The sequence below is a fragment of the Nonomuraea sp. NPDC002799 genome (genome assembly GCF_053592075.1).
On record NZ_JBSFVA010000006.1, the window covers coordinates 55,884 to 168,079 of the forward strand.

Here is a 112,196-nt window from a genome sequence, read left to right on the forward strand (position 1 = left end):
ACGCCCGACGGCGGGTCGTGCCGTCCTTGACGACCTTGGCAGGATTGATCGCGCATGTGACGGCAGTGGAGAAGAACTGGTTCCAGCGTCTGCTGGCGCAGCGTGATCCCGCCGACATCCCCGGCAACTCCCGCGGGGATGACCAGAGCTGGGAGCTGGGTCCGGAGGACACTCTCGACGGCCTCATCGCGGACTACGACAAGGTGTGCGAGGAGAGCCGGCACATCGCCGCCGGATTCACGCTCGACGACGCGGTGCCGTCGAAGCGACTCGGTCAGGTGTCATTGAGATGGATCTACATCCACATGATCGAGGAGACCGCCCAGCACGCCGGGCACGCTGACATCCTGCGCGAACTCATCGACGGCGCCACCGGACTGTGAAGGGCTTCGGAGTGGATCCGAAGCCCTTCACCTAGCCGTTCAGGGTGTGCGCGGGCAGGTCGCGGAGGCGGCGTAGCGGGGTGGCCAGCAGGATCAGCCCGCTCAGCGCGAACAGGCCCAGCATCACCCACAGAGCCGTCCGTACGGAGAACGCGGTGGCCAGGGTCCCCGCCAGCAGGGCGCCGAGCGGGATGGCGCCGAAGTTGACCACCTGGACGCTGGTGCTCACCCGGCCCATCAGCTCGGAGGGCACGTACGTCTGGACGAACCCCGAGAAGATCACGTTTCCGGCGACGATGCCGCCGATGATGACGAGACTGCCCACGACGAACAGCACCAGGCCCGCGCCCCGGTCGGCACACGCGATCAGCAGGCCCGCCGGCGCCAGCCCGGCCTTGCCCAGCAGGACGGCTCGCGCACTGCCCACCTTCGCCGCCAGGGGACGGGCGGCGAAGGCGCCGATGACGCCGCCCACGCTGGTGGCGGCGATCAGCACGCCGGTCGTGCCCGGAGCCAGGGCGAGGTCGCCGACCAGGAAGAGCACGATCAGGGACTGGTAGCCGGTCAGCGCCAGGTTCGACACGCAGCCGTAGAACATGTTGCCGCGCAGCAGCGGGTCGCCGATCACCGTGCGCATGCCCTCGCGGATCTCGCTGCGCAACCGGCGCCGGGGGCGCGGTTCGATCGTCTCGACGTGCTTGACGCCCATCAGGCACAGCGCCGACACGGCGAAGCTGGCGGCGTCCACGATCAGGGCGCCGACCGCGGAGAAGAGCTGGGCGAGCAGCCCGGCGATGCCCGGACCAGCCAGGTTGGCCACCTGCTCGCTGCCCTGCAACTTGGCGTTGGCCTCCAGCAGGTCCGGCCCGCTGACCAGGGACGGCAGGTAGGCCCGGTAAGCGGTCGTGAAGAACACCTTCGCGGTGCCCGTGGTCAGAGCGACGGCGATGAGGTGAACGGTGGTCAGAACGTCCAGGAACGCCGCGATCGGCACGCTGAGGAAGGCGGCCATCGACACCCAGTCGGCGACCAGCATCACCGTGCGCCGCGACAGCCGGTCCACCCACGCGCCGGCGGGCAGGCCGATCAGCAGCCAGGGCAGCCAGGCCGCCGCCGCGAGCACGCTGACCGCGAACGCCGAGGCGTGCAGCACCGTCACCGCGACCAGCGGCAGGGCGACGCTCGTGACGGCGCTGCCGAAGCTGCTGGTGCTCTCGCCGATCCAGAGCAGCCGGAAGTCGCGCTGACGCAGCAGGCCGAAGCGGGGCGGCCGGATGGTGGTCGTGGTCATGGCTGCGCCGGAACGCCGCGCGCGAAGGTGAAGACGGTGGCGCGCTCCTGCCCGTCCTCGGGGATCTCCCGCTCGGACCAGCGGTTCATCACGCCGGTGATCTCGGCGGCGAACTCCGCCAGCTCCTCGTCGGTCACGGTCAGCCAGGTCTCGGTGGAGAACGGGCCGCGTTGCCAGCGCTCCTGCTCGGACTGGGGCTGGTCGGCCCAGCGTCGCACGTGGCCGGTCTGCCGATCCAGGTTGAGCGACTCCAGGGCGCGGGCGATGGCCTCTCCGGCGGCGTCCGCCATGAAGTCGGCGGAGGACCAGCACAGGGTCTGCGAGGTCCGCTGCCACCAGCGCTCGCGCCGGTCCTTGGCCAGCTCGGGGGCCTCCGCGATCAGGCCGGCGCCGGCCAGCGTGCGCAGGTGGTGGCTGACGTTGCCCACGGCCTCTCCGGTGTGCTGGGCGAGCATGCTGGCGGTGGCCGGGCCGTTCAGCTTGAGGAGGTCGAGCAGCCGTCTTCGGGCGGGGTGCGCCATGGCGGCGAGCACCCGGGAGTCGGTGATGGAAGCACTCTCGTGGGACGACATGGCGCTCACCGTAGTTGTACAACAAGATTCGTGCAACAGCCCTTGTACAAGGTTTCTTGTTGTAGGTGCGCAGGGAAGTGTTACTGCCGGTCCGAGGGCGGGGCGGGCGTCCTGGGCCTATGTTGCCGATGAGAAGACCCACTGGCAGAGGAGTCGTACCGTGCGTATCACAGCGGCCCTGACCGAGACCCGAGGCGCTCCCTTCGCCCTGACCCCGCTTGAGCTGGACGATCCCCGGCCGGGCGAGGTCCTCGTGCGGATGGTGAGCTCCGGCGTCTGCCACACCGACCTGATCGTCCGCGACCAGTGGTATCCGGTGCCGCTGCCCGCGGTGCTCGGCCACGAAGGGGCGGGGGTCGTCGAGGCGGTCGGCGGCGGCGTCGGTTACGTGGCGCCCGGCGATCACGTCGTGCTCACGTTCAACTCCTGCGGCGGTTGCCGCATGTGCGATCACGGCCGTCCCGCGTACTGTGACGGGTTCTTCGCCCGCAACTTCGCGGGCGCGCGTCCCGACGGCAGCTCGCCCCTGCGCCGGGAGGGTGGCGCGGACGTGCATGGTGTCTTCTTCGGGCAGTCCTCGTTCGCGACGTATGCCCTGGCCACCGAGCGCAACGTGGTCAAGGTCGACAGGGACGCGCCCCTGGAGCTGCTCGGGCCGCTGGGCTGCGGCGTCCAGACCGGCGCGGGCGGCGTGCTGAACTCGCTCGACCCCCCGGCGGGCAGCGACATCGCGGTCTTCGGCGCGGGCTCGGTCGGCATCAGCGCGGTCATGGCGGCCGTGATCGCGGGCTGCTCCACGATCGTCGCCATCGACCTGAACGAGCGGCGCCTCGAACTGGCCAGGGAGCTCGGCGCCACCCACGCCATCGACGCCGCCCTCGACGACCCGGTGGAACGGCTGCGCGACCTCACCGGCGGCCTCGGCTTCGACTACACCATCGAGACCACCGCGGTCCCCAGCGTGTTGCGCCAGGCGGTCGACGCGCTCGGCAACGGCGGCACCTGCGGCGTGATCGGCGCCGCGGCCCTCGGCACCGAGGTCTCGCTCGACATGTCCTCGTTGTTGTTCGGCCGGAGTGTGCGCGGCATCGTCGAGGGCGACAGCGTGCCGCGCCGGTTCATCCCCAAGCTGGTCGACCTGCACCGGCAGGGCCGGTTCCCGTTCGACAGGCTGATCAGGACGTACGCCTTCGAGGACATCAACCAGGCGGTGGAGGACTCCGAGAAGGGGAACACCCTCAAACCCGTGCTGACCTTCGCCTGAGACGCCGGGAGCGGGCGCCGGGTCAGCCGAAGCCGTTGGGGCAGAGGAAGGATCTGATGCTGCCCGGCGCGCTCGCGAGCAGGGCCGGCCCGTTGTCCACGGAGCAGAAGTTGCTGCCGATCTCGGCGTCGACGAACGAGGTCGTGTTCCGCTTCGCGATCAGCTTGATGCCGCCGACGCCGGCGGAGTCGAGCTCGGCGGCCACCCAGGTGCCTGCGCAGAGCTTGCGCGCGACCCTGACGTCCGACGGCAGGGTGCCGCCGTTCAGGACTCTGGCCTGGCGGATGATCGAGCTCGCGGACACGCACGGTATGGCGGCGGGCGAGCTGCGGGTGCTCGTCCTGTCGTTGGTGGGCGTCTCCTTGGGGGACTTGGTCTTGGTGGGCGTCTCCTCGGGGGTGTCGGTCTCGCTGGGCGTTTCCTCCGGGGTGTCGCTCTCGGTGGGCGTCTCCTCCGGGGTCTCGCTCGTGTCCGGTTCCGGGCTTTCGGCGCGGGTGGACGCGGGTGAGTCGCTCGGGCTCTGGAGCGCCCCCTGTGTTCCCGCCGAGCTCGCCGCGAACACCGCGCCGACGGCCACGATCGCCACCACCACGGCCGCGGCGGGCCACAGCGGGATCACGAGGTGCCTGCCCTGCCTCGGCAGGGGGATGGTGCCCGTCCTGAGGGCGCTGAGCAGGTCGGACGCGGTGGGCCTGGCCGCGCGGTCCTTGGCGAGCGCGCCGCGTACGAGGTCGCGCACGTGCGCGGGCACCCCGGACAGGTCGGGGTCGACGCTCATGACGCGGTAGGCGAGGACGTCGGGGGCTCCGGTGCCGAACGGCGGTCGTCCCGTCGAGGCGTACACCATCAGCGCGCCCCAGGCGAAGACGTCGGCCGCGGCGTTCGCCTGGTCGCCCCGGTACTGCTCGGGGCTGATCCAGCCGGGCGTCCCGATCAGCGCGCCGGTGCCGGTGAGCCCGCTCTCGTCGAAGGCGCGGGCGATGCCGAAGTCCAGGACCTTCGCGCCGGAGCCGGACAGGATCACGTTTCCGGGCTTCAGGTCGCGGTGCACGATGCCGGCCCGGTGGATGTCGGTGAGCGCCTCGGCGATGTCCACGCCGAACGAGAGCAGCTGATCCGACCGCAGCGGCGCGTTGTCCTGTACGTACGTGCCGAGGGTCGGGCCGGCGACGAACTCGGTGGCCAGCCAGGGCGGCGCCGCGGCGGTGTCGGCGGCCAGCACCGAGACCGTGCAGCGCCCGCGTACCCGGGACAGGAGATCGACCTCGCGGACGAACCGGTCGCGGAAGTGCGGGTCGGCGGCTAACCCCGGATGGATGACCTTGACCGCGACCCGGGCGCCGTCCGGGCCGACGCCCGCGTAGACCACCCCCATGCCGCCCGCGCCCATCCGGCCCACGATGCGGTAGGGCCCGATCGTCTCGCGCTCGTCCATCTCCAGGGGGCCGAAGCCGCCGGGGTCGCTCATCGAGGCTCCCGATCGCCGGATCATCGCAACAGCAGTGATCATATTGACCGCCGCTCCGGTGCGCTCGCCGTGGAGGTGTCCGCTGTCAGCGGAGTGGGTCCGCTGTGAGTGAATCCGGCCGGGCGGGTGGTGATCGTGGTGCTTAGGTGTTGCCATGGAGATTCTGGTTCTGGGTGGAACGGCATGGCTGGGCAGGGAGGTGTCGCGGCAGGCGCTGGCGCGCGGTCACCGGGTGACGTGCCTGGCCCGTGGCGAAAGCGGGCAGGTCGCGGACGGCGCGACGTTGGTGGCCGCCGACCGGGGCGCCGCTTCGGCCTATGATCCGCTGCTCGGCCGCGATTGGGACGCGGTCATCGAGGTCTCCTGGCAGCCGGGCTTCGTCCGGGCCGCGCTCGACGCGCTGGGCGGCAGGGCCCGGCACTGGACCTATGTCTCCTCCGTCAGCGCCTACGCCTCCCATGCCACGCAGGACGCGGACGAGTCCACGACGCTCCTCGCCCCGACGGATCTCGGCGAGGTCGGCAAGGAGCTCTACGGCGAGGCGAAGGTCGCCTGCGAGCAGGCGTCGGCGGCCGTCGTGGGCGACCGCCTCCTGATCGCGCGCGCGGGTCTCATCGGCGGGCCGGGCGACCACAGCGGGCGCTCCGGCTACTGGGTGGCCCGGGCCGCCCGCGATCCGCGCGGGCCGCTGCTGGTCCCCGATGAGCCGGCCGCGGCGACCCAGGCCGTCGACGCGCGCGACCTCGCCGCCTGGCTGCTCGACGCCGCGGAGAAGGGGATCGTCGGCACGTACGACGCGGTCGGTCCTGTCGTCCCGTTCGGGAAGTGGGTCGAGTTGTCCCGCGTGGCCGGCGGGCACACCGGTCCGGTGGTCACCACCGCCTCGGCATGGCTACTCGCCAACGGGGTGACGGAATGGATGGGGGCGGAGTCGCTGCCGATGTGGGTGGTCGAGCCCGGTTGGGAAGGGTGGTCGGCACGGAGCGGGGCCGCGGCGCTCGCGGCGGGGCTCTCGCATCGCCCCCGGGAGGAGATGCTGGCCGACACGCTGCGCTGGGAGCGTGAGCAGGGTCTGGAGCGGGACCGGCGCGCCGGTCTCAGCGTCCGGCGCGAGCGCGAGCTGCTCGACGCCCTCGCCCGCGCATGACGCCCGCCCCCTGCTCTCGCCGGCCGGGCGCGAGGTCCGGCAGGCCGCACGATGACGCGTTCAGGGGCGCTTGGGCTCGTAGTGCAACGCGGTTACCCCGCAGTCGAACGGCCGCGCGGCGACGAGGTTGAGCTGCCGCCGGGAGCCGAAGACGGGCATGCCCTCGCCGATCGCGGTCGGGTTCACGAACAGGTGCAGCTCGTCGATCAGCTCCTGGGCGATCAGGTTGCGCACCAGGGTGCCGCCGCCGTAGACGATCAGGTCGCCGCCGGGCTGGGCCTTGAGCTTCCGCACGGCCTCGCCGAGGTCGCCGCCGGCGACGACGGCGTTCTCCCAAGGGGACTCGGTGAGGCTGCCCGAGATCACGACCTTGGGCGTGCCGTTCATCCAGGCGATGGCCTCCTTGCTCTCGCCCTCGGGTCCGGACGCCCAGGCGGGGATGAAGCCCTCGGCGAGCTTGCGGCCCAGGACGATGGTGTCGACCGGCGCCGTGAGGGCGTCGATGTAGGCGTTGAGGTCGTCGGTCCACGGGAACGTCATCCAGTCCATCTCGCCGTTCGGGCCGGCCATGTAGCCGTCGGCGGTGGTCTGCACCTGGAGCTTGAGCTTGCGCATGGGAGGCGTCCTTTCGGGGGTCTGTTACGAGTCAACAGTGCCGGGCGGGACTTACGGTCTTCTTCCACCCCGCTTAAGGTGACTCAGCAGAGGTGCTGGGGCAGCTTCAGCCACAGGTCGGGCGGACCCGTGATCGCCCGTGCGTCGGTCAGCCGCAGGCCCGCGCCGGCGCAGCGGTCGGCCAGGGCTTCGCCGTCGTAGAGGTAGATGGTCAGGATCTCCTCGGCGGTGTTGCCGGGCGATACGCTGCCGCCGCCGGGATGATCGTCCCACTCCTCGATGACGCCGTCACGGGTCATGCTGCCCTGGTTGCCGCTCTTGGGGTTGGCGTACATCGCGTAGCACACCGTGCCCGCCGACAGGAGCTGGGTGACGCCGGGGTCCGATGCGGTGTATCCCCACGGCTGGGTGACGACGCACCCGCCGGGCACGTCCGTGACGCCGACGAAGGCCGCGTTGGCGTCGAGGTCCGACCAGGGATCATCCATGATCTCCTCGATCTCGTCCGGGTCGGCCGGCTCGGCTCCCAGGCGCCGTACGGCCTCGGCCGCGTTGATCCCCGCCACGCAGGCCAGGCTCAGGCCGTCGTAGTCGAAATCGCCCAGCGCGGCGATCAACCGCCTGGCCTCCGTCACGGCCGCCGCCTCCGCGGCGGTCAGGCCGGCCTCGTCGGGAGAGCGGCTGAACAGATCGGGGGTGGGCGTGGCCAGGCCGAGCCGTGCGGGGGACCAGCCGGCCATCATCGGCCGCGACGGGTCGGCTCCGGCTTCGAGCAGCACGCGCGCGTTGCCGGGGCGGTCGGCGAAGACGGCTGTCCAGAGCGCCGTACGGCCTTCGTGCTCCGCGTCGACGTCGTCCACCCGCCGGGCCAACTCCGCGACCACCTCGGGGGAGCCGTACTCGGCTGCCGCGTGTAACGGCCGGACGTTGAGATAGACGCCCGCGTGGGGATCCGCGCCCGCGTCGAGCAGGCCGCGGATCAGGCTGAGATCCGTCCAGTGGGTGTAGTTGACCTTGGACCAGTCGGCTCCGTCGTTGGTGGCCATGGCGCTCCTCAACAGGTAGAGGTCGGAGCGTTGATCATGGCGTACGAGGCCGACAGATTCGGGGTTGCCCAGTGAGCGTCGTAACCCTTTGAGGTCCGAGCCCGTCGGCCACCATGAGCGGGACGGTCATCGCCGCACGTCAGGTCGATGGCGTCTGACCTTGACCGGCGGGTACGGGACCCGCGTCAGCGGTCGGACTAGGCCGGCAGCGTGACGTACCCGTCGAGGAAGCTGCGGGCCGTGGCGGTGTCCAGGCGGTAGTCGTAGTTCGTCTTCCGGCAGGCGTCGTCCGCTCCGCTGATCGACGTGGCCACCAGGAGGTGCGAGGTGGGGCCGCCCAGGAAGTTCGGGCCGCCGGAGTCGCCGGAGCAGGTGCTGCCGTCGTCGGCGGCCTTCGGTGACAGGTCGAGCCACTTGGACGTCAGGCCCTTGAACGAGATGGAGGCCTGGTTACGGATGTCGGCGTTGCGGAGCTGCTCCCCGCGGGCCTTCTCGGTCGAGCCGGGGGTGGCGCGCATCATGCCGAACCCGACCGGGGTGAACTGCGTGGTCCGCAGCTTGCCGTCGGCCTTGAGGTCGTCCAGCAGGCCGGGGGTGGGCAGTTGAGCGGGCTTGATGTCGGTGACGGGCGTGTCGAACACCACGACGGCCATGTCGTGCAGGTCGGCCTTGTCCCGGTATCGGGGGTCGGCCAGGTAGCGCCCGGTGTAGAGCTTGGCGCCGGCCTCGTACTTGTCGGCGAAGGAAACATGCGCGGTCTTCTGCTTCGGCTCCCCGCAGTGGGCCGCGGTGAGGAAGACGGTGGGCGAGATGAGCGTGCCGGTGCAGTAGCTCCACGTGCCGTCCGAGTATGCCTCGTCGGCGATGAGCGCCCCTACCTCCGGGTGGGCGTTGCCGTCGGCGGAGCCGTTGGTGATGGCCGCTGCGGGGCTGGCGAGACTCGCGATCCAGGCAACGGCAATCATGACAAAAGCGACAAAACGCATGCACGGAGTTTACCTGCTGGTACTGATCCAATGACAGTCTGTGCAAAAGATCTACGTACGAGCCGTTTGGTGGCGCTCTGCTTCTTCGCGCGTTACGCCCGCTGTCCGCCCCCGTGGCGGCCGTCCGTTAATGCGTGGCGGGCGCTCGGGGGAGAGGCCAGACTGATCGGATGAGCCGGACGGTTAGCGCGTGGGTCACATCGGACGGCGAGCGCTTGGGCGTCGTCGGGCCGTTCGCGGTGGACGTGCCGTGGTGGGCGGAGGTCGAGCCGGTCGTCGCGCACCTGCGGGACGTGCTGGGCGTCGAGGTGCTGGTGTTGCGCCTGTTGCGGGTGGAGGGTGGCGAAGGGGCTCGGGACGGCCACGTGACCTATCACGTCGAAGCGCTCCAGCGGCCCGCGCCCGGCCTGGCGGCCTTTCTGCCCGCTGAGCACGCGGCCTTCGGGCGTGCGGCTTCTGAGGGGCGTGCGGCTTCTGAGGGGCGTTCGGCTCCTATGGGACGTGCGGGTTCTGGGGGGCCTGCGGGTTCTGAGTGGCGTTCGGCTCCTATGGGGCCTGCGGGTTCTGAGGGGCATGCGGCCTTTGACGGGCGTGCGGCCTTTGATGGGCCGGAGGAGCTGCGGGCGCCGTGGGCGGGGATCGAGGGGTTGAGGGAGGCGCTCGGCTGGGCCTCTGGCGCGCTGACCGCCGCCGGGCGGCCGGTGACCGGGCCGGTGCGTCAGCGCAAGACCTGGAATCTGGCCGGGCTGTTCCGCCTGCCCACCGGCCGGGGGCCGGTCTGGCTGAAGACCACGCCGCACTTCGCCGCCGACGAGGCCGCCGTCATCGGGGCGTTCGCGGAGGTACGCCCGGATCTGGTGCCGGCGGTCATCGCGTCGGCGCCGGGCCGGGTCCTGCTGGAGCACCTGCCCGGCGAGGACTGCTGGGACGCTTCCGCCGACGTCATCGCCGACGTCGTGACCCGCATGGCGTCCGCACAGGCCGCCCTGGCAGGTGGGGTTCTGCCTGGGTTGCCGGATCGGCGGGGGATCGTGGTGGCCGGCAAGGTCCGTGAGCTGCTCGCCGGTGACGTGGGTCGCGAGCTGACAGCCGAGGAGCTGGCCGGTGCGTACGAGCTGGTCGAACGGTGGCCGATGCTCGACGAGTGCGGCCTGCCCGACACGATCGTGCACGGCGACTTCCACCCGGGCAACTGCCGGGCCGACGGCGGGCCGCCGGTGGTGTTCGACTTCGCCGACGCGCATCTGGGCAACCCGGTGCTGGACGGCGCACGGATCTGCGACTTCCTGCCAGAAGCCAGGCGACCGGCCGCCGCCCGTGCCTGGATCGACGCCTGGACGGCTCACGTGCCGGGCAGCGACCCCGGCCGGGCCCTGGCCATCGCCGAACCGCTGGCGCATTTGGCCTACGCCGTGCGCTACCAGGAGTTCCTGGACGGCATCGAACCCGCGGAGCGCGTCTACCACGCAGGCGACCCCGTCGCCGGCATCCGCGCCGCGCTGCGTTTCCTCATGGTCCCGGACTGAGCGGAGTGGTCTTGGACTGAGTGGTTCCCGGCCTGAGTGGTCCCCGGCCTAAGTGGTTCCCGGCCTAAGTGGTTCCCGGCCTAAGTGGTTCCCGGACTGAGTGGTCTCGGACTGGATGCTTTCGGACTGACGTTCCCGCCGCCTGGAGAGTTTCCGAGAACTCGAATCCCGCTATCGGGTGATAGCAGGTGACAGGCCGAGGACGGGAGCCGAGAGTGGTTGTGGAGACAGACTCTGTCGAGGCGCTGGGGAATGTGGACGACGCCGAGGTGATCCGACGCTCCCGCTGGGATCCCGGCGCGTTCGCCGCCCTGTTCGACCGGCATGCCGCCGTCCTGCATCGCTACGTCACCCGGCGGCTGGGCGAGTCGCTCGCCGACGACATCGTGGCGGAGACCTTCCTGGCCGCCTTCCAACAGCGCGCCCGCTACGATCCCGGCCGCTCCGACGCCCGCCCCTGGCTGTACGGCATAGCCGCCAACCTCATCGGACGGCACCGCCGGACGGAGTTACGGTCCTACCTGGCGCTGGCCAGGACCGGCGTGGACGAGATCGCGGACAGCTACGCCGACCGCGTGGTGTCCCGGGTCGCGGCGTCGGCGGCGCACCGCGACCTGGCGGCCGCCCTGGCCGAGCTGTCGGACGGGGATCGGGAGGTGCTGCTCACCGTGGCCTGGGCGCAGCTCAGCTACGAGGAGACCGCGCACGCCCTCGGGATACCGATCGGCACCGTACGCTCCCGCCTGCACCGGGCCAGGAGGCTGACCCGCGCCGCGCTGGGCGGCGTGGACCCCACCGCCATCGCCGAGGAGGAGGACGATCGTGGATGACCTGGAGCTGCTCCAGCAACTGCGCGCCGACGCGCCCGAGCCCACCGCCGACCGGCTGGCCCCGCTCCGGGCCCGCCTGCTCGCCACGGCGACCACCACGCCCCCAGAGACCGCCACCACCCCGCTGGGCGATGCCGCCACGCCCCCAGGGACCGCCACCACGCCGCCAGGCGATTCCGCCACCCCGCTGGGCGATGCCGTCACGCCGCCAGGCGACGCCGTCACGCTGGCGGACCACGCTACCGCCGTTCGCCGGTCGCGTTCGCGCTCGCTTGGGCGGCGGGCGCTGCTGAGCGGGTTGCTGGCGGCCGGGATCGCGGCCGTGCTGGTGATCGCCAGACCGCCCGCGCCCGAGAGCGCCTTCAACGTGCCCGCTCCCCAGACCCTGCGCCCGGGGAGCATCTCACTCCTGGAGCAGGCGGCGCTCGTCGCCGAAAGCCGGCTCACCGCGGCCCCGCGACCCGACCAGTGGGTCTACACCAAGGTGAAAGACGTGCAGCCGAACACCGGAAAGGCGTCGATCTGGGAGCAGTGGACCCGGTATGACGGCAAGCAGCAAGCGGGTTACGACGAGAACGGCCGGATGCGGATCTCCGACGTGCCCCCGGACCCGGACGACGACGATCTGTCCCCGCAGGCGTACCGGGCCAAGCTGCTGAAGCTGCCCACCGACCCCGACAAGTTGCTCGCGCACGTGAAGGGCGACAGGCACTGGATCGACAAGCCGAGAGAGGAGGGCGTGCCGCGGACCGTCGCGCCGCCGGACCCGCAGGCATACCGGGTGCTCTCGGTGTATCTGGGGCAACAGGCCGTGATGCCGCCGAAGGTGGAGGCCGCCATCTATCGCGCGCTGGCCAAGATCCCCGGCGTCAAGATCGTCGTGGGGATGCGGGACGAGCAGGGCAGGGAGGGCATCGGGCTCTACTACGAACCGGACGGCCAGGAGGTCAGCACCCGCTACCTGGTGCTCGACCCCGACACCTACCGTCTCCTGGAGGATCGCATGATCTGGAATCGCGACGAGTTCCACACCCCGAGCGGTGGTGAGCCGGAGCTGATGACCAAGGCCGGAAGCGTGTGGACCGTCACCGAACTGGCGAACGGCGTCGTGGACCGGCCGGGTGAGACCTCTTAGCGCTCGAATGGTGATCCGCTGGTCATATGCGGAAAAGAATAAGATCATCGCTATATGTCCCCTCGCGTGGCCGTCACGTCGGCGATTCTGGCGCTGCTCACCCTGGCCTGCGCCTGCGCCTGCGCCTGCGGCGTGCCGGCCGTCGAGCGGGTGTCGCTCACCAGCCCGGAGTCACCCCCGCCGTCGGCCACGCTGCCCCTCCCGGCATCACTCTCGCCGTCGGCCGCGCCGCCATTCCCGGCATCACTCTCGCCGTCTGTCCCGGTGCCACTCTCGCCGAGTGTCCCGGTGTCACTCCCGCCGTTGCCGCAGGTGTCTTCTCCGGACCCGGCGAACCCCTCGGCGTCGCCGGTTCGTTCGCCGCTCCCACCACCGGCGACCACCCTGGCCACGCCGATGGCGACCGCGCCGGCCCGCCCGGTGACCGGCCCGCCGCGGTTCTTCGTCGCCGTGAGGAACCCCATCGCGCACTTCCCTGAGGGCTCGAAGACGCCGGACATCACACCGGTACGGCCCTCCGTGCACGACGCGCAGACCGGCGCGTTCGTGGCGAACATCGTGCTGCCCCCCAGCGTGCGCTCCTCCTGGCACCTCGTGACCGCGGCGCCGGACAACCGCACCTTCGTGCTGGCGGGATGGACGGGGGAACGGGATCCGCCCATACGTTTCTTCCGGGTCGTCCTCGACGAGAACGGCCGGCCGGGTGATCCGGTGGCCGTCCCCCAGCTCGAACGCGACGAGCTGAGCGCGGTCCACGCGATCGCCCTGAGCCACGACGCCACCAGGCTGGCGTACTCCACGTTGCTCATCGGCGGCGGGGCCAAGGTCTCCGTGCTCGACCTCGCCACCGGGCGACGCCGGGACTGGAGTACGCGGGCGCAGGTCGCGGTGGGCGGCCTGGCGTGGGCGCCGGACGGCCGCTCGCTCGCCTGGCTGCCCGGCGGCAAGGGCGTCGGCGTGCTCGATCTCGCCGGCCAGGGGTCCGATCTGATGGCCGCGACCCGGCTCGTCACCGAGGGCAGGATGTTGCTGGAGTCGGTGGCGTACACACCTGACGGCAGCGCCCTGATCTACTCAGTCGGCCACGCCGTCGAGCGGGTCCCCGTGAGCGGTCAGGGGGAGCCGCGGGTTCTCGCGCGGCTGACGTTGCCGCGCGACGCGTCGCTGGGGCTGTGGTTCAGCCTCGACGGGACCGGACGGCACCTGATGTACACGCACAAATGGCAGGGTTTCCGGGTCGACCTCGACGACGGCTCCACCACGTCGATGCCGATCTCGGCGGACGAGCATCCGAGTCAAGGAGAAACCCCGTGCACTGCGTGGTGAGCACTATGTAGCAGAATGACTACATAGAGTGGTTATAGGGGTGCGGTTCGAAGCGTTGGTCACAACGAGGGAGCATTTCCCGCCATGCGTGCTCGCGAACCCGCCGCTCGACCTGCCCGACGACCGCCCCGTCCGGGTCCGCTAGCGGTGCGGCCACATCCGGTCGAGCCGGTCCACGGTCGCCTGGTACGCCTTCTCCACGGCAGGCGTCAGGACGACGTCGGCGCCGGGGCCGGCGGCGGCCAGATGCTCGCGGAGCACGATGGACTCGGCCGTGTCGGCCAGGTCCAGCAGGCCGCTGACGCGGGCGGCCGCGGCGACCAGCTCGCCGGCCGGCACGTCCGCGGCCTCCAGGGTCTGCCTGACCACGCCCGTGCCGGTCGCGCCGAGGCCGAGCGCCACGGCGGCGGCCGACAACGTCACGACGTCGATCGGGTCCACGTCGACCAGGCGCAGCGGGAGGTGTTCGACCTGGCCGCCGGGGGCGTACAGGCGGCCGGCGAGCCTGGCGGCGGTGGCGCGCCGGCCCTGGCTGGGCGCCATCGCCGTCCAGAGCCGGCGCAGCGCGGTCAGCGCGGTCCCGCCGGCCAGCGGGCCGGGCAGCGCGGCCCCCTCGGACTCGGCGGCGCGCAGCGCCAGCAGCAGGCGCTCCAGCTCGCCGATCGCCTGGGCCAAAACCTCGCCCAGGTCGGGCACCAGGACCACGCGCAGGTCGAGGTCGCTCATCGGGCGCTCCTGTGGCGGGGGGTCGGCACAACCGAAAGGGTACGCCGATTGCTCCGTCACCAGCCGTGGAGGAGTCACGACCAGCACGTTGTGGCGCGATCGGCAGGTGTTGGCGGCCTCGCGGTGACAACGAAGCGCCCTTGGAGCGAACGGGCACTTCGCGGAAAGTGAGGAAGACACTCGTACATTGGAGATCTCCAATGGCTACCCCCCATGAACTGCCGGTCCCCGGCGAACGGACGTCGGAGACGATCTGCCGTCTGCGTGACCAGGGCGGACCGGTCCTGCCCATCGAGCTGCCCGGCAAGGTGAACGCCTGGATGGTCGCCTCGTACGACACGGCGAACGAGGTGCTCGCCAACGACGACACCCTCTACAGCAAGAACCCGCGAAACTTCACCGCGCTGAACGACGGCTCGATCCCGCCTGACTGGCCGCTGCGGCAGGTCATCGAGGGCGATCACCTGCTGACCAAGGACGGCACGGACCACCGGCGGCTGCGCAGCCTGATCAACCGCGCCTTCACCCCCGCCCGGGTACGATCCCTCGCCCCGCGCATCCAGGAGATGACGGACGAACTGCTCGACCAGATGGCGGCCGGCGACAGCGCGATCGACCTCGTGCGCGCTTTCAGCGAGCCGCTGCCCGTCGCGGTGATCTGCGAGCTGTTCGGCGTGCCCGAGCATGAGCGCCAGCAGATCCGCGACTGGAGCAACGTCCTGCTCTCCCACGAGACCAGCCCGGAGGAGGCGATGCGGGTCGGGGGCGAGCTGCTCGGCTATCTGGGCTCGTTCATCCAGCGCAAGCGCGGCGAGCCGGGCGACGACCTGACCACCGGGCTCATCCGCGCGCAGGCGGAGGACGGCGACCGCCTGTCCGACACCGAGATGCTCTGGATCCTGTGGCTGGTGCTCATCGCCGGCCACGAGACCACGGTGCACCTGATCGCCAACACGGTCATGGCGCTGTGCTCGGACGCGGAGCAGCTCGCCAGGGCTCGGGCGCAGGACGCCTGGGACGACGTGGTCGAGGAGGCGCTGCGCAGCCGCAACTCCGTGGTGGGGCTGCTGTTCCGTTATCCGGTGCAGGACGTGCGGCTGGCCGGGGTGACGATCCCGGCCGGGGCTCCGATCATGATCGGGCTCGGTGGCACGGGGACGGATCCGGCCACGTACGGGCCGGGTGCCGAGCGGTTCGACATCTCGCGCGGTCAGGAGACGCACCTGGGGTTCGGCCGGGGGCCGCACTTCTGCCTGGGCGCGCCGCTGGCCAGGCTGGAGGCCAGGATCGCGCTGGAGTCGTTGTTCCGCCGGTTCCCCGACCTGCGCATGGACACCGGGGCGGCCGGGATCGCCTACACCTCCTCACTCATCACCGAAGGGCCGGTCATGTTGCCGGTGGTGCTGGGGCCGGCCAAGGACGGCCCCTGAACCAGGCGAGAACAGGCCGTCCTTCCGCGAGCGCGTGATGGCGGCCTGTCCTGGCGCGTACGTGAGTCACGCGATGCCTCCGGCGACGTGACGTCAGCGGCCGAGGAGGCCGCCGAGCAGGCTCACGACGCCGATGGAGTCCAGGAGCGACTCCGGCGCGGCGGCCGGGGTCGTGCCGGGCGCCGCGCACGCCGTCGGGTACCCGGTGATCTCGCCGACGAGTTGCGGGACGCCCATGGTGCCCAGCAGCGTCGCGGGACCGGGCTCCTGGGTGGCCGTCGCGCAGGACTGCGAGGTGAGGGCGAGCGCTTCGAGCACCTCGGCAACGCCGAGGGCACGGAGCTGCGGGAGGGCCGGCATTTCCGCCACCGTCGGCATCTCTCCCACCGTCGAAAGCTCTTCCACCATGGGAGTTTCCCCCACCGTGAGCGTGCCGCCGTCGTTGTAGCAGGCCATCGCCCTGGCCACGAGGGCGTCGATCAGGGCACGAACCGGCGAGAGATCCGGCGCCACGGAGGCGGTCCCCCCGGCAAGGACACTCTCGGAAAGAGTGCCACCGGTAAGGACGTGCTCGGTAACAGTGCCTCCGGCAAGAGCGCTTCCGGAAAGGAAGCTGCCGAAGACGGTGGCACCGGGGGCGCCGACCGGCGGCACGACGGATGACGCGACCGGCTGTGCGGCGAGTGGCACGACCGGTGGCGCGGCGGGCGTGTACAGCTCGGCGGGCGTGAGCGGGCGCGCGGCGGTGGGCGGCATCCCGTCAGGGCCGATGATTCCCGGCGCGGGGTCGGGCACGCCGGTCAACGGATAGCGGCCGGTGACCACCGCGTCGAGGAACGCCGCGACCTCGGCCGCGTCGACGTCCCCGGCCAGCGGTGGCGGCGGCGACAGGTTGACGCTGACGGCGTTGTAGTCACTGCACCGTGCAGGGACGGCGGCCTCGGCGGCCACCGGCCCGGCCGTCAACAGGAGGGCGGCGGAGGTTGCGCTGAATGCGGCAATTGCGTGCTTGTACATGGTGCTCCCTGCGGATGATTTCCGGTTATCCGCAGCGATCAGTACCCTTAGTGATGGTTCAATTACTTCATAGTTGGATCTAGCCCTCTTTACCGCGTTGCTTCGGAAGGCAGGGGGCCTTATTCTCACCCCTCGTGAAACTTCTCAAAACCGTCGTATTGGCCGGCGTCCTGATGATGCCTTTAGCCGGTACCGCCCTCGCCGAGTCGACGGCATACCCGGTCAAACACCCCAAACTCATTGCCAACCCGCTGTACGAAGCAGGCGCTCTCCCCGCGACCGCCTGCGAGGAGCCGCCGGTCAAGCCGAACAATCGTCAGCAGGGCCGCGCCTACTTCGAGGCGGTCATCACGTGTCTGGAAACCACTTGGGGGCAACATCTGACCCAGGCGAGCCTGCCCTACAAGAAGGTCAAGGTACGCCACGTGGACAAGGTGCCGAAAAAGTACTGCGGTTATCAGATGAGCAAGGACGATTCGCAGGTCTGGTACTGCGCGAAGAACAGCACAATGCTGGTTCAGCTCGGCAGGGAATGGCTCAAGGATCCCTCAGACCTCTGGCTGTTCTATGTCGCATCGTCGATGTACGGCCAGCACGTGCAGAATCTGGTCGGAATCGACGCCGCCTTCGACGCGGCGCCGTATGACGGCAATCGCGAGCTGAACGAGCAGTCCAGGCGCTACAACCTGCAGAGCGACTGCCTCGCGGGCGCGTTCGCCAAGAGCGTCTGGCCGATGAAGGACCGGACCAAGGCGGATTGGGCCTACTTGCTCAGCCTTCCCGAAGGCGATGCCCGCGGCACGGTCCGCACGGCGGGCAAGGAGGCGAACATCGTGGCCTGGGTCAAGCGCGGCTTCGCCACCGGCGACCCGGGCTCGTGCAACACCTGGACCGCCTCGTCCGCCAAGGTGGCGTAATCTAAAAGCGCTGTTATAACTCTGAAGGAGAAGGAGCCCGGCCTTGAACCCGCCGATCGAGCCTTACGAGCACGGCATGCTGGACGTCGGCGACGGCAACCTCGTCTACTGGGAGACCTGCGGAAACCCGGACGGCAAGCCCGCCCTCGTCGTGCACGGCGGCCCAGGGTCGGGTTGCTCGACGGGCCAGCGCCGCGCCTTCGACCCGGAGCGTTACCGGGTCGTCCTGTTCGATCAGCGCAACTGCGGCAGGAGCCGGCCGCACGCCGCCGACCCCGCGACCGACCTGAGCGCCAACACCACCCATCATCTGGTCGCCGACATGGAGCTCCTGCGCGAGCACCTCGGCATCGACAGGTGGCTGCTCTATGGCGGCTCGTGGGGTTCGACGTTGATGCTGGCCTACGCCGAGGCCCATCCGGAACGGGTGTCGGAGATGGTCGTCACCGGCGTCACGATGACCCGGCGCTCCGAGATCGACTGGCTCTACCGGGGCGTGGGCCGCTTCTTCCCCGAGGAGTGGCAGCGGTTCAGGCAGGGCGTGCCCGAGGCCGACAGGGACGGCGACCTGCTGGCGGCGTACGCGCGGCTCGTCGTCGACCCCGACCCCCAGGTGCGGGAGCAGGCCACCCACGACTGGCTGGCCTGGGAGGACGCGGTGATCTCGCTGGAGGTCAACGGCAAGCCGAACGCCTACAGCGACCGCCCCCATGACGCCCGGCTCGCGCTGGTGCGCATGTGCGCCCACTACTTCTCCAACGCCGCCTGGCTGGAGGAGGGCGTGCTGCTGCGCGAGGCCGGCCGGCTGGCCGGGATCCCCGGCGTGCTCATCCACGGCCGCTTCGACCTGGGCGGGCCGCTGCACACGGCCTGGCAGCTCGCTCAGGCGTGGCCCGACGCCAAGCTGGTGGTCGTCGACGACTCCGGGCACACCGGAAGCAAGACGTTCGCGGCCGAGATCCGCGCGGCCCTCGACGGCTTCGCCGACAGGTGAGCGCGAGACCCGGGGCTCGGGTCGGCTTCGCCGACAGGTGAGCGCGGGACCCGCATGTCATAGCGGGGGCACCAAGGCGAAGTAGCGGTCGAGCAGGGTCTTGTCGCCGCGCACGTCCAGGTGGCCGGCCGGGATCCGCTGCCAGAGAAAGAGCAGCAGGTCCGAGACCGGCCCGGCCAGCTCGACGTCGGGGCGGCCGGCGGCGAGCCGCACCAGATCGCCCTCGAAGTGCACCGTCCAGTCGCCGGCGCCGTCGGTCCGCCGGAACCGGAACCGCTCGCCCTCCCCGGCCGGTGCCCGCAACCACGTCCGCCGCGCGGGCGCCATCACCTCGAACATCTGCGCGATCGCGTCGACGGCGACGTCGGCGTCGATCGGGCGAGCCGTTCCGAGGGCGTTCCCGGCGTCCCAGCGGTGCACGGCGGCCTCGATGGTCTGCATCCGCGACCAGAACCCGACGGTCTGCTCCACCGACCACGTCCACACGGCCTCGTCCGGCGAACGCTGCTCGAACAGGTCCGCCAGCTGGGCCGCCCCGTCGGCGAACCAGTCGAGCACCCCGGCCTGGATCGGCCCGGTATGGGGGGCCAGCGCCGGGTCGGGCCAGCCCGCGGGGTCGGCGGGCAGGTCGAGGAAGGACAGGTCGGACGGGTCGGGCGGGCCCGGGAGCCGGCCTTCGATGATGCTGATCACGCTCCGGTGCGTCGAGGCGAGATGGACGACCAGATCGGCGACCGACCAGCCGGGACAGGACGGCACCAGGGGCGTGTGGTCCCCTTGCGCCGCCTGCTGGGCGACGTCGTGGAACGCTCGGACTTCCCGGCGGAAACGTGCGGCGGATCCCATGGCTCCCACTGTGCCGCAGCCGCAAGATCGGCCTCCACCGAGTTCGTCAGGCGAAGAAGCGCGCGCTCTGGACGTACTCCATCGCCTTCGTGAACTCCGGGTCGCTCAGGCGGCGCTCCATCTCTTCCTGCGTGACGTCCTCGATGCGGGTCTGGATCCAGTAGAGGTTGCCGAACGGGTCGCGGACCCGCCCCACCCGGTCGCCGAACGCCAGGTGGGTGACCTCGGTGACCGACGTACCGCCCGCCTCGACGGCCTGGCGGTGGACGGCGTCCGCGTCGGGCACGTACAGGCGCAGGAAGGCCGGGGTGGGCGGCCAGCCGGGCGCCGCGTCGAACATCATCACCACCGCGTCCCCGATCCGCAGCTCCGCGTGCGCGATGCGTCCCTCCTCGTCGGCCAGGCGGCCCAGCTCGACGGCGTCGAAGGCGGCCGTGAGGTAGTCGATGAGCCCGGCCGTGTCCTGGGAGATGATCCACGGCGTGACGGTGGTGTAGCCCTCGGGGATGGGGTTGACGGACATGATGTTTCCTCTCCCGGATGCGTGATGACGCTTGCTACGCTATTCCTGGAGTAGGTCAAGTTCTGTCCTACATGGAAGGCCGTCATGAGCGAGTCCCGCCTTCTGAGTCTGCTGTCGCTGCTCCAGACCCCCCGTGAGTGGCCGGGTGGCGAGCTGGCCGACCGGCTGGGCGTCAGCCGCAGGACGGTCCGGCGCGACGTCGACCGCCTGCGCGGCCTGGGCTACCCGGTGGAGGCCAGCATGGGCGCCGACGGCGGCTACCGGCTGGTCGCCGGCACGGCCATGCCGCCGCTGCTGCTGGACGACGAGGAGGCGGTGGCGATCACCGTGGGCCTGGCCACCGCGGCCAGGCATCCGGTGCAGGGCATCGAGGAGGCCTCGGTACGCGCGCTGGCCAAGCTGGAGCAGGTGCTGCCGGCCCGGCTGCGGCACCGGGTCAGGTCACTGGGCCGCGCGACCGTGCCGATGCCCGTCATGGCCGGGCCTGAGGTGGACCCCGAGCGGCTCACGGCGCTGGCGGTGGCCGTGGCCAACCGGGAGCGGGTGCGGTTCGCGTACCGGTCGGATGAGGGGGTGAGCGGCCGGCGGCTGGTCGACCCGCACCGGGTGGTCGCGGCGGGGCGGCAGTGGTATCTGCTCGGGCACGACCACGACCGCGACGACTGGCGGATCTTCCGTGTCGACCGCATCGACGACGTGCGGCCGACCGGCGTCCGGGTCACGCCGCGCGAGCCGCCGGGCGGGGACGCCGCCGCGTATGTCGCGGAGCGGCTCTACTCCTCCGCGCCCACGTACGAGGCCGACGTCACGCTGCGCACCCCGCCGACGACGCTGATCGAGGCCCTGGGGGAGGTCACCCCGCTCGGCGCGCACGGTTGCCGGTTGCGCATGCACGCCGACACGCTCGGCTGGCTGGCCTTCCGGCTGATGACGCTCGGCTGCGCGTTCGAGGTGCACGGGCCGCCCGAGCTCACCGCGCACCTGCGGGAGCTGGCGGCCCGTCTCACCCGGGCGACGGAGTGAAGCCGAGCGCCCGTCTCACTCGGGCGACGGAGTGACCCCGGCCAGGAAGCCGAGCACCAGCGCTCCCGCGACGTCGCGGAACTCCTCGAAGTAAGCGTGCCGCGCGCCCTCGATCATCCGCAGTGCGGCCCCGGGGATGCGGCCGGCCAGCAGCGGGGCGTTGGCCGCCGGGTTGAACACGTCGTCGGTGCCGTGGACGACCAGCGTCGGGGCGGCGATCGAGGGCAGCGCGTCCCAGGCGTCGTGACCGGCGCTGGCGGCCAGGTGGCGGCGCCGGGCGTGCGGCGGCATGTCCGGATCGCCGGTCGTGTGGTGCGGGCCGGGGTGCCTGGCCAGCCAGGCGGGGGTGTACATGAGCTCCAGCAGCGCCCGCTCGGCCGCCGCCCGGTCCGGCTGGGCCAGGGACCGGCGCACGTCGTTGCCGCGCTCGATCCCGTGGGCACCGCCCGGCGAGCTGCAGCCGAGCACCAGCGCCCCGACCCGCCCCGGGTGGTCGGCCGCCAGCCACTGGGCCACCCGCCCGCCCATCGACGTGCCGTAGACGTGCGCCCGCCGCACCCCCAGCTCGTCCAGCACCGCCAGCACGTCGGTGGCGAAGCCGCGGGTGGTGTAGGGCTCGTCGGGCTTGTCGCTGCCGCCGGTGCCGCGGTAGTCGAGGGTGATCGTCCGGTAGGCCGCGTCGAAGTCGTCGCGCACGGGATCCCACCAGCGGTGGGAGTTGGCCTGTCCCTGGAGGAGCACGAGGGGCCGGCCGCCGCCGCGGACCTGGTAGGACAGCTTGGCGCCGTCCTGGGTTGTCGCATAGGGCACGTTCCCCCACTCTAATTGGAGACTCCGGTGGAGGGCATGTCCGGGGGGTGGCCGCGGCTCCGACGTACCTGGCGTAAGGCCCACGAGAGAGGACACGAACCCGTGAAGTACATGATCCTTACCTACGGCTCACAGCAGGACTACGACGTCCTGTCCGGCAAATCCTCGGGTGACCAGGCCGCCTGGGCGCCTGAGGACGTGGCGGCGATGGTGCAGTTCATGACGGCGTTCAACAAGGAGCTGGAGGAGTCGGGAGAGCTGGTCGAGACCAGGGCGCTGGCCGCTCCCGTGCACACCAGGCGGCTCGGCTCCAAGGACGGCGCTCCGCTCGTCACGGACGGGCCGTACGCCGAGACCCAGGAGGTGCTGGCCGGCTACTGGATCGTGGAGTGCGAGAGCTTCGACCGCGCGACCGAGATCGCCGCCCGCTTCTCCCAGTGCCCCTACCCCGGCGGTGCCTACGACAACGCCGTGGCCGACATCCGGCCCATCGTCGACGGCCGAGCCGACATGGGGTTCTGATCGCCGCCGTACCCGGGCCCGAGGATCTGCTGCGCGAGCTGGCGCCGCAGGTCCTCGGCGCGGTCGTCCGGCGCTACGGGCACTTCGCCGACGCCGAGGACGCCGTGCAGGAGGCGCTGCTGGCCGCGGCCACGCAGTGGCCCCGGGAGGGCAGACCGGACGATCCGCGCGCCTGGCTGATCACGGTGGCCGCGCGCCGGCTGACCGACCTGCTCCGCAGCGAGCAGGCGCGCCGCCGCAGGGAGGACACCGTGGCGGCCTGGCGGCTGCCTGGCGACTGGCTCGCGCCTCCCGCCGACAAGCCCGCCCCCGCCTCGGACGACACACTCGTCCTGCTGTTCATGTGCTGCCATCCGTCGCTCTCGCCGACCGCGCAGATCGCGCTCACCCTGCGCGCGGTCGGCGGCCTGACCACGTCGGAGATCGCCCGCGCGTTCCTGGTGCCCGAGGGCACGATGACCCGCCGCATCACCCGCGCCAAGCAGCGCGTCAAGGACAGCGGCCTGCCGTTCCGGCTGCCCCGGCCCGCCGATCGGGCGCAACGGCTGGGCGCGGTGCTGCACGTGCTCTACCTGATCTTCAACGAGGGGTACGCCAGCACCTCGGGGCCCGACCTGCAGCGCGCTGAGCTGGCGGCGGAGGCGATCCGGCTGGCCCGGATGGTGCGCCGGCTGCTGCCCGACGACGCCGAGGTGGCCGGGCTGCTCGCGCTCATGCTGCTCACGGACGCCCGGCGGCCCGCTCGTACGGGCCCGGACGGCGCGCTGATCCCCATGGCCGAGCAGGACCGCCGCCTGTGGAACGCCGCCCGGATCGAGGAGGGCGTCGCGCTCGTCACCGGTGCCCTGTCCCAGGGGACGCCGGGGCCGTACCAGCTCCAGGCGGCCATCGCGGCCCTGCACGACGAGGCGCCGAGCGCCGGGCTGACCGACTGGCTGCAGATCACCGCCCTGTACGAGCTGCTGATGCGGATCGTGGACAACCCGATGGTGGCGCTCAACCACACCGTCGCCGTCGCCATGGCCCACGGCCCCCGGGCCGGGCTGGACCGCCTCGAACGGCTCCAGCACGACGAGCGCGTCGCCGCGGACCACCGGCTGCACGCGGTCCGCGGGCACCTGCTGGAGATGTCGGGCGACCACGCGGCCGCCCGCGTGGCCTACGAGGAGGCGGCCAGGCGCACGACGAGCTTCCCGCAGCAGCGCTACCTGCACGCCCAGGCCGCCAAGCTGCCGGTCGAGCCCAATCCCGGAACGTGAGGGCTCAGGCGCCCCGCACCGCTTTCCCGTAGTAGGGATCAGTGACGCCGCCGGGGCTGCTCAGCGCCTCCGTGTCGGCCCCGGTCAGCCTGGCCCCGGCCTGGTAGGCGCTGTCCAGGAACTCCAGCACGGCCAGCACGGGATTCCCCATGGCCCGCACGTCGTCATAGCGCAGGACCGCCAGGTGGCTGCCCCGCGCGGCCAGCCATTCGGCCTGCTCGGGGCGGAGCGGCTCACGTTCGAGGCCGCTCGGCTCCGGCGCGGTGTAGGAGTAGAAGGCCGGCCAGGGCCGCTCCTCGTCGCCGAACCAGAACCCCGAGCTGATGACCTCCCAGCTGTAGGCCTCGCGGGTCACCGCGTCGGTGTCGGGCGAGACCCGCACCACCCGCCCGGTGAACCGGGTGACCGCGATGTCGAACGTGTGCCAGAAGTGATGCACCGGGCTGATCTTGCCGGAGAAGTCCGCGGCGAACCGATCGAGGAGCTGCACCACCTGCGACAGGATCCGCCAGTAGCGGTTGATCAGCATCGGGTCGTAGCGTGCGTGCGCGGTGTCCTCCGCGAACGGCGTCTCGTCCCCCATGTCGAACGGCACCGCCCAGATCTCGGGCCGGATCCCCAGCCCCGCCAGGGTCTCGAAGAGCCGGTCGTGGAACGAGGCGACCGACCTGCCGATCAGGCTGAACTCGGCGCTGCGCCCGTCGAGCAGGTCCACCACCAGCCGATGGCGTACGAGGTCGAAGTCGATGCAGAACAGCGGCTGCTCGCCCAGCCCGCCCATCGGCCGCGTGGTGAGCCCGCGCCCCGTCGGATGGAAGGGCACCTGCCACCAGTGGTTGCGCCGGTTGCTCGACGTCAACCGGATCTTCCCCACGATCTGGGCGAACCGGTGAAAGGTCTCCTTGGCCTCGGACCACTCGGCGAACGGCAGGGCGGGAAACAGCTCCATGACGACCCCCTCCTCCGGCCATCGTAACTACCGCCCGTCACCTGCCGGCTTCGGGGGGTGGCGGGCGGCGTCACCCCGAGCTGACGTACTTCCTGGGCCGCAGGGCGTGGTCCCGCAGCGCCGCCAGGGCCGCGAGCTGGCCCGGCCGGTCCATCCGCACGACCAGCTCGTCGCTGTAGGCCAGCCCCAGCGCGGTGAGCTGGGAGACCAGGTCGGTGACGGGCCCGGCGACGTCCTCCAGGCTCGTGGTGGGGTGCCAGCCCTCGCCCCCGACGACCTCCGCCACCCGCTCGCGCAGCGCGGCGGGCGACATCAGCGTGCCGTCGGCGAGCAGCATCAGCGCGGCCTCCCGCGCCGACACCTCGAACTCGTGCTCGCCCCTGGCCAGCAGCAGCTTCGTCACCGCCGACCACATGGCCGCCGGCGAGGTGAGCAGCCGCTTGCCGTAGTCGGTGATGGCCAGCTTGGAGCTGTCGCGGCTGATCGCGCCCAGCTCCCGCTCGGCCAGCTCACGCAGCCGCAGGGCGGCGGGGGAGGGCGCCAGCCGCAGCGGCAGGCTGCCCTCGGAGGCGGCCAGGGAGAGCAGCCGGTGCAGGAGCGGAAGCTGCTGCGGGGCCACCGGCGCGTGCAGGCGCACCTCGAACGGCTGCGCCAGCTCCCGCCTGGCCGGGCCCCGGCCCAGCACCCAGCGGTTGAGCCGCTCGCCGTGCACCCGGTTGAGCCAGCTGTCGCCGCCCAGATCCGTCCGCGGCTCGGTGAGCCAGCGGCGGGTCAGCGCGGCGCGATCGACCGGCTCGCCGGCCACGATCGCCAGCTCCAGGGCGGCGGAGCAGGCGACGTGCGCGCCCAGCTCCTCGGGCCCCATGATCATGCTCCACTGCAGCTCGGGCACGTCGGGCGGCAGCACGCCCGTGGCCTCCAGGGCCTGCTGGTAGGCGCTGGTGCCGGCGTCCTCGCCCTCGCGGGCGTAGGTGCGCAGGATCTGCAGCGTCGTCGGCGACACGCACAGCGCGGCGTAGCGATCCATGCCGCCGAGCTGCAGCAACGTCCCGAGGGACCGTGCCAGGCGTTCGTGGTCACCACCCGGCTTGAGCGGCCCCACCTTGATCGGCAGGGTGTACCAGAGGAACTCGCAGACGTCGAGCTGGGTCACCGTCTCCAACGGCTCCCCACCCGTCAACCATTCGACGGCGGTCCTGGCCTCCTCGGCCAGATCCGGCTGAGATCGCTCCAACTCGGCGAGAAGGGCGGTGACATCCGGTGCACTCATGCCTCGAAGTTTGCCGTATCGACCCCGGGCCTGACGATGACCGAATCCGGTGCGTATTGGGTCTTGCACAGCTACTACCCTAAGAAACCCCTATTGAGCCGACGGTAATCCGCTCATATCCATCGTTTCTCGAAGAGCATACGGGCCTTCCACTCGGTGTAGGGGATCAGCTCACCGGACAGGATCGGGTGCAGCCACCAGAAGTTGATCACGGCGAGCAGTGCGAAGGCGCCGACGATCGCCGCTCCGGCGGTCCGCCGCACCGGCATGGCGCCCGAGGCCGTCGGGGTGGACGGCCCGATCAGCAGCCCCGCGCAGAGCGTGATGGCCAGCACCATGAACGGCACCATCGGGATGGCATAGAACAGGAACATCGTCCGGTTGTCGGCGATGGCGAAGTAGAACCACGGCAGCCAGCCCATCGCGTACGACAGCAGCACGGCCCCGGCCCGCCAGTCGCGCGAGGAGAAATACCACGCGATGAGGGCGACCAGCGCGGCCACCGCCCCGAACCAGATCACCGGCGTGCCCACCCCGAGCACCGCCTCCGAGCAGTCCTTGACGCCGCACGCCTCTTGCTTGCCCTCGTAGGAGAAGGCGACGGGACGCAGCAGCAACGGCCACTGCCAGGGCTCCGACATGTAGGGATGCGAGGTCTCCAGGCCGCTGTGGAAGGTGAAGACCTGCCACTGGTACTGGATCCACGACCGCATCGAGTCGAAGACGAAGAAGAACGTGTTGTGGGCCGAGGTGGCCCGGTCCCAGTTGCGGCCGTAGCCGGTGGCGTTGATGAACCAGCCCGCCCAGGTGGCCATGTAGGCGAAGAACGGCACGATGGTGAACGCCGCGAGCCCCTGCGGCACGTCCTTGTTGAACGCGCCGACATAGGGATGGCGCAGCCCCACGGCCCGGCGGGCGCCGAAGTCCCACAGCAGCGACATGATCGCGAACGCCACCGCGAACGCCAGCCCCGACCACTTGACCGACATCGCGAAGGCCAGGCAGACGCCGGCCGCGATCCGCCACCACCTGATGCCCAGCGACGGGCCGTGCGGCGACATGGGCGAGCTTTCGTACCAGGCGACCAGCCGCTCCCTGGCCTGGTCGCGGTCGACCACCAGGCAGGCGAACGCGGCCAGCACCCAGAACATCAGGAAGATGTCCAGCAGCGCGGTGCGCGACAACACGAAGTGCAGGCCGTCCAGCGCCAGCAGCAGCCCGGCGAAGCAGCCGAGCAGCGTCGAGCGGGTCATCCGGCGGGCCACCCTGGCCAGGACGAGGATCGACAGCGTGCCGACCACCGCCGCGGCGAAGCGCCAGCCGAACGGGTTGAGCCCGAACAACCACTCGCCCAGGCCGATCATCCACTTGCCCAGCGGGGGATGGACGACGTAGGAGGCGCACTTGTCGAGGGTCTCGGACGTGCACGACTGCCAGATGTCGGTCTTGCCGGCCAGGATCGCCTTGTCCGCGTCCTTGATCGTGACCCGCTCGACACCCCAGGTGATCAGCGAGAACGAGTCCTTCATGTAGTAGGTCTCGTCGAAGACCACGGAGCTGGGATGCCCGAGGCCGACGAAACGCAGGACCCCGCCGAAGACGGTGATCAGCAGCGGGCCGATCCAGCCCCACAGGACGCTGCCGCGCAGGGGAGGGATGACCCGTTCGCGTACAGATCGCGGCTGAGGCCGGCCCTCGCCGGCCTTCGGGCTCTCGTAAGCCTGATACGGAGAATCGGTCACCGCCATTCGGACATCGTACGGGGCCCACGACAATAGGTACGTAGAAACACGGTCTTATGGGATGCCCTGCCACAATGGTCAGGTGACTGGAGACGGCAGGTTGGTGCTGGCAGGAGCCCCCATCGGTCAGGCGGGCGACGTGTCCCCGCGGCTGCGAGATGTGCTCGAAAGCGCCGACGTCGTGGCGGCCGAGGACACCCGCCGGCTGCGCAGACTCGCCCACGACCTGGGCGTGGAGATCACCGGCCGGGTGGTGTCCTACTACGACCAGAACGAGGCCGGCCGCGCCCAGGAGCTCCTGGAAACCCTCAAGGACGGCCGCACGGTCGTGATCATCACGGACGCCGGCATGCCGGGCGTCTCCGACCCCGGCTACCGCCTGACCCACCTCGCGGTCGAGGCCGGCATCACGGTCACCGCGCTGCCCGGGCCGAGCGCCGTCACCACCGCCCTGGCCGTGTCGGGGCTGCCCAGCGACCGGTTCTGCTTCGAGGGCTTCCCGCCGCGCAAGCCCGGCGACCGGGCCCGCCGCCTGTCCGCCCTGGCCGAGGAGGAGCGCACGATGGTCTTCTTCGAGGCGCCGCACCGGCTGGCCAGTTGCCTGGCGGCCATGGCCGGGGCGTTCGGCGCCGACCGGCGGGCGGCGGTGTGCAGGGAGCTGACGAAGACGTACGAGGAGGTGCGCCGCGGCGGCCTCGGTGAGCTGGCCGAATGGGCCGCGGGCGGCGTCAAGGGCGAGATCACGGTCGTGGTCGCGGGCCACGTGCCGGGCGGCGGCGAGCAGGACCTCGACGCGCTCGTCGCCGAGGTCGACCGCAGGGTGGCCGGGGGCACGCAGAGCAAGCTCGCGGTCGCCGACGTGGCCAAGGGCGCGGGGATCCCCAAACGTGAGCTCTATGACCTGGTTCACAGGAGATCCGCCACGCCGTAAGGTGCGCATCGTGGACAACCGGGAGCCGGCGCGGCGGCTGGTGCCGCCGTTCCAGGGGAGCGCGCCGGCAGGCTGGTTGGGCCCGCTCCTGGTGGCGATCTTCGGCGGGATCCTGCGCTTCGTCCGGCTCGGCGAGCCCAAGGCCGTCGTGTTCGACGAGACCTACTACGCCAAGGACGCCTACTCGCTGCTGCGGCACGGCGTCGAGCGGACCATGCTCGGCGACGCCAAGGACCCCGTCGCCGACAAGCGACTCATCACCGGCAACCTGGACATCTTCCAGCAGTGCCCGCAACCGGCCGACTGCGGCTCCTTCGTGGCCCATCCGCCGCTGGGCAAGTGGATGATCGCGGCGGGTGAGTGGCTGTTCGGGATGAACCCCTTCGGCTGGCGCTTCGCCGCGGCGCTGGTGGGCACGCTGTCCATCCTGGTCATGGCCAGGGTGGCGCGCCGGATGACCCGCTCGACGCTCCTGGGCTGCCTGGGCGGCCTGCTGCTGGCCCTCGACGGTCTGCACCTGGTGTTGTCGCGCACCGCGCTGCTGGACGTCTTCCTGATGTTCTGGGTGCTGGCCGGGTTCGCCTGCCTGGTGACCGACCGGGATTGGGCGCGGCGGCGGCTGGTCGCCTGGTACGAGAGCTCGCCGGTCACCGGGCTCGGCCCGCGGCTCGGGTTCCGGCCGTGGCGGCTCGCCGCCGGCCTGTGCCTGGGCGCGGCGTGCGCGGTGAAGTGGTCGGGGATCTTCTTCCTGATCGCCTTCGCCGTGCTGAGCGTCATGTGGGACCTGGGGGCCAGGCGGGCGCTGGGGTTGCGGGAGCCGTACCGGGGGGCGCTGGCGTACGACGTGCCCGGCGGGTTCGCGGCGCTGGCCGTCACGCCCGCCGTGACGTTCGTGGCCTCGTGGACGGGCTGGTTCGTCACCGCGGGCGGCTGGGGGCGCAACTGGGCCCAGGCCACCTCGTCGGGGCCGCTCTACTTCGTCTTCGACTCGGCGCGGTCGTGGCTGGCCTACCAGTCGCAGGTGCTCGGCTATCACAGCGGGCTGAAGGAATATCACCAGTACATGTCGGAGCCCTGGCAGTGGCCGCTGCTGTTACGCCCCGTCTCGTTCTACTATCCGCCGGAGCTGCCGCCGTCGGCGTGCGGGGCCGACAAGTGCTCCGCCGCCGTGCTCGGGGTCGGCACCCCCGCCCTGTGGTACGCCGCCGCGCTCGCGCTGATCGGCATGATCGGGTGGTACGCCGCCACCCGCGACTGGCGGGCGGGGGCGACGTTACTGGCGTACGCGGCCGGCTGGCTGCCCTGGTTCTACTACGCCATCGCCGACAACCGCACGATGTACCTGTTCTACATGATCCCCGTGGTGCCGTTCATGGTGCTGTCCCTCGTGCTGGCCGCGGGGCTGGTGCTGGGCCGGGCGGACGCGCCGCCGGCCCGGCGGGCGGCCGGGGCGGCGGCCGTGGGCGCGCTCGCGCTGATCGTGCTGATCAACTTTTGGTGGCTTCACCCGGTGCTGACCGCCGAGACCATCTCCCAAGCAGAGTGGTGGGCCCGGATGCTGATGCGCTCCTGGGTGACCGCCGCGCCCAAGTGACGCCGCGGCGCAGCGTGATCGCCGCCGCGACGCAGGCCAGCGGGACGGCCGGCAACACGTAGCGGTAGTCGAACTCCGCCGTCGCCGCCGGGGCCAGCAGCAGGCCGACAGCGCCCAGCCAGGGCAGCACCACCGGGCCGCCGAACCTGCGCCAGCGCACGGCGATGCCGTACAGGCCGATCAGCAGGATGCCGCCGAGTATGATGCCGCGCAGGTAGAACACCTTCTGGTAGCCGCTCATGATGTCGGCCCACGGGTGCACGATCCTCGTCTCGGGCGGGCCCTGCTCGTAGCTGAACGCGTCGGTGTCGGTCCGGCCGCCGGTGTAGGACTGCCACGTCGGCAACCGCTTGGGCCAGCCGTTGGCGTCGTCCGCGACGTACGTCCTGAACTGGTACATGTTGTAGGTCGACGGGTCCGGGAACTGCGGTCGCGACCAGTGGAACGAGCGGAAGAAGTCGCGCGCGACCACGCTCAGGTAGTCGCCGGGCTGCGACAGGATCGCCCGCGTGGCGAACTTGCTGGCGGCGTCGTTGGTGATCTCGCTCCACTTCTTGTTGATGCCCCACCGGTGCAGCACCTCGCCGGTGCCGCTGCCGTCGCCGTTGCCCTGGCCCCACAGGTACCACTGCGCGAACTGTTTGCGCTCGCTGACCGGATCGTTGATGCACAACAGCAGGAGCTGGACCTCTTTGTACTTGTCGATGTGCATCTTGTTGCAGTCGGCGAAGATGGCCGTGCGCATGTACAGGATGAGGCCGTCGCTGTTGGTCATGGCGAACTTGCCGTACGCGGAGGCGAACCAGCCCATGTACGCCATCACCGGAATAGCGCAGGCCGTCAGGAGGGCCACGATCGGGCGCCACCCGGTCCGCTTGACCAGCAGATAGAGCACCACCAGCGCGAGGATCGGCAGGCCGATCGAGCGGGTCAGCCAGGTCACCGCCAGCAGCAGGCCGATGACCGCGCCCATCTGCCACGACAACCGCCGCTTCCACAACACCAGCGTGATCACGCCCACCACCAGCAGCGTGAACATGGTGTCGGACATCACCATCTGCTCAAGCTGGATCTGGTAGGCGTCGAACAACACGGGCGCCGCCGCCAGCGTGGCGCCCCACTTCGGCAGCCGGAACTTGATCCGCAGCAGCGCGTAGATCAGCGCGGCCGTGGCCAGGCCCATCAGGTGCTGGGTGAACATCACCAGCGTGAAGCTGTGGAACGGCTTGAGCAGCATCAGCCAGGTGCTGTAGCCGTCGGGCCTGATCGGATGCGGTCTCGGGTGCAGCGCCACCGAGACGTACTCGTAGGAGTCGTTGAACCACATGGCCGGGCCGTAGCCGAGCATGGTGATGAGCCGCAGCACGGCACCGATGCCGAAGGCCGCGGCGAACACCCGATGCCGGGCCACCATGGACAGCAAACGGGCTGCCCGGCCAGGAGCGGAGTGCTCCGCAGGGGTTTTCTCGGCGACGCTCACCATGCTCTAAAGAATGCCAGGCGTTTTCAGGTCTGTGCCCGAGCATGGTCGTCTTCAGGGCATGATGGTTGACTGGAAGAGCCTTAACTGAAGGGTAGACACGTGGAACTGACGGTGGTCATGCCCTGCCTCAATGAGGCGGAGACCGTGGAAGTCTGTGTACGCAAGGCATTGGCGTGCATGGCAGAGCACGGCATCGAGGGTGAAGTCCTGATCGCCGACAATGGCAGCACGGACGGCTCGCAGCAGCTTGCCCGCGATGCCGGAGCCCGCGTGGTTCATGTCGACGAGAAGGGCTACGGAAACGCCCTCATGGGCGGCATCAGGGCGGCACGCGGCAAATACGTCATCATGGGCGACGCGGACGACTCCTACGACTTCACCGCGTTGCTGCCGTTCGTCGAGCAGTTGCGCGACGGCGCCGACCTGGTGATGGGCAACCGTTTCAAGGGCGGCATCGCCAAGGGCGCCATGCCACCGCTGCACCGCTACCTCGGCAACCCGGTGTTGTCGTTCGTCGGGCGGCTGTTCTACCCGTCGGCGATCGGCGACTTCCACTGCGGCCTGCGGGGTTTCCGGCGCGACTCGATCCTGCGGCTGCAGCTCCAGACCGGCGGCATGGAGTTCGCCTCGGAGATGGTGGTCCGCTCCACGCTGTCGGGTCTCGACGTGCGCGAGGTGGCCACGACGCTCTCGCCGGACGGCCGCTCCCGGCCGCCGCACCTGCGCTCGTGGCGCGACGGCTGGCGCCACCTGCGCTTCCTGCTGCTCTACAGCCCCAAGTGGCTGTTCTTCTACCCCGGCGTGCTCATGATGGTCGTGGGCCTGGTCGCGGGCACCGCGCTGACGTTCGGGCCGGTGGAGATCGGGGAGCTGGCGTTCGACGTCGACACCCTGGTCGGCACGGCCGCGCTGGTGGTGATCGGCTTCCAGGCGGCGCTCTTCGCGGTGTTCACCAAGGTCTACGCGGCCGAGGAGGGCTTCCTGCCGGAGTCGCCGCGCATCCGCCGGCTCATCGACATCGTGACCCTGGAGAAGGGGCTCGTGGTGGGCGGCCTGCTGGCGCTGGCCGGTCTGGTGGGCCTGGTGATGTCGCTGGTGCACTGGCAGGTCCGCAGCTTCGGCGAGCTGGACCCGCGCGAGTCGCTGCGCATCGTCGTGCCGTCGGCCACGGCGCTGATCATGAGCTTCCAGACGATCTTCGCCGCGCTGTTCATCAGCATCCTGGGCATCCGCCGCACCCGCGAGAGCTCCATCGACGTGGCCGCCAAGGCCGCCGAGGAGGCCGCCGCCGCCGTGTCCCTGAACGAGCCCGCGGTGTCCCTGGAGGAGACCAAGGCTTGACCATCCCTGTACGCGCTGCCGGGGTCGGCCATCCGCCGCACTCCGGCTCACGTCCGTTCAGGAAACGCCCGCTGACCGTTCAGCGGCGCGCCGCCGTCATGCCAACGGCCCGTCGGCCGGGCATGACGGCTCGTACCAATTGATCTAAGAGGAACCCGTAGGCTTAGAACCATGTCCCAGCACATCTTGACCGCCGTCGCGTGGCCGTATGCGAACGGCCCCCGTCACATCGGGCACGTCTCAGGGTTCGGCGTTCCGTCCGACGTCTTCAGCCGCTACCAGCGGATGGCGGGCAACAAGGTGCTGATGGTGTCCGGCACCGACGAGCACGGCACTCCCATCCAGGTGCAGGCCGACAAGGAGGGCGTCAGCGCCCGCGAGCTGGCCGACCGCTACAACCGGGTGATCGCCGAAGACCTGACCGGCCTGGGCCTGTCCTACGACCTGTTCACCAGGACCACGACCCGCAACCACTACGCCATCACGCAGGCGATCTTCAAGGGTCTCTACGACAACGGCTACATCTTCCCCAAGACCACGATGGGCGCGATCTCCCCGTCCACGGGCCGCACGCTGCCCGACCGCTACATCGAGGGCACCTGCCCCATCTGCAACTACGATGGTGCGCGCGGCGACCAGTGCGACAACTGCGGCAACCAGCTCGACCCGATCGAGCTCGTCAACCCCAAGAGCCGCATCAACGGCGAGACCCCGGTCTTCGTGGAGACCGAGCACTTCATGCTCGACCTGCCCGCCTTCGCCGAGGTGCTGGGCTCCTACCTGCAGGCCAAGCAGGGCGAGTGGCGGCCCAATGTGCTGAAGTTCGCCCTCAACCTGCTCGGCGACCTGCAGCCCAGGGCGATCAGCCGCGACCTCGACTGGGGCGTGCCGATCCCGCTCGACGGCTGGCGCGACCAGTCCAACAAGCGGCTCTACGTCTGGTTCGACGCGGTGATCGGCTATCTGTCGGCCTCCATCGAGTGGGCCAAGCGCTCCGGCGACCCCGACGCGTGGCGGCAGTGGTGGCAGAATCCCGACGCCCGCAGCTACTACTTCATGGGCAAGGACAACATCGTCTTCCACGCCGAGATCTGGCCGGCGATGTTGTTCGGCTACAACGGGGTGGGGGCCCGCGACGGCTCGGTCGGCGCGCTGGGCAAGCTCAACGTGCCCTCCGAGGTCGTCTCCAGCGAGTTCCTGACGATGGAGGGCAAGAAGTTCTCCTCCTCCCGCCAGGTCGTCATCTACGTCCGCGACTTCCTTGAGCGCTACGACGCCGACGCGCTGCGCTACTACATCTCGGTGGCCGGCCCGGAAAACCAGGACACCGACTTCACCTGGCAGGAGTTCGTCAACCGCAACAACGGCGAGCTCGTCGCGGCCTGGGGCAACCTGGTCAACCGGTCGATCTCGATGGCCGCGAAGAACTTCGGCTCCGTGCCCGAGGCCGGCGAGCTGACCGACGCCGACCGGACCCTGCTGGAGCGCTCGCGCAACACCTTCGGCCCGGTGGGCGCGGAGCTGGGCAGGTCGAGGTTCAAGAACGCCATCACCGAGGCGTTCGACGTCGTCCGCGAGGCCAACAAATACCTGGCCGACCAGGAGCCGTGGAAGCTCAAGGACGACCCGGAGCGGCAGAAGTCCATCCTGCACGTCGCGCTCCAGGTGGTCGACGACGCCAAGACGATGCTCACGCCGTTCCTGCCCGGCTCCTCCAACAAGGTGCACGCCATGCTGGGCGGCGAGGACGTCTGGTCGGGCATGCCGGAGATCCGCGAGGTCGACGAGGACGGCGGCACCCCCTACCCGGTGATCACCGGCGAGTACAACGGGGCCGCCCGCTGGGAGCACCGGCCGATCAAGCCGGGCACGCCGCTCGCGCCGCCCGTGCCGCTGTTCAAGAAGCTCGACCCGAAGGTCGTCGAGGAGGAGCTCGCCCGGCTGGAGAAGTGAGCCCGTAGCCCTGGAGGGCGGAGTGACCGGCTCCGCCCCCATCGGCGGCTGCGTTCCTCGCCGGCGGCTACGTTAGAGGGCGTGAGCAAGATTCCCGCTGCCCCAGAGCCGCTTTCCGCACCCGTTTTCGACAGCCACTGCCACCTCGACATCATGGTGGGCAACAGGCAGGCGTCGTCAGGCGATCCGGTGGCACAGGCCGCCCAGGCGGCGGCGGCCAGCGTGCGGAGCATCCTGGCGGACGCGCGGGCCGTCGGCGTGACCAGGCTGGTCACGATCGGCTACGACCTCAAGTCCTCCCGCTGGAACGCGGACGCGGCGGCCGGGCACGCGGACGTGTACGCCGGGGTGGCCATCCATCCGAACGAGGCCCACGAGGCCACCCCCGAGGTCCTGGCCGAGATCGAGGCGCTGGCACGGCGGCCCGAGGTGCGGGCGGTGGGGGAGACCGGGCTCGACTACTACCGCGACTGGGCGAGCAAGGACGACCAGCACGCCAGCTTCCGTGCGCACGTGGAGATCGCCAAGCGCACCGGGAAGGCGCTGGTCATCCATGATCGGGAGGCGCACGACGACGTTCTGCAGGTGCTGGCCGCCGAAGGGGCGCCGGAGACGGTGGTGTTCCACAGCTTCTCGGGCGACGCCGAAATGGCGAAAAAGTGTGCCGATGCCGGATATTTCATGTCCTTTTCGGGGCCGGTCACGTACAAGAACGCCGCCTACCTCCGCGCGGCCGCCGAGGTGGCCCCGAAGGAGCTCATGCTGGTCGAGACCGACGCCCCCTACCTGCCGCCGGTCCCGCACCGCGGCAAGCCCAACGCCCCCTACCTCATCCCGCTCACCCTGCGCTGCCTCGCCGAGGTCAAGAACGTGCATCCGGATGAGCTGTGCGAGGCGATCGGCGCCAACGGAGTCACGGTCTTCGGAGAGTGGTGACCATCATTAGGTGAACCGGTGGATGCCGGCCGCCGCCCGCCGCTAGCGTTCGGCCGTGATGCCCGCTATCGGAGGTGGTTCGTGCGAGGCAAGAGGCGTGCGCCGCGTCCGCCGATCCCGTGGCGTTCCCCGTGGACACCGTTCGTGTGCCTGGCGGGCGCGATGGTGCTGGGCGGGGTCATGGCGATGTCGTTCCTGGTCAAAGAGGTGGTCGTGGTCGTCGAAGGCGAGTCGACGGCCGTGCGCGGCTTCTCGGGGACCGTACGCGAGGTGCTGGCCAAGGCCGGGGTCTCGGTCGGCTACGGCGACGTCGTCAGCCCGCCGGGCCCTGCGGACGTCGCCGACGGGGCCACCATCCAGGTCTACCGGGCCCGCCCGATCACGCTGACCCTGGACGGCCACACCACCACCCACCTGGTCACCGCCACGAACGTCGGCGACGCCCTGGCCGAGATGGACCTCACCCCCGTGTCCGGCCGGCTCTCGGCCCCGCCCGGCCACGCCGTGCCGCTGTCGGGGATGCAGCTCACCGTCTACACCAGGCGCAAGGTGTACGTGGTCGCGGGCAGCACCCAGTTCACCTCGCGCACCACGGCGCCGACCGTGCGCGAGGTGCTCAGCCGCAAGCGGGTGCCTCTCGGGCCCGGGTACCAGGTGAACCCGCCGCTGAACAGCTTCCCCAAGGACGGAACGGTCATCACGGTCACTCCGCCGCACACCTTGCCCATCGAGCCGGCCGTCCTGCGGCTCGACTGGCGGGCGCTGGCGGAGTGCGAGGCGCACGGCGACCCCGGGGCGTACAACCCCGCGGGGCCCTACTACGGGATGTACCAGTTCAGCCGGCCCATGTGGGAGGCGGTGGGCGGGACCGGGCTGCCGAACACCTGGCCGGCGGAGGAGCAGACCTATCGGGCCCAGCTCCTCTACCAGCAGGTGGAGGGCAGGTGGCAGCGGCAGTGGCCCAACTGCGGCGCCCACCTGTTCCCCGGGGTGTAGCCCACGTGTCCGGGGTGTGCCCACGTTTCCGATGTCACGCGTGTTGCCCACGTTTCCGGTGTCAGCCGCTCACGGACACGCCGAAGTCGGCGCCCTTGGGCGGCTGGATCGGTTGTAACGTCTCGGCGTTCCGCCCGCTCACCCCGACCTTCCCGAAAGGTTGCGCGTCCGGCTGCCCCACGTAGAGCTTGTTGCCGCTGAAGGCCATCGACCAGCCGAACAGCCCGTCATCGCCGCCCACCTTCCGGTCCTCGGCGGGGTCCTTCCAGGAGACGATCCGGACGCCGCCGCCGTACGGCGCTCCGATGGCCAGCCGGCCGTCCGCCGACGCGGCCATCGAGAACCCGAACGCCTGCTTGCCCGCCTGCGTCACCCTTCTCGTGAGCTTCCTGCTCGGGTTGAGGAGCTGCACGTACCCGGATCCGGGTGCGCTCAGCGCGTAGCCGGCGCCCTCGGCGTAGGCGACGGCGTAGCCGTACCTGTCGCCGGAGACGTCGGTCGGCGAGTCGAGCTTGAGCGAGGTGATCTTCGGGGCCAGCACGTCGTCGATGAAGACGACCGAGCCCGAGTCGATCTTCCCGGCCTCCACCTGGCGGCCGGCGCCGTCGTCGTTCTCGTACGGAACGCCGACGACCAGCCCGTTCTTCGGCCCGAACGCCATCGACCAGCCGAACTGGTCGCCCACCTCGCTGTTGCCCCGGACGTCCACCGTCTCCTGGCTGATCCGCCTGAGCTGGCCCGCGCCCTTGCGCACGTAGAGGGCGCCCACGTCGAGGAGCTGCCCCTCGTCCTCATAGGGCGCGGAGATCGCCACCAGATCGTCGCGGGCCGCCAGCGACCACCCGAAGTGCGCGAACCGCTGCGGCTGCGGTGCCGCCAGGCGCTGCGGCGGCGTGGTGCCACCGCCGTAGACGACGTACACGGCGCCGGCGTCCTCGGTGCCGTCGACGTCCGCGTACGGGGCGCCGATCACGAGGTCGGCGCAGGCGTCGGCGTCGACCTTCGCCAGGCGTACCGACCAGCCGAAAGCGTCGCCCCTGGCGAGGCCGGGAACGGTGACGGGGACGACCTTGCCGCCCGACAACACGTGCGCGGCCCCCTTCTGGCCGTCGGCGAACGGATCACCCACGGCCACGTCGTCCACGCCGTCGCCATCGAAGTCGGCGGCACCGGCGCAGGCGCTCGTGACCGCGGCGGATGCGGCTTTTGTGAGTCCGGTGGCCGTGATGGCTCCTGCGGGTCCGGTGGCCGCGGCGGTTGCCACAGCTTCTGCGGGTCCGGTGGCCGCGGCGGCGAGTATGAGCGCTAAGAGCGCCGATCGGATCATCACAGCGCGACCTCGATCTGCTTGCCGCTCTCCAGCAGGCTCGCCGTCATCTTCACGGGCTTGCGGTACGTGGCCAGATCGAACACGAACGCGCTGTCCACCCGCGCGCCCGGCAGGATCGACGGCGGCAGGATGACGGGGATCGGGTCGTGCTCGCCGCCCCTGTCGTCGATCATGGTGACCACGGGCTGGATGAGCTGCTTGCGCTCGCCGCCCGGGTTCAGCATGGTCCAGCGGATGACGCAGAGCTGGCCCTGGGTCGCCGTCGAGCCCTCATACTCCTTCAGCCCGCACTCCGGCGCCGCCGCGACGATCGCGACGGGGTCGTCGAAGTTGCCGCCCAGCGCGAACCTGCGGCCCACGTCGTTCGGGCGGCTGCTGGTGGCGGCCTGGGTCGGGTCGTCGGCCGTCGTGGTGGTCTGGGGGCGGGCCGAGGTGAGGATCAGCACGGCCACCGTCACCACGATGGCCAGCACGGCCGCGGCGGCGGCGATGAGCCACCGCGTACCGGGCGTCCTGGACCCGCCCAGGGTGTCGGGCTCGTCGCCCGCCAGGACGTCCGGACGGTCCTGGCCCGGCTGCGTCTCGGTCCCGATCGGACCGCCTTGCCGCAACCGCACCTCCTGCCCGTCATCCTGCGACCCACTTCCGCGTCCTTGACGGTCGTCTTGCGGCGCTCCTTGGCGTCCTTGACGGTCGTCTTGCGGCGCTCCTTGGCGTCCTTGGCGGTCGTCCTGAGGCGCGGTGCCGCGTCCTTGGCGGTCGTCCTGCGACCCACTTCCGCGTCCTTGACGGTCGTCTTGCGGCGCGGTGCCGCGTCCGCGCCCGCCGTCCGGCAGCACCGCTCCACGGGGCCGGCCGTCAACCGGCGAGGCGCCTGATTGTTCGTGGTCCGGCGACGCCGGCCCGCGCGGCCGTCCGTCATCCGGCTCCCGGCCGATGTCCGGCTCCTGGCCCTTGCCCGCGCGTCCCTTGTTCTTCGCGCGCCCCTTGGCCGCCGCACGACCCCTGCCCAGCAACCCCAGCCGAGGCCGCACCTGCTCCTCCTGCTGCTGCCTGGCCTGCTCTCTCTGCTGGGCGAGAGCCTGCTCCTGCTCCTGCTCACGCTGCCGAGCCTGCGCCTCCCACCGGGCGAACTCCTCCTTGGCCGCCCGCTCCTCCCTGCGCGCCAGCTCCTCGATGGACGCCTGACTCGGCGGCGCCTGACCCGGCTGCGACTTCGACTGATGGGCCTGTGGCTGCCCGGCGTTGGGCATACCGGCCTGGTTCCCCTGCGGCACCCCACCCGCAGAACGCGCAGAACCGGTGGAACCGGCCGGACCGGTGGAACCCGCCGGACCCCCCGCGCCACCTGTGCCGGCCGTGCCACGGGAGTCACTCGAACCAGCCGAGCCCCCTGTGCCCGGCCGGCTGACGGCCCTGTTGCCCATGGTGTCGCTCGGCGGCGGCGTCGTGAACGTCGCCGTGATGTCGGGCTCGTCAACGACGTTCTGCGGTGGTTGCCAGTCGCTCAGCATCTCGGTGGCGACCAGGGTCGGCGGATCGACGGTGACCTGGGCGGGCGAGCTGCCTCCCACCAGGGCGATCAGCAGCTCCTGCGCCGAGGGACGGTGGACGGCCTCCATGGAGGTGGCCCGCCGTGCGAGCTCGTTGAGCGGCGCGGGCAGCGCACCCAGGTCGGGCGGGGTGTTCAGAACGCGCGAGGCCATCGTGATGGGGTCGCCACGGCCGAACGGATGACGCCCGTTGCCCGCGTACGCCACCAGACAGCCCCAGGCGAAGATGTCGGCGGCCGGGCTGACGACCTCACCGCGTACCTGCTCAGGAGCCCACCACCCAGGGCTGCCCAGCAGCTCGCCGGAGAGCGTGAACCCGGTCTCCCGGTCGAGCGCGCGGGCGATCCCGAAGTCGATCACCCGGGGTCCGGAGAGGGAGAGGATCACGTTCGCCGGCTTCAGGTCTCGGTGGACCAGCCCGGCCACATGGATGGCCGCCAGCGCCGCCGCGACGCCCAGCGCGACGCCGTGCAGCGGTCCCGGCTCCAGTGCTCCGTACCTGGAGATCTGTTCGTTCAGGGGAGTGCCCGCGATGTACTCGGTCACCATGTAGGGCCGGCCGTCGCCGGTGTTGCCGTTGTCCAGCACCTGGGCCGTACAGAACGACGCCACCCTGCGGGCGTTCTCCACCTCCGCGTGGAACCTGGCCGCGAACCCCTCCTGATTGGCGAACTCCGCCTTCACGACCTTGAGCGCGACGAATCGCCCCGTCGGTGCGCGGGCGAGGAACACCGTTCCCATCCCGCCCTCGCCCAGCCTCCCCAGCAGCCGGTACGGCCCGATTCCCCGCAAATCCGTCGGGCGGAGCGGCGCGGCGCCCGTTGGCTCCATGAGGGACGTTCCTTCCTGTTCCACGCCATCCTCTCCTTTGGTCTCCCCATCCGCCATCGCAGGTTCTTCGATGCGGGAGACTGGTTGGATGATGAGGCTGTTGGGCCCTGCAGAAATACGTATTTTGGCGGATAAGCTAGATCTTCGTCCGACAAAAAGGCTGGGCCAGAATTTTGTGATCGACGCCGGCACCGTCCGGCGCATCGTCCGCGTGGCCGATTTGTCACCAGATGACGTGGTCATCGAGGTCGGTCCGGGCCTCGGCTCGCTGACGCTCGAGCTCCTGTCGTCGGCGGCACACGTCGTGGCCGTCGAGATCGATCCGGTCCTCGCCACCCAGCTCCCCATCACGGTCGCCGGCCGCGACCTGTCCGACAAGCTCACCGTCGTGAACGCCGACGCCATGAGAATCGTTCTTGAGGACCTGCGGGGTTACACGCCCACGGCGTTGGTCGCCAACCTTCCGTACAACGTGTCCGTCCCGGTGATCCTCCACCTCCTGGAGGTTCTCCCGTCCATGCGCAAGGGCCTGATCATGGTCCAGTCGGAGGTCGCCGACCGCCTCGCCGCCGATCCGGGCTCCAAGGTGTACGGAGTGCCGTCGGTCAAGGCGGCCTGGTACGCGGACGTACGCCGAGCCGGACCCGTCGGCCGTACGGTCTTCTGGCCCGTCCCCAACGTCGATTCCGGCCTGGTCTCCCTGGCCCGCCGCGACCCGCCGGTCACCACGGCGACGAGGCAGCAGGTGTTCGCGGTGATCGACGCCGCCTTCGCCCAACGCCGCAAGACCCTCCGCGCCGCCCTGGCCTCCTGGGCCGGCTCACCGGCCCAGGCGGAAACGGCGCTGCGGGCCGCCGGCGTGGACCCGTCGACCAGGGGCGAGCAACTCGACGTCACCGCCTTCGCCCGCATAGCCGAAGCCAAACCCTGACCTCCATCCACCCGCCTTGGCCTGCTGCTTCTTGAGCTCCGTGCTGGGCGCAGTGTTATCCACAGCCTCACCCACCCGCCTCGGTCTGTCCACAGAACCACGTTCGGGTCATCGCCGCCTGCGCCTTTCCAACCATCCTGACCGGCATGAACGCTCGCCTCGCCACCCGCCTGTGGCTCGCCCTCAGCACAAGCCTCCTCACAGCCCTGGCCGCCACGGTCACCCCCGCCTACGCGGACCCCGCCCCCTTCGTCCAGGCGCACCACCCACGCCGAGCCATCACGGCCCCGAGCACTAGCAAGGGGCAGAAGGTGCAGAGAGGGCGGATCGCGGCCGCCGCAGCCGTCGGTCAGCTGGGCGTCTCCTTCTCCTGGGGCGGAGGCTCCATAAAAGGTGCCACCTTGGGGATCGGAAGAGGAGCCACCACAAAAGGCTTCGACTGCAGCGGCCTGACCCTCTACGCCTGGTCCAGAGCAGGCGTATCGCTGGCCCACTACACAGGCACCCAGTTCCGCCAGGGCCGCAGGATCCCACTCAGCGCCCGCCGCACAGGCGACCTGCTCTTCTTCGGCGGCGGCACTGGCGACCCCACACACGTGGCCCTCTTCTTAGGAGGAGGCGTCATGATCCACGCCCCCAAGACAGGCGACGTGGTCAGAAGGACCAACTTCGTCACCTCGCCCTACTACCGCACCACCTACCGCGGCACCGTACGCCCTGGCTGAGCCATGCCTGTGGGCGACGTGTGAAGCTGAGCCACCCCTGTGGGCGACATGTGAAGCTGAGCCACCCCTGTGGGTGACATGTGAAGCTGAGCCGACCCTGTGGGCGACACGTGAAAACTGACCCCCAGGCGGACTGCCGCCGGCGACGCCCTGGCCCGCGCCCGCGCGCTGACCCTCTCCGATGCCGAACGCGATCAGCCGGCCGATCACTCGGCGGCCATGGACGACCTGGAGAGCACCCGGTCGAGGGTGTCCAGCGTGCGGTCGTCCAGCATCTCGGCGTGACCACCGACGAGATGGCGCTCCACGATCTCGACCACCACCGTCTCACTCCGGCCGACCTTTTCCGCGATGCGCTCCCCTTGGGCGTCACTGCGCAGGTAGGTGACGTCGGCGAAGTACGGCAGCAGCCACGGCAGCGAGTTGCGGGTGAAGGAGTCGCCGATGAGCAGGGTCCGGGGCCGATACAGCGGCGCCCGGTCTGAGGCGTTGGCGGTGCTGAACGACACGGGTAACTCGCGGTCGTCCTGCCGGACCCGTCGCACTCCGTCCCGTACCAGCCGCCACCGGTCGATGGTCTCCTCGACCGGTATGCCTAGCAACCCGCCCAGGTCACCATTTCGCGGCACTCGCCCGACTTTTTCCAGCCGGGTGTCCCGGGACAGGCCAGGCTGGAGCGTCCGGGCCACCTCGGCGCCGTACAGCCCGGCGGAGTGCTCGTCCCAGTGGCTGTCGGTCCGCCAGTACGCCGGCAGGCCGGACCGCTCCAGTGGACCCCGGAGATCCACGTAACCGGGCAGCCGTGCCGCCCGCAGCGCGGCCCAGAACTCCTGCTTGCGCCTGAAGAGGCAGGTCCGGCCGGGGAAACGCGCCGGCAGCCGGTCCGGGTGAATCGTGGTCTTGTCCGGGGCCACCGTGAACACGAACCGCCTGCCGGACTTTCGCACGATCTCGGCCAGACGGCGCAACCGTTCCAGGGTTTCGGCGATGGACCGGCGCGGACGGCACGCCTCGGTCACGTCGTCGCCGAAGTAGAGCCACCCGTCACGCCCCTGGATCACCCGCGGATAGTCCGTGGCGCCCGCCGTGCCGTAGGACGGCGCCTCCTTGAACAGGAGCTCCGACAGGGCCGCGTTCCCGCGGACCGCGTACTGCCGCAACGGCAGGTGAGCCGTCGTCCAGGCTTCCACCTCCGGGACGATCTCCCAGCCACGTGACACCGCCGGGAACTCCGGCAGGCTCCGGTTCTCGATTTCCGCCGCCCGCACGCCCGCGGTGTAGGCCAGCGCGGGACCGGCGAAGAACAGCGCCGCGGCCAGCAAGGTGTGGGGTGTCCTCATGCGGAACCTCGTCAGAACTGGTAGTAGAGGAAGGGGCTGAAGGTGCCGGCGGCGACGAGCAGCGCCGCGTAGGGAGCGGCCACCCACGTCACCGCGGCACGTGCCAGCCGTGCCGGCACAGGTCGCCGGCCCGGTCGCGTGGCCGGCAGCAGCACCACGGCCAGTGCCAGCGCGAAGATGAGCAGCCGCTGGTGGTTGGCGGCGTACGCGGCGAACTCGTCCAGCGGGCCCGGCCGCCAGGTGAACATCGCCCGCAGCATGCTCCCGGCCTCAGCCATGCTCGTCGCCCGGAAGAACACCCAGCCCACCACGACCAGCAGGAACGTGATGCCGCGGCGCAGCGCCAAGGCCCAGGCGGTGCCGGGCGGACGATCCCAGCCCAGCAGTCGTTCCGCCACCAGCAGGGCACCGTGGTACAGGCCCCACACCAGGAACGTCCACCCGGCGCCGTGCCAGAAACCGCAGAGCACGAAGATGATCAGCAGGTTGCGGTAGGTCCTCAGCGCGCCGCCGCGGTTGCCGCCAAGAGGGATGTAGACGTAGTCACGGAACCAGCGGGACAGCGACATGTGCCAGCGCCGCCAGAAGTCGGTGACCGAGTACGACGAGTAAGGCCGGTCGAAGTTCTCCGGAAGCCGGAACCCGAACATCATCCCCAGCCCGACGGCCATGTCCGAGTAGCCGGAGAAGTCGAAGTAGATCTGCAGCGTGTAGGCCAGCACTCCCAGCCAGGCGGTCGGCGTGTTGATCGGGCCACCGGCGTGCGCGAACGCGGCGTCCGCCACGGGCGCCAGCGAGTCGGCCACGATCACCTTCTTGGCCAGGCCCAGAGCGAAGCGGGGAAAGCCGGCGGCGAGGTCGCCGAGACGGTCCTGGGGCGCGGCGCCGAGCTGCCCGGCGATCTCGTGGTAGCGGACGATCGGCCCGGCGATGAGCTGGGGAAACATGGCGATGTAGGTGATGAACCGGACAGGGTTCCGCTGGGCCGGTGTGCTGCGGCGGTAGACGTCCACCACGTACGACAGGTGATGGAAGGTGAAGAACGAGATCCCGATCGGCAGGGCCAGGCTCACGATCGGACTGTGGCTCAGCCCCAGCGCGTTCGTCAGGGCGTCGATCTGCACGCTGGCGAAACCGGCGTACTTCCACACCGCGAGCATCGACAGATCCCATCCGGCGGTCGCCAGCAGCACCGCGCGGCGCGCTCCTGGCCGGTCCCGCAGTCGCGCCGAGTCGAGCGCGAGACCGGCGCCGTAATTGACGGCGATCGCCGACAGCAGCAGCAGCGCGGACGGCCCGGCTCCCCAGGCGTAGAAGAGCAGGCTCGCACCAGCGACGACCGCGTCGCGGTGGCGCCGGGGGAGAATCCAGTAGATCAGGAGTACGGCAGGCATGAAGAGCCACAGAAACAAGGGGGAGGCGAACGACATCGGCGTCCCGAGGATCCAGGGGTCATGAAGGACACGACGCAGTCCAGCAACCGGCCCATAAGACAGGCGTTACCGGATGTGGTTATGCCGGCATTACCTCGCCGCTGACAGGCTGCGGCAGATGGCAACTCCGAAAGGACATGGGAGGCAGCGATGCGGATCCTGGTCGCCGAGGACGAGCGCGTACTCGCCGACTCGATCGCGGCCGGCCTTCGCAAAGAGGCGCTGGCCGTGGACGTCGCCTACAACGGCGCGGCGGCCCTGGAACGGCTCGCGGGCCACGACTACGACGTGCTCATCCTGGACCGTGACCTTCCTGGGCTGCACGGCGACGAGGTCTGCAGGAAGACGGTCGAGGCCGGCGGGCTGGTCCGGATCCTCATGCTGACCGCCGCCGGCAACGTACGGGATCGCGTGGTGGGCCTGTCCCTCGGCGCGGACGACTACCTGCCCAAGCCGTTCGCCTTCAAGGAACTGCTGGCCCGGGTGCGTGCGCTCAGCCGCCGCGCCACCCCCGCCGCGCCGCCGATCCTGCACCACGCGGGCATCAGCCTCGACCTGACGCATCAGCAGGTCTTCCGCGGCGGCCGTTACGTCCCGCTGGCGCCCAAGGAGTACGGCGTGCTCGCCGTCCTGCTGCGGGCCCGCGGCGCCGTGGTGTCGGCCGAGGAGTTGCTGGACAAGGTGTGGGACGAGCGAATCGACCCGTTCACCAACACGGTCAGGACCACGATGGTGAAACTCCGCAGAAAACTCGGCGAGCCCGAGGTCATCAAGACCGTCTTAGGAGTCGGATACCGGATCTCATGAGAACGACGATGCGGATGAGGTTCGCCCTGCTGTTCGGTGCCATGGCCTTCCTGATCGGCGCCTTGCTGCTGGCCGTGGTCATGCTCATCGTCGGACAGCGGCTCCAGGCTCCGGATCTGGGTCCACCCGTGGTCGAGACCGGCGTCGGCAACCTCGTGGTGATGGACCAGCGCCTGGTGGCTCTCGAATCGGCGCGGGTGAAAGGCTATCTGCGCGACACCAGGCGCGACCTGCGCGACTGGGGAGCACTCGCCCTGCTCGGACCGACGGCGATCGCCGCCGGAGCAGGGTGGTGGGCGGCCGGATTGGTGCTTCGCCCGGCCCGGAAGGTGACGTTCGCCGCCCGGCGCGTGGCGCAGAGTCACGACCTGACCGACCGGATCGGCTACGACGGCCCACTCGACGAGATCAAGGAACTGGCCGACATCTTCGACGGCATGCTCGGACGGCAGGCCCGCGCGCTGGACGGTCAGCGCCGCTTCATCGCCAATGCCTCGCACGAGCTGCGCACCCCGCTCGCCGTCAACCGCACCCTGGTGGACGTGGCGATTCACGGGCCCGACGCGACCCCGGAGCTCAGAGGGCTGGGCGAGTCGCTGCTCCTGGTCAACGCCAGACATCAGCGGCTGATCGACGGCCTGCTCGCGCTGGCCGAGGGTGAGCAGCGGATTCTCGATCCAAGCCGGTTCGATCTGGCCGACGTGGTGGAGCATGTCGTGATCCAGGCAGGGGAGGAAGCCGCGGACCGGGGGATCACCCTGCACTGCGCGCCGCACAGCGCGCCGACCGCGGGTGAACCGGCGCTGGTGGAACGGCTGGTGCAGAACCTCACCGAGAACGCGATCAGGCACAACGTCCCCGATGGAGAGGTGTGGGTGACCAGCCGGCGGTCCGGCGACATGGTGGAGCTGACGGTCGAGAACACCGGCTCCGTCGTGCCGCCGTACGAGATCGAGACGATCTTCCAGCCGTTCCGGCGGCTGAACGGCGACCGGCTGGACTCCGGGCACGGCAGTGGGCTCGGCCTGTCGATCGTCCGGGCCATCGCCGTCGCGCACGACGGCACCGTCACCGCACGGCCGCGCGACCAAGGCGGCCTCACGATCACGGTGCGCCTGCCGTACGAGGACGCGCTCGGGCCGCGATTGCCTGCATAGGGGGACCGTGATCGGTGCAGGTGACCACGACACGGCCATTCGGCACCCGGCCGGGAATCATCGGCGCCCGCAAACTTCCACCAGGTCCCGAACCAGCCCGGAGAGCAACTCCTGATCCTCCATCCGAGCAGGCTCATACTCCATCAGCCCAAGCCCGACGACCTCGAAGCGCTCGGCAACGGCCCCGACCAGGGAAAGAAGCTGCTCCGGCCGCAGTCCGCCCGGCGTAGGAGACCCCACACTCTCGAAGACCCGAGGATCCAGCACGTCGAAGTCGATATGCACGTAGACGACGGCCTCCTCGTCACCAGGTCCACAAGCCTCGATCGCCGCCACCAGCCCGGCGCCGTCGGCCACCGGAAGATGACGAACCCCGTGTCCGGCAACGAACGCCGCCTCAGCCGGGTCAAGATCACGCACCCCCGCCAACACGATCCGCCCCGGCTCCACCGGCTCACCGGCGACCAACCCCTCGGGCCCTTCCCCGGTCAGCGCCCGCAGCACCATCCCGTGGTAGGCGCCGGACGGCGAGGATTCGGGCGTGTTCAGATCGCCATGAGCATCGAACCAGACGACAACGAGCCGATCCCCAAAGCGCCTGCGAGCCGCCGCCACGGGCTCCAGCTCCACCCCGCAGTCCCCGCCGGCGACCACCACCAGCCCACGCGTCCCGGCCTCAGCGAGCGCCGCACGAACTCTGGAGGCGGTGACGACAAGATCGTCGTCGTCCACGTCGACCAGCACCCGCCGATCCGCCCCCACCATGCCGGCAAGCAACCGCGCCCCTTCCCGCAGCCGCTCCGCCGTACGAGCCCCGGACCCTCGCCACTGCGGCACTTCAACAACGCGCACTTCGCTCAACTCACGGCCCCGCATCTCTTCATCCTGCCAACGCCCGCCAAGCTCCGTCCAATGACTTCCGCCACATCTCCGGGCCGCACAGGCAGGATGATGGTGTGACCACGACCAGGTCACTCTTCGTCACTGACCAGGGCCGGGGCGGCGTCCGCCGAACTTGACTCTGTGTGGTGAGAACGTGCGCCTCTCGCAAGCGATATCTCGAGAACCGCATGTCAGGGCGGCGGGCCCCGATAGCATCGGGTGTCCTTGACCCCGGCAAGTGATGAAAGTGGCAGAAGATCGATGAGTTCGGTGACCGTACGTGTGCCCGCGAAGGTCAACGTGCAGCTTTCTGTCGGCCCGCTCAGGGAAGATGGCTACCACGACCTGGTCAACGTCTTCCACGCCGTCTCGATCTTCGATGAGGTGGTGGCGAAGGAGTCCGAGTCGATCACCGTGGCGGTGAACGGCAAGTGGTCCGACCAGGTGCCGATCGACGACAGCAACCTGGCGATCCGGGCCGCTCGCGCGCTGGCCAAGCATGCGGGCCGCTCCTACGGCGCCGACCTGATCATCCAGAAGGACATCCCCGTGGCGGGCGGGATGGCGGGCGGCAGCGCCGACGCCGCCGGCGCGCTGGTGGCCTGCAACGAGCTGTGGGGCCTGGGCCTGCCCTTCGAGGATCTCATGGAGATCGCCGGAGATCTCGGCAGCGACGTCCCGTTCTCGCTGCTGGGAGGCACGGCGGTCGGCACCGGCCGCGGTGAGCAGCTGAGCGAGCTGTCCACGGGCGGCACGTTCCACTGGGTGTTCGCGCTGGCGAACGGCGGCCTCTCGACGGTCAGCGTCTACGCCGAATGTGACCGGCTCAGGCAGGCCGAGGCCACCCAGGTGCCCTGGCCCCAGCTGAACGAGTCGCTGATCGAGGCCCTGAGCACCGGCGACGCCTACTCCCTGGGCGCGCACCTCAGCAACGACCTCCAGGTCGCCGCCCTCAACCTCCGCCCCGAACTCGCCATCACCCTGGACTCGGGCCGCCAGCACGGAGCCCTGGGCGCGATCGTCTCCGGCTCGGGCCCCACTTGCGCTTTCCTCGCCATCGACGCCACCCACGCCCGCGACCTGGCCCAGAGCCTGACGGCCACAGGCGCCGCCCACACGGCCGTCCCCGCCCACGGCCCCGTCCAGGGCGCCACCCTCGTCTGACCGGCCCAGGGCCCGCCGCTGTCCGCCTCTTCGTCTCCGAGGTGCCTCGCTCGTTCAACCTGCCCAGGGCATGAAGACCACAGACGCCGCCGTCTCCGGGATGCCAGGCGTGCGACCACGCCCGGAGCGCGGCTGGACGGGCGGGAGGCGGGTGGGGAGCCGATAGTCTGGAGAGGCCATGAATCTGGTCAATCTTGAGTCGGTCTCCCATGCTTATGGGCCTAAGCCGCTCCTCAGCAACGTATCTCTAGGCGTCGAGGCCGGGGAGCGCATCGGTGTGGTGGGCCTGAACGGGGGCGGTAAAACGACCCTGTTGTCCGTCATCGCCGGCGCCGTCCGCCCCGACAGCGGCCGCGTCACTCACAACCGCAGCCTGCGGGTCGGGTTCCTGTCGCAGCAGGACACCCTGGCCCCCGATGCCACCGTAGGGGAGATCGTCCTCGGCGGGCTGGCCGAGCACGAGTGGGCGGGGGATCAGCGGGTCCGCGAGATTCTCGCCAACCTGATCGGCGACCTCGACCTGGACGCCAGGGCCGCCGACCTCTCGGGCGGGGAGCGCCGGCGTACGGCGCTGGCCCAGCTACTGATCGACGACCATGATCTGCTCATGCTCGACGAGCCCACCAACCACCTCGACATCGAGGCCATCGCCTGGCTGGCCGCGCATCTGGGCAGCCGGAGGAGCGCGTTGGTGGTCGTGACGCACGACCGGTGGTTCCTGGACGCCGTGTCCACCCGTACGTGGGAGGTCGTGGACGGGCGGGTCGAGCGGTATGAAGGCGGTTATGCCGCCTATGTGCTCGCCAAGGCCGAGCGGGCGCGCATCGCCCAAGCCACCGAAGACCGCCGCCAGAACCTCATGCGCAAGGAGATCGCCTGGCTCCGCCGCGGCCCGCCCGCCCGTACGTCCAAGCCGAAGTTCCGCATCGACGCGGCCCAGGCCCTGATCGCGAACGAGCCGCCGGCCCGCGAGGTCGTCGAGCTGATGCGGTTCGCCTCCGCCCGGCTCGGCAAGACCGTCTACGACCTTGAAGACGTCACCCTGCACGCCGGCGGGCCGGGCACCGGGCCGCTGGTGCTCGATCACCTCACGTGGCAGTTCGGCCCGGGCGATCGCATCGGCCTGATCGGGGTCAACGGCTCCGGCAAGTCGTCTGTGCTGCGGCTGCTCGCTGACACGATCAAGCCGGATTCGGGGCGCGTGAACAGGGGCAAGACGGTGCGCCTGGCGCATCTGTCCCAGGAGTTGTCCGAGCTCGACCCGTCGCGGCGGGTGCTGGAGACGGTCGAGGAAGTACGCAAGTACCTCCTGCTCGGCAAGAAGGAGTGGTCCGCCTCCCAGCTCCTCGAACGCCTCGGCTTCCGGGGCGAGGCGCAGTGGAAGTTCGTCGGCGACCTGTCCGGCGGCGAGCGACGGCGGCTGCAGTTGCTGCGGCTCCTCATGGACGACCCCAACGTGCTGCTGCTCGACGAGCCCACCAACGACCTCGACATCGAGACGCTCAACGAGCTCGAAGACCTGCTGGACGGCTGGCCCGGCACGCTGATCCTGGTCAGCCACGACCGCTACTTCCTGGAGCGGGTGACCGACCGGTGCGTGGCGCTGCTGGGTGACGGCCGGCTGTCGATGTTGCCCGGCGGGGTGGACGAATATCTCGAACGGCGAGCGGCCGGCACGGCCGTGACCGCCCGCCTCACCCCGACGGCCAACCCGGCCGGCGCCGGCAGCGTCCGTTCCGCCGGCGCGACCATGTCCGGCCGTTCCACCGGCACCGCCGGATCGCCGGATTCCGGGGGAGCGGCTGGAATCAGTGGTTCCGGTGGATCGGGTGCCGCCTCGGGCACGACGGCCGGCGCGGGCGGCACGGGCGGCGTGGAATCGTCCGGTTCGGCCGCTGAGCAGGGAAAGGCCGCTCTCTCGGCCAAGGAGGAACGCGAGCTCCGCAAAGAGCTCAACCGCCTGGAACGGCAGATCGACAAGCTGACCGGTCAGGAGGCTCGCCTCCACGCGGCCATGGCGGAGGCGGCCAGCGACTACGCCAAGCTGGGCAGCCTCGACGCCCAGCTCCGCGAGGTCATCTCCCAGAAGGACACGATCGAAGGCGAGTGGCTGGAGATGGCCGACCGCCTCGGCGACTGACAACGATGGGGTGGCGTCAGTCGGCCCTCCATCCAGCGCTGACCACCCTCCGCGCCCACCTCGCCGCCACGGCGACCGGCCACGACGAGGCCGGGACCTGGACGCCGGACTGGGTGATTCCACGCTGAGACGCCGCCGCGTCCGCGATCATCGGGACCGGACGGCGACTGGCGTCGGCGGGTCCGGGCAACGTGGCCCCGCCGCAGAGGAGACAAGCTCAGGCGGTGGGAGACGGACCTCGCAAGGGGGAGTCGAACGGGGCGAGCAGGGTGCGGAGGAGTGCGGCGAGAACGTGCTGATCGTCGCCGCCCAGCCCGGACAGCAACTCCCGCTCCCTGCGCAACAGATCCGCGAACGCCGCGTCCACCCGCGTCAGCCCCGTGTCGGTCAGGGACACCAGCACCCCCCGCCGATCCTCCGGATCCGGCCGCCGCCGCACCAGCCCCGCCTGGGCGAGCCGGTCGATGCGGTTGGTCATGGTCCCCGACGTCACCAGCGTGGCGCGCAGCAGGGCTCCCGGGCTGAGCTCGTACGGCTTGCCGGCCCGCCGGAGCGCCGTCAGGACGTCGAACTCCCACGGCTCCAGATCGTGTTCGGCGAACGCCGCCCGTCGCGCCCGGTCGAGATGTTTGGCCAGTCGTGACACCCTGGAGAGCACCTGGAGCGGCTCGACGTCGAGGTCGGGACGCTCTGCTCGCCAGGCCGCGACGAGGCTGTCAACCTCGTCTCTAGCATCCTCCGTCATGACACACGAGTGTACTGTCTTGACATCGAGATATCTCTCTCGATATCAATTATCTTTATGTCAAGAGATATGTGGGATCCGGTCACCTACGCCGTCTACGCGGACGAGCGGTCGCGGCCGTTCATCGAGCTGATCTCCAGAGTCGGGGCGGTCGCTCCCGATTATGTCGTGGACGCCGGCTGCGGGAGCGGCGAACTCACCGTGGAGCTGGGCAATCGCTGGCCCGACGCGACCATCGAGGGCTTCGACTCCTCGCCCGCGATGATCACGAAGGCGCGCAAGCTGGAGACGCCGGTCAGGTTCGCGGTCGCCGACGTGGCCACGTGGCGGCCGGACCGCCCCATCGACGTGCTCGTCTCGAACGCCGTCCTGCAGTGGGTGCCCGAGCATCGCGACGTGCTGGAGCACTGGATGGACGGGCTGGCGGCCGGAGGCTGGCTGGCCTTCCAGGTGCCGGGCAACTTCGACGCCCCGAGTCACGTGGCCATCCGCGAGCTGTGCGCCTCGCGTACCTGGTCCGACAAACTCAGCAACCTCACCAGGGGAAACCCGGTCGGGGACCCGATGGAGTATCTGGACCTGCTCAACCAGGGCGGCTCCCAGGTGGACACGTGGGAGACGACGTACACGCACGTCCTGCACGGTGAGAACCCGGTGCTCGACTGGGTGTCCGGCACCGCCCTGCGCCCGATCTTCGACCGGCTCGACCCGGACGAGCAGCGCCGATTCGCGCGCGACCTGGGTAGGACTCTCGAAGAGGTGTATCCGGCCAGGAGCTACGGCACTCCCTTCCCGTTCAGAAGGATCTTCGTAGTGGCCCAGAAATAACCGGAGGCAAACGGATGATCAGAGGTCTGCACCACGTCCAGCTCGCCGCGCCCAAGGGCAGCGAGCCGATGTTAAGGGAGTTCTACGAGGGGGTGCTCGGCCTCAAGGAGGTGCCCAAGCCGCCGGAGCTGGCCAAGCGTGGCGGCGTCTGGTTCAGGGGAGAGAGTGTGGAGATCCACCTCGGCATCGAGGACGACTTCAGGCCGGCGCGCAAGGCGCACCCCGCGTTCCTGGTCGACGACCTCGACGCGTACGCCGCCCAGACGCCCGACGAGTTCCTGCCTGGCTACCGGCGGATCTATCTCTCTGACCCGGTAGGCAACAGAATCGAACTCCTGCAACCCGTGTGATGTTCACCCAGCGGTGGCATCATGGGCCGAAATCGGACACTTGCGAGGTGCAGTGGGCATCGAGATCGAGGACAAATACGACGTCTCCCCTGAGTACACGATTCCGGACCTGAGCGGTCTGGGCGATGTCGTCGGCCCGAAGAGCTACCAGCTTGTGGCTCTTTATTACGACACGCCCGATCTGAGGCTGGCCTCCAGAGGCGTCACGCTCAGACGCAGGCGCGGCGGCGCGGATGCCGGCTGGCACCTGAAGCTGCCCAAGGCCAAGGGCGCGCGCCAGGAGATCACCTCTCCGCTCACCCGCAGCACCAAGGTCGTGCCCGCCGAACTGGCCGAGCTCGTCCGGGCCTACACCCGTGGAGCCGAGCTCCGGGTCGTCGCCGAGCTGGAGACCCGCCGGACGATCAGCGTCCTGCACGACGGCGACACCAAGCTCGTCGAGATCGCCGACGACCGCGTCAAGGGCACCGTGTACGGCGAAGAGGTCAGGATCGTCCGGTGGCGCGAGGTCGAGGCGGAGCTGCTCGACGGCGAGCGGTCGCTGCTGGCCAAGGTCGGCAAGCGGCTCAGAAAGGCCGGAGCCGTCCCCTCGGAGGCCACCAGCAAGCTCGCCAAGCTGCTCGAACCCGCTCCGCTCCCCAAGGCGCCCACGAAGCCGGGCACGGCCGCCCAGATCGTGGTCGATTACCTGGCCGGCCAGGTAGCCGCCCTGCTGTCCCAGGACCCGCGCGTGCGCAGGGCCGAGGAGGACGCCGTGCACCAGATGCGGGTGGCCGCCCGCCGGCTGCGCAGCGCGCTGAAGGCGTTCAAGGCCGTTGTCGTCAAGACCGACGAGGTGCAGGAGGAGCTGCGCTGGCTCGGCACCGTGCTCGGCGAGGTCCGCGACCTGGAGGTGATCAGGGCCAGGTTCGCCAAGACGCTCGCCTCCCTGGCTCCCGAGCTGGTCAGCGGCCCCATCCAGAACAGGCTCGGCACGGATCTGCACGAACGCGAGCAGCAGGCGTACACGCGGGTCGAGGAGGCGCTCAGCGGCGACCGCTACTACGCCCTTCTCAACGCGCTCGACCAGCTCGTCTCGGACCCGATCCTGGGCAAGGCGGCGGCCGAGCCGGCGCGGGAGAAGCTCAGCGCCATCGCGAAGACCAACTGGAACCGGGTGACCAGGGCCTACGACACCGCCCAGGCCATCGACGACCCGGAACGCCGCGAGATCGCCATGCACGACGTGCGCAAGGCGGCCAAACGCGCTCGATACACCGCTGAGGCGCTCCAACCGGCCATCGGCGGAAACATGGGCAAGCTGGCCAAGCTTTCGGAGGACATCCAGGAGATACTGGGAGCGCACCAGGACGGCGTGGTCGCTCAGGAGACGCTGGCGAAGGAGGCGGAGAGCGCCCGGCAGGCAGGCGAGGACACCTTCACGTACGGCCTGCTCATCGGGATCGAGCGCAGCACGGCCGAGCGGGCCCACGCCGAGTTCCCCAGAGTTTGGGCGGAAACCGTCAAGGCAGTGAGGAAGGTTCTATGAGCAATCTTCCGGTCATCCCCTTCGAACGCGACAGCCTGCTGGAAGTGCCCTCGGCGTACCGGGATCTGCGGGCCAAGGAGGGCATCGCGAGGGTACGCACCCGCATGGGCGACGACGTCTGGCTGGTCAGCGGGTACGAAGAGGCACGCAAGCTGTTCAACGACCCGCGTCTGGGGCGTTCCCACCCGGAGCCGGAGAAGGCCGCGCGCCTGTCGGGCTCGGCGCTGCTCGGCGGCCCTCGGGGCGACGTGGCCACGGAGAAGGCCGAGCACGAGCGCATGCGCAAGCTGTTCATGCCCTCCTTCTCGGCGCGCCGGATGAAGGCGCTCACCGGCCATGTCGGCTCGCTGGTCGACGAGCGGCTCGACCACCTGGCCGCGCTGACGCCGCCGGTCGACCTGCACGCCGAGCTCTCCTTCCCGCTGCCGGTGCTGGTCATCTGCCGGCTCCTCGGCGTTCCCTACGAGGACCGGGAGTACTTCAGCGGCGTGTCCGGGCGCATGGGCGACATGCTCAACCCGCAGATCGGGGAGGCCGCGCGCGAGGAGATGGGCGCGTACATGGCGGGCCTGATCGAGCGCAAGCGGCACGAGCCGGCCGAGGACGTGCTGTCGGACCTGGTCGACGAGCTGGACGACGACGGGGCGATCGCGCAGCTCGCGGGCGCGCTGCTGTTCGCCGGGCATGAGACCACGGTCAACCGCATCGACTTCGGCGTGCTGCTCCTGCTGGCCAACCCCGACCAGCTCGACCTGCTCAAGGCCGACGCGGGGCTGGCGCCCGGCGCGGTCGAGGAGATCCTGCGGCTGGCCGCGCCGAGCCTGCACGGCCTGCCCCGGTACGCCCACGAGGACATCGAGCTCGACGGCCGCACGATCCGCAAGGGTGAGGCCGTCGTGATCACGCCCGGCGCGGCCAACCGGGATGAGCGGATCTATCCGGAGCCGGATGTGTTCGACATCCGCCGGCCGCCGTCAGACGCGCCGCACCTGAGCTTCGGGTACGGTCCGCGCTTCTGCATCGGCGCCAGCCTGGCCAGGGTCGAGCTGGTGGCCGTCTTCGGCAAGTTGTTCCAGCGCCTGCCGGGCCTGCGGCTGGCCGTGCCGGCCGATGAGCTGCCGCGCAACGAGGGGAGGATCACCGAAGGCTTCGCCCGGCTGCCGGTCCTGTGGTGAGCTGAGCCGCGTGGCGTCCGACGGGTGTCAGGCCGCGCGATTGGTGTGTCAGGTCGGGTGGTCGGTGTGTCACGTCGGGTGGCGTTCGACGCTCACCACGTGCCGCCCCGCCCGTTGCAGCACGGCGAAAGCACCCTTGCGCAGGTGCACGGTCTTGCCGCCGAGCGCCTCGATCAGCTCGGGCAGCACCTTCCCGTGGCTGCACACCGCGGCGGGCGCGGTGATGTCCCTGACCAGGGCGGGGGTCTTCTGCGGATCCTGGCCTTCCTCGCTGAGCAGCGGCTCGGTCCTGATCTCGCCACCGTACGGCTCCAGCGTCTGGACGCACCGGGCGCTGGGCGAGCTGAGCAGCAGATCGGGCCGGTAGGCGGCCAGCGCGGTGGCCAGACCGGCGGCCTGGGAGCGGCCGTCGGCGTCGAGCGGGCGCGCCGTGTCGTCGCCGGACCACTCGGCCCTGGAGCCGGCCGTGCCGTGCCGTACGAGGACGAGGGGCACGGTCACGAGCGGCGCGACCCCCAGCGCCCGCAGCAGCCCCATGTCCCATTCGTACGTCAGCAGCCGCCTGGCCTCCTCCACCGGCACCCAGCGCAGCTCGTCCACCTCATCGCCGGGGACGAACCCGTCGTCGGCGGCCACCCGCGCCGCCCAGTAGTCGACCCGCTTGAGCCGGCCGTCGCTCATGTAGTGGACGGGCGGCAGGGCCCGGCCGAGCAGGACGGTCAGGCCGGTCTCCTCGTGCACCTCGCGCAGGGCGGCGGCGATCACGTGCTCCCCGGACTTCAGCTTGCCCTTGGGAAGGGTCCAGTCGTCGTAGCGGGGGCGGTGGATGACGGCCACCTCGGGGCGGTGCTCCGCACCCCTCCAGACCACGGCTCCGGCGGCCCGGAGCAGGTCAGTCATCAACGGTCCTCCAGCGGCGGGTGCCGATGAGACGGTTCTGCAGATCCTCGCCGAGGTGGCGGGCCCACGTGCCGTCGGCGTTCAGGAGCCACGCGTTGGTGGTCTCGGCCATGGCCAGGTCCATCAGCTCGACGAGATAGGCCTTGTGCTGCTGCGAGGTCACCTTGACCAGGGCTTCGACGCGGCGGTCCAGGTTTCGGCGCATCAGGTCGGCACTGCCGATCCACACCTCGGGCCGCCGGCCGAGGCCGAACTCGTAGACCCGGGAGTGCTCCAGGAAGCGCCCCAGAATCGACCTGACGCGGATGTTCTCGGACAGGTCGGGGATGCCGGGGCGGAGGATGCAGATGCCGCGTACCCACAGATCCACCGGAACGCCCGCCCTGGACGCCCGGTAGAGCGCGTCGATGATCGGCTCGTCCACCAGGGAGTTCGTCTTGATCCGGATCCGGGCGGGGCGCCCCGCCTGCTGGTGCGCGATCTCCCGCTCGATCCTGGCCAGCAGCCCGCTGCGCATGGAGTGCGGCGCGACCAGCAGCCGCCGGTAGGCGGAGTGGTTGGAGTAGCCGGTCAGGTGGATGAACAGGTCGGTGACGTCCTCGCCGACCAGCGGGTCGGCCGTGAGCAGGCCGAAGTCCTCGTAGTGCCGGGCGGTCTTGGGGTTGTAGTTGCCGGTGCCGATGTGGCAGTAGCGGCGCAGCTCGCCGGAGGCCTCCTGGCGCACCACGAGCGCGAGCTTGCAGTGGGTCTTCAGGCCGACCACGCCGTAGACGACGTGGCAGCCGGCACGTTCGAGTTTGCGGGCCCAGGAGATGTTGGCGTGCTCGTCGAAGCGGGCCTTGATCTCCACGACCACCACGACCTGCTTGCCGGCCTCGGCCGCGTCGATGAGCGCGTCCACGATGGGGGAGTCGCCGCTGGTCCGGTAGACGGTCTGCTTGATCGCCAGGACTCTGGGGTCGGCCGCGGCGGCCTCGATGAAGCGCTGCACGCTGGTGGCGAACGAGTCGTAGGGGTGGTGCAGCAGCACGTCGCGCTCGCGCAGGATCGAGAAGATGTCGTCCTCGGCGTTCATCACCTCGGCCGGCACGAACGGCCGGTAACCGAGCTCGCCGCGGTCCAGGTCGGCGATGGCGTGCAGCCCCGACAGGTCGAGCGGCCCCGGCAGGCGGTAGATCTCGTGCGGCGCGAGCTCCAGCTCGTCCACCAGAAGCGCGAGCACCTCGGCGGTGATCGTGTCCTCGACCTCCAACCGCACGGGAGGGCCGAAACGCCGCCTGAGCAGCTCCTTCTCCAGCGCCTGCATGAGGTTCTCGGTGACGTCCTCGTCCACGTCGAGGTCCTCGTTGCGGGTGACGCGGAAGACGTGGTGCTGGAGGATCTCCATGCCTTTGAAAAGCTGTCCCAGATGCGCCGCTATAACGTCTTCAAGCGGAACAAATCGCTCTTTAGAGGCTTGTACGAACCTGGGCAACTGCGAAGGAACCTTGACCCGGGCGAAAACCGTATGATCGGTCGCCGGATTGCGCACCAGAACGGCCAGATTAAGGCTGAGGCCGGAAATATACGGAAAAGGGTGGGCGGGGTCCACGGCCAGCGGGGTCAGGACCGGCCGGATCCGCTCCCTGAACAGCTTGCGCAGCTCCGTGCGCTCCTCGCGGCCCAGATCCTCCCACCTGGCGATCTGGATGCCCTCGATCGCCAGATCAGGGGAGATCTTCTCGTGGAAGGTGGCCGCGTGCCGCCTGGCCAGCTCGTCCGCGATCGCCGCGATCCTGACGAGCTCCTCGCGCGGCTTCAGCCCGCTCTTGGTCCGCCGCAGCAGACCGGTCGCCATGCGGCGTTTGAGCCCCGCCACGCGGACGCGGAAGAACTCATCCAGGTTGCTCGCGAAGATGGCGAGAAAACGCACCCGCTCCAGCAAGGGGAGCGTGGGATCCTCGGCCAGGGCGAGCACCCGCTCGTTGAACTGGAGCCAGCTCTCCTCGCGGTTGAGAAACCGCTCCTGCGGCAGAGGCAGGTCGTTGGCAGGGTGCACCGGATCCGCGGACATATGACCTATATTGCCCCGTTCGGTTGAACAGAACGTTAACGTAGCCGCAACGGCTCACTCTGGATGGTCAGCCCTGCTCTACACCATCGTCACTCAGGACGGTCCGCCTGTTCAAGACGTGGATCCACCTGTTGTTCCAGGCGAGCGGCCCGCTCGGCCAGCTTGGCCTCCCGCTGGCGGATCTTCTCCTCGCGTTCCCGGGCCTTCTCCGCCTCCTTCAGCAGCCGCTCGCGCTCCTTCAGCTCGCGCACCCGGGCTTTTTCGGCCTCTTTCAGCTCCCGCTGGCGGACCTTTTCGGTCTCTTTGAGTTCTTTCTCCCTGGCCCGCTCCAGGTCGCGCAGTTCCTTCTCGCTGGCCTTCTCCGCCTCGCGCAGTTCTTTCTCGCTGGCCTTCTCCAGCTCGCGCAGTTCCTTGTCGCTGGTGCGCGGCTTGGCGAGGGCCGCCTGCTCGCGGGTCGTCGCCGCGGTGATCGACGGGTCGGGATTGAGCCCGGTGAGGCCGTTCCAGGCGAGGTTGACCAGGTGGGCGGCGACCTCCTCGCGTCCGGGCTTGCGCACGTCGAGCCACCACTGGCCGGTCAGCGCGACCATGCCGACCAGCATCTGGGCGTACATCGGCGCGAGCTTGGGGTCGTAGCCGCGCGCGGCGAACTCGTCGGCCAGGACGTCCTCGACCTGGCTGGCGATCTCGCTGATCAGGCTCGCGAACGTGCCCGTGCCGGAGGCGGCGTGCGAGTCGCGCACCAGGATGCGGAAGCCCTCGCTGCTCTCCTCGATATAGCGCAGCAGGGCCAGCGCGGCGCGTTCGAGTTTCACCAGGGAATGGGTGGCGGAGAGCGCGCCGGTGATCATGCCGAGCAGTTTCTGCATCTCGCGGTCGACCACGACCGCGTAAACGCCTTCCTTGCCGCCGAAATGTTCGTACACCACGGGTTTCGACACCTGCGCGGTAGCCGCTATCTCCTCGATAGAGGTCCCGTCGAACCCCTTCTCCGCGAAGAGCGTGCGGCTGATCTGGATCAGTTGCTCTCTTCGCTCGCTACCGGACATACGTCTGCGGGATCGGGGTTCGGTCACGGTCTCCATAATGACGGCCGATGTCGCGCGGCCGCTCATGGCAGGAGCGAGGGCTTCAGGCAATGCGCTTCGCCGCCAGGCGCTCGGGGGTCGGCCAGCGGACGTCGTAGGCCCAGCCCAGCTTCTCGAAGATGCGGATCAGGCCGGCGCTCAGGTCGATCTGGCCCTTGAGCGCGCCGTGCCTGGCGCAGGTCGGCTCGGAGTGGTGCAGGTTGTGCCAGGACTCGCCGAAGGAGGGGATGGCCAGCCACCACACGTTGCGGGACTTGTCGCGTACCTCGAAGGCCTCATCGCCGAAGACGTGGCAGATCGAGTTGATCGACCAGGTCACGTGGTGCAGCAGGCCGATGCGGACGAGCGTGCCCCAGAACAGCGCGGTCAGCGCGCCCTGCCAGGACCAGGTGATGAGCAGGCCGAGCAGGCCGGGCAGCACCAGCGAGATGACGGCGAGCGCGCCGAACCACTTGTGCAGCTTGACGACGTCCTTGTCCTTGCACAGGTCGGGGGCGTACTTCTCCCTGTTGGTGCGCTCGCTCTCGAACAACCAGCCCATGTGGGCGTAGAGCAGGCCCTTGGTCATCGACTTGAAGCCGGGGCCGAAGCGCCACGGCGAGTGCGGGTCGCCGTCCTTGTCGGAGAACTTGTGGTGCTTGCGGTGCGTGGCGACCCAGTCGAGCACCGACATCTCCAGCGACAGGCTGCCCGCGATGCCCAGCGCGATCTTCAGGGGCCGCTTGGCCTTGAACGAGCCGTGCGTGAAGTAGCGGTGCAGGCCGACGGTGACGCCGAGCCCCGAGACCACGTAGAAGACGAACGCGATGGCGACGTCGGTCCAGCCGAGTAGTCCCCATCCCCACGCCAGCGGCACCGCGACCGCGAATGCCACGAGCGGGAGCCCGACCACGAGCCCGAAGATGACGATTTCGGCCTTCGACTTCGGTTCGGGTTCGAAGTCCGGCTTCGGGGAAGGGGCTGGACGCTCGGCGACAACGGTCATGAGCTACCTCCGACGGCATGTATGGGTCGAATGTCCTGGCTACGCTACCGTAACCTACGCCAGCGTAAGTTAGGAAGACCTAAGTGGGGAATAGCCGGAAGGTCGCACTCCGCGGGGCAAGACGGGTAGGGTTCGTGGCTTGCGTCTTTTAGGGCGCTCTGTTAGGTGACCGGTATGCCATGACCCCTGCTGTGACCAGGAGATTCAGCCGCGGGGGCGGGGATGCGGTCTAATTACGGGCGCGCGCGGGCCCGCGGGCTCGGTATCGTAGAAGGTGTCGGACGCCACGTGTCCGAACTGTCCCGGATCGTCTAAACGGCAGGACAAGTGGTTTTGGTCCACTTTATAGGGGTTCGAATCCTCTTCCGGGAGCTCTGAGGCGCCGCCCCAGCGGAAGCGCCCGGGCGAGAGCCAGGTATCCTCACGGTGTCGGGAGGGTAGCGGTGCGGTAGCCGCACCAAATGCCCTGATCCGTCCAGTCACAGGGAGCCTCAGTCCGTGAGTGTGCCACGCCCGGCAGCCGTCATCGTCCTCGCCGCCGGCGAGGGCACCCGGATGAAGAGTCAGACCCCCAAAGTCCTGCACGAGCTGTGCGGACGCGCACTGGTCGACCACATGCTCGCGGCGGCTCGCGAGCTCGGTCCCGAGCAGCTCATCGTCGTCATCGGCCACGCGCTCGAGCGGGTCGGCGGCCATCTGGCCGCCACCAGCCCCGACGCGCGCGCCGTGGTCCAGCGGGAGCAGCGCGGCACCGGTCACGCCGTGCGCACCGTGCTCGAAGAGGTCGGCACGATCTCCGGCACGGTCCTGGTCACCTACGGTGATGTGCCGCTCCTGCGCACCCAGACCCTCACCGCGCTGCTCGAACGGCACGAGACCGACGGCAACGCGGTCACCGTCCTGACGGCCGAGGTGCCCGACCCCACCGGCTACGGGCGCATCATCCGTGACGAGAGCGGCGCCGTGCTGGAGATCGTCGAAGAGAAGGACGCCGGCGCGGAGCAGCGCGCCATCAAGGAGATGAACTCCGGCATCTACGCCTTCGACGGCGCCCTGCTGGCCGACGCCGTCAAGCGGATCTCCACGGACAACGCCCAGGGCGAGGAATACCTCACCGACGTGCTGTCCATCCTGCGCGGCGACGGCCACCGGGTCGGCGCCTGCGTGGCCGTCGACTTCGTCGAGGTCGAGGGCGTCAACGACCGGGTGCAGCTCGCCGCCGCCCGCAAGGTGCTCAACCAGCGCCTGCTCGAAGAGCACATGCGCGCGGGCGTCACGATCATCGACCCGGCCGGCACGTGGATCGACGTCGGCGTGCGGATCGCCACCGATGTGATCATCCACCCCGGCACCCAGCTGCACGGCGACACCGTCATCGAGGCCGGCGCCGAGATCGGTCCCGGCACCACGCTGACCGGCACCCGCGTCGGCGAGGGGGCGGTCGTGCGCAACGCCGTCTGCGACAGCGCCGAGATCGGCCCCGAGGCGAGCGTCGGCCCTTACGCCTATCTTCGCCCCGGCACCGTGCTCGGCCGCAAGTCCAAGGCCGGCACCTTCGTCGAGATGAAGAACACCCAGGTCGGCGAGCGCTCCAAGGTGCCCCACCTGTCCTACGCGGGAGACGCCACCATCGGCGACGACGTCAACATCGGCGCCGCCGTGGTGTTCGTCAACTACGACGGGGTCAACAAGCATCGCTCGACGGTGCGCGACGGCGCGTTCGTCGGATGCGACACCATGGTCGTCGCTCCGGTGACGGTCGGAGACGGCGCCTACACGGCAGCCGGGTCCGTCATCGACGGCGATGTGCCCCCCGGCGCGATCGGGGTGGCGAGAGCGCGGCAGCGCAACATCGAGAAATGGGTCTTGCGCAGGCGCGCGGGCACGAAATCGGCCGCGGCCGCCGAGCGGGCGCTGGCCGAGCAAGAGCAGGAGAAGAATCAGTGACCAGCATCAAGCAGCCGGGCGAGAAGAACCTCATGCTCTTCTCGGGCCGGGCCTATCCGGAGCTGGCCGAGGAGGTCGCCGAGCACGTCGGCGTCTCCCTCACCCCCACCAAACTGATCGACTTCGCCAACGGCGAGATCTACGCCCGCTATCTGGAGTCCGTACGCGGGTGTGACGCCTTCGTCCTTCAGAGCCACACCGGGCCCATCAACAAGTGGATCATGGAACAGATCATCATGGTCGACGCGCTGAAGCGGGCCTCCGCCAAGCGCATCACCGTGGTCATGCCGTTCTTCGGCTACGCCCGCCAGGACAAGAAGAGCCGCGGCCGCGAGCCGATCACGGCCAGGCTCATGGCCGACCTGTTCAAGACCGCGGGCGCCGACCGGCTCATGTCGATCGACCTGCACACCTCCCAGATCCAGGGCTTCTTCGACGGCCCCGTCGACCACCTGTTCGCCATGCCGGTGCTGGAGAGCTACCTCAAGAACAAGCTCGACCTGGAGAACACCACCGTCGTCTCGCCCGACACCGGCCGCGTGCGCCTGTCGGAGCGCTGGGCCGACACGCTCGGCACGCCGCTGGCCTTCATCCACAAGCGCCGCGACCTCGACGTGGCCAACTCCGTGAAGGTCAGCGAGGTCGTCGGCACGGTCCGGGGCCGCACCTGTGTGCTGATCGACGACATGATCGACACCGCGGGCACGATCTGCAAGGCCGCCGACGCCCTGTACGACCAGGGGGCGACCAACGTGATCGTCGCCGCCACCCACGCGGTCTTCTCCGACCCGGCGGTCGACCGGCTGAAGAACTCCCGGATCTCCGAGGTCATCGTCACCAACACGCTGCCGCTCTCGCCGGGCAACGAGTTCGACAAGCTCACCGTGTTGTCGATCGCGCCGCTCATCGCCCGCGCCATCACCGAGGTCTTCCAGGACGGCTCGGTGACGAGCCTGTTCGAGGGCGACACCTGAGCCGCGGCACCTGAGCCGCGGCACCTGAGCCGCGACGCGGCCCTGCCCGAGCCGCCCGCTGAGTCGCCCGAGCCGGCCGCGATTCGCCCGCCGTGCCGTCGGCCGAGCTGAGCCCGGCGGGCGGCGCGGTAGACTGGTCAGGTTGCGCTCGTAACGCCTTCCGCTAGGGCGGATGAGGGAGAGCGTTCAACGATCCGATCCCCTGAGCATCCCTAGGAGATGTCGATGTCCGAAGTCCGTATCGCCGTAGAGCCCCGCACCGTTTTCGGCAAGGGCGCGGCCCGCAAGATCCGCCGCTCCGACAAGGTGCCCGCCGTTCTCTATGGGCACGGCATCGACCCCAAGCACCTGACGCTGCCCGGTCACGAGCTGCTGCTCGCCCTGCGCACGCCCAACGTGCTGATCCGCCTCGCGGGTGAGGGCGTCGACGAGCTGGCCCTGCCCAAGGGCGTGCAGCGCGACCCGATCAAGGGCTTCGTCGAGCACGTCGACCTGCTCCTGGTCAAGAGCGGCGAGAAGGTGACCGTCGAAATCCCGGTCACCACCGTCGGCGACGTCAACGGCGAGGGCCTGCTCGACCAGCAGCTCGTCTCGATCGCCATCGAGGCCGAGGCCACCCACATCCCGACCGGCGTGGAGGTCGACGTCGAGGGCCTGGAGATCGGCAGCGTGGTCACCGCCGCCGACCTCAAGCTGCCCAAGGGCTCGACGCTGATCGCCGAGCCCGAGACCGTCATCCTGCAGGTCATCGCCAAGCCGACCGAGGAGCCGGCCGAGGGCGAGACCGCCGAGACCACCGAGGGCGAGACCGCCGAGGCTCCCGCCGCCGAGTGACGACGGGTTTCATCGTGTGAACGGGGCGGCCGGATTCGAGCCGTCCCGTTCCGTTGTGAGGGGATCGTATGGATCGCTGGCTGATCGCCGGACTCGGCAATCCGGGGCCCGAGTACGCGGGCAACCGGCACAACGCGGGCTTCATGGTGCTCGACGAGCTGGCCGCCCGGGCGAGCGGGCGCTTCAAGGCGCACAAGAGCAGGGCCGAGGTCTGCGAGACGCGCCCCGCCATCCTGGCCAAGCCCCTGACCTTCATGAACCTGTCCGGCGGCCCCGTCAAGGCGCTCTGCGACTTCTACAAGATCGGCCCCGAGCGCCTGATCGTCGTCCACGACGAGCTCGACGTGCCCTACGGCGCGCTGCGGGCCAAGCTCGGCGGCGGCGACAACGGCCACAACGGGCTCAAGTCGATCACCAGGGTCCTCGGCACCCGCGACTACCTGCGGGTCCGCTTCGGCATCGGACGCCCGCCCGGCCGGATGGACCCCGCCTCCTTCGTGCTCAAGGACTTCGCCACCATGGAGCGCAAGGACCTGCCCTTCCTCGTCGACCGGGCGGCCGACATCGTGGAGTCGCTGATGACCCGCGACCTGGAGACCACCCAGAACGACTTCCACCGCGCTGACCTGAACATTTCCGGCCCTCCTCGCTGATCACCGCATAGGGCCGTTCGCCGGTTCGGCCGCCCGCACGCGACTACGATCAGTGACCATCCGTTCAGGAATGGTCACCTGGAGGCGTCCGTGCGCGGCCAAGCTCGTGAAGGGCTCATGACCGTCGTCAGATCCGGTCATGTGTCCTCCTGGCGCGTCAGTCCGCGCACACCCTCGTGGGTCCGCGTCTACCGCCTGCACGCCGTGCTGGCCGATCTGTGCGGGGCGGGTCTCGGGGCCGCGACCGCGTTCTCCGTCAGGTTCGGCGGTTTCACCCCGTACGTGCTGCCGTACCTGCTGGTCAGCCTGGCCCTGCCGGTCGTGTGGTGCTGCGCGGTGGCGCTCAACAGGGCGTACGAGCCGCGCATGCTCGGCTTCGGCTCCGAGGAGTTCCGCCGGGTGCTGCAGTCGGGGGTCGCCCTGATCGCGGGCACCGCGATCGGCTCCTACGTGACCAAGACCGACGTCGCGCGCGGCTACGTGGTGCTGGCGCTGCCGCTGATCACGTTCCTGACGCTGATCTTCAGGTACGCCCTGCGCCGCTCGCTGCACCGCCGCAGAGCCGCGGGCGAGTGCATGCGCAAGGTCGTCGCGGTCGGGCACGCGGCCTCGGTCGCCGAGCTGGTGCAGCTCTTCCGCGAGGAGCGCCATCACGGCATGGACGTCGTGGCCGCCTGCCTGCCCGGCGGCGCCTACGGCGAGCGGGTGGCAGGGGTGCCCGTCGCGGGCGACCTCAGCGACGTGGCCATCGTGGTCGAGCAGCTCGGCGCCGACACCGTCGCCGTGCTGGCCTGCCCCGAGATGGACGGCCAGGCGCTGCGGCGGCTGGCCTGGCGGCTGGAGCGCACCCACACCGAGCTGGTGGTCGCGCCCGCGCTGATGGACGTGGCGGGCCCGCGCACCACGATCCGGCCGGTCGCCGGGCTGCCGCTGCTGCACGTGGAGCATCCGGAGCTGACCGGGGCCAGGCAACTGGTCAAGAACGTCTTCGACCGGCTGGTGGCCGCCGTGCTGCTGGTGCTGCTGGCGCCGGTGCTGGCGGGGCTGGCCATCGCCGTCCGCGCGACGAGCCCGGGGCCCGCGCTGTTCCGGCAGACGCGGGTCGGCAAGGGCGGGGCGCTCTTCACGATGGTGAAGTTCCGCACCATGCGGCGCGGGTCGGAGCAGCAGAAGGTCACCCTGGTGAGCGACCGCGACGGGCTGCTGTTCAAGCTCAGGAACGATCCGCGCGTCACGCCGCTCGGCACGCTGCTGCGCCGCCACTCCCTCGACGAGCTGCCTCAGCTCATCAACGTGGTGCTGGGCCACATGTCGCTCGTGGGCCCCCGGCCGCCGCTGCCGGATGAGGTGGCACGCTACGGTGACGACGTGCGCAGACGCCTCCTCGTCCGGCCCGGGCTGACCGGGCTGTGGCAGGTCAGTGGAAGATCTGACCTATCTTGGGAGGAATCCGTACGTCTAGACCTGCGTTATGTGGAGAACTGGTCCCTCACGCTGGACCTCCAGATCCTGTGGAAGACTTGGTCGGCCGTCGCCCGCGGGCAAGGAGCATATTGATGACGATTCGCGACGACCACGCCCTCGCCGCCGACCTGGCGACCGAGGCGGGGGAGCGGCTGCTGGCGATTCGCGAGCGCCTGGGGTTCGCCGACTCCGCCGCGCTGCGGGCCGAGGGCGACAGGGCCGCCCACGTCCAGCTCATGGAGTCGCTGGCCAGACTGCGGCCGAGTGACAGCGTGCTCTCGGAGGAGGCCACCCGCGAGGAGCGGCTCGACCCGCGGCGGCTGAGCGCGGACCGGGTGTGGATCGTCGACCCGCTCGACGGCACCCGGGAGTTCGCCGAGGAGGGCCGGCCCGACTGGGCCGTCCACGTGGCGTTGTGGGAGCGTGGCAGGCTGGCCGCGGGCGCCGTGGCGCTGCCCGCCCAGGGCCGTACACTGACGACCGCCGCCCCGCCCAAGCTGCCCGCGTACGAGAAGGGGCGCTTCCGCATCGCGGTGAGCCGCACCAGGCCGCCGGAGTTCGTGCAGAAGCTGGCCTATCTCGTCGGCGCCGACCTCGTGCCGATCGGTTCGGCAGGCGCCAAGATCTCGGCCGTGCTCACCGGCGAGGTCGAAGCCTACGTGCACGCCGGCGGCCAGTACGAATGGGACTCCGCCGCGCCGGTCGCCGTCGCGCAGGCGGCGGGAGCCCACGCGAGCCGCATCGACGGCTCCGAGCTGACCTACAACCAAGCCGACCCCTCACTACCAGATATCCTGGTTTCCCTACCGGAGCTGGCGGCATCGTTGCTCGCCGGCATTCGGGACCTGCATCGCTAAACCGCCGGAGGAAGCTCCCATGCTCCAGCGCGACTACACAACGTCGCAGCTCGACGTGCTCGAGGCCGAAGCCATCCACATCATGCGCGAGGTGGCGGCCGAGTTCGAGCGTCCCTGTCTGCTCTTCTCCGGCGGCAAGGACTCCATCGTCATGCTCCGCATCGCGGAGAAGGCTTTCTGGCCCGCGCCGATCCCGTTCCCGCTGATGCACGTCGACACCGACCACAACTTCGACGAGGTCATCGAGTTCCGCGACCGCCGCTCGGCCGAGCTGGGCGCACGGCTGATCGTGGCGAGCGTGCAGGACTCCATCGACCAGGGCCGGGTCGTGGAGGAGACCGGGCGGCGCGCCTCGCGCAACCGCCTGCAGACCACCACGCTGCTCGACGCGATCGAGGAGCAGGAGTTCGACGCCGTGTTCGGCGGCGCGCGGCGCGACGAGGAGAAGGCCAGGGCCAAGGAGCGGGTGTTCTCCTTCCGCGACGACTTCGGGCAGTGGGATCCGAAGAACCAGCGCCCCGAGCTGTGGAACCTCTACAACGCGCGCATCCGCAAGGGCGAGCACATCCGCGTCTTCCCGCTGTCCAACTGGACCGAGCTCGACGTCTGGGACTACATCAGGCGTGAGGGCATCGAGATCCCCTCCATCTACTTCTCCCACACCCGCAAGGTGTTCGAGCGCGACGGCATGTTGCTGCCCGACTCCGACGTGGTGCAGCGGGGCGACGACGAGCCGCTCTTCGAGGCCGTGGTGCGCTACCGCACCGTGGGCGACATGACCTGCACCGGCGCCGTGCAGTCCGCGGCCGCCACGGTCGAGGAGATCATCGAGGAGATCGCGGTCACCCGGATCACCGAGCGCGGGGCCACCAGGGCCGACGACCGCGCGTCCGAGGCCGCCATGGAGGACCGTAAGCGAGAGGGCTACTTCTAATGGACATTCTTCGCTTTGCCACCGCGGGAAGCGTCGACGACGGCAAGTCCACCCTCATCGGACGGTTGCTCTTCGACTCCAAGGCCATCTTCGAGGACCAGCTTGAGGCGGTCGAGCGCACCTCGCGCGACCGGGGCACCGAATACACCGACCTGTCGCTGCTGACCGACGGCCTGCGGGCCGAGCGGGAGCAGGGGATCACGATCGACGTGGCGTACCGCTATTTCGCCACGCCGAAGCGTAAGTTCATCATCGCCGACACGCCCGGCCACATTCAGTACACCCGCAACATGGTGACCGGCGCGTCCACGGCCGACCTGGCGATCATCCTCATCGACGCCCGCAAGGGCGTGCTGGAGCAGTCGCGCCGGCACGCGTTCCTGACCACGCTGCTGCGCGTGCCGCACCTGGTGCTGGCCGTCAACAAGATGGACCTGGTCGACTACTCGCAGGAGCGTTTCGAGGAGATCAGGGAGGAGTTCACGGCGTTCGCCTCCAAGCTGAACGTCTCCGACCTGACCTTCATCCCGATCTCCGCCCTCAACGGCGACAACGTGGTCTCGCGGTCGGAGAACATGCCGTGGTACCTCGGCTCCTCCCTGCTGCACCACCTGGAGCACGTGCACATCGCCTCCGACCGCAACCTGGTCGACGTGCGCTTCCCCGTCCAGTACGTCATCCGCCCGCAGCGCGCCACCGACCACGCCTTCCACGACTACCGCGGTTACGCGGGCCAGGTCGCGGGCGGCGTGCTGAAGCCGGGCGACGAGGTGGTGCACCTGCCGTCGGGCCTGAACACCAGGATCGCCTCGATCGACACGTTCGACGGCCCGGTGGAGGAGGCGTTCCCGCCCATGTCGGTGACGCTGCGCTTCGAGGACGACCTCGACATCTCGCGCGGCGACATGATCGCCCGCCCCAACAACCAGCCGAACGTGGCCCAGGAGCTGGAGGCGATGGTCTGCTGGATGGGCGACGGGCTCAAGTTGTCAGCGCGCTCCAAACTGATGATCAAGCACACCACCCGTTCGGCCCGCGCCCTCGTCCGCGAGCTGCACTACCGGCTCGACGTCAACACCCTGCACCGGGACGAGGAGGCGACGTCGTTGTCGCTCAACGAGATCGGGCGGGTGTCGCTGCGGGTCACGCAGCCGTTGTTCGTGGACGACTACGCCCGCAACCGGATGACCGGCGGCTTCATTCTGGTGGATGAGTCCACGAACGGCACGGTCGGCGCCGGCATGATCATCGACTCCCGCTGAGGTAGATCTTTTGTCGCTTCTGTGACCGGCTGATTACTCTCCGCGCTATGGTCTTCGCGTTCCGTACCGACGAACGTGAAGGCTCTCCTCCGTGACCTACCGTGCTACCACCCGGGTGATCTTTCTGGGCGGGCTGGGCCGTAGCGGCACCACCCTGCTCGAAAGGCTCTTGGGGGAGCTGCCCGGCGTGGTGGCGCTCGGTGAGGTGGTGCACCTCTGGGAAAGAGGTGTGCTGGCGGAGGAGCTCTGCGGGTGCGGTGTGGCCTTCCCCTCCTGCGCCTTCTGGCATCAGGTGGGGCAGCGGGCGTTCGGCGGCTGGTCGCGTGGGCACGCGCGGCGAGTCTTGTCCCTCCGTCACAAGGTCGACCGCACCCGCAGGATCCCGCGCATCCACCATCGTGACCTGGCCGAGTACACGCAGGCGTACCAGCGGGTGTACGAAGCGGCGCAGGCGCGGATCGTGATCGACTCCAGCAAGCACGCCTCACTGGCCTGCTGCCTGCTGGCCGCCGGAGTGGACCTGCGGATCGTGCACGTGGTCAGGGACCCGCGAGCCGTCGCCCACTCGTGGGGCAGGAACGTGCCGCGCCCCGAGAGCGGCGAGCCCATGACGCGCTGGTCGCCCGCCCGCACCGCGATCCACTGGACGGCCCAGAACGCCGCGCTGGAGCTGCTGCCCGGACGCGGGGCCCGCGTGACCAGGGTCCGCTACGAAGACCTGCTCGCCGAACCCGAGGCGACCCTCCGGGCGCTGGCCCGCCGCCTCGACCTGGCCGATCCGGAGTTCCCGTTCCTGGACGGCACCACCGCCTGGCTCGGGCCCGCGCACACCGTCTCCGGCAATCCCATGCGCTTCCACGTGGGGCGGGTCGAGCTGCGCCGGGACGACTCGTGGGTGTCGCGCCTGCCCGAGAGGGATCGGCGGCTGGTCAACGCGCTGACGATCCCGCTCAGGGCCAAATACGGCTACTGGGGGGCGGCGGCGTGACGCGATCCGTCGGCGTGGTGATCCCGACGTGCGGCGACCGGCCGCGCCACCTGCGCGAGGCCGTCGAGGCCGTGCTCGCCCAGGACTATCCGGGGAAGCTCCGGGTGTTCGTGGTGGCCGACGGCGTCGATCCCGCCGTGGTGGCCGAACAGGTGGCCGAACAGGTGGCCGACGCCTCGGTGCGGGTCCTGCCCAACCGGCTCAGCCCGGGGCTTCCTGGGGCGCGCAACACCGGCATCGCCGCCTGCGAGACCGATCTGGTGGCCTTCTGTGACGACGACGACGTGTGGCTGCCGGGCAAGCTCGCCGCGCAGGAGCGCGCGCTGCGGGACGGCGGCGAGTTCGCCAGTTGCGGCGTCGAGGTCGAGCACGGCCGCCGCCGGGTGACCCGCCTCGCCGGTACGTCCGTCGTGACCGCCGCCGATCTGGTCCGCTCGCGGATGGTGATGGTGCACTCCTCGACGTTCGTGTTCGAGCGCGGCCGGTGGTGGGCCGACGAGAGCGCGCCCGCCGGTCAGAACGAGGACTGGGACCTCGCCCTGCGCGCGGCCAAGCGGCGGCCGATCACCCATGTCGACCGGCCGCTCGTCCGGGTGCGGTGGGGTGGATCCCACTATGCCGCCCGATGGGCGGACCGGATTGCCGGGCTGGACTGGATGCTGGCCCGGCACCCTGAACTGGCCGTGGACTCGCGCGGCGCGGCGCGGGTCTACGGTCAGCTCGCCTTCAGCCACGCGGCACTGGGGCAGCGCCGGGAGGCCGTTCGCTGGGCCGCGCGTGCCTTCTCGACCCGGCGGGGCGAGCCGCGGGCGCCGATCGCGCTCGCGGTGGCGGCGGGTCTGATCTCGGCGCCGGCCGTGCTCGCGCTGCTGCACGACCGGGGACACGGCATTTGACCCCGCCCGGGACTCCGCCGAGCACCCCTCCCACGACCCCGCCGCCGGGCGTCCCGGCCCTCGCCACGCCGCCGGGCGTCCCGGCCCTTTCTGCGCCGCCGGGCGTCCCGGCCCGCTTTACGCCGCCGAGTGTCCCGGCTTGCCTCGCGTCACCGGTGGTGCCGGCTCAGCGCCGCGCCGACCAGGCCATGCCGGTTGCCGAGGGGGCCGCCGCTGACGGGCACGTCTCCGAGCACGCGAGCCGGAGTCACTTCGGGGTGCGGGTGCGGGTGGGCGGGGTCGAGGTGGACGCGGTCACCGAGGATGAGGTGGTCCGGCGGGTGGGCGATGAGCTGGCGGCCGGCCGGGGCGGGCGCATCGTCACCCCCAACGTCGACATCTGCCGCGCCGCCGCCACCGACCCGGCCCTCCGCCACCTGGTCTGCTCGGCCGACCTGGTCGTGGCCGACGGGATGCCGCTCGTCTGGGCGGCCCGGCTGCTCGGCACCCCGCTCCCGCAGCGGGTCACGGGAGCCGACCTCATCTGGTCGCTCAGCGAGCTCGCCGCCCGCGACGGTCACCCCGTCTACCTGCTCGGCGGCCTGCCCGGGGTGGCCGAGCAGGCCGCGGCCGAGCTCGCGGGCCGCCATCCGGGGCTCAGGATCTGCGGCGTGCACGCGCCCCCGTACCACTTCGACGCCACCGACGAAGGCCGGGCGCGCGTGCGGCGGGAGGTGGTCGCCGCCCGTCCGCGCCTGGTGTTCGTCGGGCTCGGCTTTCCCCGGCAGGACCGGCTCATCGCCGAGTTGCGCGAGGAGTTGCCGGGCGCGTGGTTCCTGGGGTGCGGGGCGGCCATCGCGTTCGCGGCGGGGACGGTGTCCAGGGCGCCGGAGTGGATGCGGACGGCCGGGCTGGAGTGGGCGTTCCGGCTGGCCGCCGAGCCAGGGCGGCTGGCGCGCCGTTATCTGGTGGACGATCTGCCGTTCGCGCTACGACTGCTGAGCGGCTGCCTGGCCACCCGCCTCAGGCGGTGAGCTCGCCAGGTGGTGAGTGCACGTCAGGTGGGGACTGCGCGTCAGGCGGTCAGTGCTCGGATGCGGGCCACGTCGCCGGGGGTGAGGCCGCGGGCGGCGTGGTCCAGGGCGCGGCGGGAGTCCATGGGCCGGTAGGCGGTGCGGGACAGGCCCGACCAGGTGAACGCGGCCTCGGAAGAGGCGCCCGTGCAGGCTCTGGTGACGCGGCGGGCGGCCGCGGGCGTCCAGGGCAGGCCGGCGTGGGCGTACAGGGACTGGAAGCCGGGCAGCGGGTCGGTGGCCAGCGACTCGTACGACGTGACGAGGATGCCCGGCGTGCGGTCCAGGATCGTCCGCGTCACCCGCCACAGGGCGGCGGCCACGGCGAGCCGGTCGCCGGAGCCGGCCAGCGCCCGCAACTCCAGCACCTCCGGATGGTCGCGCACCAGCAGCGGCTGGTCGAGCAGCTCGCGGAAGTGGACCGTCCAGCCGAGACGCCGCCAGCTCGCCACGAACGACACGGGATCCCGCACCAGCGCGATCACCTTGCAGCCCAGCCGGGCGGCGAACCAGCCCGCGCTCAGCACCGCGAACGGGTCGTCCAGCAGGGCGCGCCGGCCCGCCAGCCGCCCGACGGTGAAGGCGGTGCCGTAGCGGAGCAGGCGGGCCAGGTCGTAGGGCGAGCGGTTGGCGCGCAGCTCGGCGCGCCAGTGGTAGCGCAGGGACACCGTGTCGCGGAAGGCGGGCAGCCAGTCGGCGGCGTTGTCGTCGCAGATGTACTGGAATCGGTGGGTCACGGTCGCCCTGAGCACGCCGGGGCAGCGGCCGGGCGGGTGCTGGGGGTTGAGGGGCTCGTTGACGTAGACGAGGCCGCCGCCTGCCGCCAGCATCCGGCCGGTCCAGCTCGTGCCGCTGCGCGGCAGGCCGGTCACCAGGACGGTCATGCCGCCGCCCACGTACGGGGCCGCAGCGCCGCCAGCGTGTGCCGTCCGAACGGATGCAGGCCGTACCGCCGGTGCACCTGCCACAGGGGCAGCAGGTTCTTCACGACCACGCCCCCCGACCAGCCGAGCACCGCGCCGAAGGCCCCGTGCTCCGGGATCAGCGCCACGTCCAGCAGCACGGTGCAGCAGACGGCGATCACCAGGTTGAGGAGGCTGGTCCCGGTATGCCCGGCGGCTGTCAGCACCACGTCCACCATCCCGCAGGCGGACGCCAGCATCATCGTCCCCGCCAGGACCAGCGCCACCGGCGCGCCGGCGCCGTACGCCGGCCCGAACAGCCGCAGCAGCCAGGGCGCCAGCGCCGCGTACACCAGCCACACCGGCCAGGTCAGCAGCACCAGCCAGACGGTCGTCATCTGGTACAGCTCCCTGGCGGAGCCGCGCTCGCCGTCGGCCAGCGCCCTGACCAGCCGAGCCTGTACGGCCTGCGCCAGCCCTTGGTTCGCGAGCTGCCCGACCACCTTGAACCGGGTGGCGGCCGTGTAGACGGCGGCCTGCGCGGGCCCCGCGAGCAGCGCGACGATCACGATGTCCACCCGCTGGAACACCGCCTGGATCGCCCCCGCGACCGACCGGGGCGCCGTGTACCGCCACAGGTCCCGCGCGGTGCCCGGCAGGTACGGCGTCCGCGGCGCCCGCCCCCGCACCCCGGCGACCGCCAGCACGAGCAGCAGCGCGTACGGCGCCCCCCACGCCAGCGGCAACCACCCGGCCGCCCCCGCCAGCGGCGGCCACTCGGCTGTCGCCGCCACGGCGAGCGCGGACACCAGGACGAGCTGGCAGGCGGGCAGCAACATGCCGTCCAGGAGCACGGTGGGCCGCATGGAGCCGAAGCCGCGGGTGGCGGCGAGCAGCACGTCGCCCACCACCATGACCGGCAGCAACAGGGCCAGCGGGCCGAGCCGTGGATACAGCACGACCCCGGCGGCGCAGGCCGCCATCACGCAGGGCACGACGGCCGCCCGGATATATCCGGATATGCCGTGATAGTCGTAGGTCGCCGAGCGGGCGATGAAGTACACCAGCCCGTTGCCCGCGTCCAGCCGCGCCACCCCGGCCGCCATGAGCGCCAGCGCGGTCACGGTGAAGAACGCCCCGGCCTCCGCCGCGGAAAACGCCCTGGTCACGACCACCACCAGCAGGAACTGGGCGAGCGCGGTGAACGCCGCCCCCGTCACCCCCGCGATCCCGCCCCTGGTCAGCGACGCCACGAAGGCTCACCGCCCAGCCATCGGGCCAGCCGCGCGTCGTACACCTCGAAGTGGTCCCGCAGCGCCTCGCCCAGCACCCGGGGCGCGCGCCGGGGCAGCGCCCGGCCGTTGTGCCGCTCGAACACCGGATAGCCCAGGTGCGGCACTCCCAGGAACTCCAGCACCCGGTCGTAGACGGCCTCCGGCTCCGCGAAGAACCGGTGGCTGTCCAGCACCATGATGCGCTCGCGCCCGATCAGCGGCTCCAGCCGGTCCAACTGCTCGGCGTAGCGCCCGCGCGCCAGGTAGGCGTGGTGGCGATGCGAGTGGTGCTCGGAGAAGGGCGACTCCCGCAGCGACTCCTCGGCGCCCGCCAGCCGGCGGGCCTCCAGCTCGACGGCGTACTCGAAGTGCGACTCGGTCTCGAAGCCCCTGGCCAGCTCGTGGGCGTGGGCCGAGCAGGCCCGCTCCACCGGATCGCGGACCAGCACGATGAGCTTCACCTCCGGCAGATCCGCCGCGATCCGCTCCCCGGCCAGTGGATGGAACAGGTAGTAGGGGGAGGACTCGAACGCCAGCGCGTGGCTGCCGTACCGGTGGGCGAGCAGGGCCGCGCCCAGCCGCAGCGGGAAGTGCGCCTGATACCAGGGCAGTCCCCGCTGGTAGCCGACGTCGAAGTAGTGCACGCCCTTGTGCAGCACCGGCTTGAGCAGCAGCGGATGCTGGGCCAGCGCCCGGTAGAGCGACGTGGTGCCGCACCGCTGCGCCCCGGCGATGAGGAACGACGGCAGCATCCGCGCCCCGGACGTGAGCTTGCCCGTGGTGCGCGACAACGACAACACCGACCGCTTCATGGTCCTCACGTGATCAGCTCCTCGTGGTCGACGACCGGGTTGAGCCAGGTCTCCGGCGGCCCGAGCGGCGCGTGGCCGTCCGCGGCGTGCCTGTCGGCCAGCGCGATGAGGTAGCGCAGCGCGGTCTGCCTGGCCGCCGCCGACGACAGCCCGTGGGGCGCGAGCACGCGTACGGCCCCCGCCACGCAGGCCCGCGCGGCGGCCAGGGGGCTCATCCGGCGCAGCGCCCGCTGGAAGAAGTGGTGCATGGCGTCGAACCCGTAGGGCACGCCGACCTCGTAGCGCTCCCAGTCCCACACGAGCACCCGCCCGTCGGAGGACGGGGAGATGTTCCACGGCGCGAGGTCCCCGTGCCAGGCCGCGCACGGCCCGCCGGTGCCCGCGATCTCCGTGATCGCCTCGCGCAGCAGCGGTTGCGGCACCCGGCCGCGCCGCACCGGCAGCGGTGACAGGGCCAGCACCGCCAGCCCGCGCCAGTCGCCGTGGTGCAGCACGCGGGGCGTGATCACCGTGCTGAGCGCCAGCCCGGTCAGCTTGCGCAGGGCCGCCGCCTCGGTGCTGATCAGCGCGCGCGCCCGCGGGCTGTCGCCGATCTTCACGAACGCCAGCCGCCGTCCGCCGGACCTGGCCTCCAGCACGGGCTTCCGGTTGGCCCGCAGCGCGGGACGTACGTGCACCACGGTCTCGACCGGCTGCCGGAAGACCTCGCTGAGGTGCGCGGCGATGGACCCCTCGACGGGCACCAAGATCTGGGACCCCAGATGCCACCACCGCCGTGGCGCCAGCCGCCGGGGGAGTGCGGCGTGCGGCAGCAGGGTGTAGGGCCGTGGCGAGCCGGAGCCGGGATACAGCAGCTCTACGGTCTCCGCCAGGTAGCCGAGCCGGATGGAGGCGTCGTTCATGAGTTCCTCCACAGGAGGGCGTACGAGACGAGATAGAGGCTGAGCGGCGTGACCAGGCCGTCGTAGACGAACATGTAGAGCAGCACGAGCCCCATCACGAGCACCCCCGCCAGCCCGATCGGGCTGTGGTCACGCCGGTGGCGGCGGATCGCGCCGGCGAAGAAGGCCACGTAGAGCGCCGCCCCGGTGAACCCCTGCGTCATGATCAGCAGCCAGAGTTGCCCGTCGCTGCCCAGCGGCGGATGCCCGCACCCCGAGCACCACTCGGTCTTGCCCGTGGTGATCGTGTGATGGTTGCCCATCGCGTTGCGGGTGTTGCCGAAGCCGATGATCGGCGAGTGGCCGGCGGCGGTGAGGGTCGCGGTCACGGTGAAGGCTCTGATGTCGTTGGAGTGCGGTTTGTCCAGGCGCTGGGCGACCAGCGGGGCCAGCGGGCTGATCGCGAACGCCAGGGCCGCCACCGCCGCCACCCCGCAGAGCGCCACCCTGGTGCGCCCGCCCACCCGGACGATCAGGTAGACCACGGCCAGGCCGAGGCCGATCCACAGGCCCCGGTTGAGTGAGTACACGATGGGGATCGCCGCCAGCGCCATCAGCACGGCCACGAAGACCTTGTGCCGCGGTCCGCCGTGCGTCCACCACCCGACCACGAACCACACCAGCAGCACCGACACGTTGCTGCCCCACGCGTTCGCCCACTCGAACGGCGCCTCCGGGCGCGGCGAGGCGTAACCGAGCACCTTCTGCGTCTGGGCGGCGGTGGGATGGATGAGGTTCTGCACGAAGGAGTTGCCGCTGATCCAGTCGGGCAGCAGCCACTCCATCGGCGAGGTGAAGGCGAACTGCGGCAGGAACACGCCCAGCAGCCCGCCCGCGACCGTGGTGACGAAGAGCACGCCGAGCATCCGTACCAGCCGCAGTTGCGGAAGCTCCCGCTCGGTGAGGTTGCCCAGGTAGAGCACCATGACGAGGACGGCCGTGTACAGGGCCAGCCGCATGAGGTAGCCGACGATCCGGCCGGGGCCGAGCTCGCCGTACGTGCCCGGCGGCGACTCCGCCAGCATCAGCGCGCTCACCAGGTAGCCCGCCAGGAGCAGCACCCACCAGACGAACCCGCGCGGCACCTTGATCGGCCGGCGTCGCCACAACACCACGCCCATCGGCACCGCCAGGACGATCACCGCCAGACCGCCGAACCCGAGCGCCCACCAGACCGGATAGCCGACGAGCAGCGCCCCGATGGGCCAGGCGGGCCCCCTCACGTCGGCTTGCCTGGCCGCCGGGGCTGGTGGAGCGCCTGCATGGGCGTGGTCTCGGCGGACAGGCCGACCTCCAGCTCACCGGTCGCGACGAGCTTGCCGAGCGAGGTGTGCGAGCGCGGCTCCAGCAGCGGCACGAACGACGGCACCGCGTCGGTGGCCGTCACCACACCGATGATCGGCACGTCGTGTCTGCCCAGATGGCGTACGGCGGCCGCGACCTGTTTCGAGGTGACCCGGCCCAGCCCCACCAGCAGCAGGGCCGCGTCCGCCCTGGCCAGATCGCGCACGTCGGAGCCGTCGAGCACGATCAGCGGCGCGCTGACCGCGAGCGGCTCGGCCAGCGAGGAGGCGTAGAGGTCGGGGGGCAGCGCCTTGACCAGCAGCCGCTTGCCCGGGCACGCGGCGACCACCACGCAGGCCAGATCGTGCAGCACGCCCTGCTCGCGCGGGGTCGACAGGTCGCTCAGCACCGGCAGGCCGGTCAGCCGCTCGACGTCGGAGGACGTGCGCAGGCGCTTGTCGAGCCGGTCGCGGACGTAGGCGGCGGCGGAGCCGGTGAGCAGACCGGCCATCAGCCCGGTGCCGAGGTGCAGGGGCAGGCTGGGCGAGCTGGGCGCGGCCGGGGTCGCGGCCTGGCTGATGATCGTGCCCGGGGTCACCGCGACCGTGCGGAGCGCGTCGTACTTCAGCGCGAGGGTGGCGGCCTGCCGGTTGAGCACGCCCTGCCGCTGGGCGGCGATCGCGTGCTCGGCGCTGCCTTTCGTCAGCGTGCCGAGCTGCGTGATGACCTGGTCGATGCCGGCGTTGACCTGCTTGAGCTTGCCCAGCACCGCCTGCTGCTGCTGGGCCATCGAGGACAGGGCGCTCTCGCGGCGGTTGGCCAGGTAGGCCTCGGCGTAGGCGTGGGAGCGGGCGGCCGCGGCGGCCGGCTCGGCGGTCGTCACGGAGATCCACAACACCGACGAGTTGGGCGGCACGGAGACCTCGGCCGGCTCTGGGATGGCGCCGCCCAGGGCCGTGGCCGCGCGCGTCGCCACCACGGCCGACTGCGCGACCTGGGCCTCGGTGTCGAGGTTGAGCGACTCCCGCTGGCGGGCGGTGACCTGGTTGGCCGGCTCCTGCGGCCCGATCGGCAGGACGAGGACGTGGGTGGTCGCGGTGTAGGCGGGCGGTGTCAGGCGCATCAGCGCGAGCCCTGCCGTGCCGCCGAACACGACGCAGCCCACGAGAAGCAACCACCGCCGGCGCAGCAGGGAGAGGTGCTCTTCCAGGTCGGTGCCGGAGCTCATGAGCGCCCACTATAGGACGGACGGTCATTACCCAAGGAGAATAACCAAGATTTTCGCCAGTAGCGTTAGTCAGAAGCACCTTAATAAAAGGAAATGTCCGGAAAATTCGGCGGGCTGAACTGCTGCCGCGAGCTGGGGAGACTTGCACACTGGCTGACGGCCCCTGAATGACATGGCATGGTTCAGGATTGATAGGCGGAGGTCATTCGACGAGGGGGTTGGAAGGCTTTGCAGCTACGGGGAATTTCGCATACCGCAACTAATACCGCGTTCATCCTGGCGGTGGTCGCGGTGCTGGCCGCCTGCTCCAGTGCGGAGGGCTCGCACGTGACGCCCTCCAACGCGCGGGCGCCGGTCGCGGCGCCCGCGCAGGCGGTCTCGCCGTCCTGTACGGCCACCTCCAGGCTCATCCCGTCGTGCGGGGCCTGGTGGGGCATCGCGCCGGAGGTCTTCACCGGCGCCTCGGTGGAGGAGGCGCTGCACGGCGCCGAGTCGCGCATGGGCGCCCCCGCCGACGTGGTGCACGTCTACCACCGGGGCAGCGAGCTGTTCCCGACCGAGGCGGAGATCCGGCTGGCCCGCGATCCGGCCACGCCGCGGCTGCTCATGATCAACTGGAAGCCGTCGTTCGACCACACCTGGGCCGAGATCGCCGACGGGGCCCTCGACGCCAGGATCCACCGGCTGGCCGGCTACCTCAGGCGCACCTTTCCCGAGCGGTTCTTCCTCACGCTGCACCACGAGCCGGAGAACGACGTGGAGGCCGCGTCGGACTCGGGGATGCGGGCCGCCGACTACGCGGCCATGTTCCGGCACGTGGTGTCCAGGCTGCGGGCCGAGGGCGTGAAGAGCGCTGTCATGGTCATGACGTACATGGGGGCCCCCAACTGGGCGGCCAAGTCCTGGTTCGAGGGTCTCTATCCGGGTGACGACGTGGTCGACTGGGTGGCCATGGACCCGTACGCCGACGACCGGGTCGACGACTTCGACGGGCTCGTCAACAAGCGGCGCAAGGAATATCCGGACTGGTCCGGGTTCTACCGGTGGATGCAGGCCCGCTTTCCCGGCAAGCCCGTCATGGTGGCCGAGTGGGGGGTGTTCACGCGGCCGCAGGATCGTTCGTTCAAGCGGGCCTTCTTCGAGTCGGTGCGCCGGCAGATCAAGAACTATCCGCAGATCAAGGCGCTGGTCTACTTCGACTCGCCGCGGGCGCCGCGCGGTGACACCAGTTTCGACGTGGGACTCGGGGCGACGCGGGCGTTCACCGAGCTCGCGCGGGATCCGTACTTCCGCGCCACCCGCGTCCCACGGCCCTGAGCGCCGTCATGAGCGCCGTCGTAAGCCTGTTGTACGCGCCGTCATGAGCGCTGTCGTGAGCCTGTCGAAAGCGCCCTCATGAGCGCGCTTTCTCGGTTGCCGGGGCGTCCGCGGCCTTCTTGCCCGCGTTCACCCGCAATCGCCAGCCCGCCACCGTGACCAGGGTCGCCGCGACGAGCGCCCCGGCGGTGAGCGTGTTGCTCACGTCGAGCAGCTTGAGCGCGGAAGCGAGCAGGACGATCGCCAGCAGCGCCCTGATCAGGCCGCCCGGCGCCCGCGAGGAGATCCTGGCGCCGAGATAGACGCCCGGGATCGAGCCGATGAGCAGCGACAGCGTGAGGTCGAGCTGGAAGTCGCCGAAGAGGATGTGGCCGAGCGCGGCCGAGGCGACCAGGGGGACGGCCTGGACCAGGTCCGTGCCGACGAGCTGGTTGGCCTTGAGCGCCGGATAGAGGGCCAGCAGGGCGACGATGATCAGCGATCCCGAGCCGACGGACGACACGCCGACGACCACCCCACCTACCATACCGACCAGTAGGGTCGGAATTGGGCGCACGACGATCTCGTGCGCGCTCGACGTCCCGCCCTTGGCGCCGAGCCAGCTCTTCAGCGCCATGCCGGCGACGGCCAGCAGCAGCGCCACGCCGAGGGCGTACGTGACCGCGTCGGTGACCGCGAACGCCCTGGCCAGGAAGACCCCGCAGAACGCGGCCGGCACCGACCCCGCGCAGAGCCAGCCGACCAGGCGCAGGTTGACGGTGCCGTGACGCAGGTGGACCGCGCTGCCGACCGGCTTCATGACCGCCGAGGCGACCAGGTCGCTGGAGACCGCGGCCAGGGGCGGGACGTTGAAGAAGAGCATCATCATCGGCGTCATCAGCGCGCCGCCGCCCATGCCCGTCAGCCCGACGACGATGGCGATGACGAAGGACCCGCCGATCAGCGCGAGGTCGATCAACGCACCCAGCCTCCGGACCTGAGCGTGTCCAGGACCCGGGTGACGGCCGCCTCGATCGTGCTGTCCGTGGTGTCGATCGCCAGGTCGGCGTCCTCCGGCTCCTCATAGGGGTCGGAGATGCCGGTGAACTCGGGGATGAGGCCGGCGCGCGCCTTGGCGTACAGGCCCTTGCGGTCGCGCCGCTCGCACTCCTCCAGCGGCGTCGCCACGTGCACGAGCAGGAAGTCGGCGCCGACCGACTCGGCCATCTCGCGCACCTCCTCGCGGGTGGCCGCGTAGGGGGCGATGGGCGCGCAGAGGGCCAGGCCGCCGTGGCGCGCGGCCTCGGCGGCGACGAAGCCGATGCGGCGGACGTTGAGGTCGCGGTCGGCCTTGGAGAACGTCAGTCCCTTGGACAGCAGGTGGCGGACCACGTCGCCGTCGAGGTAGGTGACCGTGCGGGTGCCGAGCTCCAGCAGCGCGTCGCGCAGGCCGCGGGCGATCGTGGACTTGCCGGAGCCGGACAGGCCGGTGAAGAAGACCACGAGGCCGCGGCGGTGCGGCGGGCCGGGGATGCGCACGGGCGGGGGGCCGGCCAGGTGCTCGGTGGCGCCGTAGGCGGTGGCGACGTGCTCGCGCAGCTCCAGGTCGATCTCGGGCTCCTCGCGGGGCGCGAGGGGCACCGAGACCACGAGTGTGCCGCCGGGGAGCTGCTCCTTGGCGCGCAGCGCGGCGCGGACGATCGCGGGGCCCGCCTCGCCGTAGAGGAGGGGGAGCAGCACGATCACCGCGTCGAGCTCCTTGGCGGTGGCGACGATCTCGGAGAGGTCGTCGAGGGGGCCGCGCATGGTGACCGCGAGTGCGGGCCGCCCGCCGAGCTCCTCCTTGACCTGCGCCGGGGTGCGTCGCAGCCGCGCGAACGGCCCGTGCTCCGGCGCGGCCAGGCTCCTGATCGGCCCCGAGGTGAGCCCGTCGGGCTCGCGGGTGCTCACGGTGAGCACCGCCAGCGGCAGGCCCTCCGGATCGAGCAGCGTCACCTCGTCGCCGGGGGAGACCTCGGCGCCCACGTGGAGGGTGACGGGCGCGGGCCACGGCGCGCCGTCGGCGAGCGTGCCGCGCTCGTGCACCGCGTGCAGGTCGTCGTGGCCGAGGAACCCGGTCAGCGGCTCGAACGCCCCCGAGAGCAGCAGTTCGAGGTCGGCCAGCTCGCGCGGCCCGGGGGTCCACTCCACGTTTACGACATCCCAACTAATCCGATTGAATTGGTAGGAAAGGAGTTTACCTACCGATACCAGTGTGTCGCTAGATAAGTCTGGCGAAGTGGTGTTGCGGCTTTCTGATCACCATGGTGATCTCGTCGTGGGCGTCGGTGTACCGGCCGTTGGTCAGCCGGGCCGTCGCCGCGACCGCGGCGGCGCCGAGCCCGCGGGTGCGCGCCGGGCCGCTGACGCCCCGCTCGTCGTCGGTGATCATGAGGCCGCGGCTCAGGCAGAACGCGTGCATGCCGTCGCTGGAGGCCAGGGGCTCGTACACGGTGGGCAGCGGGCCCGGCGTGCCCGGCGTGACGAGCGGGCGCCACAACAGGCGGCGCAACCACGACGGGGTGATCCGGTCGAGCAGACCGTAGGAGGAGCGGCGGTCGCGCATGCGCAGCAGCACCAGGCCGCCGGGGCGCAGCGACTGCAGCAGCCGGTCGAACACCAGCTCCGCGTGCCTGACGCGCTCCAGCAGGAACGAGAGCTGGATCACGTCATAGGACCTGGGCGGCAGCGGCAGGCAGCGCAGGTCACCCAGCGACCAAGAGACCAGGTCCGCCCGCTCCGCGAGGACGCGCCTGATCACCGGGTGATCCTCGTCGGCGCCGGTCGCCCTGGTCTCGATGTGCTCAAGCACCAGTGGCTCGTCGTGCGCGCACCCGGCGACGAGCACGTCGACCCGCCTGCTCGCCTGCGCCGCGCAGTGCTCGCGAATCCGTTGACCGAAAAGATCGCCTCGGCGGGCGACCGAACGCACCTCAGACATGTCACCTACAGTAATCATCCAATCGGGACCAGTAATGCATTTCCCTGCTAGCGTCCGGCCATGTGAACGATCAGGTGTACGTCGGGAACGCCGGGGCCGACGGAGCCCTCGACCGCGGCTGGCTCCTCGGTCACTTCAAACCCCCGGGCGACCCAAGACACAGCGAGGACGTCGAGATCAAGTGGGGCGTGCACCTGCCGGGCGACGAGCGGGCGCAGTGGGTCGAAGGGGAAGAGCGCACCGCCCTGCTCGTGCTGATCAGCGGCCGGTTCCGTGTCGAGCTGCCCGGCCGCAGCGTGTTGCTGGCGCGGCCGGGCGACTACGTCGTCTGGGGCAAGGGGGTCGGCCACTCGTGGCGGGCCGAGGAGGAATCCACCGTGCTCACCGTGCGCTGGCCCTCCGTGGCCGGCTACCAGCTCAGATGAGGCTCGGCGGCGAGTAGTCTGTTTCAAGACCCCCGCGACCTGACCCGGCCGGGGGTAATCGTGTTGCCGTCGTGGGGCTGTGGGCGTATCTGATGAGTCTTTCCGGACTGCTTGACCTTGTTCGCGCCGACCCGAAGCTGACCGCCGCTCTGGAACAGGGCGGCGATGTCGCGCTGGTCGCGCCGTCGTCGTTGCGGCCGTTCGGCGTGGCCGCGCTGGCCGGGCACGATCAGCGCACCGTGCTGGCGGTCACCGCGACCGGCCGCGAGGCCGAGGATCTGGCCTCCGCGCTGACCAGTCTGGTCGAGCCCGCGTCCGTGGCCGTGTTCCCGGCGTGGGAGACGCTGCCGCACGAGCGGCTCTCGCCGCGCAGTGACACCGTGGGCCAGCGGCTGGCCGTCCTCAGAAGGCTGGCGCACCCGATCAAGGGCGACGCCTCGGCCGGGCCGCTCAGCGTGGTCGTGGCGCCGATCAGGGCGCTGCTGCAGCCGATCATGAAGGGTCTGGGCGACCTGGAGCCCATGCGGCTGCGGGCCGGTGACGACGCCGACCTCGACGAGGTGGTGCAGCGGCTGGTCACCAACGGATACCACCGGGTCGACATGGTGGAGAAGCGCGGCGAGGTGGCCGTGCGGGGCGGGCTGCTCGACGTGTTCCCGCCGACCGAGGAGCATCCGCTGCGGCTGGAGTTCTGGGGCGACACGGTCGAGGAGATCCGCTGGTTCAAGGTGGCCGACCAGCGCTCGCTGGAGGCGGCCGAGGACGGGCTGTTCGCGCCGCCGTGCTCCGAGTTGTTGCTGACCGCCGAGGTCAGGGAACGGGCGCGGGAGCTGGCGCAGGAGCATCCGTCGCTGGCCGAGGTGCTCGACCAGCTCGCCGAGGGCCTGCCGGTCGAGGGCATGGAGGCGTTCACGCCCGTGCTGGCCGGTGAGATGGACCTGCTGCTCGACCACCTGCCGGTCAGGTCGGCGGTGTTCGTGTGCGACCCCGAGCGGATCAGGGGGCGGGCCGAGGAGCTCGTGCACACCTCGCAGGAGTTCCTCGAAGCCTCCTGGATCAACGCGGCGGCCGGCGGCGAGGCGCCCATCGACCTCGGGGCGGCCGCGTTCCGCTCGCTGGAGGAGATCCGCCTGCACGCCGACGTGCTGGGGCAGCCGTGGTGGACGATGGCGCCGTTCGGCGGCGGGGTGGAGCTGGACGCGCACGACTCCGAGGCCTATCGCGGCGACACGGCCAAGGCGCTGGCCGACATCAAGGGCTGGCTGGCCGAGGAGAAGGCCGTGGTGCTGCTCAGCGAGGGCCATGGGCCCGCCGAGCGCATGGTGGAGGTCCTCAAGGGTGTCGACGTGCCCGCCCGTCTCCAGAAATTTCTGGACAAGGCGCCCGAGCCCAAGGTCGTCCACGTCAGCACCGGCCTGATCGAGCACGGCTTCATCACCTCCAACCTCGCCGTGCTCACCCACCTCGACCTGGTGGGACAGAAGGCCTCCACCAAGGACATGCGCCGGCTGCCCTCCCGCCGCCGCAACATGGTCGACCCGCTCCAGCTCAAGGTCGGCGACCACGTCGTGCACGAGCAGCACGGCGTCGGCCGCTACATCGAGATGGTGCAGCGCACGGTCCAGGGCGCCACCCGCGAATACCTGGTCATCGAGTACGCCAAGGGCGACCGCCTCTACGTGCCCACCGACCAGCTCGACGAGGTCACCCGCTACGTCGGCGGCGAGGCGCCCACGCTCAACCGCATGGGCGGCGGCGACTGGGCCAAGGCCAAGTCCCGGGCGAAGAAGGCGGTCAAGGAGATCGCCGGGGAGCTGATCCGGCTCTACTCCGCCCGGATGGCCTCGCCGGGGCACGCGTTCGGCGGCGACACGCCGTGGCAGCGGGAGATGGAGGACGCCTTCCCGTACGCGGAGACCGGCGACCAGCTTGAGGCCATCGACGAGGTCAAGCGCGACATGGAGCGCGGCGTGCCGATGGACCGGCTGATCTGCGGCGACGTCGGCTACGGCAAGACCGAGATCGCGGTGCGGGCGGCGTTCAAGGCGGTGCAGGACGGCAAGCAGGTCGCGTTGCTGGTGCCGACGACGCTGCTGGTGCAGCAGCACATGTCCACCTTCACCGAGCGCTTCTCCAGCTTCCCCGTCACGCTGAAGCCGGTCTCCAGGTTCCAGAGCGACGCCGAGGTCAAGGGCACGCTCGACGGCCTGCGGACCGGCGCGGTGGACCTGGTGATCGGCACGCACCGGCTGCTCAGCCCCGAGGTCAGGTTCAAGGACCTCGGGCTCATCATCATCGATGAGGAGCAGCGGTTCGGCGTCGAGCACAAGGAGGCCATGAAGCACCTGCGCACCCAGGTCGACGTGCTGGCCATGTCGGCCACGCCGATCCCGCGCACGCTGGAGATGGGTTTGACGGGGATCAGGGAGATGTCCACGATCCTCACGCCGCCGGAGGAGCGGCATCCGATCCTCACGTTCGTGGGGCCGTACGAGGAGAAGCAGATCGGCGCCGCGATCCGGCGCGAGCTGATGCGCGACGGCCAGATCTTCTTCGTGCACAACCGGGTGGCCTCGATCAACCGGGTCGCCGCGCGGCTGCGCGAGCTGGTCCCCGAGGCGCGCATCCAGGTGGCGCACGGGCAGATGAACGAGCACCAGCTGGAGAAGATCATGGTCGGCTTCTGGGAGCGCGAGTACGACCTGCTCGTCTGCACCACGATCGTCGAGTCCGGTCTCGACGTGCCCAACGCCAACACGCTGATCGTCGACCGGGCGGACAACTACGGCCTGTCGCAGCTCCACCAGCTCAGAGGACGTGTCGGGCGAGGCAGGGAGCGCGGTTACGCCTACTTCCTCTATCCGCCGGAGAAGCCGCTGACGGAGACCGCGCACGAGCGGCTGGCGACCATCTCGCAGCACACCGAGATGGGCGCCGGCATGTACGTCGCGATGAAGGACCTGGAGATCCGCGGCGCGGGCAACGTGCTCGGGGCCGAGCAGTCGGGATTCATCGCGGGCGTCGGCTTCGACCTGTACGTGCGGCTCATGTCCGACGCGGTGAAGGAGCAGAAGGCCAAGCTGTCGGGCGCCGAGGTCGAGGAGGAGCCGCACGACGTCAAGGTCGAGCTGCCGATCAACGCCCACATCCCGCACGACTACGTCACCTCCGAGCGGTTGCGGCTGGAGGCGTACAAGCGGATCGCGGCCATCACCGCCGCCGTCCACATCGACGAGGTGCGCGCCGAGCTGACCGACCGCTACGGCAAGCCGCCCGCGGAGGTGGAGAACCTGTTCGAGGTCGCCAGGTTCCGGCTGAGGGCGCGCCAGGCCGGGCTCACCGACGTCACGCTGCAGGGCCCGAACATCAAGTTCGGCCCGGCGCGGCTGCGGGAGTCCCAGCAGGTGCGGCTCGATCGGCTCTACAAGAAGGCGATATACAAGCAGGCGGCGGAGACGCTGCTGGTGCCCGTGCCCAAGACCAAGCCGCTCGGCGGGCAGCCGCTACGCGACCTCGACCTGCTCAAATGGTGCGGTGACCTGGTCGAGGCGATGTTCCTTGAGCCCGCACGGGTAAGCTAGCGGCGGATTTTGAGGCGGAAAGGGACGCATGTGAAGTCGATACGAGTGGCTGTGGCCACCGCTGCGGTGGCCATCGCGCTGACCGCCTGTTCATCTCCCATGCATGCCGGGGCCGCGGCCGTGGTGGGGAACGAGCGCATCTCGACGAGTCAGCTGCAGGCGGACACCGAGGACTACCTCGCCGCGCTCAAGCGGGCCAAGCTGGACGAGTCCGCGCTCGGAGGTGTGCCGGCCACGCAGTTCGTGTTGCAGCGGCTCACCGACGTGAGCGGGGCCCGGCAGCTTCTGGCGCGCTACAACGTGCAGGTGAGCCAGACGGAGATCGACACCGCGCTCAAGAACCCAGGCGACTATCCGTCGCCCGAGGTCTACCTGCTCTCCAGGGGAGTCTCGCCCGCGGACGCGAACGAGTACGGCCGCGTGCTGGTCGGTCTGGGCAAGCTGCAGCAGCAGTGGGGCGGCGCCGAGGCCGCGCAGCAGCGGCTGGCCAAGGAGCTGGGCGGCATCAAGGCCACCTACAGCCCCCGCTACGGGGCGCTCAACCAGCAGCAGTCGCAGGAGAACCCGTCGTTGTTCGTCGACACCGGCAGGTTCGGCAAGCTGACCCCGCAGCAGGCGCAGCCGCAGCAGCCGCAGCAGGGCTGAGGCGTGCCGCTGATCGTCGTCACCACCTCGCCCAGGGTCGCGCCCGGCCTGCTGAGCCACCAGGCCTGGCAGGCGCTGCGCTCCGGCCCGGTGCTCACGGCGTCGGGCGCCCATCCGCACCTGCCCTACCTGGCCGAGGCCGGGGTCGAGGTGCAGGTCACCGAGCCGGACCCGGCGGGGCTGGCGGCGCGGGCGGTCACCGAGACCGTCGTGTGGCTGGCCGAGGACGACGCCGACTTCATGCGCGCGGTCGGCAACGCGGCCGTCGTGCTCGACGAGCCGCCGCTGATCGAGATCGTGCCCGGCTCCTATGACCTGCCGGGCGCGCGGGTGCTCGACCTGGTGGCGGTGATGGACCGGCTGCGCACCGAGTGCCCCTGGGATCGTAAGCAGACGCACGAGTCGCTGGTCCCCTACCTGCTCGAAGAGGCCTACGAGGTCCTGGAGACCATCGAGCAGGGCGACTACCCGGCGCTGCGTGAGGAGCTGGGCGACCTGCTGCTGCAGGTGGTCTTCCACGCGCGGGTGGCGGAGGACTTCGACATGGACGACGTCGCCGCCGGGATCATCGACAAGCTCGTCCGCCGCCATCCGCACGTGTTCGGCACGGTGCGGGCGGAGAGCGCCGACGAGGTGAACGACAACTGGGACGCGATCAAGGCGGCCGAGCGGGCGGCCAAGGGCAGTGAGTCGGTGCTCGACGGGGTGCCCATGGGTCAGCCCGCGCTGTCGCTCGCGGCCCAGCTCCTGCGCAGGGCCGAGCGGGGCGGCGCGCCCGCGTCGTTGTCGGCCGCGGTCGGGCAGGGCGTGGCGCGGGAGTTGTTCGACCTCGTCCGCCGGGCCGGGGAGGCCGGTCTCGACGCCGAGGCCGAGCTGCGCGCCGCCGCCCGCACCTACCGCGATCGCGTCCGGACCTGGGAATCCGGCTGAGGTCCGCGCGCCCGGGGATGTCTCGCACCCGGGTGGCGGCCTGGGGATCCGGCTGAGGTCCGCGCGCTTGGGACGTCTCACACCCGGGTGGCGCGCGCCGTGACCGCGCCGTCGGCGCGCGCGGCCGTACCGATAGGCTCTGATGGCATATCGCCTTCCGATTTAGGAGCTCATCCGTGGCTACCATCGAGGTCGTTTACGCCCGCGAGATCCTCGACTCCAGGGGCAACCCGACGGTTGAGGTCGAGGTGGTGCTCGACGACGGCAGCACCGGCCGCGCGGCCGTGCCGAGCGGGGCGTCCACCGGCCAGTTCGAGGCGGTCGAGCTGCGTGACGGCGGCAAGCGTTACGGCGGCAAGGGCGTGGAGAAGGCCGTCCTCGCGGTCACCGACGAGATCTTCGACGAGATCAGCGGGGTCGAGGCGGAGGACCAGCGCATCATCGATCAGATCATGATCGACCTGGACCGCACGCCCAACAAGGCCAAGCTCGGCGCCAACGCCATCCTGGGCGTCTCGCTGGCCGTCGCGAAGGCCGCGGCCGACAGCGCCGACCTGCCGCTCTTCCGCTACATCGGCGGTCCCAACGCCCACGTGCTGCCCGTCCCGATGATGAACATCGTCAACGGCGGCGCCCACGCCGACACCAACGTCGACATCCAGGAGTTCATGATCGCGCCGATCGGCGCGGAGTCGTTCCGCGAGGCCGTGCGCATGGGCACCGAGGTCTATCACGCGCTCAAGGCCGTGCTCAAGGAGAAGGGCTACGCCACGGGTCTGGGCGACGAGGGCGGGTTCGCGCCCAACCTGCCGTCCAACCGCGACGCGCTCGACCTGATCCTGGTCGCCATCGAGCGGGCCGGCTACGTGCCGGGCGAGGACATCGCGCTGGCCCTCGACGCGGCCGCCTCCGAGTTCCACAAGGACGGCGTCTACACGATCGACGGCAAGGGCCTGTCGTCCGACGAGCTGATCGCCTTCTACGCGGACCTGGTCGCCAACTACCCGCTCGTCTCCCTCGAGGACCCGCTCGACGAGGAGGACTGGGCCGGCTGGAAGGCCCTCACCGACGCGCTCGGCGACAAGGTGCAGCTCGTCGGCGACGACCTGTTCGTCACCAACCCCGAGCGGCTTGAGCGCGGCATCCAGGCGGGCACCGCCAACGCCCTGCTGGTCAAGGTCAACCAGATCGGCACGCTGTCGGAGACCCTCGACGCCGTGGACCTGGCCCACCGCAGCGGCTACCGGTGCATGATGAGCCACCGCTCCGGCGAGACCGAGGACACGACGATCGCCGACCTCGCGGTGGCGGTCAACTGCGGTCAGATCAAGACCGGCGCCCCCGCGCGTTCGGACCGGGTGGCGAAGTACAACCAGTTGCTCCGCATCGAGGAGCTCCTCGACGATGCCGCCCGTTACGCGGGTCGCGCGGCTTTCCCGCGTTTTCGGCGCTAGTTTCGAGTACGGCTCGCGGCGCCCCTGATCCGGCCGCGAGCCGCACTTGAGGGGGTGTGCAGCAATTGGCGAAGAGGCCGCAGCTCACCGGGCGGGCCGCCATCCTGGCCGTCGTGGTGTGCGCTATCGCGATGAGCCTGGCCTACCCGGTGCGCGAGTACATCAGCCTGCGTCGCAGCATCTCCGAGCTGCGCGCGGAGAAGGCCAGGGTCGAGGCGGAGAAGCAGGCGCTGCTGACCCGCGACCGGCAGAGCAACGACCCCAACTGGATCAAGAAGATCGCCAAGGAGCGGCTGCACTACTGCGGCCCCGGCGAGAAGTGTTATGTGGTGATGGAGCCCGCCCAGGGCAAGGAAGAGACGACGGTGAAGCAGCCGGCGGCGGTCCCGCCGTGGTATCTGACGCTCTGGGAGTCCGTGGAGGCCGCCGACAAGGGCACCGGGCGCAGGGCGGTCACCGGAAAGGAAAGTGTTGGACAGTAAAGACGTCGAGGTCGTGGAGAGGCAGCTCGGGCGACCGCCCAGAGGGCTGCGCGCGGTGGCGCACCGCTGCCCGTGCGGCAACCCCGACGTGGTGGAGACCGCGCCGCGGCTGCCCGACGGCTCGCCCTTCCCGACCCTCTACTACCTGACCTGCCCCAAGGCGGCCTCGGCCATCGGCACCCTGGAAGGCTCCGGCCTGATGCGGGAGATGCAGACCAGGCTGACCACCGAGCCCGAGCTGGCCGCCGCCTACGAGGCCGCCCACGAGGACTACGTGGCCAGGCGGGACAAGGCCGCGCAGGAGGAGGGCATGGCGCCGCTTCCGCGCGAGATGCAGAGCGCGGGCGGCATGCCGGCGCGGGTCAAGTGCCTGCACGCGCTCGTCGGGCACGAGCTGGCGGCGCCCGGCGCCAACCCTTTCGGCAGGGAGGCGCTGGACGCACTCCCCGACTGGTGGAGTGACGGACCATGCGTGTAGCCGCCGTCGACTGCGGCACCAACTCCGTGCGCCTGCTCATCGCGGACGTCGGCGACGACCGGATCGAGGACGTCGAGCGGCGGATGGAGATCGTCCGCCTGGGCCAGGACGTCGACAGGACCGGCAGGCTCGCCCCGGACGCCCTGGAGCGCACGTTCAAGGCCATGCGCGCCTACCGCGAGCTGATCGACCGCCACGGCGCCGCCGCGACCCGGGTGGTCGCCACGAGCGCGACGCGGGACGCGGCCAACCGGGCGGAGTTCGTGGCCGGGGTGCGCGAGATCTTCGGGGTGGAGCCTGAGGTCGTGTCGGGGGCGGAGGAGGCCGAGCTCTCCTTCGTGGGCGCGACCAGGGGCCTGATCCGGCTGTCTCCGGAGACGGAGGTGCCGCAGGGCCCGCTGCCCCCTTACCTGGTGGTGGACATCGGCGGCGGATCCACCGAGTTCGTGGTCGGCTCCGAGCACGCGGAGGCGGCGCTGTCGGTCGACATCGGCTGCGTGCGCCTGACCGAGCGGCACCTGCGCGACGCCGGCGATCCGCCGCCCGCGCCCGCCCTGGAGGCCGTGGTGGCCGACATCGAGGCGGCGCTCGACCGGGTCGAGGCGGAGGTGCCCGTGCGCCGGGCGCACACGCTGGTGGGACTGGCGGGCTCCGTGACGACGGTCGCGGGCATCGCGCTCGACCTGCCCGCCTACGATCCGGCGCGGATCCATCACGCCAGGATCTCGGCCGAGCAGGTCCACGACGTGACACGGCGGCTGTTGGCGATGACGCATGGTGAGCGCGCGGCTGTTCCCGTGATGCATCCGGGAAGGGTCGACGTGATTGGCGCGGGGGCGCTAATTCTCGACCGGATTGTCCGCCGTTTCGCGTTTTCGCAGGTAGTCGTCAGCGAACACGACATTTTGGATGGGATCGCCTGGTCTCTGACCGATTAGCTGAAGAAATCCGGACATTTCCGGTACATGTGCCGTGTTGAGTGTGCAATCAGTATTGTGATTAGGTGAAGGGGCATTACGGGGGCTTTGCCATATCGCTGTGCACGGAAGGTGCCGGCGTGGCGACCGTTCCCGAGCGCGTCTCTTCCCTCACGGAATGGAGCACTCTCACATGATGTCTGTTGGTTTAGCGCGCAGGGCGGCGGCGTTCGGCGCCTCCGCCGCAGTGCTGGCCGCTCTCAGCGCGGGCCTGGTCGCCAGCCCCGCGCAGGCGAGCACCTCGACCAAGACCTCCACGGCGTCGTCGAAGGCCAAGATCTCGGTCTCGACGCCCAAGGCCGCCACGGGTAACTACGAAGGCTCGTGTCCGGTCAAGGTCAACTTCTCGGCCAAGATCGCGGTGCCGGTGAAGGGCTCGACCAAACTGGCCTACCGCTGGCTGCATGGTGACGGGTCCAAGAGCAAGGTCAGCGTGATCAAGCTCAAGGGCAAGGGCACCAAGACGGTGACGGTCAAGCAGGCCATCACCTTCAAGGAAGAGGTCAAGGGCTGGGAGGCCGTCCAGGTCCTCGGTCCCAAGAAGGTCACGTCCAAGAAGGGCTACTTCTCCGTTTCCTGCGTCAAGCCGCAGGACAACGTGCGGACGCACCTCGACGTGTCGGTGTCGGCCAGTGCCTGGGCGAGCCCGTCCTCGTACGTCGGCCCCTGCACCCCCGGTGACAAGATCGACTTCGTCGGCCTGATCAGGACCACCCACCCGACCTGGGTCCGTTACCGCTGGATCCTCAACGGTGACGTGGTCGACTACGGCAAGGTCAAGGTCGGCGACGCGCGCAAGGTCGGCTTCGGCATCTCCCCGCGGCACAGCCAGCGTGGCTATGCGCAGCTGGAGATCCTGGGCCGCGACGGCACGTCCTCCAACCGGGCCTCCTACAAGGTCTGGTGCAAGGACGCGGCCCCCGAGGCGCCGCACGCGAAGGTCTCCGCCTCCGCCACGGTGTCCACCACGTCCAACTGCACGCTGTACGCGATCGGCACCGTCCAGTCGACGGGCGCCGGCCGGGTCAGCTACTCCTGGACGGTCAACGGCCGTACGGCCGCCACCGGCGAGGTCTCCTTCGACCGCCACGGCGGCACGCGGAGCGTCCCCTCCCTGACGGCCGAGCTGATCGGGCAGGCCGCCAAGGGTGGCCGTGTCACGCTGTCCGTCTCGGGTCCGCACAACAGCGACTCGGTGACGCAGTCGTACGCCCCCTGCAAGGTGGAGGCCCCGGCTCCGGCCACGGCCACGCCCACGCCCCCGGCTTCCCTGCCGGCCGCGTGAGCTGATCGACCCACGCTTCCCGGCTCTCCTGCCGGTCGCGTGAACTGCTGGACCCACGCCTCTCGGCTTCCCTGCCGGTCGCGTGGACTGATCGGCCTATGACCGGGTGGCGCCTTCGGGTGCCACCCGGTCGTGTTCTCCCCGTGGCCGGCGCCCGCGAGGTGATGGGGCACGATCGTGGTCATGAGTTTCGTACCTCCCGGCACCGGCTGGCCCGGCGACCCGGCGACCGCGCGGACCCCGGTCGCCCACGACCCCGAGGACGTGCGGCGCCTCGCCGCCGCCAGCGCCACCCTGGCCGAGCTCACGGCCGGGGAGTCCGTCTGCCGGGCCTGCCCGCGCCTGGTGGAGTGGCGCGAGGAGGTCGCCAGGGTGAAGCGGCGCGCGTTCGCGGAGGAGACCTACTGGGGCCGTCCCGTTCCCGGGTGGGGCGACGAGCACCCGCGGATCCTGATCGTCGGGCTGGCGCCCGCCGCGCACGGCGGCAACAGGACGGGGCGGATCTTCACCGGCGACCGCAGTGGCGACTGGTTGTTCGCCGCGCTCCACCAGGCCGGCCTGGCCGCGAAGGACACCAGCACGCACGCCGGCGACGGGCAGCGGCTCATCGGCGCGCGGGTGGTGGCCGCGGTCCGCTGCGCGCCGCCGGACAACAAGCCCACCCCGTCGGAGAAGAGCGCCTGCTTCCCCTGGCTGGCCCGCGAGATGACGCTGGCCGCCCCGGACGTGCGGGTGGTCGTGGCGCTCGGCGGCTACGCCTGGCAGGCCATGTGGCCCGCGCTCAAGGAGGCGGGCTACGAGCTGCCGCGCGCCAGGCCGCCGTTCGGGCACGGGGCCGAGGTCCAGGCCCGGCACGGCGGCGAGCCGGTGACGCTGATCGGCTGCTACCACCCCAGCCAGCAGAACACCTTCACCGGCCGCGTCACCGCACGTATGCTGGAGGAAATCTTCATCAAGGCCAGGTCACTGGCTGTGTGACGCGTAGCACCACGGGGGGATTGGCTTCTTGGGGAGTGCTTGACATAGGCTTGTGAATGCTTTCACAAGCATTCCACGAGGGATGGGGCCTCAGGATGAACCAGCACATCTTGATCGTCGGCGGCGGATACGTCGGCCTGTACACAGCACTGCGGCTGCAACGCAAGCTCCACCGGGAGCTGCGCGCCGGTGAGGCACGCATCACGATCATCGACCCCCAGTCCTACATGACCTACCAGCCGTTCCTGCCGGAGGCGGCGGCGGGCAACCTCTCGCCCCGGCACGTGGTGGCTCCGCTGCGGCGGATCCTCCCCAAGGTGCGCATACTCAACGGCACGGTGACGAAGATCAGCCACGCCGAGCGTGCCGTCACCTTCCAGCCGGCCGAGGGCGAGCCGCGCCAGGTGGCCTACGACGTGATCGTGATGGCCGCCGGCTCGATCTCCCGCACGCTGCCCATTCCGGGGCTCACCGACATCGGCATCGGCTTCAAGACCGTCGGCGAGGCCATCGCGCTGCGCAACCGGGTGCTGCACCTGCTCGACGTGGCCGAGTCCACCGAGGACCCGGAGGTGCGGCGCAGGGCGCTGACCTTCGTCGTGGTCGGGGCCGGCTTCGCGGGCGTGGAGGCGCTGGCCGAGCTGGAGGACATGGCGAAGGACTCCACCCGCTACTACCGCAACCTCACGCCCGCCGACATCCGGTGGGTGCTCGTGGAGGCCACCGACCGGGTGCTGCCCGAAGTCGGCCCCGAGATGGGCAAGTGGACGCTGGAGCAGCTCCGCGAGCGCGGCATCGACGTACGGCTCGACACCCGCCTGGTGTCCTGCGAGGGCGGCCGCGTGGTGCTCTCGGACGGCACGGAGTTCGACGCGGAGACCCTCGTCTGGACCGCCGGGGTCAAGCCCAGCCCCGTGGTCAACGACGCCGATCTCCCGCTCGACGAGCGCGGCCGGATCAAGGCCACCGCCAAGCTGACCATCGCGGCCACGTCGGACGCCTTCGCCGCGGGCGACGCCGCGGGGGTGCCCGACGTCACCAACCCCGGGCAATACTGCGCGCCGAACGCCCAGCACGCGGTGCGCCAGGCCAAGGTGCTGGCCGACAACATCGTCCGGCACCTGCGCGGGGAGCAACTGGTCGAATACCGCCACAAGTATGTCGGATCGGTGGCCGGATTGGGCCTGCATCAAGGCGTCGCCAATGTCTATGGCGTCAAGCTTCGCGGATTCCCTGCATGGTTCATGCACCGGACCTACCATCTGTCGCGGGTGCCGACGCTGAACCGCAAGGTCCGTGTCGTCGTCGATTGGACCCTGGCCCTGTTCTTCAAGCGAGAGACGATCTCACTGGGTGAGATGGAGCACCCGCGCGAGGGCTTCAGGGCCGCGGTGGCGACGACCCGCCGCTAGCCCAGGCACGGCAGCGCCCCGGCCCACATGGCCGGGGCGTTCTCGGCGCCCCTGATCGCAAGGCGGAAGGGGTACCACGGGTGGGGCTCTCAGCGGTGACCGTGCTCGGCGTGGACCGGCCCGGCGTGATCGCCGCGGTCACCGGTTCGCTCGCCGACTGCGGAGCGAACATCCAGGACTCGACCATGACGTTGCTCGGCGGCCACGTGGCGATGATGTTGCTGGTCTCGGGCGAGCTGGACTCCGCGGAGCTGGTGCGGCGGCTGCGCGCGCCCGAGCTCGTGGTGACCGCCTCCGCCATCAAGGCCAGCCGGCACTTCTGCGACGGGGGCGCGGGCCTCGAATACGTGCTCACCGTGTACGGGCCCGACCGGCCCGGCATCATCTCCGGCATCAGCGCCGTGCTGGCCGCCGACGGCGGCAACATCACGGGGATGAGCACCCGGCTCACCGGCCGCCTCTATGTGCTGATCGCCGACGTCGAGCTGCCCAAGGAGGTGGACGTGGCGGCGCTCATGCGCAGGCTGGCCGCCGTCGGCGCCGGCCTCGACGCCGAGATCACCTTCCGCCCCGTCGAACCGGACCTGTTGTGAGGGGAACCGCGCGTGCGGTGCTCGGCGCCCCGCATCCCCTCCTGTCGGCCACCGCCGAGGCGGTGGACCCGACCGACCCGGACGTCATGACCGCCGCCGCCGATCTGCTGGCCACCCTGCGCGCTGAGACGGCCACGACCGGGCTGGCGGCCCCCCAGATCGGCCTGAGCTGGCGGCTGATCGCCTTTGACGCCGGACTCCACCCCCGGAGCAGGTCGTGGGCCGGAGAGCTCGTCGTGGTCAATCCACGCCTCACCCGGGCCTCCCACTGGGATCACGGGCGCGAGGGGTGCGCGTCCATCGCTGGACTCATGGCCGACGTACTGCGTGCGACGCGTATCACGGTACGTGGGCATTTGCCAGGCACGGGCGAGGGCGTCACCATCGAGGCGGATGCCTTCGAAGCCCGCTGCATTCAGCACCAACTGGACCATCTGGACGGTCTACTCTTCTTGGACAGAGTCCCTGGAGCGCTATCACTTCACCGCAGACTTCACAGTTGTGACGCCTGATGCGAAGTTGTGCTCCTCGGAAGCATGGTCCGTTTCGTATGATTGCGGCGCCCCCGTAGCCCAATGGCAGAGGCAAACCCCTTAAAAGGGTTGACGTGCGGGTTCGAATCCCGCCGGGGGCACTGCCATCTTCTTCGCCCTTTAGGTCTCTGACCTGGAGATTCACCGCGATCGTCCGATGGGCCCCGCTCGGCCGTTCCCGGCCGATATCGAGTTGTTATGGAGTTGCCATCGTTCTGGCTGCTCCGGCGTGCACGCACGGGGTCGGAGACCCCGTCGCCGAGTGGCCCAGTAAGCTCTCCGCAGCGGCGCGGTCACGGGATTGACTTTCGACTTCCCGCATTGTGACAAGCCGTCGTCGCGGCCTTCTCGGATTGTTTCTTTCCGTGAATGGACGACTACGCTTTACGACGGGTCTTTTGGTCCGGGGAAAGGGTCCGCGCCGCCGGCGGCGCGAGGTCACGGCCACCGGCCGGGAAGATCCGGATGACCTTGGGAACTCCACGGCGCGCACGCTCGTTGTGATGGCTGCCGAAGTTCCGAATGAACACCGATCTGAGCGCGAGTTGACCAAGGTGCCGCCGGGCCCCGTAGGCTCGTCGTCACAGGAGGCAGCGATGGAGAGCAAGAACCCCGTATTCAGCAGGTCGCGGCAGCAGGCCGGTGGGTGGGCCGGGCCCGCGCCGTCCCCCGGCCAGTTGCAGAACATGTACGACGCCCCGTCGTACGCGGCCCCCACCCGACCCGCGCAGCGCGCCATGACGCTCGACGACGTCGTCGTGCGCGGCTTCCTCACCCTGGGCGCGCTCGTCGTCGCGGCGACCGCCGCCTGGATCCTCAGGGTCCCGCCCGTGGTCGCCATCGGCGCCGCTGTCGTGGCGCTGATCCTGGGACTCATCGTCTCGTTCACGCAGAGCACCAACCCGGCGCTCATCCTCGGCTACGCCGTGTTCGAGGGCGTCTTCCTGGGCAAGATCAGCTTCGTCTTCTCCGGCGGGGCCAGCGGCATCGTGCTGCAGGCGATCCTCGGCACGGCCTTCGCCTTCGGCGCCGTGCTGACCGTCTACTCGCTGCGCGTCATCCGGGTGACGCCGAAGCTGGTGAAGTTCGGCATCGCCGCCGCCATCGCGGCCTTGGGCCTGCTGCTCGTCAACCTGCTCGTGAGTTTCTTCAACGCGGGCGTCGGCCTCGGCCTCCGGACCGACAGCCCCATCGGCTGGGTCTTCAGCATCGCGATGATCCTGATCGGCTGCTTCTTCCTGCTGCTCGACTTCGACGCGATCGAGCAGGGCGTCAAGCAGGGCGCTCCGGAGAAGTTCGCCTGGCAGTGCGCCTTCGGGCTCACGGTGAGCCTGGTCTGGATCTACCTGGAAGTGCTCCGCTTGGTCAGCTACTTCACCCGCGACTAGTCTCCCGCGCACCTGACCACCCGAGAGGGCCCCGCCGTTGAGGCGGGGCCCTCTCTCTGTGTGCGACCGAAAATCTACGTGCCGTCACAAAATGATGCCTGGTTGGGGGCTTGCCAACTGGACGATGCTGTTGCAGTGTCGAGCAAAGGACCTTAATCCGCGGAGGTGCCCATGTCCTTGAACCACTCACCGGAGACGCAGACGAAGCTCATCGCAAGGGTCCCCACGATAACGGGACGCGAACTCCCCGAGTGGTTTCAAGCCATCGACAACGGCCCGGCTTTCCTGAGGTGCGGCGAGCGGGCCAACTGGCTCGCCGACGAGCACGGGCTCACGCACGGCTACGCCGCCGCGATCGTGCACGAACACGAGCGGCACCGCCGTAACCGCATGGGCTTCATTTAGGCCCATCCGTCCCCGCGCGCCCGTGCCCTGAGCGCGGGCGCGTCATCATGGGGGCATGGATCTCGACAAAGCACTCGGCTTTCTCCGCACCCATCATCGAGCCGTCCTGCTGACCAGGCATCGCGACGGGCGTCCGCAGATGACCCCGGTGACGGCCGGCGTCCAGGACGGCGCGGTGGTGATCAGCACCCGGGAGACGGCGGCCAAGGTCCGCAACATCCACCGCGACCCGCACGTCTCCCTGTGCGTCTTCACCGACGGCTTCTACGGCGACTGGATCCAGGTCGACGGCACGGCCGAGATCATCTCGCTGCCGGACGCCATGGATCACCTGGTGGCCTACTACCGCGACATCTCCGGCGAGCATCCCGACTGGGACGACTACCGCGCCGCCATGGTCCGGGACCGGCGCGTCATCCTCCGCGTCACGCCGACCCGCGCCGGTCCTGACCGCCACGGGTGACCAAATCCCCCGAGCGCCCCAGGGAGCGGGCCACGGAAGCCGGGTGACGGGGGCTCGCGTAGCGGCGGGCCACCGGCATCCGGTCAGCGGCCGTTTCCCTGGAGGCGCTCAGCCACGTGCGGTGGGTGGGAGACCCCGGCTCGCGTACCTGATGGGGTCTTTTATCCGGTCAGCTCAGGCGCTCCAGGACCATCGCCATGCCCTGGCCGCCGCCGACGCACATCGTCTCCAGGCCGAAGCTCTTGTCGTGGTGCTGCAGGCTGTTGATCAGCGTGGACGTGATGCGCGCGCCCGTCATCCCGAACGGGTGGCCCACCGCGATGGCGCCGCCGTTGACGTTCAGCCGCTCCAGCGGGATCCCCAGCTCCTGGTACGACGGGATCACCTGGGCCGCGAACGCCTCGTTGATCTCCACGAGGTCGATGTCCTCGATCGCCATCCCGGCCCGCGCGAGCGCCTGCTTGCTCGCCTCCACCGGGCCCAGCCCCATGATCTCCGGCGACAACCCGGTGACGCCCGTCGAGACGATCCTGGCCAGCGGCGTGATGCCGAGCTCGGCCGCCTTGACGTCGCTCATCACGATCACGGCGGCGGCGCCGTCGTTCAGCGCGCAGCAGTTGCCGGCCGTGACGGTCCCGTCCGGCCGGAAGACCGGCGCGAGGCTCGACACCTTCTCGTACGTCGTCCCCGCCCGCGGACCGTCGTCCTTGGCCACCACGCTCCCGTCGGGCAGCGTCACCGGCGTGATGTCCTTCTGCCAGAACCCGTCGGCCTGCGCCTTCTCCGCGAGGTTCTGCGAGCGCACCCCGAACTCGTCCTGCTCCTGACGGCTCACGCCCTTGATCTGCGCGAGGTTCTCGGCGGTCTGTCCCATCGCGACGTAGATGTCGGGGATCGACCCGTCCTCGCGAGGGTCGTGCCAGCTCTGCCCGCCCTCGGCGGACTTCTTGGTCCGCGACAACGCGTCGAGGAAGGCCGGGTTGTGCGTGTCGGGCAGCGAGTCGGAGTTGCCCTTGACGAACCGCGACACGGTCTCCACGCCGGCCGAGACGAACACGTCGCCCTCGCCCGCCTTGATCGCGTGGAAGGCCATGCGCGTGGTCTGCAGCGACGACGAGCAGTAACGCGTCACGGTGGTGCCGGGCACGTTGTCGAGCCCGAGCAGCACCGACACCACCCGGGCCATGTTGAAGCCCTGCTCACCCCCGGGCAGCCCGCACCCCAGCATGATGTCGTCGATGCTCGACGGGTCGAGCTGGGGCACCTTGGCCAGCGCCGCCTGGATCATCTGCGCGGTGAGGTCGTCGGGGCGGATCTCCTTGAGCGAACCCTTGAAGGCTCGTCCGATCGGGGATCGCGCGGTTGCGACGATGACTGCCTCGGGCATGGCTCCTCCTTTGTCGGCGCTAATAGTAGAACTATATTCCAGTTCTCCGCGCAAGCCCCGCCGACCCCGCCGCGTTTATCCGTACATGCCCGGAGCAGTGGCGACGTGATCGTTCAAGGCGTGGATGCCGCCCTTCTCGTCGCGCCACAACCGCCAGCCGTCCTGGCTGCCGGTGAACCAGGGCGGTGGCGCGGCCGCCGGGGAGACCCGCTTGCCGGCGCCGAGGGTGTACTCGCACAGGGCGGCCGTCGAGTAGAACCCGGGCGCCTGGCCGCGCAGCGGCAGCGGCTTGGGATCGGTGACGCAGAAGGACCAGCCGCGCTCCTCCTCCACGGGCACGGCCTTGCCGGAGGCGATGTCGAAGGCGGTGCCCTTGGCGTCGTGCTTGAGGAAGCCGAGCCGCTCCATCCGCTCGGGGAAGGCGAGCCACCAGCCGGATCCCGGCACGTCGGCGGCGGTGATCTGGCCGAGCACCCGGCCGGTCTCCGAGTCCAGCCGGGCGAAGCCGCCGTAGGCGCCCTGGCGGTCGACGGGGCGCACGACCGGGGCGTAGCCGGGGTTGCCGCTCGGATAGACGCGGACGACCGAGGGCCGCATCCAGTTGATCGTCCCATCGCTGATCTTGATGGAGAAGAGGCCGAAGGTGGAGAGCTTCTTCGTCTTGGGGCTGGTGTAGGGGGCGACGTAGCCGACCAGGTTCGCGCCTGTCGAGCCGAACGCCCATCCGCCCGACATGTCGATGCCGGGGCCCAGCGCCTGGTCGATCGGCTGCTGCCACTGGAGCTTGCCGGTCTTGAGCTCGTACGACTCGATCATCGGGTTGGCCGCCAGCCTGAGCAGCAGGACCCGGCTCTGGTCGGCCCACTCGACCTCGGAGATGCCCGGCAGCGTCCACAGGGGCTTTCCCGTGGCCGGGTCGAGCACCACCATCCGCGCCTTGGCCAGGGCGGTGTGCTCGGACAGGCAGAGGTAGGGCCCGCACCGCTGCGGGCCGAACGTCGAGTGCACCGGCCGGGTCCACTTCTGCGCCCCCGAGTGGGCGTCGCGGGCGACGAGGGTGGCGTTCCACCGGCCCTTCTTGGCCGGATCGAGCGCGGCGACCACCCCCTGGCCCTTGGCCGTGTCCACGATCGCTGGCGTGGACACTCCCATCCCGGGCAGGCGGCCCGCCATCGTGGCGGGGTGGGCCCACAGCCGCTTGCCGTCGCGCAGGCCGACGGCGACCGTCTCCAGCGTGCCGTCGGGCTTCATCGAGGTGACGGCGACCACCCCGGCCGCCACGGCCATCCTGCTGACCGTGTTGACCTGGGTGTTGTGCCAGGTGGGGAAGTGTGTGGTGGCCGCGTCGCTGCCGGAGCAGGCTGTCGCGGCGAGGGTTCCGGCGAGGACGAGGGACGGTTTCCACAGGGGCCGGAGCACAGGCAATCCACTCCAAAGAAGACGGGGAGTGGCGGCTCGGGCTCGGAGGGTAACCGGAGTCAGGCGTCGTTGAGCGGCTCGCCGAGCCGCCGGCGGAACAACGTGGCCCATTTCCCGTGCAGGCCCGTCGCCCGTCCGTCGACCCGGGTCGCGGTGACCTCGGTGCCGGGCTCCTCCGCGGCCGTAGCCGCCGCAAGGTAAATCGGTTGCAGCGCTGCGCCAAGTGCGGGGCGCGGCTCAGGCCACAGCCCCAACGCAGCGCACACTGACGGTAGCACCGCGTAAGCGGCCTGCGCGTAACCTCGGTCAGATGGATGGAAACGATCCGGTCCGAACATTTCTGCCGGATTTGTATCGAACTCCGGGCCCAGAACGTCCGCGAACGCCACCGTCCGGCCGCCGGCGTCCACCACCGCCACCGTCTGCGCCGCCGCGAGCTGGCGGCTCCAGCGCCGCGTCACCCAGCGCAGCGGCTGCGCGATCGGCCGCACCGTGCCGAGGTCGGGGCAGGTGCCCACGACCACCTCGACGCCCGCGTCCCGCAGCCGGCGCACGGCCTTGGTCAGATGCCGTACGGCCGCCGCGGGCGGTGTCTGCGTGATGATGTCGTTGGCGCCCACGAAGATCACCACGATCTCGGGCTCCAGGGCCAGGGCCACGTCCACCTGCTCGCCCAGCTCGGCCGACGGGGCGCCCGACTTGCCGGCGACGACGAGGTGCACCGGGCGCTCGGCGACGGCGGCCAGGCCGTTGGCGAGCAGCACGGCGGGGGTGTGGCCCGGGTCGGCCAGGCCGAGGCCGACGGAGGTGGAGTCGCCCAGCATGGCCATCCTGAGCGGCTCGCCGGGGAAGTCGCCGTAGACGCCGTCGGCCGGCGGCCCGTCCAGGCCGTGCGGGCGGCCGATCGCCTTCCGCGCGAGCAGCCCCTCCGCGATCAGCAGACCGTACGCCGTGGCCCCGAGGGCCGTCAGCCCGCCACCTCCGAGTGCGGCCGCGGTCGCGATCTTGCGTGCCGCGCGCGCCATGCCTGCTGCCCAGACCACGTAGGTGCCCTCCCTAGTCGAACTCGGCGGTAGCGTTTCCCTGGAAAACTAGCCGAGGGCCTGCCGCCCCCACTGGATCTCGGCCACTGGCAAGCTGATCAAGCTTCGGCAAAGAAGGTGAACACCTCGGTGCGCGTTTACGATTCCCTGGTCGACCTGATGGGCAACACCCCGCTCGTCCGCCTGCACAAAGTCACCGCTGGACTGCCCGCACAAGTGGTGGCCAAGGTCGAGTACTTCAACCCGGGTGGCTCCGTCAAGGATCGCATCGCCGTGCGCATGATCGAGGCCGCCGAGGCTTCGGGGGCGTTGCGTCCCGGTGGCGTCATCGTCGAGCCGACCTCGGGTAACACCGGCGTCGGCCTGGCCATCGTGGCCCAGCAGAAGGGCTACCGGTGCCTGTTCGTGGTGCCCGACAAGGTGGCCCAGGACAAGATCGCGGTGCTGCGGGCGTACGGGGCCGAGGTCGTGGTCTGCCCGACCGCCGTCTCGCCCGAGCACCCCGACTCCTACTACTCGGTCTCCGACCGGCTGGCCCGCGAGGTGCCGAACGCCTGGAAGCCCGACCAGTACTCCAACGTCAACAACCCCGACTCCCACTACCACTCCACCGGACCTGAGCTCTGGGAGCAGACCGAGGGCAAGATCACCCACTTCGTCGCGGGCATCGGCACCGGGGGCACGATCAGCGGCACGGGCCGCTACCTCAAGGAGGTCTCCGGCGGCCGGGTCAAGATCATCGGGGCCGACCCCGAGGGCTCGGTCTACTCCGGCGGGTCGGGGCGCCCCTACCTGGTGGAGGGGGTCGGCGAGGACATCTGGCCGGCCACGTACGACACCAAGATCTGCGACGAGATCATCGCGGTGTCCGACAAGGAGTCGTTCAACATGACCCGCCGGCTGGCCCGCGAGGAGGGTCTGCTGGTCGGCGGCTCCTGCGGGATGGCCGTCGTGGCGGCGCTGCGGGTGGCGGCCACGGCCGGGCCCGGCGACATGGTGGTCGTGCTGCTGCCCGACGGCGGTCGCGGCTATCTGTCCAAGATCTTCAACGACGACTGGATGGCCGACTACGGCTTCCTGACCACCAACTCCGACGAAGGACTGGTCGGCGACGTGCTGCGGCGGAAGGGGCCGGGGATGCCGGAGTTCGTGCACGCGCATCCGCACGAGTCGGTCGGCACGGCCATCGCCATCATGCGCGAATACTCGGTGTCCCAGCTTCCCGTGATGAAGGAGGAGCCCCCCGTCATGGCGGCCGAGGTGGTGGGCTCCATCGTCGAGCGCGACCTCCTCGAAGCCCTCTATCACGGCAGGCTCTCCTCCGACGACCCGATTGCTGATCATATGTCCGCGCCGCTACCCACTATCGGTAACGGCGAACCTGTGGCGCGGGCGGTCGAAGCGCTGGAGAAGGCCGACGCCGCCGTGGTTCTGGAGGACGGCAAGCCCGCCGGGCTGATCACCCGGCAGGACCTGCTCGCGTTCCTCGCCAACCACTAGGGCTTTCTGATCGACTCGATCACGGTGCCGAGCCCCTCGTGCCCGCGCCCTTCGGCGTCGGCGCGTTCGAAGAGCCGCCGCAACGCGCTCGGCACCGTGGTCTCCAGACCCGCCTCAGCCAGCGTCTCCACGGCGTGGCCGAGGCCGGCCACCTGCATGCGCAGGGAGTGCAGCTCGCCCGGGTACGTCTCCGACTCGAACTCCTCGGCCAGGTGCCTGGCGAACCCCATCGGCCCGTCGCCGCCCATCTGGCTGAACAGCGACTGCGCGAACGGCAGGAACTCCATCGGGGACACGCCCGCCGACCGCAGCAGCGCCATGGCGTGCATGTGGCTCGTCAGCCCGGACCAGAAGATCAGCAGCTGGGCCTGGTAGTACGTCATCGCCAGGCCCTGGTCGGCGCCCACGTAGGTGAGCTCGCTCAGAGCTTCGAGCGTCTTCGCGTGCCGGTCGAACACCTCCTTCGGCCCGCTGTAGAACGTGTAGGCCCCCGGCCGCCCGATCGCGGGCGGCGGGACCATGATGCCCGCCGTGATGAGCACGCCCCCGCGCTCCTCCACCCACGCCGCCGCCTCGCGCAGCTCCCCCGGGGTGCCGGAGCTGAGGTTGACCACCACCTTTCCGTCCAGGCGGGCGTCGCCGAAACTGTCGTACATCCCCTGGTAGCCGGTCTGGCTGACCACCAGCAACTCGCCGTCGGCCGCGCTGCCCGCTCGCCTGGCGCCCCTGGCCAGCAGGGGCTCCGCCTTGCTCGCCGTACGGTTCCACACCGTCACCTCATGGCCCGCCGCCAGGAACGTCTCGGCCATCTTCGACCCCATCGGGCCCAGTCCCACTACCGTCACTCGACTCATGCCGGCCACTCTCGGCCCGGCCCCTACGGAAATCCTTCGGCCCCGCCACGGGTTGGGTACTGACGTGGTGCGTTTCGCAGGGTGTTTCGGGGTGCTCGGGCCGCTGGCGGTCTGGGCGGACGACGGCTCGGCCGTGCCCGTGGCCGAGCCGAAGGTCCGCGCGCTGCTCGCCGACCTGCTGGCGCACGGGGGCGGGCCGGTCTCGGCCGACCGGCTGATCGACGACCTCTGGGGCGCCGCGGCCGGCCGCAATCCGGTCGGCACCCTTCAGGCGCGCGTCTCCCAGCTCCGCCGCGCGCTCGGCGACCCCCGCTCCGTCGTCCACGGCCCCGCCGGCTACCGGCTGGCCCCGCACGACACCGACGCCGCCCGCTTCCTCGCCCTCGCCGGCCGCCGAACCGCCGACCCCGGCGTCCGTGCCCTTGAGCTCGGCCAGGCCCTCGCGCTCTGGCGCGGGCCCGCCTACGCCGACTTCGCCGACCTGGACTTCGCCCGCACCGAGACCGCCCGCCTGGAGGGGCTGCGGGTGAGCGCGCTGGAGGAGCAGGCGGAGGTACGTCTGGAGCTCGGCGAACGGGTGGAGCTGGGGGATCTGGTGGCCCGGCATCCGCTGCGGGAGCGGCTGGTCGGCTCGCACATGAGGGCGCTGTACCGGGGCGGGCGGCAGAGCGAGGCGCTGGCCGCCTACGGGGAGTTGCGGCGGCGGCTGGGGGAGGAGCTGGGGCTCGATCCTTCGCCGGAGCTCGCCGGCCTGCACCAGGCGATCCTGCGCCAGGACCCGGGCCTGGCCGGCCGGCGACGGCCCCCGGTCTCTCCGTCGCCTGTGGTGTCTCTCGGGTCGTCTGCGGTGTCCTCTGGGTCGCGTGCGGTGTCTCTCGGGTCGTCTGCGGTGTCCTCTGGGCCGCGTGCGGTGCCTTTCGGGTCGTCTGCGGTGTCTTCCGCGCCGTCCGCTCAGCGGGCCGCGTCACGGACGAACCTGTCCGCGCCGCTCACGGACCTGATCGGCCGGGACGCGCAGCTCGACGAGGTACGCGGGTCGCTGGCCGGCTCCCGCCTGGTGACGCTCACCGGGCCCGGCGGTGTCGGCAAGACCAGGCTCGCCCTGGAGGCCGCCCGCCCGCTCCTGGACGCGGAGCCGTTCCCCGACGGGGTGTGGCTGGTCGAGCTGGCCGGAGCCGTGGACGTGGCCGAGGCGGTCGCGGCCGTGCTCGGCGTCCGCGACGACGACCCGGCCCCGCTGACCTCCAGGCTGGCCGGCCTGCTGACGGCCAAACGCGTGCTGCTGGTGCTCGACAACTGCGAGCACCTGGTCGAGCAGGCCGCCACGCTGGTCTCCGCCCTGCTGCGGGCCGCCCCGGGCCTGCGCGTCCTCGCCACCAGCCAGGAGCCGCTGGGAGTCACCGGCGAGCACGTACGCGTGGTGCCGCCGCTGCCCGAGCCCGACGCCGTGCGGCTCTTCACGACCCGCGCGAACGTGCCTCCCGGCCCGGCCGTGGCCACCATCTGCAGGCGGCTCGACGGCATCCCGCTCGCTCTGGAGCTGGCCGCCACCCGAGTGCGCGCGTTCGGGGTGGAGGAGCTCGCGGACCGGCTGGACGACCGGTTCAGGCTGCTCAACGCCGGTCCGCGCGACGCCCCCGCCCGGCAGCGCACACTCCGGGCGATGATCGACTGGAGCTGGGAACTGCTCACCGGGGACGAACGTGCCGTGTTGCGCCGGCTGGCCGTGCACGCCGACGGGTGCACGCTGGAGGCGGCCGAGGAGGTGTGCGCCGAGCCGGGCGTGGACGTGCTCGACACGCTGGCCAGGCTGGTGGACCGGTCGCTGGTGGTGCGGGTGCCGGGGTTGTCGCGCTACCGGCTGCTGGAGTCCGTGACGGCGTACTGCGTGGAGCGGTTGCGGGAGGCGGGCGAGGACGACCTGATCAGGGAGCGTCACGCCCGCTACTACACCGCCCTCGCCGGGCGGGCCGACCTCCGGGGGCCGGGGCAGCGGGAGTGGCTCGGACGGCTCGACACCGAGAGCGCCAACCTGCGGCTCGCTCTCGCCGGGCCCGATGCGCTGCCTCTCGTCAACGCCCTCGCCTGGTACTGGATTCTGCGCGGCCGGCTCCGGGAGGCGCGCAGATCGCTGGCGGCCGCTCTGGCCGCTCAGGGCTCCGACGCGGCGGGGGCTGAGATGGCTCGGGCGTCGGTCTGGCTGGCCGGCGTCGAGCTGATGATCGGCGAGGCGGCGGCCCCGGTGCGCGGGGAGGGTCTTGATCAGGCCGGCCGCGCGCTGGCCGACTGGTTCCTGAGCCATGTGCACTGGGCTTACGGCGATCACGACGCGCACGAGGCGGCGGCGGGCCGGGCGCTGGCGGCGTACGAGGAGTTGGGGGATCGGTGGGGGATGGCGGCGGCGTTGTGCCTGCGTGCCAAGCTCGCCGTCGGCCGGGGCGACGTGGCCGGGATGGAGCGCGACGGGGAGCGGGCGCTGGCGGTGTTCAGGGAGCTGGGTGACGGGTGGGGGCAGGTCGAGGCGATGGACGTGCTCGATCGGGCGGCCGAGATCCGGGGCGACTACGCCAGGGCCGCCCGGCTGCGCGAGGAGGGGCTGCGGCTGGCGGAGGAGCTGGGGTTCGAGGTGTCGTTCAAGCTGGCCGCCCTTGGCCGGATCGCGTTGCTGGCGGGCGACTACGCGCTGGCCGACGACTATCACGAGCGGGCCCGGCGGGTGGCCGTCGAGCAGTCGTACATGCCCGCTGAGGAGAACGCCGTGCTCGGTCTGGGCATGAGCGCCCGGCGGCGGGGGCGGCACGAGGAGGCGGAGGCGTACCTGGCGCCGCTGCTCGACTGGCTGCGGCGGGTGCGCGGGACGCCGGGGATCGCGTTCATCATGGCCGAGCTGGGCTTCGCCGCCGAGCAGCGCGGCGACGCGGAGCTGGCGCTGGCCCGGCAGCGCGCGGGCCACGCGGCCGCGCGGGCCACGCGGCCGCGCGGGCGACCGGCAACCCCCGTGCCATCGCGCTGTCCCTCGAAGGACTGGCGGGCGCCCTGTCCCTGGAGGGCGGAGACGGGCCCGCCGGTGATCCGGCCGAGGCCGCGCGGTTGCTCGGCGCCGCCACCGCCGTCCGCGAGGCCCTCGGTACGCCGCTGCCTTCCGGCGAGCGGCACGACGTGGCGCGCATCACCCGCAGACTGCGCCTGGCCCTGGGAGACGAGCCGTTCGAGCGAGCCCTGGCCTCAGGGCAGCGGGAACTCGGCCACCACCTCCCATTCCCCCTCGGATGACGGGCCCGCGTAGAGCCTGCCGCCCAGCGCCTCCACCCGCTCGGCCATCCCGACCAGCCCGAACCCGCCGCCCAGCCGGGCCACCCGCGGATCCGGCGACGTCCCGAAGTTGCGCACCCGCAGCAGCGCCCCGCTCTCATGCCGCCGCAATACCGCCTCGACCCAGGCGGTGCGGGCGGCGTGCTTGCGGATGTTCGTCAGAGCCTCCTGCAGGACCCGGTGCAGCGTGGTCATGACCTCGGGCGGCAGCGTGCGATCGTCCAGCCCCTGCCCGATCTCGAACGCCACCCTCGGCCCGTCCTGGGAGAACCGCTCGGCCAGCATCCGCAGGTCGGCCAGCGTGATGCCGGGTTTGCGGGCCGCGTCGTCCTCGGTGCGCAGCACGGTGACCATGCGCCGCATCGACGTCAGCGCCTCTGAGCCGGCCGAGGCGATGGCGTCCAGCGCGGGGGCCACGGCCTCCGGCTTGGCGCCCGCCACCGTACGCGCTGCCTGGGCCTGGACCACGATGCCCGTGATGTGGTGGGCGACCAGGTCGTGCAGCTCCCTGGCCAGCTCCAGCCGCTCCGCGCGCCGTACCGAGTGGACCGCCTCCGTGCGGCGCTCCCGCTGGAAGCGGAGGTAGCCGCCGGCGCCCGCGGCCATCGACCAGCCCGCGAACAACACGAACGAGAACGGCAGCCCCAGTTGGTGATAGTCGCGCCCGCTGGACTCCGCCATCAGGACGATCAGCGCCCCGCAGGCGAGGAGCGCCGCCCGGCGTACCGGCTCCACGTGCCGCAGCACGCCGATGGTCAGGACGAGCAGCGCCCCCGTCTCCGCCATGCCGGGCGTGCCCGGGGTCGCCGTGCCGCCGATGGCCACGGACGCCGCGACGGACAGCGCCAGCATGACGCAGAAGCCCTCCAGGCGGTGGCGGCGGCGGAGCAGCACGGCCACGATGCCGGCCACGCCGCAGCAGGGCACGAGCCACTGGAAGCCCCCGATGCCGGCGGCCACCGCGACATCGATCAACAACATCATGGCCAGCCAGCCGTGCATCGCGATCTCGCTCAGCCGGCGGATCCAGTACACGACGCGCTTGGAATCCCCCACGGCCCGAGCCTAAGCCGGAAGTCGGACACGTCGTATCAGCCGTTCGGCCGAGTGAACTCCCCGGAGACCAGCCCTTCAGCGGAGGCGGGGGGCGGGGTCGTCGCCGATGCTGGGTCAGGTCGGAAGGGGAAAGACATGGTGGTCATCGGGTTCGCGGTCCTGGGTGTCGGGCTGGTCGTGGGGGTGCTGCTCGCGGTGGCGGATCCCGTGCTGCTCTCGCGGATCAACGGGGAGCACGCGGAAGGCGGCAGCGGCCGGTTCATCGACGCGGACGTGCTGCGGCTTCCGTCGCGGCCGGGCGAGACCCGGCATGACGACGTCCTGCCGGGTGGGGCCTGGTCGGGTGAGGCTCGGCCGGGCGAGGAGCGTTACGCGCCCGAGGCGGCCTGAGAGAGCGGGCTCGCGCGGGCATGGTGCGCGAGCCTCGCGGGTGGCCGTTGGGGGACGGTGCCCGCACGCGGCCCGCGACCCGGTGCGGACCGGATCGCGGGCCGACTTCCGTTAACGTGGCCTCTATGAGCAACGGTTTTGAGACCCTGGCCATCCACGCAGGTCAGGAGCCCGACCCGCTGACCGGCGCGGTCGTGCCACCGATCTACGCGACGTCCACGTACAAGCAGGACGGCGTGGGCGGCCTGCGTTCCGGATACGAGTACAGCCGCTCGGCCAACCCCACCAGGACCGCGCTGGAGGAGGCGCTGGCGGCGGTGGAGGGCGGGACGCGCGGGCTCGCGTTCGCCTCGGGACTGGCCGCCGAGGACACCCTGCTGCGGGCGGTGTGCAAGCCGCAGGACCACGTGATCATCCCGAACGACGCGTACGGAGGCACGTACCGGCTGTTCTCCAAGGTCTTCGAGCGGTGGGGCCTGCACTACGACCCGGTGCCGCTGCACGACCTCGACGCCGTCGCCGCGGCCATGACGCAGAAGACCAAGGTGGTCTGGGTCGAGACGCCGACCAACCCGCTCCTCGGCATCGCCGACATCGCCGCGCTGGCGCAGCTCGCCCACGAGAACGAGGCGCTGCTGGTCGTGGACAACACCTTCGCCTCGCCGTACCTGCAGCAGCCGCTCTCTCTCGGTGCGGACGTCGTCGTGCACTCCACCACCAAGTACGTCGGCGGGCACTCCGACGTGGTCGGCGGAGCGCTGGTGGCCGGCGACGCCGGGCTCGGGGAGGAGCTCGCCTATCACCAGAACGCGATGGGGGCGGTGGCCGGGCCGTTCGACGCCTGGCTGACGCTGCGCGGGCTGAAGACCCTCGGCGTGCGCATGGACCGCCACTGCGACAACGCCGAACGCGTCGTCGACCTCCTCCTCGCGCACCCGCGCGTGAGCGAGGTGCTCTACCCGGGGCTGGCCGAGCACCCGGGGCACGAGGTGGCGGCCAAGCAGATGAAGCGGTTCGGGGGCATGGTGTCCTTCCGCGTCGCCGGGGGCGAGGCGGAAGCCGTGGCGATGTGCGACCGGACCAAGCTGTTCACGCTGGGGGAGTCGCTGGGCGGGGTGGAGTCGCTGATCGAGCACCCGGGCCGGATGACCCACGCCTCGGCGGCCGGATCGCCGCTGGAGGTGCCGCAGGACCTGGTGCGGTTGTCGGTCGGCATCGAGACCATCGACGACCTGCTGGCAGACCTCAGCCAGGCGCTGGCCTGAGCCTCCCCCGACCGGCCCATGCCCCGGGCGGCCTCCAGCCGGCCCGGCGCCTCACCCAGGTGATCGGACGGTCAGGTGGGGACCACCATCAGGAACAGGATCACCAGCCAGATCACCGAGAGCAGACCACTGATCGCGGCGATCCGGCCGGTCTGCACCTTCGCGTCGTCATCCGCGCCCTCGCTGGAGAGGGCGCGGACGGCGGTGCGCAGGTCGCGGTCGATGATGACGAGGAGCACGGCGGCCACGATGAACAGCGTCATCGAGGCCGTCATGTTCCACTTGCCGAGCAGCCCGTTGCCCAGGACCGCGCCGAGCGCCAGTCCGAACACGAGCACGCCCAGGGTGCCTACGCTGTAGACCCGTGTCATGCGCTGGATGATCTGCAGGGCGGGCACGTTCTTGTTGCGGATGACGCGTGGCGCGGTCATCGTCGCAGCGGTGACCGGGCCGACCGTGAAGATCGCGAATCCGATGTGGAGCCAGAGAAGCAGGGACGACATGCCGGAGAGACTAGTCCCCGACGATCTCGACAGGCGCCTCGACACTCTCTTTGCTCTTCTCGGA

General features: G+C 70.5%; 103 protein-coding genes and 2 tRNA genes (2 of these 105 cut by a window edge). 63 read left to right on the forward strand and 42 right to left on the reverse strand.

Translation table 11 applies throughout. From position 1 onward, the window contains the following. Positions 1-383, forward strand: partial view of a DinB family protein gene (locus ACWD0F_RS13725; protein ID WP_449875121.1) — the 3' portion only. It extends 124 nt beyond the left edge of the window; the window shows 383 of its 507 coding nt (coding positions 125-507); its start codon lies off the left edge, out of view; its stop codon occupies positions 381-383. Positions 384-414: 31 nt separating this feature from the next. On the opposite strand, the gene ACWD0F_RS13730 is transcribed toward ACWD0F_RS13725, so the two are convergent. Together ACWD0F_RS13730 and ACWD0F_RS13735 are read right to left on the reverse strand one after the other, a co-directional pair. Next, a complete protein-coding gene (locus ACWD0F_RS13730) occupies positions 415-1,674 on the reverse strand; it encodes an MFS transporter (RefSeq protein WP_449875123.1) in 1,260 nt (419 codons plus the stop codon). Further along, the gene (locus ACWD0F_RS13735; RefSeq protein ID WP_449875125.1) at positions 1,671-2,246 is read right to left on the reverse strand and encodes a helix-turn-helix domain-containing protein; all 576 of its coding nucleotides are present in this window, start codon (positions 2,244-2,246) and stop codon (positions 1,671-1,673) included. Before ACWD0F_RS13735 ends, ACWD0F_RS13730 begins: the two co-directional genes overlap by 4 nt. 160 nt (positions 2,247-2,406) lie before the next feature. Between ACWD0F_RS13735 and ACWD0F_RS13740 the strand changes: the two genes are divergently transcribed. Continuing rightward, the gene (locus ACWD0F_RS13740) at positions 2,407-3,510 is read left to right on the forward strand and encodes an NAD(P)-dependent alcohol dehydrogenase (protein WP_449875127.1); all 1,104 of its coding nucleotides are present in this window, start codon (positions 2,407-2,409) and stop codon (positions 3,508-3,510) included. Between the two features lie 22 nt (positions 3,511-3,532). On the opposite strand, the gene ACWD0F_RS13745 is transcribed toward ACWD0F_RS13740, so the two are convergent. Beyond that, positions 3,533-4,978 (reverse strand): protein kinase domain-containing protein, encoded by a 1,446-nt coding sequence (locus tag ACWD0F_RS13745; RefSeq protein ID WP_449875129.1) that lies wholly within the window; start codon positions 4,976-4,978, stop codon positions 3,533-3,535. A gap of 154 nt (positions 4,979-5,132) precedes the next feature. On the opposite strand from ACWD0F_RS13745, the gene ACWD0F_RS13750 reads away from it, so the two are divergent. Next, complete coding sequence (locus ACWD0F_RS13750) at positions 5,133-6,125, forward strand: epimerase (protein ID WP_449875131.1); 993 nt, start codon at positions 5,133-5,135, stop codon at positions 6,123-6,125. Positions 6,126-6,185: 60 nt separating this feature from the next. Here the strand turns inward: ACWD0F_RS13750 and ACWD0F_RS13755 are convergent, their stop codons facing one another. From ACWD0F_RS13755 to ACWD0F_RS13765, 3 genes are all read right to left on the reverse strand, one after another. After that, the gene (locus ACWD0F_RS13755; RefSeq protein WP_449875133.1) at positions 6,186-6,740 is read right to left on the reverse strand and encodes a dihydrofolate reductase family protein; all 555 of its coding nucleotides are present in this window, start codon (positions 6,738-6,740) and stop codon (positions 6,186-6,188) included. An 83-nt stretch (positions 6,741-6,823) separates the two neighbouring features. Then, entirely contained in the window at positions 6,824-7,786 is a 963-nt protein-coding gene (locus tag ACWD0F_RS13760; RefSeq protein ID WP_449875135.1) for an ankyrin repeat domain-containing protein, read from the reverse strand. Positions 7,787-7,983: 197 nt separating this feature from the next. Further along, the gene (locus ACWD0F_RS13765) at positions 7,984-8,751 is read right to left on the reverse strand and encodes a trypsin-like serine protease (protein WP_449875137.1); all 768 of its coding nucleotides are present in this window, start codon (positions 8,749-8,751) and stop codon (positions 7,984-7,986) included. A gap of 191 nt (positions 8,752-8,942) precedes the next feature. On the opposite strand from ACWD0F_RS13765, the gene ACWD0F_RS13770 reads away from it, so the two are divergent. The 3 genes from ACWD0F_RS13770 to ACWD0F_RS13780 all read left to right on the forward strand — a co-directional run bounded on the left by ACWD0F_RS13770 (position 8,943) and on the right by ACWD0F_RS13780 (position 12,263). Continuing rightward, on the forward strand, positions 8,943-10,298 hold the full coding sequence (locus ACWD0F_RS13770; protein WP_449875139.1) for a phosphotransferase: 1,356 nt from the start codon (positions 8,943-8,945) through the stop codon (positions 10,296-10,298). A gap of 221 nt (positions 10,299-10,519) precedes the next feature. Further along, positions 10,520-11,128, forward strand: coding sequence for an RNA polymerase sigma factor (locus ACWD0F_RS13775; RefSeq protein ID WP_449875141.1), 609 nt, complete (start codon positions 10,520-10,522; stop codon positions 11,126-11,128). Continuing rightward, positions 11,121-12,263, forward strand: a complete 1,143-nt coding sequence (locus ACWD0F_RS13780) for a CU044_5270 family protein (protein WP_449875143.1) — start codon at positions 11,121-11,123, stop codon at positions 12,261-12,263. Before ACWD0F_RS13775 ends, ACWD0F_RS13780 begins: the two co-directional genes overlap by 8 nt. A 50-nt stretch (positions 12,264-12,313) precedes the next feature. Here the strand turns inward: ACWD0F_RS13780 and ACWD0F_RS13785 are convergent, their stop codons facing one another. Then, positions 12,314-12,727 (reverse strand): hypothetical protein, encoded by a 414-nt coding sequence (locus ACWD0F_RS13785; protein WP_449875145.1) that lies wholly within the window; start codon positions 12,725-12,727, stop codon positions 12,314-12,316. On the opposite strand from ACWD0F_RS13785, the gene ACWD0F_RS13790 reads away from it, so the two are divergent. After that, on the forward strand, positions 12,714-13,589 hold the full coding sequence (locus tag ACWD0F_RS13790; RefSeq protein ID WP_449875147.1) for a hypothetical protein: 876 nt from the start codon (positions 12,714-12,716) through the stop codon (positions 13,587-13,589). The two genes, ACWD0F_RS13785 and ACWD0F_RS13790, sit on opposite strands and share 14 nt — an antisense overlap. A gap of 141 nt (positions 13,590-13,730) precedes the next feature. Here the strand turns inward: ACWD0F_RS13790 and ACWD0F_RS13795 are convergent, their stop codons facing one another. Beyond that, entirely contained in the window at positions 13,731-14,315 is a 585-nt protein-coding gene (locus tag ACWD0F_RS13795; protein WP_449875149.1) for a hypothetical protein, read from the reverse strand. Between the two features lie 200 nt (positions 14,316-14,515). On the opposite strand from ACWD0F_RS13795, the gene ACWD0F_RS13800 reads away from it, so the two are divergent. Then, positions 14,516-15,745 (forward strand): cytochrome P450 family protein, encoded by a 1,230-nt coding sequence (locus ACWD0F_RS13800; RefSeq protein WP_449875151.1) that lies wholly within the window; start codon positions 14,516-14,518, stop codon positions 15,743-15,745. Positions 15,746-15,838: 93 nt separating this feature from the next. On the opposite strand, the gene ACWD0F_RS13805 is transcribed toward ACWD0F_RS13800, so the two are convergent. Continuing rightward, complete coding sequence (locus ACWD0F_RS13805; protein WP_449875153.1) at positions 15,839-16,762, reverse strand: hypothetical protein; 924 nt, start codon at positions 16,760-16,762, stop codon at positions 15,839-15,841. 134 nt (positions 16,763-16,896) lie between these two features. Here ACWD0F_RS13805 and ACWD0F_RS13810 point away from each other — a divergent pair, with 134 nt between their 5' ends. Continuing rightward, positions 16,897-17,679, forward strand: coding sequence for a neutral zinc metallopeptidase (locus ACWD0F_RS13810; protein ID WP_449875155.1), 783 nt, complete (start codon positions 16,897-16,899; stop codon positions 17,677-17,679). 43 nt (positions 17,680-17,722) lie between these two features. Next, positions 17,723-18,673 carry a prolyl aminopeptidase gene (pip, locus tag ACWD0F_RS13815; protein ID WP_449875157.1) on the forward strand — a complete coding sequence of 317 codons (951 nt, stop codon included), beginning with the start codon at positions 17,723-17,725 and terminating at the stop codon, positions 18,671-18,673. A 57-nt stretch (positions 18,674-18,730) separates the two neighbouring features. Here pip and ACWD0F_RS13820 read toward each other — a convergent pair whose 3' ends face one another. Then, positions 18,731-19,519 (reverse strand): maleylpyruvate isomerase family mycothiol-dependent enzyme, encoded by a 789-nt coding sequence (locus tag ACWD0F_RS13820; RefSeq protein WP_449875159.1) that lies wholly within the window; start codon positions 19,517-19,519, stop codon positions 18,731-18,733. Positions 19,520-19,565: 46 nt separating this feature from the next. Beyond that, positions 19,566-20,042, reverse strand: coding sequence for a VOC family protein (locus tag ACWD0F_RS13825; RefSeq protein ID WP_449875161.1), 477 nt, complete (start codon positions 20,040-20,042; stop codon positions 19,566-19,568). A gap of 84 nt (positions 20,043-20,126) precedes the next feature. On the opposite strand from ACWD0F_RS13825, the gene ACWD0F_RS13830 reads away from it, so the two are divergent. Next, positions 20,127-21,065: a helix-turn-helix transcriptional regulator gene (locus ACWD0F_RS13830; protein WP_449875163.1), complete on the forward strand. Its 939-nt coding sequence runs from the start codon at positions 20,127-20,129 to the stop codon at positions 21,063-21,065. A gap of 15 nt (positions 21,066-21,080) precedes the next feature. Here ACWD0F_RS13830 and ACWD0F_RS13835 read toward each other — a convergent pair whose 3' ends face one another. Next, positions 21,081-21,875 carry an alpha/beta fold hydrolase gene (locus ACWD0F_RS13835; RefSeq protein WP_449875165.1) on the reverse strand — a complete coding sequence of 265 codons (795 nt, stop codon included), beginning with the start codon at positions 21,873-21,875 and terminating at the stop codon, positions 21,081-21,083. Positions 21,876-21,986: 111 nt separating this feature from the next. Between ACWD0F_RS13835 and ACWD0F_RS13840 the strand changes: the two genes are divergently transcribed. Beyond that, positions 21,987-22,397, forward strand: a complete 411-nt coding sequence (locus ACWD0F_RS13840; protein ID WP_449875722.1) for a YciI family protein — start codon at positions 21,987-21,989, stop codon at positions 22,395-22,397. Continuing rightward, positions 22,313-23,656: an RNA polymerase sigma factor gene (locus ACWD0F_RS13845; protein WP_449875167.1), complete on the forward strand. Its 1,344-nt coding sequence runs from the start codon at positions 22,313-22,315 to the stop codon at positions 23,654-23,656. The genes ACWD0F_RS13840 and ACWD0F_RS13845 overlap by 85 nt, the downstream gene beginning before the upstream one ends. A 4-nt stretch (positions 23,657-23,660) precedes the next feature. Here the strand turns inward: ACWD0F_RS13845 and ACWD0F_RS13850 are convergent, their stop codons facing one another. From ACWD0F_RS13850 to ACWD0F_RS13860, 3 genes are all read right to left on the reverse strand, one after another. Beyond that, a complete protein-coding gene (locus ACWD0F_RS13850) occupies positions 23,661-24,605 on the reverse strand; it encodes a DUF5996 family protein (protein WP_449875169.1) in 945 nt (314 codons plus the stop codon). 70 nt (positions 24,606-24,675) lie between these two features. Next, positions 24,676-25,875: a hypothetical protein gene (locus ACWD0F_RS13855; RefSeq protein WP_449875171.1), complete on the reverse strand. Its 1,200-nt coding sequence runs from the start codon at positions 25,873-25,875 to the stop codon at positions 24,676-24,678. Positions 25,876-25,988: 113 nt separating this feature from the next. Next, positions 25,989-27,623, reverse strand: coding sequence for a dolichyl-phosphate-mannose--protein mannosyltransferase (locus tag ACWD0F_RS13860; RefSeq protein ID WP_449875173.1), 1,635 nt, complete (start codon positions 27,621-27,623; stop codon positions 25,989-25,991). Positions 27,624-27,678: 55 nt separating this feature from the next. Between ACWD0F_RS13860 and rsmI the strand changes: the two genes are divergently transcribed. Continuing rightward, entirely contained in the window at positions 27,679-28,548 is an 870-nt protein-coding gene (gene rsmI / locus ACWD0F_RS13865; RefSeq protein WP_449875175.1) for a 16S rRNA (cytidine(1402)-2'-O)-methyltransferase, read from the forward strand. A 10-nt stretch (positions 28,549-28,558) separates the two neighbouring features. After that, a complete protein-coding gene (locus ACWD0F_RS13870) occupies positions 28,559-30,142 on the forward strand; it encodes a dolichyl-phosphate-mannose--protein mannosyltransferase (protein ID WP_449875177.1) in 1,584 nt (527 codons plus the stop codon). Here the strand turns inward: ACWD0F_RS13870 and ACWD0F_RS13875 are convergent. Next, a complete protein-coding gene (locus ACWD0F_RS13875) occupies positions 30,036-31,625 on the reverse strand; it encodes a hypothetical protein (protein ID WP_449875179.1) in 1,590 nt (529 codons plus the stop codon). The genes ACWD0F_RS13870 and ACWD0F_RS13875 overlap by 107 nt on opposite strands. 99 nt (positions 31,626-31,724) lie before the next feature. Here ACWD0F_RS13875 and ACWD0F_RS13880 point away from each other — a divergent pair, with 99 nt between their 5' ends. From ACWD0F_RS13880 to ACWD0F_RS13895, 4 genes are all read left to right on the forward strand, one after another. Then, positions 31,725-32,966, forward strand: a complete 1,242-nt coding sequence (locus ACWD0F_RS13880) for a glycosyltransferase family 2 protein (RefSeq protein WP_449875180.1) — start codon at positions 31,725-31,727, stop codon at positions 32,964-32,966. Between the two features lie 171 nt (positions 32,967-33,137). Further along, positions 33,138-34,919, forward strand: coding sequence for a methionine--tRNA ligase (metG, locus tag ACWD0F_RS13885; protein WP_449875181.1), 1,782 nt, complete (start codon positions 33,138-33,140; stop codon positions 34,917-34,919). A gap of 81 nt (positions 34,920-35,000) precedes the next feature. After that, complete coding sequence (locus ACWD0F_RS13890; RefSeq protein WP_449875182.1) at positions 35,001-35,855, forward strand: TatD family hydrolase; 855 nt, start codon at positions 35,001-35,003, stop codon at positions 35,853-35,855. A gap of 81 nt (positions 35,856-35,936) precedes the next feature. Further along, on the forward strand, positions 35,937-36,851 hold the full coding sequence (locus ACWD0F_RS13895) for a ubiquitin-like domain-containing protein (protein WP_449875184.1): 915 nt from the start codon (positions 35,937-35,939) through the stop codon (positions 36,849-36,851). 61 nt (positions 36,852-36,912) lie between these two features. Here ACWD0F_RS13895 and ACWD0F_RS13900 read toward each other — a convergent pair whose 3' ends face one another. Then, complete coding sequence (locus ACWD0F_RS13900) at positions 36,913-38,115, reverse strand: FG-GAP repeat protein (protein ID WP_449875186.1); 1,203 nt, start codon at positions 38,113-38,115, stop codon at positions 36,913-36,915. Positions 38,116-38,177: 62 nt separating this feature from the next. Further along, the gene (locus ACWD0F_RS13905) at positions 38,178-40,589 is read right to left on the reverse strand and encodes a protein kinase domain-containing protein (protein ID WP_449875188.1); all 2,412 of its coding nucleotides are present in this window, start codon (positions 40,587-40,589) and stop codon (positions 38,178-38,180) included. A 67-nt stretch (positions 40,590-40,656) separates the two neighbouring features. Between ACWD0F_RS13905 and rsmA the strand changes: the two genes are divergently transcribed. Both rsmA and ACWD0F_RS13915 read left to right on the forward strand, forming a co-directional pair. Then, positions 40,657-41,496, forward strand: coding sequence for a 16S rRNA (adenine(1518)-N(6)/adenine(1519)-N(6))-dimethyltransferase RsmA (gene rsmA / locus ACWD0F_RS13910; RefSeq protein WP_449875724.1), 840 nt, complete (start codon positions 40,657-40,659; stop codon positions 41,494-41,496). A 146-nt stretch (positions 41,497-41,642) separates the two neighbouring features. Further along, complete coding sequence (locus tag ACWD0F_RS13915; protein ID WP_449875190.1) at positions 41,643-42,221, forward strand: NlpC/P60 family protein; 579 nt, start codon at positions 41,643-41,645, stop codon at positions 42,219-42,221. A gap of 206 nt (positions 42,222-42,427) precedes the next feature. On the opposite strand, the gene ACWD0F_RS13920 is transcribed toward ACWD0F_RS13915, so the two are convergent. Together ACWD0F_RS13920 and ACWD0F_RS13925 are read right to left on the reverse strand one after the other, a co-directional pair. Further along, complete coding sequence (locus ACWD0F_RS13920; RefSeq protein ID WP_449875192.1) at positions 42,428-43,561, reverse strand: alginate O-acetyltransferase AlgX-related protein; 1,134 nt, start codon at positions 43,559-43,561, stop codon at positions 42,428-42,430. Between the two features lie 11 nt (positions 43,562-43,572). Further along, on the reverse strand, positions 43,573-44,955 hold the full coding sequence (locus ACWD0F_RS13925) for an MBOAT family O-acyltransferase (protein WP_449875194.1): 1,383 nt from the start codon (positions 44,953-44,955) through the stop codon (positions 43,573-43,575). Between the two features lie 189 nt (positions 44,956-45,144). Between ACWD0F_RS13925 and ACWD0F_RS13930 the strand changes: the two genes are divergently transcribed. Both ACWD0F_RS13930 and ACWD0F_RS13935 read left to right on the forward strand, forming a co-directional pair. After that, positions 45,145-45,801 carry a response regulator transcription factor gene (locus ACWD0F_RS13930; RefSeq protein WP_449875195.1) on the forward strand — a complete coding sequence of 219 codons (657 nt, stop codon included), beginning with the start codon at positions 45,145-45,147 and terminating at the stop codon, positions 45,799-45,801. Continuing rightward, positions 45,798-46,958: a sensor histidine kinase gene (locus ACWD0F_RS13935; protein ID WP_449875196.1), complete on the forward strand. Its 1,161-nt coding sequence runs from the start codon at positions 45,798-45,800 to the stop codon at positions 46,956-46,958. The genes ACWD0F_RS13930 and ACWD0F_RS13935 overlap by 4 nt, the downstream gene beginning before the upstream one ends. A gap of 57 nt (positions 46,959-47,015) precedes the next feature. Here the strand turns inward: ACWD0F_RS13935 and ACWD0F_RS13940 are convergent, their stop codons facing one another. Next, complete coding sequence (locus ACWD0F_RS13940) at positions 47,016-47,834, reverse strand: arginase family protein (RefSeq protein ID WP_449875197.1); 819 nt, start codon at positions 47,832-47,834, stop codon at positions 47,016-47,018. A 267-nt stretch (positions 47,835-48,101) separates the two neighbouring features. Here ACWD0F_RS13940 and ACWD0F_RS13945 point away from each other — a divergent pair, with 267 nt between their 5' ends. Together ACWD0F_RS13945 and ACWD0F_RS13950 are read left to right on the forward strand one after the other, a co-directional pair. Further along, on the forward strand, positions 48,102-49,004 hold the full coding sequence (locus ACWD0F_RS13945; RefSeq protein WP_449875198.1) for a 4-(cytidine 5'-diphospho)-2-C-methyl-D-erythritol kinase: 903 nt from the start codon (positions 48,102-48,104) through the stop codon (positions 49,002-49,004). 178 nt (positions 49,005-49,182) lie between these two features. After that, on the forward strand, positions 49,183-51,144 hold the full coding sequence (locus ACWD0F_RS13950) for an ABC-F family ATP-binding cassette domain-containing protein (protein WP_449875199.1): 1,962 nt from the start codon (positions 49,183-49,185) through the stop codon (positions 51,142-51,144). Positions 51,145-51,361: 217 nt separating this feature from the next. Here the strand turns inward: ACWD0F_RS13950 and ACWD0F_RS13955 are convergent, their stop codons facing one another. Then, on the reverse strand, positions 51,362-51,889 hold the full coding sequence (locus ACWD0F_RS13955; protein ID WP_449875201.1) for a MarR family winged helix-turn-helix transcriptional regulator: 528 nt from the start codon (positions 51,887-51,889) through the stop codon (positions 51,362-51,364). 57 nt (positions 51,890-51,946) lie between these two features. Between ACWD0F_RS13955 and ACWD0F_RS13960 the strand changes: the two genes are divergently transcribed. The 4 genes from ACWD0F_RS13960 to ACWD0F_RS13975 are packed head-to-tail and all read left to right on the forward strand — an operon-like array spanning position 51,947 to position 55,770. After that, a complete protein-coding gene (locus tag ACWD0F_RS13960) occupies positions 51,947-52,717 on the forward strand; it encodes a trans-aconitate 2-methyltransferase (protein ID WP_449875203.1) in 771 nt (256 codons plus the stop codon). Positions 52,718-52,731: 14 nt separating this feature from the next. Next, positions 52,732-53,067, forward strand: coding sequence for a glyoxalase (locus ACWD0F_RS13965; RefSeq protein ID WP_449875204.1), 336 nt, complete (start codon positions 52,732-52,734; stop codon positions 53,065-53,067). A gap of 40 nt (positions 53,068-53,107) precedes the next feature. Next, entirely contained in the window at positions 53,108-54,595 is a 1,488-nt protein-coding gene (locus ACWD0F_RS13970) for a CYTH and CHAD domain-containing protein (protein ID WP_449875206.1), read from the forward strand. Then, positions 54,592-55,770 carry a cytochrome P450 gene (locus tag ACWD0F_RS13975; RefSeq protein ID WP_449875208.1) on the forward strand — a complete coding sequence of 393 codons (1,179 nt, stop codon included), beginning with the start codon at positions 54,592-54,594 and terminating at the stop codon, positions 55,768-55,770. The genes ACWD0F_RS13970 and ACWD0F_RS13975 overlap by 4 nt, the downstream gene beginning before the upstream one ends. A gap of 69 nt (positions 55,771-55,839) precedes the next feature. Here ACWD0F_RS13975 and ACWD0F_RS13980 read toward each other — a convergent pair whose 3' ends face one another. The 4 genes from ACWD0F_RS13980 to ACWD0F_RS13995 all read right to left on the reverse strand — a co-directional run bounded on the left by ACWD0F_RS13980 (position 55,840) and on the right by ACWD0F_RS13995 (position 60,796). Continuing rightward, the gene (locus tag ACWD0F_RS13980) at positions 55,840-56,670 is read right to left on the reverse strand and encodes an NUDIX hydrolase (RefSeq protein ID WP_449875210.1); all 831 of its coding nucleotides are present in this window, start codon (positions 56,668-56,670) and stop codon (positions 55,840-55,842) included. Then, complete coding sequence (locus ACWD0F_RS13985; protein WP_449875212.1) at positions 56,663-58,723, reverse strand: RNA degradosome polyphosphate kinase; 2,061 nt, start codon at positions 58,721-58,723, stop codon at positions 56,663-56,665. Before ACWD0F_RS13985 ends, ACWD0F_RS13980 begins: the two co-directional genes overlap by 8 nt. Before the next feature lie 89 nt (positions 58,724-58,812). Continuing rightward, a complete protein-coding gene (locus ACWD0F_RS13990; protein ID WP_449875214.1) occupies positions 58,813-59,808 on the reverse strand; it encodes a TetR family transcriptional regulator in 996 nt (331 codons plus the stop codon). A 46-nt stretch (positions 59,809-59,854) separates the two neighbouring features. Beyond that, positions 59,855-60,796, reverse strand: a complete 942-nt coding sequence (locus tag ACWD0F_RS13995) for an acyl-CoA desaturase (protein WP_449875216.1) — start codon at positions 60,794-60,796, stop codon at positions 59,855-59,857. A gap of 300 nt (positions 60,797-61,096) precedes the next feature. On the opposite strand from ACWD0F_RS13995, the gene ACWD0F_RS14000 reads away from it, so the two are divergent. From ACWD0F_RS14000 to ACWD0F_RS14055, 12 genes are all read left to right on the forward strand, one after another. Beyond that, positions 61,097-61,168 (forward strand) — tRNA-Gln (locus tag ACWD0F_RS14000). 126 nt (positions 61,169-61,294) lie between these two features. Then, positions 61,295-62,743, forward strand: a complete 1,449-nt coding sequence (gene glmU, locus ACWD0F_RS14005) for a bifunctional UDP-N-acetylglucosamine diphosphorylase/glucosamine-1-phosphate N-acetyltransferase GlmU (RefSeq protein ID WP_449875218.1) — start codon at positions 61,295-61,297, stop codon at positions 62,741-62,743. Beyond that, entirely contained in the window at positions 62,740-63,717 is a 978-nt protein-coding gene (locus ACWD0F_RS14010) for a ribose-phosphate diphosphokinase (RefSeq protein WP_449875220.1), read from the forward strand. Before glmU ends, ACWD0F_RS14010 begins: the two co-directional genes overlap by 4 nt. A 225-nt stretch (positions 63,718-63,942) precedes the next feature. Next, on the forward strand, positions 63,943-64,551 hold the full coding sequence (locus ACWD0F_RS14015; RefSeq protein WP_449875222.1) for a 50S ribosomal protein L25/general stress protein Ctc: 609 nt from the start codon (positions 63,943-63,945) through the stop codon (positions 64,549-64,551). Between the two features lie 68 nt (positions 64,552-64,619). Continuing rightward, positions 64,620-65,204 carry an aminoacyl-tRNA hydrolase gene (gene pth, locus ACWD0F_RS14020; protein ID WP_449875224.1) on the forward strand — a complete coding sequence of 195 codons (585 nt, stop codon included), beginning with the start codon at positions 64,620-64,622 and terminating at the stop codon, positions 65,202-65,204. Between the two features lie 117 nt (positions 65,205-65,321). Beyond that, positions 65,322-66,761: a sugar transferase gene (locus ACWD0F_RS14025; RefSeq protein WP_449875226.1), complete on the forward strand. Its 1,440-nt coding sequence runs from the start codon at positions 65,322-65,324 to the stop codon at positions 66,759-66,761. Beyond that, positions 66,761-67,525, forward strand: coding sequence for a 3'(2'),5'-bisphosphate nucleotidase CysQ (locus ACWD0F_RS14030; RefSeq protein WP_449875228.1), 765 nt, complete (start codon positions 66,761-66,763; stop codon positions 67,523-67,525). The genes ACWD0F_RS14025 and ACWD0F_RS14030 overlap by 1 nt, the downstream gene beginning before the upstream one ends. 19 nt (positions 67,526-67,544) lie before the next feature. Continuing rightward, positions 67,545-68,459 carry a sulfate adenylyltransferase subunit CysD gene (gene cysD / locus ACWD0F_RS14035; protein ID WP_449875230.1) on the forward strand — a complete coding sequence of 305 codons (915 nt, stop codon included), beginning with the start codon at positions 67,545-67,547 and terminating at the stop codon, positions 68,457-68,459. Then, positions 68,459-69,721, forward strand: coding sequence for a sulfate adenylyltransferase subunit CysN (gene cysN, locus ACWD0F_RS14040; RefSeq protein ID WP_449875232.1), 1,263 nt, complete (start codon positions 68,459-68,461; stop codon positions 69,719-69,721). Before cysD ends, cysN begins: the two co-directional genes overlap by 1 nt. A gap of 91 nt (positions 69,722-69,812) precedes the next feature. Next, entirely contained in the window at positions 69,813-70,709 is an 897-nt protein-coding gene (locus ACWD0F_RS14045; protein ID WP_449875234.1) for a sulfotransferase family protein, read from the forward strand. After that, on the forward strand, positions 70,706-71,605 hold the full coding sequence (locus tag ACWD0F_RS14050; RefSeq protein WP_449875236.1) for a glycosyltransferase family 2 protein: 900 nt from the start codon (positions 70,706-70,708) through the stop codon (positions 71,603-71,605). Before ACWD0F_RS14045 ends, ACWD0F_RS14050 begins: the two co-directional genes overlap by 4 nt. Positions 71,606-71,763: 158 nt before the next feature. After that, positions 71,764-72,618 carry a WecB/TagA/CpsF family glycosyltransferase gene (locus tag ACWD0F_RS14055; RefSeq protein ID WP_449875238.1) on the forward strand — a complete coding sequence of 285 codons (855 nt, stop codon included), beginning with the start codon at positions 71,764-71,766 and terminating at the stop codon, positions 72,616-72,618. Between the two features lie 41 nt (positions 72,619-72,659). Here the strand turns inward: ACWD0F_RS14055 and ACWD0F_RS14060 are convergent, their stop codons facing one another. From ACWD0F_RS14060 to ACWD0F_RS14085, 6 genes are read right to left on the reverse strand one after another with little or no spacing between them, the layout of a single operon-like run. Continuing rightward, the gene (locus ACWD0F_RS14060) at positions 72,660-73,541 is read right to left on the reverse strand and encodes a sulfotransferase (RefSeq protein WP_449875239.1); all 882 of its coding nucleotides are present in this window, start codon (positions 73,539-73,541) and stop codon (positions 72,660-72,662) included. Further along, the gene (locus tag ACWD0F_RS14065; RefSeq protein WP_449875241.1) at positions 73,538-74,812 is read right to left on the reverse strand and encodes a lipopolysaccharide biosynthesis protein; all 1,275 of its coding nucleotides are present in this window, start codon (positions 74,810-74,812) and stop codon (positions 73,538-73,540) included. Before ACWD0F_RS14065 ends, ACWD0F_RS14060 begins: the two co-directional genes overlap by 4 nt. Beyond that, a complete protein-coding gene (locus tag ACWD0F_RS14070) occupies positions 74,800-75,645 on the reverse strand; it encodes a sulfotransferase family protein (RefSeq protein ID WP_449875726.1) in 846 nt (281 codons plus the stop codon). Before ACWD0F_RS14070 ends, ACWD0F_RS14065 begins: the two co-directional genes overlap by 13 nt. Before the next feature lie 5 nt (positions 75,646-75,650). Next, positions 75,651-76,547, reverse strand: coding sequence for a hypothetical protein (locus ACWD0F_RS14075; RefSeq protein ID WP_449875242.1), 897 nt, complete (start codon positions 76,545-76,547; stop codon positions 75,651-75,653). After that, positions 76,544-77,809 (reverse strand): hypothetical protein, encoded by a 1,266-nt coding sequence (locus ACWD0F_RS14080; RefSeq protein WP_449875243.1) that lies wholly within the window; start codon positions 77,807-77,809, stop codon positions 76,544-76,546. The genes ACWD0F_RS14075 and ACWD0F_RS14080 overlap by 4 nt, the downstream gene beginning before the upstream one ends. Continuing rightward, positions 77,806-79,098 carry a Wzz/FepE/Etk N-terminal domain-containing protein gene (locus ACWD0F_RS14085; RefSeq protein WP_449875244.1) on the reverse strand — a complete coding sequence of 431 codons (1,293 nt, stop codon included), beginning with the start codon at positions 79,096-79,098 and terminating at the stop codon, positions 77,806-77,808. The genes ACWD0F_RS14080 and ACWD0F_RS14085 overlap by 4 nt, the downstream gene beginning before the upstream one ends. A 282-nt stretch (positions 79,099-79,380) precedes the next feature. Between ACWD0F_RS14085 and ACWD0F_RS14090 the strand changes: the two genes are divergently transcribed. Further along, positions 79,381-80,415, forward strand: coding sequence for a glycoside hydrolase family 26 protein (locus tag ACWD0F_RS14090; RefSeq protein ID WP_449875245.1), 1,035 nt, complete (start codon positions 79,381-79,383; stop codon positions 80,413-80,415). A gap of 76 nt (positions 80,416-80,491) precedes the next feature. Here ACWD0F_RS14090 and ACWD0F_RS14095 read toward each other — a convergent pair whose 3' ends face one another. The 3 genes from ACWD0F_RS14095 to ACWD0F_RS14105 form a co-directional block, all read right to left on the reverse strand. Continuing rightward, complete coding sequence (locus ACWD0F_RS14095) at positions 80,492-81,373, reverse strand: sulfite exporter TauE/SafE family protein (protein WP_449875246.1); 882 nt, start codon at positions 81,371-81,373, stop codon at positions 80,492-80,494. Further along, complete coding sequence (gene cysC, locus ACWD0F_RS14100) at positions 81,370-82,584, reverse strand: adenylyl-sulfate kinase (protein ID WP_449875247.1); 1,215 nt, start codon at positions 82,582-82,584, stop codon at positions 81,370-81,372. Before cysC ends, ACWD0F_RS14095 begins: the two co-directional genes overlap by 4 nt. 70 nt (positions 82,585-82,654) lie before the next feature. After that, entirely contained in the window at positions 82,655-83,374 is a 720-nt protein-coding gene (locus ACWD0F_RS14105) for a class I SAM-dependent methyltransferase (protein WP_449875248.1), read from the reverse strand. Between the two features lie 62 nt (positions 83,375-83,436). On the opposite strand from ACWD0F_RS14105, the gene ACWD0F_RS14110 reads away from it, so the two are divergent. The 17 genes from ACWD0F_RS14110 to ACWD0F_RS14190 all read left to right on the forward strand — a co-directional run bounded on the left by ACWD0F_RS14110 (position 83,437) and on the right by ACWD0F_RS14190 (position 99,403). Further along, positions 83,437-83,799: a signal peptidase I gene (locus ACWD0F_RS14110; protein ID WP_449875250.1), complete on the forward strand. Its 363-nt coding sequence runs from the start codon at positions 83,437-83,439 to the stop codon at positions 83,797-83,799. 92 nt (positions 83,800-83,891) lie between these two features. After that, positions 83,892-87,380, forward strand: coding sequence for a transcription-repair coupling factor (mfd, locus tag ACWD0F_RS14115; RefSeq protein WP_449875252.1), 3,489 nt, complete (start codon positions 83,892-83,894; stop codon positions 87,378-87,380). A gap of 30 nt (positions 87,381-87,410) precedes the next feature. Then, on the forward strand, positions 87,411-88,025 hold the full coding sequence (locus ACWD0F_RS14120) for a hypothetical protein (protein WP_449875254.1): 615 nt from the start codon (positions 87,411-87,413) through the stop codon (positions 88,023-88,025). Positions 88,026-88,028: 3 nt separating this feature from the next. Further along, on the forward strand, positions 88,029-88,955 hold the full coding sequence (locus tag ACWD0F_RS14125; protein ID WP_449875256.1) for a MazG family protein: 927 nt from the start codon (positions 88,029-88,031) through the stop codon (positions 88,953-88,955). 176 nt (positions 88,956-89,131) lie between these two features. Then, the gene (gene eno / locus ACWD0F_RS14130) at positions 89,132-90,409 is read left to right on the forward strand and encodes a phosphopyruvate hydratase (RefSeq protein WP_449875258.1); all 1,278 of its coding nucleotides are present in this window, start codon (positions 89,132-89,134) and stop codon (positions 90,407-90,409) included. Between the two features lie 65 nt (positions 90,410-90,474). Continuing rightward, positions 90,475-90,891 (forward strand): FtsB family cell division protein, encoded by a 417-nt coding sequence (locus ACWD0F_RS14135; protein WP_449875259.1) that lies wholly within the window; start codon positions 90,475-90,477, stop codon positions 90,889-90,891. Continuing rightward, a complete protein-coding gene (locus ACWD0F_RS14140; protein ID WP_449875261.1) occupies positions 90,881-91,369 on the forward strand; it encodes a DUF501 domain-containing protein in 489 nt (162 codons plus the stop codon). The genes ACWD0F_RS14135 and ACWD0F_RS14140 overlap by 11 nt, the downstream gene beginning before the upstream one ends. Then, positions 91,360-92,307 carry a Ppx/GppA phosphatase family protein gene (locus tag ACWD0F_RS14145; RefSeq protein WP_449875262.1) on the forward strand — a complete coding sequence of 316 codons (948 nt, stop codon included), beginning with the start codon at positions 91,360-91,362 and terminating at the stop codon, positions 92,305-92,307. Before ACWD0F_RS14140 ends, ACWD0F_RS14145 begins: the two co-directional genes overlap by 10 nt. Positions 92,308-92,482: 175 nt before the next feature. Then, a complete protein-coding gene (locus ACWD0F_RS14150; RefSeq protein ID WP_449875264.1) occupies positions 92,483-93,631 on the forward strand; it encodes a hypothetical protein in 1,149 nt (382 codons plus the stop codon). A gap of 183 nt (positions 93,632-93,814) precedes the next feature. Next, a complete protein-coding gene (locus ACWD0F_RS14155) occupies positions 93,815-94,609 on the forward strand; it encodes a uracil-DNA glycosylase (protein WP_449875266.1) in 795 nt (264 codons plus the stop codon). Between the two features lie 95 nt (positions 94,610-94,704). After that, the gene (locus ACWD0F_RS14160; RefSeq protein ID WP_449875268.1) at positions 94,705-96,021 is read left to right on the forward strand and encodes an NAD(P)/FAD-dependent oxidoreductase; all 1,317 of its coding nucleotides are present in this window, start codon (positions 94,705-94,707) and stop codon (positions 96,019-96,021) included. A gap of 80 nt (positions 96,022-96,101) precedes the next feature. Then, positions 96,102-96,614 carry a glycine cleavage system protein R gene (locus tag ACWD0F_RS14165; RefSeq protein ID WP_449875270.1) on the forward strand — a complete coding sequence of 171 codons (513 nt, stop codon included), beginning with the start codon at positions 96,102-96,104 and terminating at the stop codon, positions 96,612-96,614. A 17-nt stretch (positions 96,615-96,631) separates the two neighbouring features. After that, positions 96,632-97,126: a peptide deformylase gene (locus ACWD0F_RS14170; RefSeq protein WP_449875272.1), complete on the forward strand. Its 495-nt coding sequence runs from the start codon at positions 96,632-96,634 to the stop codon at positions 97,124-97,126. Positions 97,127-97,175: 49 nt separating this feature from the next. Then, positions 97,176-97,248: transfer RNA gene (locus ACWD0F_RS14175), tRNA-Leu, on the forward strand. 495 nt (positions 97,249-97,743) lie between these two features. Then, positions 97,744-98,535 carry a Bax inhibitor-1/YccA family protein gene (locus ACWD0F_RS14180; RefSeq protein WP_449875274.1) on the forward strand — a complete coding sequence of 264 codons (792 nt, stop codon included), beginning with the start codon at positions 97,744-97,746 and terminating at the stop codon, positions 98,533-98,535. A gap of 171 nt (positions 98,536-98,706) precedes the next feature. Next, positions 98,707-98,940 (forward strand): DUF4287 domain-containing protein, encoded by a 234-nt coding sequence (locus ACWD0F_RS14185; RefSeq protein WP_449875276.1) that lies wholly within the window; start codon positions 98,707-98,709, stop codon positions 98,938-98,940. Between the two features lie 55 nt (positions 98,941-98,995). Further along, positions 98,996-99,403: a PPOX class F420-dependent oxidoreductase gene (locus ACWD0F_RS14190; protein ID WP_449875278.1), complete on the forward strand. Its 408-nt coding sequence runs from the start codon at positions 98,996-98,998 to the stop codon at positions 99,401-99,403. Between the two features lie 169 nt (positions 99,404-99,572). Here the strand turns inward: ACWD0F_RS14190 and ACWD0F_RS14195 are convergent, their stop codons facing one another. From ACWD0F_RS14195 to ACWD0F_RS14205, 3 genes are all read right to left on the reverse strand, one after another. After that, positions 99,573-100,790 carry an acetyl-CoA C-acetyltransferase gene (locus ACWD0F_RS14195; protein ID WP_449875280.1) on the reverse strand — a complete coding sequence of 406 codons (1,218 nt, stop codon included), beginning with the start codon at positions 100,788-100,790 and terminating at the stop codon, positions 99,573-99,575. A 75-nt stretch (positions 100,791-100,865) separates the two neighbouring features. Beyond that, entirely contained in the window at positions 100,866-102,209 is a 1,344-nt protein-coding gene (locus tag ACWD0F_RS14200) for an outer membrane protein assembly factor BamB family protein (protein WP_449875282.1), read from the reverse strand. 59 nt (positions 102,210-102,268) lie between these two features. Then, entirely contained in the window at positions 102,269-103,252 is a 984-nt protein-coding gene (locus tag ACWD0F_RS14205; RefSeq protein WP_449875284.1) for an SGNH/GDSL hydrolase family protein, read from the reverse strand. 129 nt (positions 103,253-103,381) lie between these two features. Between ACWD0F_RS14205 and ACWD0F_RS14210 the strand changes: the two genes are divergently transcribed. Then, positions 103,382-104,752 carry a cystathionine beta-synthase gene (locus ACWD0F_RS14210; RefSeq protein ID WP_449875286.1) on the forward strand — a complete coding sequence of 457 codons (1,371 nt, stop codon included), beginning with the start codon at positions 103,382-103,384 and terminating at the stop codon, positions 104,750-104,752. Here the strand turns inward: ACWD0F_RS14210 and ACWD0F_RS14215 are convergent. Next, positions 104,749-105,606, reverse strand: coding sequence for an NAD(P)-dependent oxidoreductase (locus tag ACWD0F_RS14215; protein WP_449875288.1), 858 nt, complete (start codon positions 105,604-105,606; stop codon positions 104,749-104,751). The two genes, ACWD0F_RS14210 and ACWD0F_RS14215, sit on opposite strands and share 4 nt — an antisense overlap. Positions 105,607-105,670: 64 nt before the next feature. On the opposite strand from ACWD0F_RS14215, the gene ACWD0F_RS14220 reads away from it, so the two are divergent. Next, entirely contained in the window at positions 105,671-108,892 is a 3,222-nt protein-coding gene (locus ACWD0F_RS14220; RefSeq protein WP_449875290.1) for an AfsR/SARP family transcriptional regulator, read from the forward strand. Here the strand turns inward: ACWD0F_RS14220 and ACWD0F_RS14225 are convergent. After that, complete coding sequence (locus ACWD0F_RS14225) at positions 108,832-109,974, reverse strand: sensor histidine kinase (protein WP_449875292.1); 1,143 nt, start codon at positions 109,972-109,974, stop codon at positions 108,832-108,834. The two genes, ACWD0F_RS14220 and ACWD0F_RS14225, sit on opposite strands and share 61 nt — an antisense overlap. A 135-nt stretch (positions 109,975-110,109) precedes the next feature. On the opposite strand from ACWD0F_RS14225, the gene ACWD0F_RS14230 reads away from it, so the two are divergent. Together ACWD0F_RS14230 and ACWD0F_RS14235 are read left to right on the forward strand one after the other, a co-directional pair. Then, the gene (locus ACWD0F_RS14230; protein ID WP_449875294.1) at positions 110,110-110,364 is read left to right on the forward strand and encodes a hypothetical protein; all 255 of its coding nucleotides are present in this window, start codon (positions 110,110-110,112) and stop codon (positions 110,362-110,364) included. 125 nt (positions 110,365-110,489) lie between these two features. Continuing rightward, positions 110,490-111,629, forward strand: coding sequence for a cystathionine gamma-synthase (locus tag ACWD0F_RS14235; RefSeq protein ID WP_449875296.1), 1,140 nt, complete (start codon positions 110,490-110,492; stop codon positions 111,627-111,629). 71 nt (positions 111,630-111,700) lie between these two features. Here the strand turns inward: ACWD0F_RS14235 and ACWD0F_RS14240 are convergent, their stop codons facing one another. Continuing rightward, positions 111,701-112,132 (reverse strand): hypothetical protein, encoded by a 432-nt coding sequence (locus ACWD0F_RS14240; RefSeq protein WP_449875298.1) that lies wholly within the window; start codon positions 112,130-112,132, stop codon positions 111,701-111,703. Between the two features lie 10 nt (positions 112,133-112,142). Continuing rightward, positions 112,143-112,196, reverse strand: the 3' portion of a protein-coding gene (locus tag ACWD0F_RS14245) for a hypothetical protein (RefSeq protein ID WP_449875300.1). 72 nt of this gene lie beyond the right edge of the window; 54 of the gene's 126 nt are visible here — the last part of the coding sequence; its start codon lies off the right edge, out of view — the gene reads right to left on this strand; its stop codon occupies positions 112,143-112,145.

What these genes read in the sequence shown, in the direction of transcription:
- ACWD0F_RS13730 (WP_449875123.1), bottom strand. Translation starts at nt 1,674, where the DNA reads ATGACCACGACCACCATCCGGCCGCCCCGCTTCGGCCTGCTGCGTCAG.
- ACWD0F_RS13735 (WP_449875125.1), bottom strand. Translation starts at nt 2,246, where the DNA reads ATGTCGTCCCACGAGAGTGCTTCCATCACCGACTCCCGGGTGCTCGCC.
- ACWD0F_RS13745 (WP_449875129.1), bottom strand. Translation starts at nt 4,978, where the DNA reads ATGAGCGACCCCGGCGGCTTCGGCCCCCTGGAGATGGACGAGCGCGAG.
- ACWD0F_RS13750 (WP_449875131.1), top strand. Translation starts at nt 5,133, where the DNA reads ATGGAGATTCTGGTTCTGGGTGGAACGGCATGGCTGGGCAGGGAGGTG.
- ACWD0F_RS13755 (WP_449875133.1), bottom strand. Translation starts at nt 6,740, where the DNA reads ATGCGCAAGCTCAAGCTCCAGGTGCAGACCACCGCCGACGGCTACATG.
- ACWD0F_RS13760 (WP_449875135.1), bottom strand. Translation starts at nt 7,786, where the DNA reads ATGGCCACCAACGACGGAGCCGACTGGTCCAAGGTCAACTACACCCAC.
- ACWD0F_RS13765 (WP_449875137.1), bottom strand. Translation starts at nt 8,751, where the DNA reads ATGATTGCCGTTGCCTGGATCGCGAGTCTCGCCAGCCCCGCAGCGGCC.
- ACWD0F_RS13770 (WP_449875139.1), top strand. Translation starts at nt 8,943, where the DNA reads ATGAGCCGGACGGTTAGCGCGTGGGTCACATCGGACGGCGAGCGCTTG.
- ACWD0F_RS13785 (WP_449875145.1), bottom strand. Translation starts at nt 12,727, where the DNA reads ATGGGGTTCCTCACGGCGACGAAGAACCGCGGCGGGCCGGTCACCGGG.
- ACWD0F_RS13795 (WP_449875149.1), bottom strand. Translation starts at nt 14,315, where the DNA reads ATGAGCGACCTCGACCTGCGCGTGGTCCTGGTGCCCGACCTGGGCGAG.
- ACWD0F_RS13800 (WP_449875151.1), top strand. Translation starts at nt 14,516, where the DNA reads ATGGCTACCCCCCATGAACTGCCGGTCCCCGGCGAACGGACGTCGGAG.
- ACWD0F_RS13805 (WP_449875153.1), bottom strand. Translation starts at nt 16,762, where the DNA reads ATGTACAAGCACGCAATTGCCGCATTCAGCGCAACCTCCGCCGCCCTC.
- ACWD0F_RS13820 (WP_449875159.1), bottom strand. Translation starts at nt 19,519, where the DNA reads ATGGGATCCGCCGCACGTTTCCGCCGGGAAGTCCGAGCGTTCCACGAC.
- ACWD0F_RS13825 (WP_449875161.1), bottom strand. Translation starts at nt 20,042, where the DNA reads ATGTCCGTCAACCCCATCCCCGAGGGCTACACCACCGTCACGCCGTGG.
- ACWD0F_RS13830 (WP_449875163.1), top strand. Translation starts at nt 20,127, where the DNA reads ATGAGCGAGTCCCGCCTTCTGAGTCTGCTGTCGCTGCTCCAGACCCCC.
- ACWD0F_RS13840 (WP_449875722.1), top strand. Translation starts at nt 21,987, where the DNA reads ATGATCCTTACCTACGGCTCACAGCAGGACTACGACGTCCTGTCCGGC.
- ACWD0F_RS13850 (WP_449875169.1), bottom strand. Translation starts at nt 24,605, where the DNA reads ATGGAGCTGTTTCCCGCCCTGCCGTTCGCCGAGTGGTCCGAGGCCAAG.
- ACWD0F_RS13855 (WP_449875171.1), bottom strand. Translation starts at nt 25,875, where the DNA reads ATGAGTGCACCGGATGTCACCGCCCTTCTCGCCGAGTTGGAGCGATCT.
- ACWD0F_RS13860 (WP_449875173.1), bottom strand. Translation starts at nt 27,623, where the DNA reads ATGGCGGTGACCGATTCTCCGTATCAGGCTTACGAGAGCCCGAAGGCC.
- rsmI (WP_449875175.1), top strand. Translation starts at nt 27,679, where the DNA reads ATGCCCTGCCACAATGGTCAGGTGACTGGAGACGGCAGGTTGGTGCTG.
- ACWD0F_RS13875 (WP_449875179.1), bottom strand. Translation starts at nt 31,625, where the DNA reads ATGGTGAGCGTCGCCGAGAAAACCCCTGCGGAGCACTCCGCTCCTGGC.
- metG (WP_449875181.1), top strand. Translation starts at nt 33,138, where the DNA reads ATGTCCCAGCACATCTTGACCGCCGTCGCGTGGCCGTATGCGAACGGC.
- rsmA (WP_449875724.1), top strand. Translation starts at nt 40,657, where the DNA reads ATGAGGCTGTTGGGCCCTGCAGAAATACGTATTTTGGCGGATAAGCTA.
- ACWD0F_RS13915 (WP_449875190.1), top strand. Translation starts at nt 41,643, where the DNA reads ATGAACGCTCGCCTCGCCACCCGCCTGTGGCTCGCCCTCAGCACAAGC.
- ACWD0F_RS13920 (WP_449875192.1), bottom strand. Translation starts at nt 43,561, where the DNA reads ATGAGGACACCCCACACCTTGCTGGCCGCGGCGCTGTTCTTCGCCGGT.
- ACWD0F_RS13925 (WP_449875194.1), bottom strand. Translation starts at nt 44,955, where the DNA reads ATGCCTGCCGTACTCCTGATCTACTGGATTCTCCCCCGGCGCCACCGC.
- ACWD0F_RS13930 (WP_449875195.1), top strand. Translation starts at nt 45,145, where the DNA reads ATGCGGATCCTGGTCGCCGAGGACGAGCGCGTACTCGCCGACTCGATC.
- ACWD0F_RS13935 (WP_449875196.1), top strand. Translation starts at nt 45,798, where the DNA reads ATGAGAACGACGATGCGGATGAGGTTCGCCCTGCTGTTCGGTGCCATG.
- ACWD0F_RS13940 (WP_449875197.1), bottom strand. Translation starts at nt 47,834, where the DNA reads ATGCGGGGCCGTGAGTTGAGCGAAGTGCGCGTTGTTGAAGTGCCGCAG.
- ACWD0F_RS13945 (WP_449875198.1), top strand. Translation starts at nt 48,102, where the DNA reads ATGAGTTCGGTGACCGTACGTGTGCCCGCGAAGGTCAACGTGCAGCTT.
- ACWD0F_RS13950 (WP_449875199.1), top strand. Translation starts at nt 49,183, where the DNA reads ATGAATCTGGTCAATCTTGAGTCGGTCTCCCATGCTTATGGGCCTAAG.
- ACWD0F_RS13955 (WP_449875201.1), bottom strand. Translation starts at nt 51,889, where the DNA reads ATGACGGAGGATGCTAGAGACGAGGTTGACAGCCTCGTCGCGGCCTGG.
- ACWD0F_RS13960 (WP_449875203.1), top strand. Translation starts at nt 51,947, where the DNA reads ATGTCAAGAGATATGTGGGATCCGGTCACCTACGCCGTCTACGCGGAC.
- ACWD0F_RS13965 (WP_449875204.1), top strand. Translation starts at nt 52,732, where the DNA reads ATGATCAGAGGTCTGCACCACGTCCAGCTCGCCGCGCCCAAGGGCAGC.
- ACWD0F_RS13975 (WP_449875208.1), top strand. Translation starts at nt 54,592, where the DNA reads ATGAGCAATCTTCCGGTCATCCCCTTCGAACGCGACAGCCTGCTGGAA.
- ACWD0F_RS13980 (WP_449875210.1), bottom strand. Translation starts at nt 56,670, where the DNA reads ATGACTGACCTGCTCCGGGCCGCCGGAGCCGTGGTCTGGAGGGGTGCG.
- ACWD0F_RS13985 (WP_449875212.1), bottom strand. Translation starts at nt 58,723, where the DNA reads ATGTCCGCGGATCCGGTGCACCCTGCCAACGACCTGCCTCTGCCGCAG.
- ACWD0F_RS13990 (WP_449875214.1), bottom strand. Translation starts at nt 59,808, where the DNA reads ATGGAGACCGTGACCGAACCCCGATCCCGCAGACGTATGTCCGGTAGC.
- ACWD0F_RS13995 (WP_449875216.1), bottom strand. Translation starts at nt 60,796, where the DNA reads ATGACCGTTGTCGCCGAGCGTCCAGCCCCTTCCCCGAAGCCGGACTTC.
- ACWD0F_RS14015 (WP_449875222.1), top strand. Translation starts at nt 63,943, where the DNA reads ATGTCCGAAGTCCGTATCGCCGTAGAGCCCCGCACCGTTTTCGGCAAG.
- pth (WP_449875224.1), top strand. Translation starts at nt 64,620, where the DNA reads ATGGATCGCTGGCTGATCGCCGGACTCGGCAATCCGGGGCCCGAGTAC.
- ACWD0F_RS14025 (WP_449875226.1), top strand. Translation starts at nt 65,322, where the DNA reads ATGACCGTCGTCAGATCCGGTCATGTGTCCTCCTGGCGCGTCAGTCCG.
- ACWD0F_RS14030 (WP_449875228.1), top strand. Translation starts at nt 66,761, where the DNA reads ATGACGATTCGCGACGACCACGCCCTCGCCGCCGACCTGGCGACCGAG.
- cysD (WP_449875230.1), top strand. Translation starts at nt 67,545, where the DNA reads ATGCTCCAGCGCGACTACACAACGTCGCAGCTCGACGTGCTCGAGGCC.
- cysN (WP_449875232.1), top strand. Translation starts at nt 68,459, where the DNA reads ATGGACATTCTTCGCTTTGCCACCGCGGGAAGCGTCGACGACGGCAAG.
- ACWD0F_RS14060 (WP_449875239.1), bottom strand. Translation starts at nt 73,541, where the DNA reads ATGACCGTCCTGGTGACCGGCCTGCCGCGCAGCGGCACGAGCTGGACC.
- ACWD0F_RS14070 (WP_449875726.1), bottom strand. Translation starts at nt 75,645, where the DNA reads ATGAAGCGGTCGGTGTTGTCGTTGTCGCGCACCACGGGCAAGCTCACG.
- ACWD0F_RS14075 (WP_449875242.1), bottom strand. Translation starts at nt 76,547, where the DNA reads ATGAACGACGCCTCCATCCGGCTCGGCTACCTGGCGGAGACCGTAGAG.
- ACWD0F_RS14085 (WP_449875244.1), bottom strand. Translation starts at nt 79,098, where the DNA reads ATGAGCTCCGGCACCGACCTGGAAGAGCACCTCTCCCTGCTGCGCCGG.
- ACWD0F_RS14105 (WP_449875248.1), bottom strand. Translation starts at nt 83,374, where the DNA reads ATGTCTGAGGTGCGTTCGGTCGCCCGCCGAGGCGATCTTTTCGGTCAA.
- mfd (WP_449875252.1), top strand. Translation starts at nt 83,892, where the DNA reads ATGAGTCTTTCCGGACTGCTTGACCTTGTTCGCGCCGACCCGAAGCTG.
- ACWD0F_RS14145 (WP_449875262.1), top strand. Translation starts at nt 91,360, where the DNA reads ATGCGTGTAGCCGCCGTCGACTGCGGCACCAACTCCGTGCGCCTGCTC.
- ACWD0F_RS14150 (WP_449875264.1), top strand. Translation starts at nt 92,483, where the DNA reads ATGTCTGTTGGTTTAGCGCGCAGGGCGGCGGCGTTCGGCGCCTCCGCC.
- ACWD0F_RS14155 (WP_449875266.1), top strand. Translation starts at nt 93,815, where the DNA reads ATGAGTTTCGTACCTCCCGGCACCGGCTGGCCCGGCGACCCGGCGACC.
- ACWD0F_RS14160 (WP_449875268.1), top strand. Translation starts at nt 94,705, where the DNA reads ATGAACCAGCACATCTTGATCGTCGGCGGCGGATACGTCGGCCTGTAC.
- ACWD0F_RS14180 (WP_449875274.1), top strand. Translation starts at nt 97,744, where the DNA reads ATGGAGAGCAAGAACCCCGTATTCAGCAGGTCGCGGCAGCAGGCCGGT.
- ACWD0F_RS14185 (WP_449875276.1), top strand. Translation starts at nt 98,707, where the DNA reads ATGTCCTTGAACCACTCACCGGAGACGCAGACGAAGCTCATCGCAAGG.
- ACWD0F_RS14190 (WP_449875278.1), top strand. Translation starts at nt 98,996, where the DNA reads ATGGATCTCGACAAAGCACTCGGCTTTCTCCGCACCCATCATCGAGCC.
- ACWD0F_RS14195 (WP_449875280.1), bottom strand. Translation starts at nt 100,790, where the DNA reads ATGCCCGAGGCAGTCATCGTCGCAACCGCGCGATCCCCGATCGGACGA.
- ACWD0F_RS14215 (WP_449875288.1), bottom strand. Translation starts at nt 105,606, where the DNA reads ATGAGTCGAGTGACGGTAGTGGGACTGGGCCCGATGGGGTCGAAGATG.
- ACWD0F_RS14230 (WP_449875294.1), top strand. Translation starts at nt 110,110, where the DNA reads ATGGTGGTCATCGGGTTCGCGGTCCTGGGTGTCGGGCTGGTCGTGGGG.
- ACWD0F_RS14235 (WP_449875296.1), top strand. Translation starts at nt 110,490, where the DNA reads ATGAGCAACGGTTTTGAGACCCTGGCCATCCACGCAGGTCAGGAGCCC.
- ACWD0F_RS14240 (WP_449875298.1), bottom strand. Translation starts at nt 112,132, where the DNA reads ATGTCGTCCCTGCTTCTCTGGCTCCACATCGGATTCGCGATCTTCACG.